113 protein-coding genes and 2 tRNA genes (1 of these 115 only partly in view) are annotated in these 112,122 nt (G+C 67.1%); 50 read left to right on the plus strand and 65 right to left on the minus strand.

Annotated features, from left to right (window positions below; all coding sequences use genetic code 11):
- Positions 1–48: 48 nt before the first annotated feature.
- The 3 genes from BFL28_RS00010 to BFL28_RS00020 are packed head-to-tail and all read right to left on the minus strand — an operon-like array spanning position 49 to position 3,508.
- Positions 49–1,590 carry a hypothetical protein gene (locus BFL28_RS00010; protein WP_069318598.1) on the minus strand — a complete coding sequence of 514 codons (1,542 nt, stop codon included), beginning with the start codon at positions 1,588–1,590 and terminating at the stop codon, positions 49–51.
- A gap of 23 nt (positions 1,591–1,613) precedes the next feature.
- Positions 1,614–2,252, minus strand: coding sequence for a hypothetical protein (locus BFL28_RS00015; RefSeq protein WP_069318599.1), 639 nt, complete (start codon positions 2,250–2,252; stop codon positions 1,614–1,616).
- Positions 2,253–2,290: 38 nt separating this feature from the next.
- Positions 2,291–3,508: an argininosuccinate synthase gene (locus BFL28_RS00020; RefSeq protein WP_069318600.1), complete on the minus strand. Its 1,218-nt coding sequence runs from the start codon at positions 3,506–3,508 to the stop codon at positions 2,291–2,293.
- Positions 3,509–3,699: 191 nt separating this feature from the next.
- Between BFL28_RS00020 and BFL28_RS00025 the strand changes: the two genes are divergently transcribed.
- From BFL28_RS00025 to BFL28_RS00035, 3 genes are all read left to right on the plus strand, one after another.
- Positions 3,700–4,122, plus strand: a complete 423-nt coding sequence (locus tag BFL28_RS00025; protein WP_069318601.1) for a DUF1801 domain-containing protein — start codon at positions 3,700–3,702, stop codon at positions 4,120–4,122.
- 67 nt (positions 4,123–4,189) lie between these two features.
- Positions 4,190–4,882, plus strand: a complete 693-nt coding sequence (locus tag BFL28_RS00030; protein WP_069318602.1) for a CDP-alcohol phosphatidyltransferase family protein — start codon at positions 4,190–4,192, stop codon at positions 4,880–4,882.
- Between the two features lie 27 nt (positions 4,883–4,909).
- The gene (locus BFL28_RS00035; RefSeq protein WP_069318603.1) at positions 4,910–5,272 is read left to right on the plus strand and encodes an EF-hand domain-containing protein; all 363 of its coding nucleotides are present in this window, start codon (positions 4,910–4,912) and stop codon (positions 5,270–5,272) included.
- Here the strand turns inward: BFL28_RS00035 and BFL28_RS00040 are convergent.
- From BFL28_RS00040 to rlmN, 5 genes are all read right to left on the minus strand, one after another.
- Positions 5,258–6,484 (minus strand): SAM-dependent methyltransferase, encoded by a 1,227-nt coding sequence (locus BFL28_RS00040; protein WP_069318604.1) that lies wholly within the window; start codon positions 6,482–6,484, stop codon positions 5,258–5,260. The two genes, BFL28_RS00035 and BFL28_RS00040, sit on opposite strands and share 15 nt — an antisense overlap.
- A 46-nt stretch (positions 6,485–6,530) precedes the next feature.
- A complete protein-coding gene (locus tag BFL28_RS00045; protein ID WP_079246842.1) occupies positions 6,531–7,232 on the minus strand; it encodes a molybdopterin-dependent oxidoreductase in 702 nt (233 codons plus the stop codon).
- Positions 7,139–8,035 carry a cytochrome b/b6 domain-containing protein gene (locus tag BFL28_RS19970; protein ID WP_079246832.1) on the minus strand — a complete coding sequence of 299 codons (897 nt, stop codon included), beginning with the start codon at positions 8,033–8,035 and terminating at the stop codon, positions 7,139–7,141. Before BFL28_RS19970 ends, BFL28_RS00045 begins: the two co-directional genes overlap by 94 nt.
- On the minus strand, positions 8,028–8,786 hold the full coding sequence (locus tag BFL28_RS00050; protein WP_069318605.1) for a sulfite exporter TauE/SafE family protein: 759 nt from the start codon (positions 8,784–8,786) through the stop codon (positions 8,028–8,030). The genes BFL28_RS19970 and BFL28_RS00050 overlap by 8 nt, the downstream gene beginning before the upstream one ends.
- Positions 8,787–8,855: 69 nt before the next feature.
- Positions 8,856–10,064: a dual-specificity RNA methyltransferase RlmN gene (gene rlmN, locus BFL28_RS00055; protein WP_069318606.1), complete on the minus strand. Its 1,209-nt coding sequence runs from the start codon at positions 10,062–10,064 to the stop codon at positions 8,856–8,858.
- Positions 10,065–10,214: 150 nt separating this feature from the next.
- Here rlmN and BFL28_RS00060 point away from each other — a divergent pair, with 150 nt between their 5' ends.
- The gene (locus tag BFL28_RS00060; protein WP_069318607.1) at positions 10,215–10,616 is read left to right on the plus strand and encodes a DUF4168 domain-containing protein; all 402 of its coding nucleotides are present in this window, start codon (positions 10,215–10,217) and stop codon (positions 10,614–10,616) included.
- Positions 10,617–10,678: 62 nt separating this feature from the next.
- Here BFL28_RS00060 and BFL28_RS00065 read toward each other — a convergent pair whose 3' ends face one another.
- Positions 10,679–11,140, minus strand: a complete 462-nt coding sequence (locus BFL28_RS00065) for a hypothetical protein (protein WP_069318608.1) — start codon at positions 11,138–11,140, stop codon at positions 10,679–10,681.
- Complete coding sequence (locus tag BFL28_RS00070; RefSeq protein WP_069318609.1) at positions 11,137–11,763, minus strand: histidine phosphatase family protein; 627 nt, start codon at positions 11,761–11,763, stop codon at positions 11,137–11,139. The genes BFL28_RS00065 and BFL28_RS00070 overlap by 4 nt, the downstream gene beginning before the upstream one ends.
- A 182-nt stretch (positions 11,764–11,945) precedes the next feature.
- On the opposite strand from BFL28_RS00070, the gene BFL28_RS00075 reads away from it, so the two are divergent.
- The 7 genes from BFL28_RS00075 to ppc all read left to right on the plus strand — a co-directional run bounded on the left by BFL28_RS00075 (position 11,946) and on the right by ppc (position 21,753).
- Positions 11,946–12,602, plus strand: a complete 657-nt coding sequence (locus tag BFL28_RS00075) for an outer membrane protein (protein WP_069318610.1) — start codon at positions 11,946–11,948, stop codon at positions 12,600–12,602.
- Between the two features lie 228 nt (positions 12,603–12,830).
- Complete coding sequence (gene dnaN / locus BFL28_RS00080) at positions 12,831–13,934, plus strand: DNA polymerase III subunit beta (protein ID WP_069318611.1); 1,104 nt, start codon at positions 12,831–12,833, stop codon at positions 13,932–13,934.
- 67 nt (positions 13,935–14,001) lie between these two features.
- Entirely contained in the window at positions 14,002–14,802 is an 801-nt protein-coding gene (locus BFL28_RS00085; RefSeq protein ID WP_241527154.1) for a Coq4 family protein, read from the plus strand.
- Positions 14,803–14,855: 53 nt separating this feature from the next.
- Positions 14,856–15,914, plus strand: a complete 1,059-nt coding sequence (recF, locus tag BFL28_RS00090) for a DNA replication/repair protein RecF (RefSeq protein WP_069318612.1) — start codon at positions 14,856–14,858, stop codon at positions 15,912–15,914.
- Positions 15,915–15,992: 78 nt separating this feature from the next.
- Positions 15,993–18,515, plus strand: a complete 2,523-nt coding sequence (gyrB, locus tag BFL28_RS00095; protein WP_119184513.1) for a DNA topoisomerase (ATP-hydrolyzing) subunit B — start codon at positions 15,993–15,995, stop codon at positions 18,513–18,515.
- An 87-nt stretch (positions 18,516–18,602) separates the two neighbouring features.
- Positions 18,603–19,019, plus strand: coding sequence for a septal ring lytic transglycosylase RlpA family protein (locus tag BFL28_RS00100; RefSeq protein ID WP_069318613.1), 417 nt, complete (start codon positions 18,603–18,605; stop codon positions 19,017–19,019).
- A 52-nt stretch (positions 19,020–19,071) separates the two neighbouring features.
- The gene (gene ppc / locus BFL28_RS00105; protein WP_069318614.1) at positions 19,072–21,753 is read left to right on the plus strand and encodes a phosphoenolpyruvate carboxylase; all 2,682 of its coding nucleotides are present in this window, start codon (positions 19,072–19,074) and stop codon (positions 21,751–21,753) included.
- On the opposite strand, the gene BFL28_RS00110 is transcribed toward ppc, so the two are convergent.
- The 3 genes from BFL28_RS00110 to BFL28_RS00120 all read right to left on the minus strand — a co-directional run bounded on the left by BFL28_RS00110 (position 21,750) and on the right by BFL28_RS00120 (position 24,023).
- On the minus strand, positions 21,750–22,145 hold the full coding sequence (locus BFL28_RS00110) for an acyl-CoA thioesterase (RefSeq protein ID WP_069318615.1): 396 nt from the start codon (positions 22,143–22,145) through the stop codon (positions 21,750–21,752). The two genes, ppc and BFL28_RS00110, sit on opposite strands and share 4 nt — an antisense overlap.
- A gap of 194 nt (positions 22,146–22,339) precedes the next feature.
- Positions 22,340–22,678 carry a DNA primase gene (locus tag BFL28_RS00115; RefSeq protein ID WP_069318616.1) on the minus strand — a complete coding sequence of 113 codons (339 nt, stop codon included), beginning with the start codon at positions 22,676–22,678 and terminating at the stop codon, positions 22,340–22,342.
- Positions 22,679–22,757: 79 nt separating this feature from the next.
- Positions 22,758–24,023 (minus strand): multidrug effflux MFS transporter, encoded by a 1,266-nt coding sequence (locus BFL28_RS00120; RefSeq protein WP_241527155.1) that lies wholly within the window; start codon positions 24,021–24,023, stop codon positions 22,758–22,760.
- Between the two features lie 80 nt (positions 24,024–24,103).
- Between BFL28_RS00120 and BFL28_RS00125 the strand changes: the two genes are divergently transcribed.
- The 3 genes from BFL28_RS00125 to BFL28_RS00135 all read left to right on the plus strand — a co-directional run bounded on the left by BFL28_RS00125 (position 24,104) and on the right by BFL28_RS00135 (position 27,013).
- The gene (locus tag BFL28_RS00125) at positions 24,104–24,592 is read left to right on the plus strand and encodes a hypothetical protein (protein WP_069318617.1); all 489 of its coding nucleotides are present in this window, start codon (positions 24,104–24,106) and stop codon (positions 24,590–24,592) included.
- Positions 24,593–24,657: 65 nt separating this feature from the next.
- Complete coding sequence (locus tag BFL28_RS00130) at positions 24,658–25,611, plus strand: isopenicillin N synthase family dioxygenase (protein WP_069318618.1); 954 nt, start codon at positions 24,658–24,660, stop codon at positions 25,609–25,611.
- Between the two features lie 109 nt (positions 25,612–25,720).
- Entirely contained in the window at positions 25,721–27,013 is a 1,293-nt protein-coding gene (locus BFL28_RS00135) for a homoserine dehydrogenase (RefSeq protein WP_069318619.1), read from the plus strand.
- Between the two features lie 7 nt (positions 27,014–27,020).
- Here the strand turns inward: BFL28_RS00135 and BFL28_RS00140 are convergent, their stop codons facing one another.
- The gene (locus tag BFL28_RS00140) at positions 27,021–27,356 is read right to left on the minus strand and encodes a hypothetical protein (protein WP_069318620.1); all 336 of its coding nucleotides are present in this window, start codon (positions 27,354–27,356) and stop codon (positions 27,021–27,023) included.
- 165 nt (positions 27,357–27,521) lie between these two features.
- Between BFL28_RS00140 and glpX the strand changes: the two genes are divergently transcribed.
- The 3 genes from glpX to BFL28_RS00155 are packed head-to-tail and all read left to right on the plus strand — an operon-like array spanning position 27,522 to position 31,124.
- Positions 27,522–28,487, plus strand: coding sequence for a class II fructose-bisphosphatase (glpX, locus tag BFL28_RS00145; RefSeq protein ID WP_069318621.1), 966 nt, complete (start codon positions 27,522–27,524; stop codon positions 28,485–28,487).
- A 13-nt stretch (positions 28,488–28,500) separates the two neighbouring features.
- Positions 28,501–29,226 (plus strand): CPBP family intramembrane glutamic endopeptidase, encoded by a 726-nt coding sequence (locus tag BFL28_RS00150; protein ID WP_069318622.1) that lies wholly within the window; start codon positions 28,501–28,503, stop codon positions 29,224–29,226.
- A 44-nt stretch (positions 29,227–29,270) separates the two neighbouring features.
- Entirely contained in the window at positions 29,271–31,124 is a 1,854-nt protein-coding gene (locus tag BFL28_RS00155; RefSeq protein WP_241527156.1) for a CocE/NonD family hydrolase, read from the plus strand.
- Here BFL28_RS00155 and BFL28_RS00160 read toward each other — a convergent pair.
- Positions 31,121–31,891: an ABC transporter permease gene (locus tag BFL28_RS00160; RefSeq protein ID WP_069318623.1), complete on the minus strand. Its 771-nt coding sequence runs from the start codon at positions 31,889–31,891 to the stop codon at positions 31,121–31,123. The two genes, BFL28_RS00155 and BFL28_RS00160, sit on opposite strands and share 4 nt — an antisense overlap.
- On the minus strand, positions 31,888–32,823 hold the full coding sequence (locus BFL28_RS00165) for an ABC transporter ATP-binding protein (protein ID WP_069318624.1): 936 nt from the start codon (positions 32,821–32,823) through the stop codon (positions 31,888–31,890). Before BFL28_RS00165 ends, BFL28_RS00160 begins: the two co-directional genes overlap by 4 nt.
- Positions 32,824–32,916: 93 nt before the next feature.
- On the opposite strand from BFL28_RS00165, the gene BFL28_RS00170 reads away from it, so the two are divergent.
- Positions 32,917–33,387, plus strand: coding sequence for a DUF983 domain-containing protein (locus BFL28_RS00170; RefSeq protein ID WP_069318625.1), 471 nt, complete (start codon positions 32,917–32,919; stop codon positions 33,385–33,387).
- Between the two features lie 3 nt (positions 33,388–33,390).
- On the opposite strand, the gene BFL28_RS00175 is transcribed toward BFL28_RS00170, so the two are convergent.
- The 3 genes from BFL28_RS00175 to BFL28_RS00185 all read right to left on the minus strand — a co-directional run bounded on the left by BFL28_RS00175 (position 33,391) and on the right by BFL28_RS00185 (position 38,447).
- Positions 33,391–34,146, minus strand: a complete 756-nt coding sequence (locus BFL28_RS00175; RefSeq protein WP_241527157.1) for a DsbA family protein — start codon at positions 34,144–34,146, stop codon at positions 33,391–33,393.
- Entirely contained in the window at positions 34,143–35,489 is a 1,347-nt protein-coding gene (locus BFL28_RS00180) for a M48 family metalloprotease (protein WP_069318729.1), read from the minus strand. Before BFL28_RS00180 ends, BFL28_RS00175 begins: the two co-directional genes overlap by 4 nt.
- A gap of 216 nt (positions 35,490–35,705) precedes the next feature.
- The gene (locus tag BFL28_RS00185; RefSeq protein WP_241527158.1) at positions 35,706–38,447 is read right to left on the minus strand and encodes an Rne/Rng family ribonuclease; all 2,742 of its coding nucleotides are present in this window, start codon (positions 38,445–38,447) and stop codon (positions 35,706–35,708) included.
- Between the two features lie 425 nt (positions 38,448–38,872).
- Between BFL28_RS00185 and BFL28_RS00190 the strand changes: the two genes are divergently transcribed.
- The 4 genes from BFL28_RS00190 (at position 38,873) to BFL28_RS00205 (ending at position 44,763) form a co-directional block, all read left to right on the plus strand.
- Positions 38,873–39,952, plus strand: coding sequence for an N-acetylmuramoyl-L-alanine amidase family protein (locus tag BFL28_RS00190; protein WP_069318626.1), 1,080 nt, complete (start codon positions 38,873–38,875; stop codon positions 39,950–39,952).
- 161 nt (positions 39,953–40,113) lie between these two features.
- Positions 40,114–42,624 (plus strand): penicillin-binding protein 1A, encoded by a 2,511-nt coding sequence (locus BFL28_RS00195; protein WP_069318627.1) that lies wholly within the window; start codon positions 40,114–40,116, stop codon positions 42,622–42,624.
- Positions 42,625–42,819: 195 nt separating this feature from the next.
- On the plus strand, positions 42,820–43,947 hold the full coding sequence (gene prfB, locus BFL28_RS00200; RefSeq protein WP_069318628.1) for a peptide chain release factor 2: 1,128 nt from the start codon (positions 42,820–42,822) through the stop codon (positions 43,945–43,947).
- Positions 43,948–44,763: a class I SAM-dependent methyltransferase gene (locus BFL28_RS00205; RefSeq protein WP_079246833.1), complete on the plus strand. Its 816-nt coding sequence runs from the start codon at positions 43,948–43,950 to the stop codon at positions 44,761–44,763.
- Here the strand turns inward: BFL28_RS00205 and BFL28_RS00210 are convergent.
- Complete coding sequence (locus BFL28_RS00210; protein WP_173655646.1) at positions 44,760–45,158, minus strand: JAB domain-containing protein; 399 nt, start codon at positions 45,156–45,158, stop codon at positions 44,760–44,762. The two genes, BFL28_RS00205 and BFL28_RS00210, sit on opposite strands and share 4 nt — an antisense overlap.
- Positions 45,159–45,283: 125 nt before the next feature.
- Between BFL28_RS00210 and BFL28_RS00215 the strand changes: the two genes are divergently transcribed.
- From BFL28_RS00215 to BFL28_RS00225, 3 genes are all read left to right on the plus strand, one after another.
- A complete protein-coding gene (locus tag BFL28_RS00215; protein WP_069318630.1) occupies positions 45,284–46,078 on the plus strand; it encodes a thymidylate synthase in 795 nt (264 codons plus the stop codon).
- The gene (locus BFL28_RS00220; RefSeq protein ID WP_069318631.1) at positions 46,075–46,554 is read left to right on the plus strand and encodes a dihydrofolate reductase; all 480 of its coding nucleotides are present in this window, start codon (positions 46,075–46,077) and stop codon (positions 46,552–46,554) included. The genes BFL28_RS00215 and BFL28_RS00220 overlap by 4 nt, the downstream gene beginning before the upstream one ends.
- Positions 46,555–46,671: 117 nt before the next feature.
- Positions 46,672–47,847, plus strand: coding sequence for a dipeptidase (locus tag BFL28_RS00225; protein ID WP_069318632.1), 1,176 nt, complete (start codon positions 46,672–46,674; stop codon positions 47,845–47,847).
- Positions 47,848–47,907: 60 nt separating this feature from the next.
- Here BFL28_RS00225 and BFL28_RS00230 read toward each other — a convergent pair whose 3' ends face one another.
- On the minus strand, positions 47,908–48,477 hold the full coding sequence (locus tag BFL28_RS00230; RefSeq protein WP_069318633.1) for a helix-turn-helix domain-containing protein: 570 nt from the start codon (positions 48,475–48,477) through the stop codon (positions 47,908–47,910).
- An 89-nt stretch (positions 48,478–48,566) separates the two neighbouring features.
- Here BFL28_RS00230 and BFL28_RS00235 point away from each other — a divergent pair, with 89 nt between their 5' ends.
- Positions 48,567–49,046, plus strand: a complete 480-nt coding sequence (locus BFL28_RS00235) for a DUF6456 domain-containing protein (protein WP_069318634.1) — start codon at positions 48,567–48,569, stop codon at positions 49,044–49,046.
- A 28-nt stretch (positions 49,047–49,074) separates the two neighbouring features.
- Here the strand turns inward: BFL28_RS00235 and BFL28_RS00240 are convergent, their stop codons facing one another.
- Positions 49,075–51,594 (minus strand): DUF2339 domain-containing protein, encoded by a 2,520-nt coding sequence (locus tag BFL28_RS00240; RefSeq protein WP_069318635.1) that lies wholly within the window; start codon positions 51,592–51,594, stop codon positions 49,075–49,077.
- Between the two features lie 123 nt (positions 51,595–51,717).
- Between BFL28_RS00240 and dapF the strand changes: the two genes are divergently transcribed.
- The gene (gene dapF, locus BFL28_RS00245) at positions 51,718–52,647 is read left to right on the plus strand and encodes a diaminopimelate epimerase (RefSeq protein ID WP_069318636.1); all 930 of its coding nucleotides are present in this window, start codon (positions 51,718–51,720) and stop codon (positions 52,645–52,647) included.
- An 86-nt stretch (positions 52,648–52,733) separates the two neighbouring features.
- Here dapF and fghA read toward each other — a convergent pair whose 3' ends face one another.
- From fghA to BFL28_RS00265, 4 genes are all read right to left on the minus strand, one after another.
- Entirely contained in the window at positions 52,734–53,570 is an 837-nt protein-coding gene (gene fghA, locus BFL28_RS00250) for an S-formylglutathione hydrolase (protein ID WP_069318637.1), read from the minus strand.
- 28 nt (positions 53,571–53,598) lie between these two features.
- A complete protein-coding gene (locus BFL28_RS00255) occupies positions 53,599–53,997 on the minus strand; it encodes a VOC family protein (protein WP_069318638.1) in 399 nt (132 codons plus the stop codon).
- A 52-nt stretch (positions 53,998–54,049) separates the two neighbouring features.
- Complete coding sequence (locus BFL28_RS00260) at positions 54,050–55,162, minus strand: S-(hydroxymethyl)glutathione dehydrogenase/class III alcohol dehydrogenase (protein ID WP_069318639.1); 1,113 nt, start codon at positions 55,160–55,162, stop codon at positions 54,050–54,052.
- Positions 55,163–55,226: 64 nt separating this feature from the next.
- Complete coding sequence (locus tag BFL28_RS00265) at positions 55,227–55,850, minus strand: DNA-3-methyladenine glycosylase family protein (protein ID WP_069318640.1); 624 nt, start codon at positions 55,848–55,850, stop codon at positions 55,227–55,229.
- Between the two features lie 54 nt (positions 55,851–55,904).
- Here BFL28_RS00265 and BFL28_RS00270 point away from each other — a divergent pair, with 54 nt between their 5' ends.
- Positions 55,905–56,222 carry a 2Fe-2S iron-sulfur cluster-binding protein gene (locus BFL28_RS00270; protein WP_069318641.1) on the plus strand — a complete coding sequence of 106 codons (318 nt, stop codon included), beginning with the start codon at positions 55,905–55,907 and terminating at the stop codon, positions 56,220–56,222.
- Positions 56,223–56,444: 222 nt separating this feature from the next.
- Here BFL28_RS00270 and rlmB read toward each other — a convergent pair whose 3' ends face one another.
- The 13 genes from rlmB to BFL28_RS21225 all read right to left on the minus strand — a co-directional run bounded on the left by rlmB (position 56,445) and on the right by BFL28_RS21225 (position 69,242).
- Positions 56,445–57,197 carry a 23S rRNA (guanosine(2251)-2'-O)-methyltransferase RlmB gene (rlmB, locus tag BFL28_RS00275; RefSeq protein ID WP_069318642.1) on the minus strand — a complete coding sequence of 251 codons (753 nt, stop codon included), beginning with the start codon at positions 57,195–57,197 and terminating at the stop codon, positions 56,445–56,447.
- 77 nt (positions 57,198–57,274) lie between these two features.
- Positions 57,275–57,348 (minus strand) — tRNA-Gly (locus BFL28_RS00280).
- A gap of 211 nt (positions 57,349–57,559) precedes the next feature.
- Positions 57,560–59,296 (minus strand): TniQ family protein, encoded by a 1,737-nt coding sequence (locus tag BFL28_RS00285; protein ID WP_069318643.1) that lies wholly within the window; start codon positions 59,294–59,296, stop codon positions 57,560–57,562.
- On the minus strand, positions 59,296–60,231 hold the full coding sequence (locus BFL28_RS00290; RefSeq protein WP_069318644.1) for a TniB family NTP-binding protein: 936 nt from the start codon (positions 60,229–60,231) through the stop codon (positions 59,296–59,298). Before BFL28_RS00290 ends, BFL28_RS00285 begins: the two co-directional genes overlap by 1 nt.
- On the minus strand, positions 60,231–62,543 hold the full coding sequence (locus BFL28_RS00295) for a Mu transposase C-terminal domain-containing protein (RefSeq protein ID WP_069318645.1): 2,313 nt from the start codon (positions 62,541–62,543) through the stop codon (positions 60,231–60,233). Before BFL28_RS00295 ends, BFL28_RS00290 begins: the two co-directional genes overlap by 1 nt.
- Complete coding sequence (locus BFL28_RS00300; protein WP_069318646.1) at positions 62,540–63,358, minus strand: hypothetical protein; 819 nt, start codon at positions 63,356–63,358, stop codon at positions 62,540–62,542. The genes BFL28_RS00295 and BFL28_RS00300 overlap by 4 nt, the downstream gene beginning before the upstream one ends.
- Before the next feature lie 292 nt (positions 63,359–63,650).
- Positions 63,651–64,052 (minus strand): hypothetical protein, encoded by a 402-nt coding sequence (locus BFL28_RS00305; protein ID WP_069318647.1) that lies wholly within the window; start codon positions 64,050–64,052, stop codon positions 63,651–63,653.
- An 80-nt stretch (positions 64,053–64,132) separates the two neighbouring features.
- Complete coding sequence (locus tag BFL28_RS00310) at positions 64,133–65,323, minus strand: ThiF family adenylyltransferase (protein WP_069318648.1); 1,191 nt, start codon at positions 65,321–65,323, stop codon at positions 64,133–64,135.
- The gene (locus BFL28_RS00315; protein ID WP_158011608.1) at positions 65,298–65,966 is read right to left on the minus strand and encodes a multiubiquitin domain-containing protein; all 669 of its coding nucleotides are present in this window, start codon (positions 65,964–65,966) and stop codon (positions 65,298–65,300) included. The genes BFL28_RS00310 and BFL28_RS00315 overlap by 26 nt, the downstream gene beginning before the upstream one ends.
- A gap of 14 nt (positions 65,967–65,980) precedes the next feature.
- The gene (locus BFL28_RS00320) at positions 65,981–66,871 is read right to left on the minus strand and encodes a P-loop NTPase family protein (RefSeq protein ID WP_069318650.1); all 891 of its coding nucleotides are present in this window, start codon (positions 66,869–66,871) and stop codon (positions 65,981–65,983) included.
- Positions 66,868–67,560, minus strand: a complete 693-nt coding sequence (locus BFL28_RS00325; RefSeq protein WP_069318651.1) for a hypothetical protein — start codon at positions 67,558–67,560, stop codon at positions 66,868–66,870. The genes BFL28_RS00320 and BFL28_RS00325 overlap by 4 nt, the downstream gene beginning before the upstream one ends.
- Positions 67,557–68,438, minus strand: a complete 882-nt coding sequence (locus BFL28_RS00330; protein WP_069318652.1) for a 3'-5' exonuclease — start codon at positions 68,436–68,438, stop codon at positions 67,557–67,559. The genes BFL28_RS00325 and BFL28_RS00330 overlap by 4 nt, the downstream gene beginning before the upstream one ends.
- A gap of 66 nt (positions 68,439–68,504) precedes the next feature.
- Positions 68,505–69,242: a hypothetical protein gene (locus BFL28_RS21225; RefSeq protein WP_069318653.1), complete on the minus strand. Its 738-nt coding sequence runs from the start codon at positions 69,240–69,242 to the stop codon at positions 68,505–68,507.
- 216 nt (positions 69,243–69,458) lie between these two features.
- Between BFL28_RS21225 and BFL28_RS00340 the strand changes: the two genes are divergently transcribed.
- The gene (locus BFL28_RS00340; RefSeq protein ID WP_241527163.1) at positions 69,459–69,749 is read left to right on the plus strand and encodes an ArsR/SmtB family transcription factor; all 291 of its coding nucleotides are present in this window, start codon (positions 69,459–69,461) and stop codon (positions 69,747–69,749) included.
- Positions 69,750–69,819: 70 nt separating this feature from the next.
- Here the strand turns inward: BFL28_RS00340 and BFL28_RS00345 are convergent, their stop codons facing one another.
- The 3 genes from BFL28_RS00345 to BFL28_RS00355 all read right to left on the minus strand — a co-directional run bounded on the left by BFL28_RS00345 (position 69,820) and on the right by BFL28_RS00355 (position 72,507).
- Positions 69,820–71,046: a hypothetical protein gene (locus BFL28_RS00345; protein WP_173655647.1), complete on the minus strand. Its 1,227-nt coding sequence runs from the start codon at positions 71,044–71,046 to the stop codon at positions 69,820–69,822.
- Positions 71,047–71,188: 142 nt separating this feature from the next.
- Positions 71,189–72,151 carry a nucleoid-associated protein gene (locus tag BFL28_RS00350; protein ID WP_158011609.1) on the minus strand — a complete coding sequence of 321 codons (963 nt, stop codon included), beginning with the start codon at positions 72,149–72,151 and terminating at the stop codon, positions 71,189–71,191.
- A gap of 161 nt (positions 72,152–72,312) precedes the next feature.
- Positions 72,313–72,507 carry a hypothetical protein gene (locus BFL28_RS00355; RefSeq protein WP_420911743.1) on the minus strand — a complete coding sequence of 65 codons (195 nt, stop codon included), beginning with the start codon at positions 72,505–72,507 and terminating at the stop codon, positions 72,313–72,315.
- Positions 72,508–72,654: 147 nt separating this feature from the next.
- On the opposite strand from BFL28_RS00355, the gene BFL28_RS00360 reads away from it, so the two are divergent.
- The 7 genes from BFL28_RS00360 to BFL28_RS00390 all read left to right on the plus strand — a co-directional run bounded on the left by BFL28_RS00360 (position 72,655) and on the right by BFL28_RS00390 (position 79,041).
- On the plus strand, positions 72,655–73,836 hold the full coding sequence (locus BFL28_RS00360; protein WP_206599048.1) for an abortive infection family protein: 1,182 nt from the start codon (positions 72,655–72,657) through the stop codon (positions 73,834–73,836).
- 133 nt (positions 73,837–73,969) lie between these two features.
- Positions 73,970–74,299, plus strand: coding sequence for an ArsR/SmtB family transcription factor (locus BFL28_RS00365; protein ID WP_069318658.1), 330 nt, complete (start codon positions 73,970–73,972; stop codon positions 74,297–74,299).
- A gap of 9 nt (positions 74,300–74,308) precedes the next feature.
- A complete protein-coding gene (gene arsC / locus BFL28_RS00370) occupies positions 74,309–74,737 on the plus strand; it encodes an arsenate reductase (glutaredoxin) (protein ID WP_069318659.1) in 429 nt (142 codons plus the stop codon).
- Positions 74,737–75,765 carry an ACR3 family arsenite efflux transporter gene (arsB, locus tag BFL28_RS00375; protein ID WP_069318660.1) on the plus strand — a complete coding sequence of 343 codons (1,029 nt, stop codon included), beginning with the start codon at positions 74,737–74,739 and terminating at the stop codon, positions 75,763–75,765. The genes arsC and arsB overlap by 1 nt, the downstream gene beginning before the upstream one ends.
- A complete protein-coding gene (arsN2, locus tag BFL28_RS00380; protein ID WP_069318661.1) occupies positions 75,762–76,202 on the plus strand; it encodes an arsenic resistance N-acetyltransferase ArsN2 in 441 nt (146 codons plus the stop codon). The genes arsB and arsN2 overlap by 4 nt, the downstream gene beginning before the upstream one ends.
- Entirely contained in the window at positions 76,199–76,945 is a 747-nt protein-coding gene (gene arsH, locus BFL28_RS00385; RefSeq protein ID WP_069318662.1) for an arsenical resistance protein ArsH, read from the plus strand. Before arsN2 ends, arsH begins: the two co-directional genes overlap by 4 nt.
- A gap of 122 nt (positions 76,946–77,067) precedes the next feature.
- On the plus strand, positions 77,068–79,041 hold the full coding sequence (locus BFL28_RS00390; protein WP_079246834.1) for a cytochrome c/FTR1 family iron permease: 1,974 nt from the start codon (positions 77,068–77,070) through the stop codon (positions 79,039–79,041).
- On the opposite strand, the gene BFL28_RS00395 is transcribed toward BFL28_RS00390, so the two are convergent.
- From BFL28_RS00395 to BFL28_RS00410, 4 genes are all read right to left on the minus strand, one after another.
- Positions 79,027–79,584: an MAPEG family protein gene (locus BFL28_RS00395; protein ID WP_079246835.1), complete on the minus strand. Its 558-nt coding sequence runs from the start codon at positions 79,582–79,584 to the stop codon at positions 79,027–79,029. The two genes, BFL28_RS00390 and BFL28_RS00395, sit on opposite strands and share 15 nt — an antisense overlap.
- A gap of 1 nt (position 79,585) precedes the next feature.
- Positions 79,586–80,227: a class I SAM-dependent methyltransferase gene (locus BFL28_RS00400; protein ID WP_069318664.1), complete on the minus strand. Its 642-nt coding sequence runs from the start codon at positions 80,225–80,227 to the stop codon at positions 79,586–79,588.
- Complete coding sequence (locus BFL28_RS00405) at positions 80,224–80,859, minus strand: cation diffusion facilitator family transporter (protein WP_069318665.1); 636 nt, start codon at positions 80,857–80,859, stop codon at positions 80,224–80,226. Before BFL28_RS00405 ends, BFL28_RS00400 begins: the two co-directional genes overlap by 4 nt.
- A 69-nt stretch (positions 80,860–80,928) precedes the next feature.
- A complete protein-coding gene (locus BFL28_RS00410; RefSeq protein ID WP_079246836.1) occupies positions 80,929–81,318 on the minus strand; it encodes a MerR family transcriptional regulator in 390 nt (129 codons plus the stop codon).
- A 34-nt stretch (positions 81,319–81,352) separates the two neighbouring features.
- Between BFL28_RS00410 and BFL28_RS00415 the strand changes: the two genes are divergently transcribed.
- The 6 genes from BFL28_RS00415 to BFL28_RS00440 are packed head-to-tail and all read left to right on the plus strand — an operon-like array spanning position 81,353 to position 88,791.
- On the plus strand, positions 81,353–81,811 hold the full coding sequence (locus tag BFL28_RS00415; RefSeq protein ID WP_241212525.1) for a DUF3703 domain-containing protein: 459 nt from the start codon (positions 81,353–81,355) through the stop codon (positions 81,809–81,811).
- Between the two features lie 47 nt (positions 81,812–81,858).
- Positions 81,859–82,188 (plus strand): hypothetical protein, encoded by a 330-nt coding sequence (locus BFL28_RS00420; protein ID WP_131818557.1) that lies wholly within the window; start codon positions 81,859–81,861, stop codon positions 82,186–82,188.
- A 48-nt stretch (positions 82,189–82,236) separates the two neighbouring features.
- Entirely contained in the window at positions 82,237–83,502 is a 1,266-nt protein-coding gene (locus BFL28_RS00425) for a TolC family protein (RefSeq protein WP_069318668.1), read from the plus strand.
- Positions 83,499–84,650: an efflux RND transporter periplasmic adaptor subunit gene (locus BFL28_RS00430; protein ID WP_069318669.1), complete on the plus strand. Its 1,152-nt coding sequence runs from the start codon at positions 83,499–83,501 to the stop codon at positions 84,648–84,650. The genes BFL28_RS00425 and BFL28_RS00430 overlap by 4 nt, the downstream gene beginning before the upstream one ends.
- A gap of 3 nt (positions 84,651–84,653) precedes the next feature.
- Positions 84,654–87,884, plus strand: coding sequence for an efflux RND transporter permease subunit (locus tag BFL28_RS00435; protein WP_069318670.1), 3,231 nt, complete (start codon positions 84,654–84,656; stop codon positions 87,882–87,884).
- Positions 87,874–88,791, plus strand: coding sequence for a cation diffusion facilitator family transporter (locus tag BFL28_RS00440; protein WP_069318671.1), 918 nt, complete (start codon positions 87,874–87,876; stop codon positions 88,789–88,791). Before BFL28_RS00435 ends, BFL28_RS00440 begins: the two co-directional genes overlap by 11 nt.
- A 218-nt stretch (positions 88,792–89,009) precedes the next feature.
- On the opposite strand, the gene BFL28_RS00445 is transcribed toward BFL28_RS00440, so the two are convergent.
- The gene (locus BFL28_RS00445) at positions 89,010–89,402 is read right to left on the minus strand and encodes a MerR family transcriptional regulator (protein WP_079246837.1); all 393 of its coding nucleotides are present in this window, start codon (positions 89,400–89,402) and stop codon (positions 89,010–89,012) included.
- 109 nt (positions 89,403–89,511) lie between these two features.
- Between BFL28_RS00445 and BFL28_RS00450 the strand changes: the two genes are divergently transcribed.
- Complete coding sequence (locus tag BFL28_RS00450; protein ID WP_069318673.1) at positions 89,512–90,228, plus strand: glutaredoxin family protein; 717 nt, start codon at positions 89,512–89,514, stop codon at positions 90,226–90,228.
- 38 nt (positions 90,229–90,266) lie between these two features.
- Here the strand turns inward: BFL28_RS00450 and copD are convergent, their stop codons facing one another.
- Positions 90,267–91,193, minus strand: coding sequence for a copper homeostasis membrane protein CopD (gene copD / locus BFL28_RS00455; RefSeq protein WP_069318674.1), 927 nt, complete (start codon positions 91,191–91,193; stop codon positions 90,267–90,269).
- 2 nt (positions 91,194–91,195) lie between these two features.
- Positions 91,196–91,570, minus strand: coding sequence for a copper homeostasis periplasmic binding protein CopC (copC, locus tag BFL28_RS00460; RefSeq protein WP_069318734.1), 375 nt, complete (start codon positions 91,568–91,570; stop codon positions 91,196–91,198).
- A 145-nt stretch (positions 91,571–91,715) separates the two neighbouring features.
- Here copC and BFL28_RS00465 point away from each other — a divergent pair, with 145 nt between their 5' ends.
- The 4 genes from BFL28_RS00465 (at position 91,716) to BFL28_RS00480 (ending at position 94,255) form a co-directional block, all read left to right on the plus strand.
- Positions 91,716–91,991 carry a hypothetical protein gene (locus BFL28_RS00465; protein WP_069318675.1) on the plus strand — a complete coding sequence of 92 codons (276 nt, stop codon included), beginning with the start codon at positions 91,716–91,718 and terminating at the stop codon, positions 91,989–91,991.
- Positions 91,988–92,428, plus strand: a complete 441-nt coding sequence (locus BFL28_RS00470) for a periplasmic heavy metal sensor (RefSeq protein WP_069318676.1) — start codon at positions 91,988–91,990, stop codon at positions 92,426–92,428. The genes BFL28_RS00465 and BFL28_RS00470 overlap by 4 nt, the downstream gene beginning before the upstream one ends.
- The gene (locus BFL28_RS00475; RefSeq protein WP_069318677.1) at positions 92,425–92,994 is read left to right on the plus strand and encodes an RNA polymerase sigma factor; all 570 of its coding nucleotides are present in this window, start codon (positions 92,425–92,427) and stop codon (positions 92,992–92,994) included. Before BFL28_RS00470 ends, BFL28_RS00475 begins: the two co-directional genes overlap by 4 nt.
- A gap of 79 nt (positions 92,995–93,073) precedes the next feature.
- The gene (locus BFL28_RS00480; RefSeq protein ID WP_079246838.1) at positions 93,074–94,255 is read left to right on the plus strand and encodes an acyltransferase family protein; all 1,182 of its coding nucleotides are present in this window, start codon (positions 93,074–93,076) and stop codon (positions 94,253–94,255) included.
- A gap of 74 nt (positions 94,256–94,329) precedes the next feature.
- On the opposite strand, the gene BFL28_RS20625 is transcribed toward BFL28_RS00480, so the two are convergent.
- Entirely contained in the window at positions 94,330–94,509 is a 180-nt protein-coding gene (locus tag BFL28_RS20625; protein WP_131818558.1) for a hypothetical protein, read from the minus strand.
- Positions 94,510–94,714: 205 nt separating this feature from the next.
- Between BFL28_RS20625 and BFL28_RS00485 the strand changes: the two genes are divergently transcribed.
- Complete coding sequence (locus BFL28_RS00485; protein ID WP_069318679.1) at positions 94,715–94,930, plus strand: hypothetical protein; 216 nt, start codon at positions 94,715–94,717, stop codon at positions 94,928–94,930.
- A gap of 33 nt (positions 94,931–94,963) precedes the next feature.
- Here the strand turns inward: BFL28_RS00485 and dmeF are convergent, their stop codons facing one another.
- The 6 genes from dmeF to BFL28_RS00515 form a co-directional block, all read right to left on the minus strand.
- Positions 94,964–95,935, minus strand: a complete 972-nt coding sequence (dmeF, locus tag BFL28_RS00490) for a CDF family Co(II)/Ni(II) efflux transporter DmeF (RefSeq protein ID WP_069318680.1) — start codon at positions 95,933–95,935, stop codon at positions 94,964–94,966.
- A 121-nt stretch (positions 95,936–96,056) separates the two neighbouring features.
- Positions 96,057–96,434 (minus strand): DUF305 domain-containing protein, encoded by a 378-nt coding sequence (locus BFL28_RS00495; RefSeq protein WP_241527159.1) that lies wholly within the window; start codon positions 96,432–96,434, stop codon positions 96,057–96,059.
- Between the two features lie 48 nt (positions 96,435–96,482).
- Positions 96,483–97,199: a PepSY domain-containing protein gene (locus tag BFL28_RS00500; protein ID WP_069318681.1), complete on the minus strand. Its 717-nt coding sequence runs from the start codon at positions 97,197–97,199 to the stop codon at positions 96,483–96,485.
- A 26-nt stretch (positions 97,200–97,225) separates the two neighbouring features.
- Positions 97,226–97,669, minus strand: a complete 444-nt coding sequence (locus tag BFL28_RS00505) for a DUF305 domain-containing protein (RefSeq protein WP_066686856.1) — start codon at positions 97,667–97,669, stop codon at positions 97,226–97,228.
- Positions 97,670–97,706: 37 nt separating this feature from the next.
- Complete coding sequence (locus BFL28_RS00510; protein WP_119184516.1) at positions 97,707–98,924, minus strand: copper resistance protein B; 1,218 nt, start codon at positions 98,922–98,924, stop codon at positions 97,707–97,709.
- Entirely contained in the window at positions 98,921–100,786 is a 1,866-nt protein-coding gene (locus BFL28_RS00515; RefSeq protein ID WP_069318682.1) for a copper resistance system multicopper oxidase, read from the minus strand. Before BFL28_RS00515 ends, BFL28_RS00510 begins: the two co-directional genes overlap by 4 nt.
- 318 nt (positions 100,787–101,104) lie before the next feature.
- Between BFL28_RS00515 and BFL28_RS00520 the strand changes: the two genes are divergently transcribed.
- Positions 101,105–102,070: a hypothetical protein gene (locus tag BFL28_RS00520; protein WP_069318683.1), complete on the plus strand. Its 966-nt coding sequence runs from the start codon at positions 101,105–101,107 to the stop codon at positions 102,068–102,070.
- Between the two features lie 470 nt (positions 102,071–102,540).
- On the opposite strand, the gene BFL28_RS00525 is transcribed toward BFL28_RS00520, so the two are convergent.
- Positions 102,541–102,626 (minus strand) — tRNA-Tyr (locus tag BFL28_RS00525).
- A 195-nt stretch (positions 102,627–102,821) separates the two neighbouring features.
- Here BFL28_RS00525 and BFL28_RS00530 point away from each other — a divergent pair.
- On the plus strand, positions 102,822–104,111 hold the full coding sequence (locus BFL28_RS00530) for an adenylosuccinate synthase (protein WP_069318684.1): 1,290 nt from the start codon (positions 102,822–102,824) through the stop codon (positions 104,109–104,111).
- Positions 104,112–104,221: 110 nt separating this feature from the next.
- On the opposite strand, the gene BFL28_RS00535 is transcribed toward BFL28_RS00530, so the two are convergent.
- From BFL28_RS00535 to BFL28_RS00570, 8 genes are all read right to left on the minus strand, one after another.
- Positions 104,222–104,476, minus strand: coding sequence for a hypothetical protein (locus BFL28_RS00535; protein ID WP_069318685.1), 255 nt, complete (start codon positions 104,474–104,476; stop codon positions 104,222–104,224).
- Between the two features lie 134 nt (positions 104,477–104,610).
- Positions 104,611–105,693 (minus strand): chorismate synthase, encoded by a 1,083-nt coding sequence (aroC, locus tag BFL28_RS00540; protein ID WP_069318686.1) that lies wholly within the window; start codon positions 105,691–105,693, stop codon positions 104,611–104,613.
- The gene (locus BFL28_RS00545; protein ID WP_069318687.1) at positions 105,690–106,217 is read right to left on the minus strand and encodes a GNAT family N-acetyltransferase; all 528 of its coding nucleotides are present in this window, start codon (positions 106,215–106,217) and stop codon (positions 105,690–105,692) included. The genes aroC and BFL28_RS00545 overlap by 4 nt, the downstream gene beginning before the upstream one ends.
- A 1-nt stretch (position 106,218) precedes the next feature.
- The gene (fabI, locus tag BFL28_RS00550; protein ID WP_069318688.1) at positions 106,219–107,046 is read right to left on the minus strand and encodes an enoyl-ACP reductase FabI; all 828 of its coding nucleotides are present in this window, start codon (positions 107,044–107,046) and stop codon (positions 106,219–106,221) included.
- Entirely contained in the window at positions 106,994–107,998 is a 1,005-nt protein-coding gene (locus BFL28_RS00555; protein ID WP_119184517.1) for a YihY/virulence factor BrkB family protein, read from the minus strand. The genes fabI and BFL28_RS00555 overlap by 53 nt, the downstream gene beginning before the upstream one ends.
- A gap of 5 nt (positions 107,999–108,003) precedes the next feature.
- Positions 108,004–108,945, minus strand: coding sequence for a DnaJ C-terminal domain-containing protein (locus tag BFL28_RS00560; RefSeq protein WP_069318690.1), 942 nt, complete (start codon positions 108,943–108,945; stop codon positions 108,004–108,006).
- A 51-nt stretch (positions 108,946–108,996) separates the two neighbouring features.
- Entirely contained in the window at positions 108,997–109,896 is a 900-nt protein-coding gene (locus tag BFL28_RS00565) for a transglutaminase family protein (RefSeq protein WP_069318691.1), read from the minus strand.
- Positions 109,896–112,122: the 3' portion of a circularly permuted type 2 ATP-grasp protein gene (locus tag BFL28_RS00570; RefSeq protein WP_069318692.1), read on the minus strand. The gene runs 260 nt beyond the window's last position; only the last 2,227 of its 2,487 coding nucleotides appear in the window; its start codon lies beyond the right edge, outside the window; its stop codon occupies positions 109,896–109,898. The genes BFL28_RS00565 and BFL28_RS00570 overlap by 1 nt, the downstream gene beginning before the upstream one ends.

The following is a 112,122-nucleotide window of genomic DNA, read 5'->3' on the forward strand; positions in this document are numbered from 1 at the left end:
GCCTGGGCCGCTTCGGCCGGGATCCTCTATCCGCTCGCGGCATCGGCGCTACCGGTGACGAGCCCGCCTGAGCCGGCCCGTGCGCCCTGTCTGACCCGGGCGAACCTGGGTCGCATCGCCGTTGCGGTGATAGGGCGCGGCCAACACTCGATGGCTTGAGGTGGCCAGCACATAGACACCCATGTCGAGCGGCACGGCGACGATGCCGTGGCCCAGCGCGGCGATGCGACCCAGGTTCGCCCGGGTCAGACAGGGCGCACGGGCCGGCTCAGGCGGGCTCGTCACCGGTAGCGCCGATGCCGCGAGCGGATAGAGGATCCCGGCCGAAGCGGCCCAGGCTGCCGCCGTCGCCAGCGGCCGCCCCCGCGCACGGGTTCGCACTACGGCGTAGGCCAGTACCGGAACGGCAAGCGCCGCGCCGAACGGCGCCAGCCGCAGCTGGATGCACGACAGCAGGAACGCGCCGATAAGCAACCCAGCCCAAGCCAGCGCCGCCGCGTCGCGTGGATTTCGCCATGCATTCAGGGTCGCCGCGGCCATTCCGGCCAGCATCAACCCGGCATAGCCGATCACAACCGCCATCGGCGTCTTTAGCAGCGGCTGCGCCTCGGCGACGTGATCGAGCCACAGCGTGCGAAGCAACGGCGAAACCGCGCCATAGGGGCCGGCAAGACAGGCCGGCGCCAGCCACGGTGCGGCGGTGACCAGCATGATGCCCGCGGCGGCCAGCGCCGCCAGGCGGCCGGCCGACGCGCGCGATCCCGGTATGGCGCCAGCCAGCGCCAGCAGCACGCCCGCCAACATCGTCAGCCATGCGACCGGCGGGGTGAACGTATCGCACAAGCTCGCCGGCCAAACCCCCGGCGCGAGCACCAGCGCCGTCGCCGCCGTGCCGCTTGCCAGCGCCACCCCGGCCGCGATCACTGCCCTGCCCTCGCCTCCAAGCGCCCAGCGCAGGGCCAGCGACGCCAGCACAAGGGCGCACAGCGGCGCGCTCTCCAGCCCGATGGCCAGGCTCGCGGCGATGGCCAGGCCCGCCACGCCACCGGCGCGGGCCGAGGGGGCGGCAATCATCGCGCGCACGGCAACCAGCAGCAGCACGAGCTGCAGCCCATGATGATCGATCCGTCCCGGCATGAAGACCCCTGTCGCCGGATAGGCGAGCGCGCCAAGCAGCAGCGCGACGATTCCCGCCTGCGCTTGCCCGGACAGCCGCCGCGCAATCCCGGCCAGCAATGTCAGCGTCGCCGCGAACAGCATCGCCGGCCAAGCGATCACCGCCACCAGCTCCGCGCCATGCCGCCCGCTGATCGGCTCCAGACCCACGATCAACGCCGCCGGCACTAGGTCGGGCAAGCGCGACCAATGCATGGCAAGGCCACTGCCCAGTCGATATTGCGTGACATTGCCGAACGCCTGCCCGCTGATCCAGTCGCGGATCTGCGCCAGCCGCATCATGTCGTCGGGATCCGGCAGGATCAGCGCCGACAATCGCGCCCAGTCGGCGATCGTCCAGGCGAGCGTCAGCAGGCCCGCGATCAGGATCGCGAGCGCTTGTTCACGCCAATTGCCTGCACGCGCCGGCCCCATGGACCGGCGCTAGCGCATCATGGTTAATTTTGTCGCGGCAAAAGCTGCAATCCGCGCAGCAACGTCTCCAGGTGCGCCCGGCCGAGCCGGCTCCACACATTATACGTACATTGCTGGCGATGGATGCGCACATAAGCGAGCGAGTTCTCACCCTGGCCCGTCGAGTTCGCCGCGTGATACGGCTTGGCCCCTTCCAGACCATAGCCGGCAAAGGACGGCCGCTCGAGCTGGTCGAGTTCCATGCGGTACGGCCACTGCTCCGCCAGCTCGCGTGACTTGGCATAGGGCGGGCCGCGATCGGCTTGGACCAGGCCCGGTCCGGCTACGCCATATGCGCTGCGCCGATCGGGCAGATCAAACGCCACCGCCCAGCCGCCACTGAACGTCGCCGCGCGTGGCGTGCCATCCGCGCCACCGACATCGGTAAAGGCCACGGGCGCGCAGGTTTCGCGGTTCTCGGCCTTCCCCCATTGCTGGCGCACAAGGTCCGCCGCGACGAAGCGCGTGGAAGACGAGGCTGCCGGGGCCGGCGTCGCCGCGACCGTAGAAGTCGGCGTCGCCACCTCACTCGACAGCGTTGGCGTGGCGCTCGGCTGCGGTGCCGGGTCGGGCGATCCGCAGGCGGCGAGCAACAGGGCGGGCGTCAGGAGATAATGGCGCATCCCCTCACGACGCCCGCGCGCCGCTTGTGTTCCGCGCTTCAGCCCTCGCGCCGTCCCAGCAGACGCAACCGCAGCGCGTTGAGCTTGATGAACCCGGCCGCGTCGCGCTGGTCGTAAGCGCCCTGGTCGTCTTCGAACGTCACCACCTTCTCGCTGTAGAGCGAATTGGGCGACTTGCGCCCGACGACGCTGGCGCTGCCCTTGTAGAGCTTGAGCCGCACCGTGCCCGCGACCTTTTCCTGGCTATGGTCGATCGCCGCCTGCAGCATCTCGCGCTCGGGCGCAAACCAGAAGCCGTTATAGATCAACTCGGCATAGCGCGGCGCGAGTTCATCCTTCAGGTGCGCGGCGCCACGGTCCAGCGTGATCGATTCAACACCGCGATGCGCGATCGAATAGATCGTGCCGCCCGGCGTCTCGTACATGCCGCGCGACTTCATGCCGACAAAGCGGTTCTCGACCAGATCGAGCCGGCCGATACCATGCTTGCGGCCAAGCTCGTTAAGCGCGGTGAGCAGCGTCGCCGGCGACATCGCCTCGCCGTTCAGCGCGACGCCGTCCCCCTTCTCGAAATCGATCGTGATATATTCGGGCGTGTCCGGCGCGTCTTCCGGGTTCACGGTGCGGGAATAGACGTAGTCGGGCACTTCCTGCCACGGATCCTCCAGCACCTTGCCCTCCGACGAGGTGTGCAGCAGGTTCGCGTCCGTCGAGAAAGGCGACTCGCCGCGCTTGTCCTTGGTCACCATGATCTGGTGCGCTTCGGCAAATTCGATCAGCTTGGTGCGGCTGGTCAGGTCCCATTCCCGCCACGGCGCGATGACCTTGATGTCCGGGTTCAGCGCATAGGCCGACAGTTCGAAACGGACCTGGTCGTTGCCCTTGCCGGTCGCGCCATGGCTCACCGCATCGGCATTCACTTCCTTCGCGATCTCGATCAGTCGCTTGGAAATCAGCGGCCGCGCGATTGAGGTGCCGAGCAGGTAGGTGCCCTCGTACAACGCGTTGGCGCGCATCATCGGGAACACGAAATCGCGCACGAACTCCTCGCGCAGATCGTCGATGAAGATATGCTCCGGCTTGACGCCGGCGTTCAGCGCCTTCTGCCGTGCCGGTTCCAGTTCCTCGCCCTGCCCCAGATCGGCGGTAAAGGTCACGACCTCGCAATTATATTCCTGCTGAAGCCATTTCAGGATCACGCTGGTGTCCAGCCCGCCCGAATAGGCAAGGACGACGCGGTTGATCTGATCGGCCATCGTAACATCAGCTCCAGAGGAAAAGTCGCGCGCGCTCTAGGCCTGTGTGGACGCAGGTGCAACATTGGCGGTCGCTTGACGATCCTCGCTCCCGCGCAGAGCCCGCAAAGGGTCACCAGCAAGACCCCGCGATGCGCCCCGCTTTCGTCGCAGCGCATCCATGTTAGGATGCGAGCCAGCGGAGAACCGTCATGGCCGAACTCAAGACCCAGCCAAGCGCAACCAGCGTCGCCGCCTTTCTCGACGCGGTCGAGCCGCCGCAGCGGCAGGCGGATGGCAGAACCGTCTGTCACCTCCTCCAGCGCATCACGGGCGAGGAACCGCGCATGTGGGGACCCTCGATCGTCGGCTTCGGCAGCTACAGCTATACGTATGACAGCGGCCGTTCGGGGACGATGTGCCGGCTCGGCTTCTCGCCGCGCAAGGCCAATCTGGTCTTGTACGTACTGAGCGGTCGCGATGGCGAGGCCGACAAGCTCGCACGGCTCGGCAAGCACAAGACCGGCGCCTCATGCCTATACATCAACAAGCTCGCCGACATCGACCTGGCCGTGCTCGAAGCGATCGCTCGCGATTCGCTGGCCGAGATGAACCGCAGATATCCGCCCGCCTGACGTGGCAATGCGATATCTCGTCGCCACGCCCCATTGCCGCCACGCTTCACATGGAAGATAGGGCGGTATGACAAATTTACGACAGGCGCCCGCCGCGCTGGATCGAATCCAGCAGAACTGGCTTGCGGCGCGCGAACGGCAACTGCTCAACTGGCTCTGCGCGCACATGCCCGCGTCGGTCACCCCGGACAAGCTGACGATCCTCGGCATGATCGGCGCAGCGATGATCTTCGCGGGCTATGTCGCCAGCAATCTGTCGCCGATGTGGCTGATCCTCGCCATCGTCGGCTATGCTGTGCAATGGTTCGGCGACTCGCTCGACGGCAGCTTGGCCCGGTTCCGCCGGATCGAGCGGCCATCCTATGGCTATTTCATCGATCACAGCTGCGATGGCCTTGCCAATCTGCTGATCGTCGCGGGCATTGGATTGAGCCCGTTCGTGACGATGGACGTCGCGATGATCGCGCTGGCCGGCTATCTTCTCATGTCGATCCACACCTTTCTCTCGGCTCGCGTCGTGGGAGAGCTTCGCCTGTCATATATGGCGGCGGGGCCGACCGAGCTGCGGTTGGTGCTGATCGGCATGACGGTGATGATGATGGTGCTGGGGTCCGGGCGCGGACTGTTCGGTGAATGGTCCGGCTTCGACATTCTGGTCGGTGCGATCGGGGGCGCGCTGATCCTGCTCTTCGTCGGCCAGACGCTGATCACCGGACGCAAATTGGCGGCGCTCGAGGCGCAGCCGCCGTTCAACCGCTAGTCAGCTCGATCCTGCGATAGCTCGCCCATGATCCTCGCGCTTCTCCTCGCTCAGGCGATGGGCGTCGCCCCCGGTCCGCTGCCAGCGGCCGAGGCCGACCGCCGTGTCGCCGAACGTTTCGCCGACCTCGACCTCAACGAAGACGGCGCGATCGAACGCGACGAGGTCCGTGCGCGCTTTGATCTGGAAGCGAGCGCGGACGCCGTGCTCGCCGCACCGCAAAAGAAGAAGGCGACCGACCCGCGCGCTGCGATCGGTGCCCGCCTGCCCGACCATGCCCGCGCGGATGCGTGGTTTGCGGCGGCCGACCGCGACCGCGACGGTAAGGTCAGCCGCGCCGAACTCGCCGCGACGATCAGCGCGGACCGCCAGCAGCTACCCCCGCAATAGCTGCTCGGCCTGCGCCATGTAGTCGCGCGTGATCGGAAGCTCGCTGCGGGAACGCGAGAATTGCAGCTGGTAATTGACCAGCCCGCCATTGCGGAACGCCGTCAGCGATCCCGCGAGGTAGAAGGTCCACATGTTGAAGAACCGCTCGTCATACAGCGCGACGATCTGCTCTCGCGCCGCCACTGCGCGATCGTACCAGGCCTGCAGCGTATAGGCATAGTGCAGCCGCAGCACCTCGACATCGGTCAGGAACAGCCGCAGCCCTTCATAGCCTTGCGCGATCTCGGACAGCGCAGGGATATAGCCGCCGGGAAAGATGTACTTGGCGGTGAACGCGTCGGTCACCCCCGGCTTGCCCAGTCGCCCGATGGTGTGCAGCAGCATCACGCCATCAGCGGCCAGCAACTCGCGGCACTTGCGGAAAAAGGTGCGGTAATGCGCCGTCCCGACATGTTCGAACATGCCGACCGACACGATCCGGTCGAACGGGCCGGTGACATGGCGATAGTCGATCAGGTCGAACTTCACCCGATCGGCCACCCCGGCTGCTTCCGCTCGCTCGCGCGCGATCTTCAGCTGCTCTTCGGACAGCGTGATGCCCAGCACGTCGGCGCCCGTCTTCTCGTGGATGTACAGCGCCATGCCGCCCCAGCCGCAGCCGATGTCGAGCACGCGCATCCCCGGCCGGATCGCCAGCTTGGCGACGATATGCGCCTTCTTGTCAGCCTGCGCCTGTTCCAGCGTGTTCGCCGGATCGGTGAAGTACGCCATCGAATATTGGCGGTCGGCGTCGAGGAACAGGTCGTACAGCGTCGCCGACAGGTCGTAATGATGCGCGACGTTGCGCTTCGACCGGCGCGCCATGTTGATCCGGTCGATGCGATAGCGAACATTGTCGAACCCGCGCTTCAACAACCCTGGATCGAGATTGCCGGTCGCCGCTTCCCATTTGTTGTTGCTGGTCAACAGGTTCAGCAGCGCCAGGATGTCGCCCTGCTCGATCACGAGGCGCCCGTCCATGAACGCCTCCCCCGCGCCCAGCGCCGGGTCGAGCAGGATTGCGCGTTCCGCCGCCCAGCTGGCAAAGCGGATCGTGACCGGCGCTAGGTCGGGATCGGGCGATCCGAACAGCCGCGCGGTGCCGTCGGGGTGGATGACCGTGAGCTCGCCGCGTTTGACGGCTCGGCTCAGGAACATGTCGATCATAGCCATGGCGACAGGACCTACCCGCCCCGGTCAGCTTCGCAAGCGCAATATGTCAGATGCCGCCATACCATTCATAGCCGGCTGCATCCTCCCACAGCCCGCCCTTGCCGCCATACACGCCGTCGAGCGACGCAACCGCCTCTACCGCCATGATATATTTCGCGTGCTTGTAGCCCAGCTGCCGCTCGACGCGCAGCCGCAGCGGCGCCCCGTGCGCCACCGGCAGCGTGCGGTTGTTCATCGCCCAGGCCAGGATGGTCTGCGGGTGAAAGGCATCGATCAGGTCGATCGATTCGTAATACGGCCGCCCGATCAGCGTATCGGCGCAGTGGAAGACCAGGTAGCGGGCCGTGTCCCGCAGTCCGGCGAGCCGCAGCACGGTCGACAATTGCGGGCCGTGCCATTTGCCGATCGCGCTCCACCCCTCGACGCAATCGTGCCGCGTGATCTGCACGCGTTGCGGCAGGCTGCGCAAATTGGCCAGTGACAGGCTGAGCGGCCGCTGCACCAGGCCATTCACCGTCAACCGCCAGTCGGCGAAATTTCCCGCCATCAGCCGCGCATAGGCTTCGCTCCCCGGCCTGCTAGTCCCGTTCGAGCGGAAACGCGGCGACATCTGCGTCTCGCTATATTCGGGCGCCAGCGCATGGCGGTCGGTAATCAGCCGCTGCAGGCTGCGATGCACCGCCTCGGCCTTGAACAGCACGTCGCGCCCCGCCTCGCTCCGCCCGATCGCGTCGCAGCCGGCCAGCAGCCCGCCCGCGCGGGTGACGAGCGGGTGGGGGGGGGTGAGCAGCGTCTTTGGGGCCCCCGCCACTTGCCGGTGATCATCGACCGCACCTCATTGATCGGCCCGGCAAGGATGACCAGCGCCAGATGCACGATCGTGAACACCGCAAGCAGCATTGCGACGATGAAATGCACCGATCGCGCGCTCTGCCGTCCGCCGAACACATCCAGCAGCCACGGCCACGCCGCGTTCATCCCCGGCGACATGGCGAGGCCGGTGAAGATCACAAGCGGCAGCAGGATGAAGATCACCGCGACGTAGCTCAGCTTCTGGAAGATGTTGTACGCGCGCGGATCGGCGGGGTCGTGGAATTCCAGCCGGGCGTGCGCCTTCGCGTCGGCAATCAGCCGCGCGGCACGCAACTCGTCTGCACGGATCCGCAGGTCGCGCTGAAAATGCCGGTCGATCAGGCTCGCGATCATGTAGCCCAGCAGCGCGAACGCCAGCACCAGCGCAAAGAACAGGTGCCAGCGCCGCGCCAGCGCCAGATTGTAATTGCTCGGGATCGTCAGCCAGCCCGGCACGCGCGCATCGTCGAACAGCCAGATCAGCTTGAACCAGGGCTGGTCGAAGTTCGCGCCATATTCGCCCCAATACAGCTGCCCATGCGCGTTCAGGATCATGAGCCCGCTGCCCAGCAGCACGATCACGCTGACCGCACTCACCCAATGCCAGATACGCGTGGTCAGCGCGTGGCGTGTAATGGGCGGAGCGGCCACTGCACCGCCCTCCGGCGAACCCGGCTCCTGATCCGATCGCTCATGCATAGGCTCTCACGAAGAACACCATCGTCGTCGCGCCGGTGACAAGCAAGGTCCATGTGCGCACCGCACCGGCTGACAACCGCTTGCCGATCCATGCGCCCAGCCATCCGCCGAACACGGCGCCCGTCGCCATGGCAAGGCACAGCGGCCAGGCGATCATGCCAAAGGCGGCGAAGATCATCGAGGCTGCCAGATTGGCGACGAACAGCATCAGCGTGCGGATCGCGAACAGCCGCCGCGGCTCCATATTCGCCAGCAGGCCATAGACCGCGGTCAGGATCATGCCGACGCCACCGCCGAAATAGCCGCCATAGACGCCCAGCAACGATTGCGCGACGACCAGGGTCGGCCGACCGATCGCCACGCGCGCATGCAGCCAGTCGGCCGCGCGCCGGCCGAGCAGCATGACGACGAACGCGAACAGCAACAGCCACGGCACGAACGCATCGAACAGGTCGCTCGGCGTCAGCACCAGCAGCGTGCTGCCCACCAGCCCCGCGAAAAAGGTGATCGTCGCCAGGCTGGCCACCGACAATCCGGCGACGGGCGCAAGCTCCTTGCGAAAGCTCCACGCGCTCGCCCCCGCGCCCGGCATCACCGCCGCGTTCGATGTCGCATTGGCGATGTTCGCCGGCAGGCCGAGCGCGATGAGCACTGGAAAGGTGGCGAAACTACCGCCGCCCGCCAGCCCGTTCATCGCGCCGCCGGCCAGTCCGGACACCGCCGCCAGGGCCAGGGTGGAAATGTCGAGCATCCCGCTCCCTCGCCTACCCGGCGCGGCCTGTCCAGCATTGCGGCCCCGGACGACCGCAGGGACGATGGCTCAGCCCAGCGCCGCCTGCTTTTCGTCGGCCAGCCGGTCGAGTTCGGCGCGCGACTTCTTCTCGGCGGCGGTCTTCAGCTGTCCGCAGGCCGCATCGATGTCCCGCCCGCGCGGCGTGCGCGCCGGTGCCGAAATCCCTGCGCCGAACACGATTTCCTGGAACGCGCGAATCCGCTCGGGCGTCGAGCATTCGTACGGCGCGCCGGGCCACGGGTTGAACGGGATCAGATTGACCTTGGCCGGCAGCTTGTACTGCTTGATCAGCCGGACCAACTCGCGCGCATCCTCGTCGCTGTCGTTCTTGTCCTTCAGCATCACATATTCGAACGTGATGCGCCGCGCATTGTTCGCGCCCGGATAGTCGGCACAGGCTTGCAGCAGGTCCTCCAGCCCGTATTTGCGATTCAACGGCACGATCTCGTCGCGCACATCCTTGGTCACCGCGTGCAGCGAGACGGCCAGGTTGACGCCGATCTCCTCGCCCGCGCGCGCCATCATCGGCACCACGCCGCTGGTCGACAGGGTGATGCGCCGGCGGCTGAGGCCAAGGCCATCGCCATCCATCACGATCTTCAGCGCGTCGCGCACATTGTCGAAATTGTACAGCGGCTCGCCCATGCCCATCATCACGATGTTGGTGAGCATCCGCCCTTCCGGCTGGCTCGGCCATTCACCCAACGCATCGCGCGCCAGCATCACCTGCCCGACGATTTCGCCCGGCTCCAGGTTGCGGACCAGCCGCATCGTGCCGGTGTGGCAGAATCGGCAATTGAGCGTGCAGCCGACCTGGCTCGACACGCACAACGTCCCGCGATCGGCGTCCGGGATGAACACCATCTCATAGTCCTGGCCGTCATCGGACCGCAGCAGCCACTTGCGCGTGCCGTCGGTCGACACCTGCGCCTCGACCACTTGCGGGCGCGAGATGGCAAAGCGCTGCTCCAGCCACGGGCGCAACTGCTTGCTGATGTCGGTCATCAGCGAAAAGTCGGTGACGCCGCGATTGTAGATCCAGTGCCACAGCTGCTTGGCGCGCAGTTTCGCCTGTTTCGGCTCGAGTTGCGCCGTCTCCAGCGCCATGCGCAAGTCCGCCTTGGACAGGCCGAGCAGGTCGATGCGTCCATCTGCGCGCGGCTTGAAATCGCGCGGCACGGGCACGGGATCGATGTGCCCGGGGATGGGCATGAGCGGGGCCGAGGCTGTCTGCATTCGCGCCATATAGCGGGAAAATGACGCAATTTCCACTCCCCGGCCCATCCCGCTGACGCCACGGCGCGTCGATGGGGAGTTGCGAGGCGGCGCGCCCGCTGGAAGCCTTGTACGCGGGGGCACGGTTTTCTTCGTGTTTGGAGTAGTTTCATGACCAAGTTTCACGCCATCCTGACTGCTGGCGCCGCGCTGATCGCCGCGCCCGCCATCGCGCAGGAGGCAGCACCCGCGCCCGCACAGGCCCCGCAGGCGGCACCAGCGGCACCCGCCGCGCCGGGCGCCCCCGTGACCGCCAGCGATGCGGAGATCACCAGCTTCGCCAAGGCCGCGATCGCGGTGGACAAGGTGAACAAGGACACCGCCCTGCCCGATGCGGACAAGCCCAAGAAGCTCGCCGAAGTGGTGACTGCGGCCGGCATCCAGCCGACCCGCTTCAACGAGATTGCGGTCGCGTCGGGATCGGACGCTGCGCTTCAACAGCGCATCCAGGCGGCGATCGTCGCCGAACAGAACGCCGCTGCGCCGGCTGCGCCCGCGACTCCGGCTCAATAACTCGTCCCCCCGGGCGTTGCAGCGGCTCTGGGTCTATCGCCGCTGCAACGCCCACCCTCTTGTCAACGCCGCGCACATCCCAACGCCGCTGCGTCGATCGCCGTCGCCGCGCCCTTGAGCGCATAGACGTCGGCAAAGGCGCGGCCAGCGCGCGCCAGCGTCTCCACGCTCATGCTGCGACCCGACCGCATCGCGGTCACGATGGCGAGGTCCGTGCGCGCGTCCGGCGCCCACGCATCGCTCGCGCCCGCCAACAGTTCGAAGCGGCGCTCCCCGATCGACAGCGTCACCTTCGCGCGCGGATCGCGCGCCCGGCTCAGGCGGATATGCAGCTGGTTGCGCGCGCCCGAACGCGGCCAGTTGGCAACGCTGGCAAACGCCCCGCGCCGCGCCTGCACCGGCTCGCTGATCGCATAGCATCGCGACGGCGCGGCATCGCGAAACGCGCCCCAGCTGTCGAACACGCCCAGCGCCTCGCGGGCCTGCCCCTGAACGGCGGCTATCAGCACCAATGCCGCGATCATGCCGGCGCGTGCCCGCTGCCGGTATGGACGACCGTTTCCATGCCTCGCTCGATCATCACGACCGATCCCTGCGGCAGGCCCGGCGCGATCGGCGTGGCAAATTCGGGATGCGCATCCGCCCCGGTCATCACGCCGCGCAGCACCCTGCTGGACACGCCGTGCATGATGACCAGCCGGTCGCCTTCGTCCTCGTCCGTATCGGCCAGCCACGCCGACACACGCGCGGCGATGTCGGCAAAGGGCTCGCCATCGGGCGGCGACCGGATGAGGCCGCCCGGCACCATCACATTTCCACCTTCGGCGATGATGTCGGCATAGTATCGCCCGCCCCAGCTGCCCATGCCGATCTCGGTCAGCCGCGAATCCTGCCGCGCGGCATGCCAATCAAGCTCGAGATGCTCGGCGAGCACCGCCAGCGTCTGCAACGCACGCCCGGTGTTCGAAGCCCACAGGGTCAGCTGCGGCCGCACGCCCAGCAACGCGCGTAACGCCCGCCCCATTCCGTCCGCCTGAGCAAAGCCGGCGCGGGTCAGCGGCGTATGCGGATGGTCGCCCTGCAGCCGCCGCGCCACATTGAACACCGTCTCGCCATGCCGTGCGATGAAGTCGCGTCCCTTGCGCATCGCGCTCGTGTCCCATTCGCGGCGGCATCAAGGCAAGCGCTTTATGTGCCACAATCCTGCCACGCTGTGTTGCCCGAATATCACAGGCGACTTTGTTTAGCTGAGGTTCATGAAACATCGCGCCCGCGTAACTATTTGAACCCTGCCCCGCGTGATGGGGCGTGTTTGAATGGAGTTTTGTAATGCGTAACCTGATGATCGCAGCGGTGCTGCTGGCCGGAACCGCCGCCCCCGCGATGGCGCAGGACCAGGTCAATCCGCAGTTCACCGGCCCGCGCGTCGGCGTGACCGCCGGCTATGACATCCTTCGCCCGGGCAGCAGTGAGGACGCCGACATCGATGGCGTCAACGAGAATGTCGACGGCTTCAACTATGGCGTCGAACTCGGCTACGACTTCTCGATCGGCGGCGCGGTCCTCGGCGTCGAGGCGGAGCTGGCGGATTCGACCGCCAAGCAGAAGACCAGCACCAACAATCCCGATTTCCTCGGCTTCGGTGAAGTCGCTGCGGGTCGCGACATCTATGTCGGCGTTCGCGCCGGCGTCCTCGCCGCCCCCAGCACGCTGATCTATGCCAAGGGCGGCTACACCAATGCTCGCCTGAACGTACTGGCCAGCGACGGCACGACCGAACTGCGCGAGAATTTCGATCTCGAAGGCTGGCGCCTGGGCGCGGGCATCGAGCAGGCGATCGGCACCAACACCTTCGCCAAGCTCGAATATCGCTACTCGAACTATTCGAACGCGAACTTCGAATATCGCAGCGGTGCGACGACCGAGAATTTCGACATCGACACCGATCGTCATCAGATCGTGGCTGGCGTCGGCATCCGCTTCTAAGCGGCAGCCGGCGGAGTATCGGCGCGAATCGCCCGGCTACCTTTATCGGACAGCATGGCCGGGCGAAGCGCGACAGACCCCAAGGGGTGCCGATTCTTCCACAACTATATTTGACGAAGGGCCGGGGCGCTTGCTCCGGCCCTTTTTCGCGTTAAGGATATCTCGAACTTCGCGCGGCTAACCAGCCGTCGGAACAGGGCGACCGCCCTCGGGGGTTTGGATACACACATGAAAGCGACGATCGAACGCGCAACTTTGCTCCGCGGCTTGAGCCACGTCCAATCGGTGGTCGAGCGGCGCAATACCATTCCGATCCTGTCGAACGTGCTGATCGAGGCTTCGCTGGAGGGATCGATTCGCCTGATGGCAACGGACCTCGACCTGCAGATCGATGAGACCGTGCCGGCGGCGGTGGATCAAGCGGGCGCGATCACTGTCCCCGCGCACACGCTGTTCGACATCGCCCGCAAGCTGCCTGAAGGCGCTCAGGTCGAACTCGCCGCGGCTGAGGGCAAGATCAAGATCAACGCCGGCCGCGCCAAGTTCGAACTCGGCACCCTGCCGCGTGACGATTTCCCGGTGATCGCCGAGGGCGAACTGCCGACCGTCTTCGAACTGTCGGCCGAAACCTTGAAGCAGATCATTGACAAGACGCGCTTCGCGATTTCGACTGAAGAGACGCGCTATTATCTCAACGGCATCTTCCTGCACGTCGCCGACGATGTGCTGAAGGCCGCGGCGACCGACGGCCACCGCCTGGCGCGTGTCACCGTCGCCCGCCCCGACGGCGCGGAAGCGATGCCCGACGTGATCGTGCCGCGCAAATGCGTCGCCGAACTGCGCAAGCTGCTCGACGAAGTCGATGGCTCGGTCGGCGTCTCGCTGTCCGGCTCGAAGATTCGCTTCGACCTTGGCGCTGCGATCCTGACGAGCAAGCTGATCGACGGGACCTTCCCCGACTATTCGCGCGTCATTCCGCAGGGCAATGACAAGATCCTCAAGATCGATCCGCGCAGCTTCATGCAGGGCGTCGATCGCGTCAGCACCATCGCGACGGAAAAGACTCGCGCGGTGAAGATGGCGCTCGATCGCGATCGCATCACCCTCTCCGTCACCAGCCCCGACAACGGCACGGCTGCCGAGGAAGTGCCCGGCGACTACGCCGCCCAGCCGTTTGAGATCGGCTTCAACTCGCGCTACCTCATGGACATTCTGGGCCAAGTCGAAGGCGACATGGTCGAGGTCCACCTCGCCGACGCCGCCGCGCCCACCTTGATCCGCGAGAACGACAAGTCGCCCGCGCTCTACGTTCTGATGCCAATGCGTGTCTGAGCCAGCCGGTTGATTATCGGGCGGCATTCACCTATTATTGACATCAATGTCAGTAATGGTGGATGCCATGGCAACGCAAGCTCAGTTTCAGACCGCCCCGAACACGCCGGCAATGGCGTCGCCGGCGCTCGATCCGATTGACTGGACCAAGACGCCGAAACGCGAATGGGGCACGGCCCTGCGCGCGCTCGTCCGCCTGCTGCGCAATGCGGACGACACGATCCAGGTGTTCCGCATTATGCGCGCGCTCAACGGCGACATCGCCGGGCGCAACTATCGCCGTCTGCTCAAGACGCCGAACGGCGGGCGCCTTGCCTATCAGCGGCTCGAGCTTGCCGAGCGTCTGTCGGATCGCGACTGGATCGACAGCTTCCCGGCCGGCACCGTCGCCGCCGCCTATCGCGACTTTCTCGACCGCACCGGCTATTCGGCGCAGGGCCTGGTCGAATTGAGCACGGCCGAAGGTATCGGCGCCCAGGCCGAACATCCCCATGCGTGGTTCGGCCGCCGCGAGCGCGACGTGCACGATATCTGGCACATCCTGACCGGCTATCAGGCGGACGAGCCGCTCGGCGAAGCCTGCCTCGCCGCCTTTTCCTATGGCCAGACCAAGGGGCTTGGCTGGGTGTTCATCGCCGGCGGCGCTGCGCTCAAGAGCCTGCGTATCACCGGCAAGACCAGCTTCGCGCGCGCCGTGATCGAAGGATACCGTCGCGGCAAGCGCGCGAAATGGCTTTCGGCCGAGGATTACGAGCAACTGCTCGCCGAACCGCTCGACCAGGCGCGCAAGCGCTTGGGCATCGTGCCGACGCTCGCCTATGACAAGGCGCAGGCCGAGCTTCGCGAAATGCGCAAGACCGGGATCTGATCGCGGCGCGTCGCGGCTGTGCGCGGGCTTTGGCCTGCGCTAAGGCCGAGCCGATGGCCCTCACCCGCCTTGTCCTGACCGACTTCCGCAATCACGCCGATGCGCTGCTTCAGCCGGAAGCCGGCTTCGTTGTGCTGACCGGCGACAATGGCGCGGGCAAGACCAACATTCTCGAAGCCGTCTCGCTACTGGCCCCCGGCCGCGGCCTGCGCCGGGCGCCGCTCGGCGACATGGCGCGACAGGGCGGCACGGGCGGATTCGGCGTGGCGGCGACGCTGGGCATCGACATCGAACTCGGCACCGGCACCCAGCCTGCTGCCCCTGAACGCCGCATCGTGCGCATCAACGGCGCGCCCGCTGCCGCCACCAGCCTCGCGGAATGGCTCACCGTCCTGTGGCTCACCCCCGCCATGGATCGCCTGTTCGTCGAGCCGGCAGGCGAACGGCGGCGCTTCCTCGATCGTCTGACGCTTGCGCTCGCCCCCGGCCATGCGCACCACACCACGCGCTACGAAGCGGCCATGCGCGAGCGCAATCGGCTGCTGTCGGGGGACGACCCTGCTGACCCGGACTGGCTCACGGCGTTGGAGGCGCGCATGGCGGAGCATGGCACGGCGATCGACACCGCACGCCGCGACGCGGTCGCCGCCCTTGCCGGCCGCCTCGCCGCCCAGCCCGAGGGCGCCTTCGCGCGCGCCGGCCTTGCGCTCGATGGCCCGCCGCCTGGCGATCTTGCCGCGCAGCTTCGTGCCGGCCGCGCGCGCGATGCCGCCGCTGGCCGCACTCTGGCTGGCCCGCATCGCGACGACATGATCGTCACGCATCTCGGCAAGGCACAGCCAGCGCAGCTTTGCTCGACCGGCGAGCAAAAGGCACTGCTGCTCGGCATCGTTCTCGCCCATGCCGAACTCGTCGCCGACCGCACCGGGCGAACACCGATCCTGCTCCTCGACGAAGTCGCCGCGCATCTCGATCCCAGCCGCCGCGTCGCGTTGTTCGAACGGCTCGCCGGGCGCGGTCAGGTGTGGATGACCGGCACCGAGTCCGCGCTGTTCGACGGCGCGGGTAAGGCAACCCGCTACACCGTCGGTGAAGGGATCATTTTGGCTTAAGCCGCGGCACCGGTTCAGCTTAGCTGAACCCTCCAGTCACGCCCCATTTTGCTTCCGTTTTGTGACGCGCGACCCTATATGCTGGGCATGGCATCCGAAGATAACGCGACCCCCGAAAACGCTCCCAACCAGAACAGCTACGGCGCCGACAGCATCAAGGTGCTGAAGGGCCTCGACGCCGTGCGCAAGCGTCCGGGCATGTATATCGGTGACACCGACGATGGCTCGGGCCTGCACCACATGGTGTTCGAGGTGTCGGACAATGCGATCGACGAGGCGCTGGCTGGCCATTGCGACCGGATCGTCATCCAGCTGAACGCCGACGGATCGGTCAGCGTCGAGGATAACGGCCGCGGCATCCCGACCGGCATCCATTCGGAGGAAGGCGTCAGCGCGGCCGAGGTCATCATGACTCAGCTCCACGCCGGCGGTAAGTTCGAGAACACATCGGACGACAATGCCTATAAGGTGTCGGGCGGCCTGCATGGGGTCGGCGTGTCGGTGGTCAACGCGCTGTCCGAATGGCTCGACCTCAATATCTGGCGCGATGGCCAGGAGCATTACATGCGCTTCGCCTATGGCGACGCCACCGCACCGCTCAAGGTCATCGGCCCCGCGCCCGAGGGCAAGAAGGGCACGCGAGTCACTTTCCTCGCTTCAACCGAAAAGGTGCCGGGCGACGGTGGCACGTTCAAGAACCACATCGAGTATGATTTCGACAAGCTCGAGCATCGCTATCGCGAACTGGCGTTCCTGAACTCGGGCGTGCGCCTGTTCCTGCGTGATGCACGGCATGAAGAGGTCAAGGAAGTCGAGCTTTATTACGAAGGGGGCATCGCTGCCTTCGTGAAGTGGCTCGACCGCAACAAGACGCCGCTGATGCCCGATCCGATCGCGATCGCCGGCACGCGCGACGACGTGACGATCGATGTCGCGCTCGAGTGGAACGACAGCTATTACGAAAACGTCCTCTGCTTCACCAACAACATCCCGCAGCGCGACGGCGGCACGCACCTCGCGGCGTTCCGCGCGGCGCTGACCCGCACCCTCAACAGCTATGCCGACAAATCGGGCCTGCTCAAGAAGGAGAAGGTCAGCCTGACCGGCGACGACATGCGTGAAGGGCTGACCGCGATCGTCAGCGTCAAGCTGCCCGATCCCAAGTTCAGCAGCCAGACCAAGGACAAGCTGGTTTCCTCCGAGGTGCGTCAGCCGCTCGAAGCGCTGATGGCCGACAAGCTCGCCGAATATCTCGAGGAAAATCCGGCCAACGCCAAGATGATCATCCATAAGGTGATCGACGCCGCAGCCGCGCGGGAAGCGGCGAAAAAGGCGCGCGAACTGACCCGGCGTAAGGGCGTGATGGACATTGCCTCGCTGCCCGGCAAGCTCGCCGACTGTCAGGAGCGCGATCCCGCCAAGTCCGAACTGTTCTTCGTGGAGGGTGATTCCGCCGGTGGCTCGGCCAAGCAAGGCCGCAACCGCCAGTTCCAGGCGATCCTGCCGTTGCGCGGCAAGATCCTGAACGTCGAGCGCGCGCGCTTCGACCGGATGCTGGGTTCAAAGGAGATCGGCACGATCATCACGGCGCTCGGCACTGGCATTCGCGACGATTTCGACTTGAGCAAGCTGCGCTATCACAAGATCGTTATCATGACCGACGCCGATGTCGACGGCGCACATATTCGCACGCTGCTGTTGACCTTCTTCTATCGCCAGATGCCACAGATCATCGAGGCGGGGCATCTCTACATCGCCCAGCCCCCGCTGTATAAGGCGACCAAGGGCCGCAGCGAAGTGTATCTCAAGGACGACGCCGCGCTCGACCAGTATCTGGTCGAGGCCGGGGTGGCCGGCAATCGCCTCGAAACCCATGAAGGGCCGATCTTCGGCGACGAGCTTGCAAAGCTGGTCGAACATGCTCGCCGCATGCGCACGCTGATGCGCTATGTCCCCCGGCGCTACGACGCCGGGATCATCGAGGCGCTGGCGCTGGGCGGCGCGATTGATCCGGAAGCGACGCGCGAGCAGCGCGGCGAGCGGCTCTCCGCGGTGACCAAGCGCCTCGACCTCACCGACGCCGATGCGCGCTGGTCGGCACGGGTGACCGATGAAGGCGGCTTCCATTTCGAGCGGCTGTGGCGCGGCGTTACCGACCATCACATCATCGAAGGATCGTTCCTCGCCTCGGCCGAGGGGCGCAAGCTCCACGCACTCGCCGCCGAACAGGCCGACGGCTATGCCCAGGTGGCGAAGCTCGTCCCGGCCAAGGCCGCTGCCAGCGAGTCTGAGGAGGACGAGACGGTCACCGCCGCGAAGGGCGAGACGCTGGTCGCGCGCCCATCCGAACTGCTCGATGCGATCCTCGCTTCGGGACGCAAGGGCCTGTCGATTCAGCGCTACAAGGGTCTTGGCGAAATGAACGCCGAACAGCTCTGGGAAACCACGCTTGATCCGGCCAATCGCTCGATGCTTGTCGTTGCCATCGATCAGGCGGATGTGGCGGATGAGATCTTTACGCGACTCATGGGCGACGTCGTGGAACCTCGCCGCGAGTTCATTCAGGAAAACGCCCTCAGCGTCGCGAACCTCGACGTCTGATCGCGGATTCAATTCGTTACGCCGCTGACGATTTGCGAGTCCCGACGCGCGCTGCTCCACGGATTCCCGTCTTAAGGGGACGGGACGATGCGGGGATTTGTCGCGATCGCAACGCTGATGCTGGCGGGACCGGCGCTGGCTGAGGACGATTTCAGCTTGCCCGCGACCTTCGGCATGCGGTCTGCCACGGCTGTGGCTGATTTGGGCAGCGACCTCGGCAGCGGCACCGCCAGCTATTATGGTCGAGAGATTGCGGGTAACCGCACGGCCAGCGGCGAACGCTGCGATCCCGATATGCTGACCGCCGCGCACCGCACGGCGCCGTTCGGCAGCAAGCTTCGCGTCACCAACCTCGCCACCGGACGCAGCGTTGTCGTGCGCGTCAACGATCGCGGGCCATTCCGCGCCGGGCGCATCATCGACCTGTCTCACGCCGCTGCGCGCGAAATCGGAATGCACCGCACCGGCACCGCCAGGGTAAGCCTCGCGCTGCTGGGATCGTAACGCACGAAACGAAGCGGTTGACCGCTGCAATGCCGCAGTGCAGCACGCGCACATGGCCAGCACACCGATCGCGAACAACGCCGATATCCGCTTCCTGGGCAAGCTGCTCGGCGATGTCATCCGCGACTATGGCGGCGAAGGGCTGTTCCGCCGGATCGAATATATCCGCGCCGCATCGGTCGATCGCCATCGCGGTGTTGCTGGCGCCGACACGATCGACCCGGGCCTCGGCAGCCTCAGCCTGGACGAGACGCTCGATTTCGTGCGCAGCTTCATGCTGTTCTCGATGCTCGCCAACCTGGCCGAGGATCGGCAGGGCGTTGCCGCCGATTCGGGGGCGGATGTCGAACATGCCATTGCCACGCTGAAGCAGCACGGCGTCGGCGCCGACAGGATCGCGCAGTTGCTGGAACATGCGCTGGTCGCCCCGGTCCTCACCGCGCACCCGACCGAAGTGCGCCGCAAGTCGATGATCGACCATCGCAACCGCGTCGCAGAGTTGATGCGGCTGCGCGATCAGGGCGTCACCGAAACGCTGGACGGCGATTTGGTCGAGGAGGCGATCGTCCGCCAGATCGCCCTGCTGTGGCAGACGCGGGTGCTGCGTTTCGAGCGGCTCTACGTCGCCGACGAGGTCGAGACGGCGTTGTCCTATCTGCGCGATGTCTTCCTCCCCACCTTGCCCGCGCTCTACGCTCGCTGGGACCGGGCGCTCGGCGAACGGGTTCCGCCATTCCTGAAGCCGGGTAACTGGATCGGGGGCGATCGCGACGGCAATCCGTATGTCACCGCCGACTCGCTGCGCCTCACCCTCTCGCGTTCGGCCGAAGCGGTGCTGACGCACTATCTCGACGCAGTTCACGCACTTGGCGCCGAACTGTCGATCTCGACCCACCACGCACAGATCGATCTCGGCGTGGTAGCGCTGGCCGAAGCAAGCGGCGACGATGCTGCCAGCCGCTCGGACGAACCCTATCGTCGCGCGCTCTCCGGCATCTATGCCCGCCTTGTCGCGACCTATCGTGACCTGACCGGGAAACCCGCCCCGCGCCCCGGCCCGCTGACCGGCGAGCGCTATGCCGACCCCGCCGCCTTCCGCGCCGATCTCGCCACCGTCGCGCACGGCCTTGCCGCGCAAGGCGGCGACGCGCTGTCTTCCTCCGGTGCGCTCGGGCGGCTGATCCGTTCGGTCGACATCTTCGGCTTCCACCTCGCGACACTCGACATGCGCCAGAACAGCGCGGTGCACGAGCGGGTCGTCGCCGAACTGCTCAAGGTCGCCGGGGTTGAGCCGGATTACACGTCGCTGGACGAAGACGCCCGCGTCGCCCTGTTGCGCCGCGAGCTCGCCTCTCCGCGTCCGCTCACCAGCCGCTACGCCAGCTATTCGGACGAGACCACGTCGGAGCTGGCCATCGCCCATGCCGCGGCAGAGGCGCATCAGCGCTACGGCCAGGCCGCGATCCGCCAATATATCGTGTCGATGGCCCAGTCGGTGTCCGACCTGCTCGAAGTCTACATCCTGCTCAAGGAAGCCGGCCTCTACATCCCCGCGATCGGCGATACTCCGGCGCAGGCGCATATCATGGCCGTGCCGCTGTTCGAGACGATCGGCGATCTCGACGCCGCGCCCGACATCATGCGCGGCTGGTTCGCGCTGCCCGAAGTAGCCGCCATCGCCACCGCGCGCGGCCATCAGGAAGTGATGATCGGCTATTCGGATTCGAACAAGGACGGCGGTTACCTGACCTCGACCTGGGGTCTTTCCAAGGGGTCGACCGCGTTGAAGCCGGTTTTCGAAGAAGCCGGCATCGGCATGCAGCTGTTCCATGGCCGCGGCGGCGCGGTCGGACGCGGCGGCGGCTCCTCGTTCCAGGCGATCCAGGCGCAGCCCGCCGGCACCGTCCAGGGCCGTATCCGCATCACCGAACAGGGCGAGGTGATCGCCGCGAAATACGGCACGCGGGAAAGTGCGGCCACCAATCTCGAAGCCATGGCTTCGGCGACCCTGCTTGCCAGCCTCGAGCCGCAGCGGTTGAGCGAGGCCGACGCAACGCGCTTCGAAGCTGCGATGGACCAGCTGTCCGGCACGGCCTTCACGGCCTATCGCGCCCTTGTCTATGGCACCGACGGGTTTCGCACCTTCTTCCGCCAGATGACGCCGATCGCCGAAATTGCCGGTCTGAAGATCGGCAGCCGCCCGGCCAGCCGCAAGAAGTCCGACGCGATCGAGGATCTGCGCGCCATTCCCTGGGTATTCAGCTGGGCGCAGGCGCGCGTGATGCTGCCCGGCTGGTATGGCGTCGGGCAGGCGCTGTCGGCCTTTCCCGATCGCGGCCTGTTGCGAGAGATGGCGGCCGGCTGGCCGCTGTTCGCCGCGACGCTCGCCAATCTGGAAATGGTGCTCGCCAAGTCCGACATGGCCATTGCCGAACGCTATGCCGGCCTGGTCGAGGATCGCGCGCTGGCCGATGCGATCTTCACGCGCATCCGCGACGACTGGCAAGTCACGCACGACCAGCTGCTCGAAGTCACGCGCCAGACCCGGCTGCTCGAAAAGCACCCGGCGCTCGAAACCTCGATCCGGTTGCGGCTACCCTATATCGAACCGTTGAACCTGCTTCAGGTCGAGTTGCTCAAGCGCCACCGCGCGGGTGAGATCGACGCGAAGATCGAACAGGGCATCATGCTGTCGATCAACGCGATCGCGACCGCACTGCGCAACAGCGGCTAAGGCGTCAGGAACGGCGCCGCCATCGCGGCCGGCACCCGCATGATCCGGCCGCTCGCCTTGTCGATCAGCGCCCAGGTCGAGACTGCCTCGACCTTCACCTTGCCGTCCGCGCCAGTGAAGGTCATGTGGCGATCGAATCGCGCGCCGCGCGGCGGGTTCGGCACCCAGGTCTCGGCCGACACCGTCTCGCCCGCCGCCACATTGCCGCGATAATCGATCTCGTGCCGCGTCACGACCCAGAAGAAGTTTTCCCGGTCTGCTGCTGCGGCGACCGCCTGCCAGTGTGCTACGGCGACCTGCTGAATCCATTGCACCCAGACCGCGTTGTTGACGTGTCCCAACTCGTCAATGTCCGCCGCCTGCGCGGTGATCTGCTGCGTAAAGCGGGTCATGGCCGATGGTTACGGCAACCGTCGCCGCGGCGAAAGCATCACAGGCGCATCGCCTCGTTGCCCACGGACCCCGGCCGCGCGACGCCGGCGCGCCGCACCTGCGTCATGATCGATTGAACCAGCTCATAGCAGCCTCGTCGGTCTTGACCATGGCGCGGCGCCGCCAACTCGCTCTGCGGCGGCCGCGTCAAGCATCAGGGATTGAGCGCGACCTCGTCACCATCATCGAGCGCGTCTTCCTCGACCGCGTCGTCGTCAAAGTCGGCCTGCAGGTCGTCCTCGTCGTCGTCCGCCTCGTCGGTCTCGGCGATCGTCTCGTCAGCCACCTCGTCGGCGGTCATGGCGAGCTCGTCATCCTCGTCCATCGCATCGGGGTCTTCGCCCAGATCGGGGTTGAGGTCGGTCAGGATCGTGCCGTCGCTGGGGCCGTCGCGCGTCGCCTCCAGGATCTCGGCGCGCTGGCTTTCGTCATAGCCGTCCTCGTCATAGCCGTCGTCGCCAGGGCCACGCCCCGTCACCTGATAGCCGCCCATTGCAGCCCTCCTTGTTGATGCCTGATAGCGCGAACGGCGGGACTGGCATGGCGGTTCCGTCGCCATGCGACGAAAGGCATCAGCTGCGACGGAACAGCCGCCCCTTTTCGGTGACGAAGATGATGGCGAGCGCAGTCAGGCCGAGCCCGGCAAACCCCAGATACAGCGGCACCGCCGTGCCGTCGAACGCCTGGCCGACCACGGCGCCCAGCACCGCCGCGCCCATGGTGGTGACAAAGCCTTGCAAGCTGGATGCCGTGCCTGCGACCTCCCCCATATTCTCCATCGCCATGGCCGAGAAGTTGGAGTTGGCCAATCCCAGTGCCGCCATCATCGGCGCCTGCAACAGGATGAACACCGGCAGGCTCTCCCACCCCGCCAGGATCACGCCGAGATGCACGAACGCCATCACCGTCGCCGCAACCAGCGCGACGTGCGACAACAGCCGCATCCCGAACCGCATCACCAGGCGCGAGTTCAGGAAGGATCCGGCCGCCATGCACCCGGCGATCGCCATGAACACCACGGTGAGCAGCTCGGGGCGCTTGAACACATCATAGACGATCTGCTGGATCGATCCGATAAACGAGAAGAAGCCGCCGGCAACAGCCGTCGCCGCCAGCGTATAGCCCACCGCCCAGCGATCGCGCAGCATCACCCGATAGCCCGCGAGCACATCGCCCACCCGGAATTGCGCTGCCGTCGCGCGGTCCATCGTTTCGGGCATCCGGATCGCGAACCAGATCAGCACCAGTGCCGCCACGAAAGCGATCCCGCCAAAGATCAGCCGCCAGTCGCCAAAGATCATCACCATCAGCTGGCCGAACGCGGGCGCGACCACCGGCACGACCATGAACACCATGAACGCCAGGCTCATCACCTGCGCCATCGCGCGTCCCGCAAAACAGTCGCGCACCAGCGCGATGGTGACGACGCGCCCGCCCGCCACCGCCGCGCCGCTCGCCGCCCGCGCGATTAGCAGCAGCTCGAAGCTGCGGGAGAAGGCCGCCAGCACATTCAGCGCGACATAGAGCGCAAGCGAGCCAACGATCACCGGCTTGCGCCCGAACCGGTCCGCCAGCGGTCCGTGGAACAGCTGCGCCACGGCAAAGCCCAGCATGAAGGCGGTGATCACATATTGGCGATGATTGGGATGCGCGACGCCCAGTTCGTCGCTGATCGCGGGCAGCGCGGGCAGCATCGAATCGATGCCGAGCGCCGTCATCGCCATGATCGACGCAATCAGCGCCACGAACTCGGCCATCGGGATCGGCGATCGGTTCGGCGCTTGCGCGGCTTGGGGGTTCGTCGGCGCATCCATCGCGCGGCCAATGCCGCATTGCATCGCGCCCGTCACCCGAATCGTTGACCTTTCGCGTCAACCTGCGTAGTGTGTTGCTAAACTAACACGGCTGGAGTGATGATATGAAGCGCGTCTGGACCCTGCTGCCGCTTGCCGTGGCGCTCGCGGCATGTGGCGACGACGGGGCCGGGACTTCGGTCTCGATCAAGGGTGATGACGGCAACACGCTCGCCAGCGTCGGCAAGGACGGTCGGGTCGAGATCAAGGCGCCCGGCTTCGAAGGATCGGTCAAGCTGCCCAAGTTCGCGTTCGGCGCCGACGATTTCGAGGTGGATGGGCTGAAACTCTATCCCGGATCGACGATCGCGAACCTCAACGTCGATTCGAGCGGCGGCAACGATGGCAGCGTAAAGGTCGATTTCGACGCGCCCGCCGCTGCCGATCAGGTGCAAAGCTGGTTTCGCGAGCAGATGCAGTCGGCCGGCTTCACCGTCGATCTGAAGAACGGCGCCTTGGCCGGCAAGACCGGCGACGGCAGTCCTTTCAGCCTCAAGGTGACGCCGCAAGGTGACGGCAAGAGTCGCGGTTCGCTGACCGTGACCGGCAACTGACGCCTCTGTTCTAGACGGCGGGGAAGGCCTATCTCCGGCAGAATCGTTTCCGGAGCTACTACCCAATGTCCGACACTCTCCTCGCGCAGATCCCGCTGATCGACATGGCCGATCAATCGCGCGATCCGCAGGCCTTCGCCGCCGCGCTCGGTGCTTCGTTCGAGCGGTTCGGCTTCGCCATGGTCAGCGGCCATGGCGTGCCGCAGCAGGTGATCGACCGCGCTTGGGCTCAGACCAAGGCGTTCTTCGACCTGCCGGAGGAAGAAAAGCGCAGCTACTTCGTGGCTGGCGGCGGCGGCGCGCGCGGCTACACGCCGTTCAAGACCGAGATCGCCAAGGGCGCGACGCATGTCGACCTCAAGGAGTTCTGGCATATCGGCCGCGAGTTGCCGGACGGCCATCGTTTCAGCGACAGCATGTCGCCCAACATCTGGCCTGCACGGCCGGAAGGGTTTCGCGAGACCTTCCTCGACCTGTTCGCCGCGCTCGACACGGCGGGCGACAAGCTGCTCTCGGCAATCGCGCTTCACCTTGGCCTCGCGTCCGATTGGTTTGACCCGGCGGTAAAGGACGGCAATTCGGTGCTGCGCCTGCTCCACTATCCGCCGGTGACCGAAGATGCGCCCAACGTTCGCGCCGGCGCGCATGAGGATATCAACCTCATCACGCTGCTGCTCGGCGCGGAAGAGGCCGGGCTGGAACTGCTCGACAAGCAGAGCGGCGAATGGCTGCCGGTCAAGCCGCCCGAAGGCGCGATGGTGGTGAACGTCGGCGACATGCTTCAGCGGCTGACGAACCATGTCCTCCCTTCGACCACCCACCGCGTCGTCAATCCGCCGGTCGAGCGTCGCGGTCATTCGCGCTATTCGATGCCCTTCTTCCTTCACCCTGCGCCCGATTTCCTGATCAAGGCGCTGCCGCAATGCATCAGCGACGCGAATCCCGAGCGTGAACCGCCGATCACCGCGCACGACTATCTGGCGCAGCGCCTCGCCGAGATCGGCCTCACCAAGAAATAGCGCGGCGCAGAAGTAAACCGCCCAAAACTATTCCTCCGTCACCCCGGACTTGTTCCGGGGTCCACGGTGCAGCAAAGAGCCGGCACCTTAGTGGAAGTGGGGAAGCACCGTGTCCGAGCCGTTGAAAGTCGCCCTTGCAGGTCTTGGAACCGTCGGCGCGGGCGTGATCCGGCTCATCGACGCCAATGCCGACCTCATTGCGCGCCGCGCTGGTCGGCCGATCGAGATCGTGGCGGTTTCCGCTCGCGATCGGGCGAAGGACCGCGGCGTCGATATCACCCGGTTCGACTGGGTGGATGACATGACGGAGCTGGCGCAGCATCCGCGCGCCGACGTGGTGGTCGAACTGATCGGCGGATCGGACGGACCCGCCCTCGCCCTCGCCCGCGCGACGCTCGCCGCGAACAAGGGGCTGGTCACCGCCAACAAGGCGATGATCGCGCATCATGGTCTTGAGCTCGCCAACCTTGCCGAGCGTGCCGACACCCCGATGAAATTCGAAGCCGCGGTGGCCGGCGGCGTGCCCGTGATCAAGGGGCTGCGCGAAGGCGCGGCGGCCAACCAGATCGACCGCGTCTATGGCATCCTCAACGGCACCTGCAACTTCATCCTGTCCAAGATGGAGGCGGAAGGCCGCGACTTCGCGGAGGTTCTGGCCGAGGCGCAGGCTGCCGGCTTCGCCGAGGCCGACCCCAGCTTCGACATCGACGGCGTCGATGCCGCGCACAAGCTGTCGATCCTCGCCAGCATCGCGTTCGGCACCCAGCCGGCCTTTGGCGACGTGGCGATCGGCGGCATCCGCCACCTGCTTGCCGCCGACATCGCGGAGGCGGCCGCGCTCGGTTATCGCGTGCGCCTGCTCGGCATCGCCGACTTGGGACCGAATGGGCTGTTCCAGCGCGTTCACGCGCATCTTGTCCCGCTCGCGCATCCGCTGGCGCATGTCACCGGACCGACCAACGCCGTCGTGGCGGAGGGCAATTTCGTCGGCCGGCTGTTGTTCCAGGGCGCCGGGGCAGGTGACGGTCCGACCGCCAGCGCCGTCGTCGCCGACCTCATCGACATCGCCCGCACCGAATTCGGCCCACCCTATGCGATGCCCGCGACCGCCCTAGCGGCCGAGCCCGCCGCGCCGACCGGGGAGCGCCGAAGCCGTGCCTATCTTCGCTTTACCGTGCCGGACAAGGTCGGCGTGCTGGCCGAGCTTGCCGCCGCGATGCGCGACGCGGGCGTATCGATCGAATCGCTGATCCAGCGCGGCGCCGCATCCGACGGCAGCGTCCTGGTCGCGATCGTGACGCATGAGGGGCCGGAACGCTGCGTCGCGCAGGCGCTCGAAAAGCTGCGGGGTTCGCAGAGCCTGGCCGGCGAGCCGATGTGGATGCACATCCTCGCCGAGTGAACGCCGCTCAGTCGATCGGTACGCTCGTCAGTTGCGCGCCACGCGCGGGACAGACCGGCGCGCCCTGTACGCCACAAGCCATCTTGGTCTGCTTGCCCACGATATCGAGCTTGCCATTGAAGCGCGCTTCGCTGGTGTCGGTCAGTCGATAGGGCGACGCCGCGGCCGGCGTGCAGCTGCCGGTCACGCACAGCTTGGCCGTCCGCGCAGGTGCCTTGCGCGCCTGACGCACCGGCGCGCGCTTGCGAACGCTGGCGGTCGCCGCCGGGCGCGCTCGCTTTGGAAGCGTCACGATGCGCGGTGTTTCGACCGCGGCACTCATCGCCAGCAGCAGGGTCAACATTGCAAGGCCCTTTGATCCATGTTCAGGCCGAGAACGCCGCGCGTCCCGAAATTGTTTCCGCCCGGCTCCGATTCACCGCTACGACGGCATCGACATCGCCGGGCTGCCATCCTATCGCACTGCGGAATCATCGTCACACCATCCATTCGGGGGGCATCCATCACCATGCAGACCGCCAGCCAGGTTCTCGACCGTGTCCTCGTTCTCGAAATGGTCCGAGTCACCGAAGCCGCCGCCATCGCCGCCTCGACGCTGGTCGGTCGTGGTGACGAAAAGGCCGCCGATGCTGCCGCGGTCGAGGCGATGCGCGCCGCGCTCAACGAACTCTACATGGACGGAACTGTCGTAATAGGCGAGGGCGAGCGCGACGAAGCCCCAATGCTTTATATCGGCGAGAAGGTCGGCTCGGCGCCGGGCAAGGGGCCGAAGATCGACATCGCGCTCGATCCGCTGGAAGGCACCACCATCTGCGCCAAGGCCGGCCCCAATAGCCTCGCCGTGCTGGCGATTGCCGAGGAGGGCAATCTGCTGAACGCGCCGGACGTTTACATGGACAAGATCGCGGTCGGCCCGGGCTATTCGCCCGACGTCATCGACCTCGACCGGACGCCGACCCAGAATATCGAGGCGATCGCCGCGGCAAAGGGCGTGAAGCCCAATGAGATCATCGCCTGTGTGCTCGATCGCCCGCGCCACGAAAAGCTGATCGCCGAACTGCGCGGCATCGGCTGCGGCGTCGTGCTGATCGGCGATGGCGACGTGGCCGGCGTCATCGCCACCACCAACCCCGACACGACGATCGACGTCTATATGGGGTCGGGCGGCGCGCCGGAGGGCGTGCTGGCCTGCGCTGCGCTGCGCTGCGTCGGCGGCCAGTTCAAGGGCCGCCTGCTGTTCCGCAACGATGACGAGCGTGCGCGTGCCGCCAAGTGGGGCGTCACCGATCTCGACAAGCAATACGACCTGACCGAATTGGCCAAGGGCGATTGCATCTTCGCCGCGACCGGCGTGACCGACGGCTCGCTGCTTGAGGGCGTGAAGCGCCGCAAGGACAAGATGACGACCGAAAGCGTCGTGATGCGCGCGAGCTCGGGCACGGTGCGCTGGGTCAAGGGCGAACATCGCCTCTGATCGGTAGGCCGGGTTGACCACGACCCTGCTGGCCTGGCCCCTCTCCGCCGCGCTGCTTGCGGCGTATCTCTGGTACGTCCGCGGCGGCGACGTCGCGCGCGGCAGCGGGCGCATCGCGCGCTATCGCCGCTGGATGCGCCGCGCGCCGCTCGCCATCGGCGCGTCCTCGCTGGTGGCGCTATGGATCGGCGGGCGGATCGACGCCTTGTTCGTGATGCCCGGCGAGTTCTCGGCACTCGCCCGCTCAGCCAGGCACATTGCCGGCTTCGGCGACGATATCCGGGGCTTCCAGCTGGCGGTGCTCGGCGGCTTTGCCGGCGGTGTCGTCATCGGCCTCGTCATCGGCTGGTGGCGCGCGCGGCGCGGCAAGCGCCAGTTGGTCGCCGGCAATCTCGAGCGCATCCTGCCGCGAACACGTGCCGAGCTTGCCTGGACGAGCATGCTGGCAATCACCGCCGGCGTGGTCGAGGAACTGTTCTTCCGCCTCGCCCTCCCCCTGTTCGCGACGCTGGCAAGCGGCAGCGCATTGCTCGGCTTTGCCTTGGCGCTCGCCGCCTTCATCTTCGCCCACCGCTATCAGGGGCGCATCGGCATGGCCTTCTCGGGGATCGCCGGCGCCTTGATGGCGATCCTCTATCTGTCGAGCGGCTCGCTGGCGTTTGCGATGCTGGTGCACGCGCTGCTCAACCTCAACGGGCTTGTCATCCGCCCTGCCCTTATTCGCCCGACCGCCCCCTGATTTGCCGCTTGTGCGGTCGGGCGTCGATGCGCTCTACTGCGCCGATGATGAAGCATCGCCACTGCGTCACCGCCCTCGCCGTGCTGGCGCTTGCCACGCCACTGTCCGCTCGCCAGACGGCCCCTGCCCCTGCTCCTCCCACCGCCGACGCGCCCTTCACCTACCAGAAGGTGATGATCGCGATGCGCGATGGCGTTCGGCTCGAAACGGTAATCATGACGCCGCGCGGCGCGACGAAGCCGCTGCCGATCCTGTTCCAGCGGACGCCCTATGGCATGCCGGGCGCAGCGCCGCGGACAGTGCCGGCCGGCTGGGCGGCGCTTGCGGCGGACGGCTACATCCTCGTCTTCCAATCGATGCGTGGCCGCTTCGGGTCAGAGGGCGGGCCGTTCACGCTCTCGACCGAACTGCGCGACAACGGCACCGATGAAGCCAGCGACGCCTATGACTCGATCGACTGGCTGATCGGCAACCTGCCCGGCAACAACGGCCGGGTCGGCATGTGGGGCGTCTCCTATCCCGGCCTTGCCGCCGGCATTGCGCTCGCCCGGCCCCATCCGGCGCTCAAGGCAGTAAGTCCGCAGGCGCCATGGACCGACTATTTCATGAACGACGACCTCCATCGCAACGGCGCGATGCGGCTGAGCTATGCCTATGACTGGCTGTATCTGCTCCAGGCGGAAAAAACGAACGCCGAAACCCGGTACGACGCGTACGACATGTACGACTGGTTCCTGAAGGCAGGATCGCCGGACGAGATCGAACGCACTCATCTCAAGGGCCGCGTGCCCCTGTTCCGCGCGATGATCGAAAACCCGGACTATAATCAGTTCTGGCGGCGTCAGGTGTGGACCGCCCGGCTGGGCCGCACGACGGTCCCGACGCTCAACGTCGCCGGTCTGTGGGATCAGGAGGACCCATGGGGTCCATGGGAAATCCACCGCAAGCAGCAACAGGCCGACCCTCAGAACCTTTCAGTGATCGTTGCCGGCCCATGGAATCACGGGGGCTGGCGCGGCAAGGGCGACGCACTTGGCCGCATTCCCATCGGCACGGACAGCGGCACGCAGTTCCAGACGCAGATCGAAGCGCCCTTCTTCCGCCATTGGCTCCATGGCGGCGCCGGGAAGCCGGCGTTCGAGGCTGCGATCTTCCAGTCGGGCAGCTGGGCCTGGAAACGCTATTCGACCTGGCCGCTCAAGGGGACGACCGCGCGTAAGCTGTACCTCAATCCCGACGGCTCGCTCGGCTTCACGCAGCCCACTGGCTCCGCCTGCCGCGACTATGTGTCAGACCCGGCCAATCCCGTACCTTATCGCCAGCGCCCGATCTCGCCCACCTGGGGCTCGCCCGATTGGCCGAACTGGGAATCGGAGGATCAGCGTTTCCTGCAAGGGCGCCCCGATGTGCTGACCTATACCAGCGCGCCGCTCGACGCCGACCTGACGGTGACCGGTCGCGTCGCCGCCACGCTGATGGCGTCGACCAGCGGCACCGACAGCGACTTCGTGGTCAAGCTGATCGACGTCTTCCCCCACGATTATGAAAAGCCGTCGGCGAGCGCGAAGCCCGGCGACTATGCCCGCTCGCTCAACGGCTATCAGCTGCCGATCGCGATGGAGGTTCGCCGCGGACGCTTGCTCGACGGGTTCGAGGCGTCGAAACCGCTCGTCCCCGATCAGGTGCGTGCATGGGACCTGCCACTGCACGACCGCGACCATGTCTTCAAACGCGGACACCGCATCATGGTGCAGGTCCAGTCGAGCTGGTTCCCGGTGATCGACCGCAACCCGCAGAAATTCGTGACGAACCCCTACAAGGCGCAGCCCGGCGACTATGTGAAGGCGACCCAGCGCGTCTGTGCCGGATCATTCGTCTCGTTGCCGGTGGCCGGTTAGTTTTTGAGCCGCCACCCGGTGCGAAAGATCCAGCCGATCGCCAGGAGGCACACAGCCAGGAACGCCGCCAGCGCGATCAGGCTTACCTCGATGCTGACGTCTCCGACGCCAAAGAAGCTCCAGCGGAACCCGCTGATCAGATAGACGACCGGGTTGAACAGGCTGACCGTCCGCCACGGCTCGGGCAGCATGTTGATCGTGTAGAACGCGCCGCCCAGAAAGGTCAGCGGCGTGATGATCAGGCTCGGTACGAAGCTCAATTGCTCGAACCCCTTGGCCCAGATGCCGATGATGAACCCGGCTAGGCAAAAGGCGATCGACGTCAGCACCAGCATCGCGAACATCAGCACCGGGTGCGCGATCGGCACCTCGACGAACAGCATCGCGGTCACCAACGTGATCAGCCCCAACGCCACCGACTTGGTCGCTGCCGCCCCCACGAATCCGATGACCATCTCCATCGCCGATACCGGCGCCGACAACAGCTCGTACACCGTGCCGGTGAACTTGGGAAAATAGATGCCGATCGACGCGTTCGAGATCGACAGTTGCAGCGTGCCCATCAGGATCAGGCCCGGCACGATGAAGCTGCCATAGCTCACCCCGTCCAGTTCCTGCATTCGCGACCCGATCGCTCCGCCGAACACGACGAAATACAGTGCCGTTGTCACGACCGGCGTCACCAGGCTCTGCCAGATCGTGCGCAGCGCGCGCGCCATTTCGAAGCGATAGATGGCCCAGACGCCATGGCGGTTGAACCCCCTCATGCTACCGCCTCCCGCTCGGCGACCAGATCGACGAAAATGTCCTCCAGGCTCGATTTCGACGTGTCGAGGTCCTTGAACTGGATGCCAAGGTCGGAAAGCTTGCGCAGCAGCGACGGGATACCGGTCCGCTCGGCCTGCGCGTCGAAGGTATAGCGCAGGCGCGTGCCTTCATCCTCCAGCGCCAGGTGCCACTCGCCTAGGTCGGCCGGGATCGCGGCCATCGGCTCGACCAGGGCAATGTCCATCTCGCGCTTGCCCAGCTTCTTCATCAATTCGGCCTTGCGCTCGACCAGCAGCAATTCGCCCTTGTTGATGACGCCCACCCGGTCGGCCATTTCCTCGGCCTCCTCGATATAATGAGTCGTCAGGATGATCGTCGTCCCTTTATCGCGCAGCTTGTGGACCAGCTTCCACATGTCGCGCCGCAGCGACACGTCGACACCGGCAGTCGGCTCGTCCAGGAACAGGATGTCCGGTTCGTGGGCCAGCGCCTTCGCAATCAGCACGCGCCGCTTCATGCCGCCCGACAGTTCCATCACCTTGGCGTTGCGCTTGTCATAGAGCGACAGGTCCTTCAGCACCTGATCGACATAATCATGATCCGAACCCCGCCCGAACAGCCGCCGGCTGTAACGGGTCGTCGCCTGGACCGTCTCGAACATGTCGACCGACAGTTCCTGCGGCACCAGCCCGATCTTCATGCGGGCCTGACGGGGTTCGGCAACTGCATCATACCCATCGACCAGGATCGTGCCGGACGATGGCGTCACGATGCCGCAGATGATGCTGATCAGGGTCGTCTTGCCAGCGCCGTTCGGCCCCAGCAGCGCGAAGATCTCGCCCTTGGCGATTTCCAGATCGACGGTCTTGAGCGCCTGATGCCCGGAGGCATAGGTCTTGCTCACGCCGTTCACCGACAGAATTGGTTGCATTGCGGCCCCTTTTGCAGGCCGGGATATGGGCAGGCGGTCCGATGACGGCAATGGGGCCTGCCAATTCGCTGCGCCTGCGCCTATATGCGCCCCATGCAGGAACCGCGCGGCAGTATCGAACCCACCTTCGAAGGCGAAGGGAAGTGGAAATGGGTTTTCTATTCGGGTTGGCATGGCCTGTGCCCGCGCTGCGGCAAGGGCAAGATGTTCAAGTCGTGGCTGAAGATCACCGATCGCTGCGAAGCATGCGGCCTCGGCTACAGCTGGGCGGCGCCCGATGACGGCCCGGCCTTTTTCTCACTATGCTTCATCGCCTTTCCGCTGACGTTCCTCGGCGTTTGGTTCCAGGTGGCGTTCGACCCGCCCTTCTGGGTTCACCTGTTCACGACCATGCCGTTGATGGTGATCGGCTGTGTCCTGCCGCTGCGCCCGCTCAAGGGGTGGCTGGTCGCTTCGCAATATGTGAACAACGCGCAAGAGGCGGGCACTGGTCAGCTGTGGGCCAAGCTCAACCAGACCGATGCCGCCAAGCACGATCCCGACGGGCAGCCACCCGCGGGCTGAGCGTCAGCTGCGCGTTGCTCGAGCCGCTGCGACTGCCTCTTTCAGCGTCTCATACGGCACCATGCCAGATATCACGCGATCGCCGATCACCCAGCTTGGCGTACCGGTGACGCCAAGCTTGCTTGCCACTTCCAGATTTTTGGCGATCTCGGCATCTGCGCGGGGCGAGGCTACCGTCGCCTGTGCCTTGGCCTGGTCCAGTCCGGCGCTGGCCGCTGCGGCCGCGATGCTCGCCTCGTCAAGCTGCCCGCCGGACGAATAGAGCGCGGTGTGGAACGGCTTGAACTTGCCCTGCTCGGCCGCCGCCAGGCCCCAGCGGGCCGCCACGCGGCTGGCTTCGCTCAGCACCGGCAACTCGCGATAGACCACGCGCACCTTGGGATCCTCGGCAATCAGCTTGGCAATCTCGGGCAAGCTCGCCCGGCAATAGCCGCAGGCATAGTCCATCATCACCGCGACCGTTACGTCGCCCTGGGGATTGCCCTCCCACGCGGCGGCATAGGGTTCAAAGATCGCGCTTCGGCTCGACGCGACCGCCTTGCCGGTCTCGCGCGACTGCAATCGCTGCATCGCCTCGGGCAGGATTTCGGGATGTTCCAGGACATAGTCCCGCACGATGCTGCCGATCGCGGCCTTGTCGCTCGCCCCCTGCCCGCCGCGCAGCGCCTGCACGCCAAGCACCGTGCCACCGCCCAATGCGGCGGACACGACCAGCAGACCGGCCAGCGCGAGCGGCGACTTCACCATGGCATCGCTCACCTTTTCTTCCGGCTTTCGATCATACCTTGGCTCGCCAGCACGATATCCTGCGCCCGGATCCAGTCGGGCGAGCCCTGCGGCAGTCCGGCCATCGCTGCGCGTCCGCTGGACAGCGCGCGGCCCACATCGCCGGTAAGGCTGGCGCGCTCGGCCGTCGCCAGCGCGGCGCGCGAGCTGTCGCCTTTGCGCTCGTACAGCATGCCGAGCTGGTACCAGGCGAACGGATTCTCGCGATCGCGCGCCACCGACTGTCGCAGCACGCGCTCCGCTTCGGGGAGCAGCGAAGCGTCTTCGGCGGCAAGCAGCGCGTGTCCAAAGCTTGTCGCGATCAGCGGCTGGAAGTTGGTCTTGGCAGTCGCCTCGCGCAGCGGCGGAATGGCATCGCGCACCTTCCCGCTCTCCAGCAAAATCTGCCCCTCCAGCTCGAGGAAATAGGGATTGTCAGGTTCGGCCTTCACGAGCGCCCCGGCCTCTGCCGCCGCCTGATCGGGATAGCCCGAAAGGTGATAGGCATAAGCGCGCGCATAGTGTGCCGGAACGCTCACATCGGTTTCCGGATACTTACGCAGCGTGTCCTTGGGATCGGCGACATAGCCGCGCAGCTTGGCCTGCACGCGTTTGAACCGCTCCTCCAGCGCCGGATCGCTCGGCTTGCTCCACGCCGGGGCGGCTTGCAGATCAGCAGTCAGGTTCGAGATACGCTCGCCCGACAGCGGATGGCTGACGACATAGCTGGTTTCGCTGCCGCGCTTGATGCCGTAGCGATACTCCTGCTGCTGCAGCTTCTTGAAGAAGTCGAGCATGCCGCGCCCGCTGATCCCTGCGCCCGCCAGATATTTGACGCCCGCGGCGTCGGTGGTCGCTTCCTGCGCGCGGCTGAAGGCGAGGTAGCTGCCGAGCGCCGCCCGCTGGCCCATCTGCATCAGGCCCATACCGGCATCCGGTGATCCCGCCGCAATCGCGCCGGCAGCGAGCAACAGCGACAGGATGGTGATCCCGGTCGCCCCCTTGCCCATGCGATCGCCCAGCGGCACGTGGCCGCCGGTGATATGGCCAAGTTCGTGGGCGATCACGCCCTGCACCTCGTTCGCCGTGCTGGCGGCGTCGATCAGGCCCGAATGGATATAGACCGCCTGCCCCCCGGCGACGAAGGCATTGATCGAGGAGTCATTGATCAGGACGATCCGCACACCGGGCGGCAGGTTCGCCGCCTTGATCAGGTCACGCGACATGTCCGCGAGCAATGCCTCGCTCTCGGCATCGCGCAGGATCGACTGCGCGAAGGCTGGGCTCGCGACGCCAATCAGCAGGATCATCGCGAACAAGCTTACCAGGCGCTTCATGCCGGTCATTGTGACGATCCATCCCCTGCGATCAACGACCATTCGCCGTGTACTTACCGGTGATCTGGCGAATTAGCCCTGAACGCGCGATGAAACAGACGCATCGCCCTCACCCTTCCCACCGCATGCAGCAGGAGTCCCCTTCCCGCTCCTGTCGGGGAGAGGAAGGGTGCGCCCGACGCGGCGGAAGGGTGAGGGCGACCTTGCCTTATCTGGTCACGCTCCGAAGGTGCGCTGCCACCAGCCGCGGCGCGGTTCGCCCGTCTCGGCTTCCGGCTCGCCCGCCTCGCCTGAGTCAGGTGCCGGCGTTTCGGCGTCGGTCTGTGTCTCCGGCGTCAGATCCTGCGCCACAGCCTCGGGCTCGACCGGCGCGGCTGCGGCCTTGGCGCGACTGCGGCGCTTCGGCTTGGGCGTTTCCTCCGCCGCCGTTTCGGGCGCAGTCTCGGCAGCAGGCTGCTCAGCCGGCGCGGCTTCGGCTTCGGCTTCGGCCTCCACCTTCTTCTTGCGAGTGCGCTTGGGCTTGGCGGCCGCTTCCGCGATTGCCTCTACCGCGCCTTCGACCGACGGCTGCGGTTCGACCGCGATGCCAGCCTCGAGCGTCGCTTCGTCCAGCGCGGCGATCGGCGTCGCTGCGGCCTCGGCCTTCTTGCGGCGCGTGCGCTTCGGCTTGGCAGGCGCTTCCTCTGTCGCCGGCTGCGGCTCGACGGCAATGCCGGCTTCGAGCGTCGCCTCGTCCAGCGCGGAGATCGGCGTGGCTGCGGCCTCGTCCCCCTGCTGCTCGTCGCTGCTCACGCCCGCGACGTCATCGCCGGCGCCCCGACGACCGCCACGGCGACCGCGGCGACGACGCTTGCGCGCTTCGCCATTGTCGCCAGTACCTGCGTCCGCGTCATCGACCTCGACCGGCTGGGCCGCGTCGGCGTCGATCGCGTCATCCGCCTCACCTTCTTCTCCCTCAGCCGTTTCGAAGCCTTCGCCCTGCTCCCCGTCGCGACGGCGGCCGCGGCCGCGGCGGCGGCGGCGGCGCTTGCGGCCGTCCCCTTCGCCTTCGCGATCGCCGCGTTCGCGACGCTCACGCGGCTCACGCGCCTCGGCCGCTTCTTCCTCTTCCTCCTCGTCGATCTCGTCTTCGATGTCGTCCTCGACTTCTTCGACGATCGGCGCAAATTTGGGCGCATAGGCCGGCGGCGGGCCGCTCGCCTCGACCGACATGCGCGCGCCTTCCGCCTCGCCGTCGGATAGGATCTCGACGGTTACGCCATAGCGATCCTCGATCTCGGCAATATCGGCGCGCTTGCGGTTGAGCACATAGAAGGCCGCTTCCTGGCTGCAGCGCAGCGTGATCTGCGACCCGCGACCGCGCGCTGCCTCGTCCTCGATCAGGCGCAGCGCCGACAGACCCGCCGACGATGCCGTGCGGACGAGACCCGTGCCCTCGCAATGCGGGCAAGTGACCGTCGAAGCCTCGAGCACGCCGGTGCGCAGCCGCTGACGGCTCATTTCCATGAGGCCGAACGGCGAGATGCGACCGACCTGAATGCGCGCACGATCGTTCTTCAGCGCCTCCTTCATCGCCTTCTCGACCTTCCGGACGTTGGACGAATGATCCATGTCGATGAAGTCGATGACGACGAGGCCGGCCATGTCGCGCAGCCGGAGCTGGCGGGCGATTTCCTGCGTCGCTTCCAGGTTGGTCGCGGTCGCAGTCTGTTCGATATTATGCTCGCGGGTCGAGCGGCCCGAGTTGATGTCGATCGACACGAGCGCTTCGGTGGGGTTGATGACGAGATAGCCACCGGACTTAAGCTGCACCACCGGATGGTACATCGCCGACAGCTGGTCCTCGACCCCCGCGCGCTGGAACAGCGGCACCGCATCGCTATAATGCTTCACGTTCTTGGCATGGCTGGGCATCAACAGCTTCATGAAGCTCTTGGCCTGGCGATAGCCTTCGTCGCCCTCGACGATGACCTCGTCGATGTCCTTGTTATAGATGTCGCGGATCGCCCGCTTCATCAGGTCGCTGTCGCCATAGACCAGCGCGGGCGCGGCGGACGCCAGCGTCTTCTCGCGGATTTCGTCCCACAGTCGCGCAAGATAGTCGAAGTCGCGCTTGATCTCGGTCTTGGTGCGCTGAAGCCCGGCGGTGCGCACGATGCAGCCCATCGTCGGTGGGAGCTTCAGCTCGGCCATGATCGACTTCAGCCGCTTGCGGTCGGCCGAGCTCGAGATCTTGCGCGAGATGCCGCCACCATGCGCGGTGTTGGGCATCAGCACGCAATAGCGTCCGGCAAGCGACAGATAGGTTGTCAGCGCGGCGCCCTTGTTGCCACGCTCTTCCTTGACGACCTGGACCAGCAGCACCTGACGACGACGGATGACGTCCTGGATCTTGTAGCGGCGGCGCAGGCTCATGCGACGCTGGCGCAGCGCCTCGACCTGATCGTCGCTGCCCTTGCGGCCACGGCCGCGGCGACGACGATTGTTGCCTTCACCAGATTCTTCGCCCGTTTCCTCGCCCTCGCCGGCTTCGTCGCGATCGGCCTCGGCGCCCTCTTCGTCCTCGTCGCCATGCTCGACGACTTCGACGTCGCCATCGTGATCATGATCCTCGTCGTGATCATGATCCTCGTCGTCGGCCTCGTCCCGCAGCGCCGCCTCCTCGGCGGCATGCTCGGCCTCTTCGCGGAGCAGCGCTTCGCGATCCTCCTTGGGGATCTGATAGTAATCGGGATGAATTTCGCTGAAGGCCAGGAACCCGTGGCGGTTGCCGCCATATTCGATGAACGCAGCCTGGAGCGACGGCTCCACGCGAGTCACCTTGGCCAGATAGATATTGCCCTTGAGCTGCTTGCGCTCGGCGGACTCGAAATCAAACTCCTCGATTCGGTTTCCCTTGACGACGGCCACGCGGGTTTCTTCCCGGTGGCGTGCGTCGATCAGCATACGCGTGGTCATTTAAAAGTCTCCGGGCGCGCCGTGCGGGGTTCAGCCGCGGCGCGCGGTCAATGAAGTCGCCCCAACGGCCTCTGACACCGCAGGCAAAGATGGATGGGTAAATTGCGTCTGCTGTGCACGCACGCCCGAGCCCGCGGCCCGGATGCTCCGCCATCGCTGCCCGACCGGCCGAAAAGGCCTGGCGTTCGGAGCGACGGGAAAGTTGCGACATCACAGCATCAACCTGAATTTCCGCCCGAAAATGGGGCGGCGAACATCCGGCGCAAGGGCCGGTGAACGATGCGTAGCACCCTCGAACATCGCGAGCAACATCGCATCCGTAACATCCCCGATGCGGCAACATCCTGCCACGATGTCGCGCGGTCGGCGCGAGGTGGGCCGTTTTGCTCTGGACCCCCGCCGCCCCTTACCGGCATATCGCGCCGGTGTCGTTTCTTCTTGCCCTTCTTGCCGGAATTCTGACCGGCGCGCCGAACTCGGCAAGCATGATCCGCGCGATCGACCTCGCCGCCAATCGCGTCACGATCGGCATCGATCATCGGATGGCGGGGGGCAAGCTGCTGCTCGTTCCTTCGAACCGATGGGCACTCGCCCTGATCGGGGCGCCTGACGGCCCTGCTGTCCGGCAAACCGCCGGCGGCGTGCAGCTGCGGATCGTGATCGGCCTCGTGCCAGAGGGTGCCGTTCAGGGCGGTCTGGGCGATGCGCTCACGCTCGAATTGCGGCCTGCAGCGTCCAGCCGCTACAGCGTTTCCATCCCCGTCCCGCCGCGCCCCGCCGCGTACCAGCTCCCCCGTGTCGACGGCGCGGACGTCGATCGCCCGCTGGTGGTGATCGATCCCGGCCATGGCGGCCACGATCCCGGGTCGATCTCTACGGCCGGACACAGGGAGAAGGACCTTGCGCTCGCGATCGCCAAGGCGATCCGCGACGAATTGCTCGAATCGGGTCGAGCGCGCGTTGCGCTGACCCGTGAGGACGATCGCTACCTTATCCATCGCGACCGCTTCGAAATAGCGCGCAAGCTCGACGCAGCCTTGTTCATTTCAGTCCACTGCGATTCAGCCCATACCCCCGACGCCACCGGGGCAAGCATGTACACGCTTTCCGAGGTAGCTTCGGACAAGGAGGCCGCGCAGCTGGCGGCTCGCGAAAACCGCGCCGGCTTGCTCTCGGGCGTCGACCTGGCGGCTCAGGACCGCGCCGTTTCCTCGATCCTGATCGATCTTACCCAACGCGAGACGATGAGCGCGTCGGCCGATTTTGCCCGATTGCTCGGCCGAGAAGCGCAGGGGCTGATCCCGCTCAAGCCCAACCATCATCGCATGGCATCCTTGCTGGTGCTGAAAGCGCCCGACCTGCCGTCGATCCTGTTCGAGGCCGGCTATATCTCGAACGAGGCTGACGTCGCCCTGCTGACCTCGCCCGAGGGCCGCAAGCGCATTGCCGAGAGTGTCAGCCGCGCCGTGGCCATCCACTTTGCGCGTCGCCTGACGGTCCGCTAGAAGAACGGCGTCCGTTCAGGCGGACAAGCGTGTGCAGCGGTCCCTCCTTGGCCGCTCAGACATGCGCGCCGCGGGGCCGAGCCGCATCAGCTTCCTGCTTCGAACATCCCGCCGCATCGCGCGCTGGCAACGCGCCGATATCCTGCTAAACCGCGCCCGAGATGGCGGATGCGTACCAACCCAATTTCACGTTGAAGTTCACGCGCGGCGCAGGCGGCGGCAGGTTTGCCGAGATCCGCCGGCGCTGGTGGTTCCGCGTGCTCGCCTGGCTGGCGCTTCTGTCCGGCCTGGGCACGATCGCGATGTGGGCGCTGTTTCTGCGCGACCTGCCCTCGGTCGATGCGCTTCGCGCCTACGAACCGCCGCTGCCTACCAACGTCCGCCAGGGGGATGGCACGCCGCTGCGCAGCTATGCCCGCGAACGGCGTGTTCAGCTATCCTATGCGGAATATCCCAAGCTGCTGGTCGGCGCATTCCTCTCGGCCGAAGACAAGACCTTCTTCGACCATGGCGGCGTCGATTACCCCGGGCTCGTACGCGCCGCGTGGCAGGGACTGACCAGCGGCGAGACGCCGCGCGGCACCTCGACCATCACGCAACAGGTTGCCAAGAACCTGCTCCTCACCAACGAGGTCAGCTATGTCCGCAAGGCGCGCGAGGCGATCCTCGCCTTCCGCATCGAGCATACGCTGACCAAGGAGCAGATTCTCGAGCTGTACCTCAACCAGATCGCGCTCGGCCGTAATGCGTTCGGCGTGGAAGCCGCCGCGCATGCCTATTTCGCGCGGCCGGTCAAGGACGTGACGCTGCCCCAGGCCGCCTATCTCGCGATCCTGCCCAAGGGGCCATCCAATTATATGCCCGAACGGCATGAGGCCCGCGCGCTCGAGCGGCGCAACTGGGTGCTCGGGCAGATGCTCCAGAACGGCTATATCAACGCTTCCGAGCATGCCGAAGCGGTTGCCGCGCCGCTCGGCGCCGTCCCGCGCCAGACGCCCTCGACCGATCCGCTCGGCGGCTATTTCGTCGAGGAAGTCCGCCGCCAGTTGCTCGACAAGTTCGGCGAGGACGCGGAGGACGGCCCGTTCAGCGTCTATGCCGGCGGCCTGTGGGTGCGCACTTCATTCGATCCGGAGTTGCAGAAGGCGGCGCAAAAGGCGCTGCGCGACGGATTGCTGCGCTATGATCGCGGCCGCGGCTGGGCCGGGCCGCTGCGGCAGGTGGAGATCGACGGCGACAACTGGCGCTCACGCTTGCTGAACGAGAATATCAACCTCGATTATGAAGATTGGCGCGCCGCGATCGTCATTTCGAAGGCGGGCGGCGCGGCAGAGATCGGTTTTGGCAACGGCCGCACCGGCACGCTTCCATCCTGGGGCGCGCAGATGCCAGTGCGTGGCGAGGGCGGCACTGCCTTCGCCAAGCTGAAGCCCGGCGATATCATCGCAGTGGCGCCTGAAGGTGCCAATTTCGCCTTGCGCTCGGTGCCCAAGATTTCCGGTGGCATGGTGGTTCAAGACCCCCGCACCGGCCGCGTGCTGGCCATGCAGGGGGGGTTCGATGCGACGATCCAGGCGTTCAATCGCGCCACCCAGGCACAGCGGCAACCCGGCTCGACCATCAAGCCGATCGTCTATGCTGCCGCGCTTGAGAACGGCATGACACCGGCCTCGATCATCGTGGACGGCCCGTTCTGCGTTTATCAGGGCGCAGGCCTCGGCAATAAATGCTTCCGTAACTTTGGCGGCACGCGCGGGGCGGGCCCCAAGACGATGCGCTGGGGCATCGAACAGTCTCGAAACCTGATGACGGTTCAGCTCGCCAATACGACGGGGATGGAGAAGGTCGTCGACCTGATGCAGCGCATCGGGGTCAGTCAGCAGAAGCTGCCGCCCTACCTCTCTTATGCCCTTGGCGCGGGCGACACGACCGTCATGCGGATGGTCAATGCCTATTCGATCCTGGTCAATCACGGCCGGGCGCTCACCCCCTCGCTCATCGATTTCGTCCAGGACCGCAAGGGTAAGGTCATCTGGCCCGAAAATTGGCGCGCCTGCGATCGCTGCAATGCGCCCGATTGGGATGGCAAGCCGATGCCGCGCCCGGTAATCCGCTACCGCCAAGTGCTCGATCCCATGAGCGCGTATCAGATGGTCCATATCGCTGAAGGCGTCATCCAGCGCGGCACCGCGACCGTGCTGCGCGACCTCAACCGTCCGATCATGGGCAAGACCGGCACGTCGAACGGGCCGCGCGACGTGTGGTTCATCGGCGGCACGCCGCAGCTGATCGGCGGCCTCTATATCGGCTACGACACGCCCACCAACCTGGGCGGCTATGCCCAGGGCGGCACGATCGCCGCGCCGATCTACAAACAGTTCGCGCAAAAGGCGTTTGAAGGGCTGGACGTCCTTCCCTTCACCGCGCCGCCGGGCATTCGCATGGTGCGCATCGACCGTGGCAGTGGCCGCCGCGTGTTCGGCGCCTGGCCTGGCAACGATCCGAAGGGGAGCGTGATCTGGGAGGCGTTCAAGCCGGAGAGCGAACCGCGCCGCATTCCTCGCCGCAGCGCCGAAGAAGATCTTCCCAAGCCCGCCGCGCCAAAGAAGGCCGCGCCTCGCGACGCGCCTCGCGATAGCGAATTCTTGCAAGAACAGGGCGGAATCTACTAGCGGACGTTGACGAACGACCCATCCCGAAATCCTTTTGTTCCCCCGGCCTTGTGCCGGAGTTCCAGGTTCTCGAAGGGATGGACTTGAGCCTCTAGCGCGTCACTCGCCACCCGGTGGACCCGGGCACAAGGTCGGGGTGACGGAACCGGTGGTTGGGGTTTTCCTCGCCACGAAGAACGATTGAAAGGTTTTCCGATGCGCGCCGAAGCGCAGGCATATGCCGATAAGATCAACGACGCGCTCGCTTTGCTGCGTCGCTTCCTCGACTGGGACAAGGCGCTGCGCCGGCTCGACGAGCTGAACGCGCGCGTCGAGGACCCTACGCTGTGGGACAATCCCAAGGCGGCGCAGGACGTCATGCGTGAGCGTCGCAGGCTCGATGAATCCATCAATGCCACGCGCGCGATCGAACGCGAGCTGTCCGATACGCTCGAGCTGATCGAGATGGCGGACGAGGAAGGCGATACCGCAATGGGCGACGAGGGGGTCGAGGGCCTCGCCGTGCTCGCCGAACGCGCCGAGCAGGACAAGGTCAAGGCGCTGCTCTCGGGCGAGGCCGACGCCAACGACACCTATCTCGAAGTTCACGCCGGTGCCGGCGGAACCGAAAGCCAGGACTGGGCCGAGATGCTTCAGCGCATGTACACGCGCTGGGCCGAGCGGCACGGCTTCAAGGTCGAGCTGATGGACTATCACGCCGGCGAACAGGCTGGGATCAAGGGCGCGACGCTGCTCATCAAGGGCGAGAACGCCTATGGCTATGCCAAGACCGAGAGCGGCGTGCACCGGCTGGTCCGCATCAGCCCATATGACTCATCCGCGCGCCGCCACACCAGCTTCTCGTCGGTATGGGTCTATCCGGTGATCGACGATTCGATCGACATCGAGATCAACGAAAGCGACCTTAAGATCGACACCTATCGCGCGTCGGGCGCGGGTGGGCAGCACGTCAACACAACCGATTCGGCGGTGCGCATCACGCACGTGCCCTCGGGCATCATCGTCGCCAGCCAGCAGGACCGTTCACAGCACAAGAACCGCGCGACCGCGATGGGGATGCTCAAGGCGCGGCTCTACGAGGCCGAATTGGCCAAGCGCGAAGCCGCCGCAATGGGGGAATATTCGGCAAAGACCGAGATCGGCTGGGGGCATCAGATCCGCTCCTACGTGCTGCAGCCCTATCAGCAGGTGAAGGACCTGCGCACCGGCGTCACCTCGTTCAGCCCGAGCGACGTGCTCGATGGGGCACTCGACCCGTTCATGGCCGCTGCGCTATCACAGCGCGTGACCGGCGAGACGGTCGAGGTGGAGGATGTCGACTAAGTGAGCGTTGCCGCCGCCCGTTGGTCAGCATCGCGTCGCGGGCGCGCGGGCGCGTTATATGCGCTCGGCCTGCTGGCGCTCGCCGGATGCGACGCCACCAAGCCGCGCCCCTCGCCGACCCCGACCGACGATCACGCCTTCCCCGCCGCCGACCGCCCTGTGGCCACGATCGTCTCTGCGCGCTGGTCGAACGAGGAATCGCGCGATCGGCTGAACGAGGCGGAAAAGGTCATGGACATGGCTGACATCCGCCCCGGCATGACCGTGGCAGACATCGGTGCGGGCGAAGGCTATTATACGATCCGCCTGGCGGCCCGTGTGGGGGCCGATGGTCGCGTGTTGGCGGAGGACATCATTCCCGAGGTGCGCGACGGTCTCGCCCAGCGCGTCGCGCGCGAACGGCTCGATAATGTCAGCGTCCGCCTGGGCGAACCGGACGATCCCAAGCTGCCCGACAACAGCTTCGATCGCATCTTCATGGTCCATATGTATCATGAGATCGAGGAGCCGTACGAATTCCTGTGGCGCATGCGTCCCTCGCTGCGCCCCGGCGGCACCATCATCGTGGTGGACGCCAATCGCGAAACCCAGAACCACGGCACGCCGCCCGAGCTGTTGAAGTGCGAGTTCGCGGCGGTGGGGTACAGGCTCGTGACGATGCGCAACATGCCCTCGGCTGGCGGTTACCTCGCCATGTTCCGTGCCGAAGGTCCGCGGCCCGAACCGCGCGCGATCCGCGCCTGCAAGAACCCCGGCCTCCCCACCCCGTCCGCAAGCGGTGCCGCCGGCACCCGCACGGGGCACAAGGCACGCTAGAGCAGTCCCTCCGCGCGAAAGCTCCATTGCTGTCGCCCTGCCACGATCAAGTGGTCGTGCAGCCGTATTCCGATCGCATGCAGCGCCGTCGCAATACGCCGCGTCGCATCGCGATCGGCGCGGCTGGGCCAGCTTTCGCCGGAAGGGTGATTGTGCGCCATCACCACCAGCTCGGCGTCGCAATCGATCGCATCCTTGACGATCTGACGCAGCGACAGATCGACTGCATCGCGAAGCGAAGAGCGAACCTGCCGCATACCCCGCAACCGGCCCGCGCCATCGCAATAGACGAACGCCGCCGCTTCGCCACGCTCGTGCTTCACGCTGCCGGTCAGCAGCGGCAGGACCAGATCATAGGCATGAACCGGCTGCAGGATCGGTGCGAGAAAGGACATCCGCATCGGTGCTCGCCGAGTGCTGGCTGAGCGTCGAGCCGAACAGCGTCCAATCCAGATCAGTTTTGCGCCGCAACGGATGAACCCGATTGGCGACTCTGCTGCGCTTCGCTAGGCTCATTGCCATGCGGCAGTATCTCGAACTGATGGAACGCGCCCTGCGCGATGGTGCGGTACAACAGGACCGGACCGGGGTCGGCACACGCAGCGTGTTCGGCCATCAAATGCGCTTCGACCTTGCCGAGGGCTTTCCGGTCCTGACCACCAAGAAGCTGCATCTGCGCTCGATCATCGTTGAGCTGCTGTGGTTCCTGCGGGGCGACACCAACGTCAAATGGCTTAACGATCGGCGCGTGAGCATCTGGAACGAATGGGCCGATGAAAATGGCGATCTCGGCCCGGTTTACGGCAAGCAATGGCGCGACTGGGAGTCGCCCGATGGCCGTCATATCGACCAAATAAAGGAGCTGATCGAGACGCTGAAGACCCGCCCAGCCTCACGCCGCATGGTGGTTTCTGCATGGAACCCCGGCGAACTGCACGCCATGGCGCTCGCGCCGTGCCACTGCCTGTTCCAGTGCCACGTCGCGAACGGCAAGCTCTCGCTCCAGCTCTATCAGCGCAGCGCCGACATCTTTCTGGGCGTACCGTTCAATATCGCGAGCTATGCGCTGCTGACGCACATGCTCGCCCAGCAATGCGACCTTGAGCCCGGCGAGTTCATCTGGACCGGCGGTGATTGCCACCTCTATTCGAACCATGTCGAACAGGCCGAGCTGCAATTGTCGCGCGCGCCGCACACGCTCCCCAGGCTTGAAATCCTGCGCAAGCCAGCGTCGATCGATGCCTATGAATATGAGGATTTCGTCCTTCACGACTATGTCGCGCAACCGCACATCAAGGCCGAGGTGGCGGTCTGATCACCTTCCATCTCGCTCGCGCGGATAACGGCGTCATCGGTGTCGATGGCGCCCTCCCCTGGCGGCTGCCGGCCGACTTGAAGCGCTTCAAGGCGCAGACGATGGGAAAGCCGATGATCATGGGCCGCAAGACGTTCGAAAGCTTTCCCAGCCCCCTTCCCGGCCGCCGCCATATCGTCCTGACCCGCGATCCGCATTGGCAGGCCGACGGCGCGGAGGTCGCGCATTCAGTCGACCAAGCGCTGAAGCTCGCCGCAGCTGAGCATGTCGCCGTCATCGGCGGCGCAGAAATCTTCGCGTTGATGCTGCCGAAGGCCGATCGCATCGAACTGACCGAAGTGCATGCCGCGCCCGATGGCGACGCAATTGTCCCGCCGTTCGAGGACGAGTGGGTCGAGACCGCGCGCGAGGAGTACTCGGCGGACGGCGAACGCCCCGCCTACAGCTTCGTCACGCTGGAACGCCGAACGGCCTAAGCTCCATCGTCACCCCGGCCTTGTGCCGGGAACCGCCGTGCCGCACACGATACCGGTAAGATGTGCCGCCCGGTGGATGCCGGAACAAGTCCGGCATGACGGAGAGGGTTAGCCAGTATGAGAAACCGCAAGCCATGGCTCTGGGGCGTCGCCCTTCTCTTCATCGCCGCCCTCGCATTCTTCGCGCTTACCCCGGGCATCGTCGAGCGCGGCATGAACAAGGTGGTCGCCACCACCCTTCCCGCCGTCACGCCGCAAACCCGCCAGCTTCATGCGACGCTGCAGATCGCGGACCTGCATGAGGACACGCTGCTTTGGAAGCGGGACCTCCTCACCCGCTCGGGCCAGGGCCAGGTCGACCTGCCTCGCCTGATCGACGGCAATGTCGCGCTGCAGGTCTTCTCATCGGTCAGCAAGACGCCGAAGGGTCAGAATTACGACGCGAACGGCGCCGACAGCGACAACATCACGCTGCTGACCTTCGCCCAGCTTCAACCGCCGCGCACCTGGACGTCGCTGCTCGAACGCTCGCTGTTCCATGCAGCTAAGCTCGACCGCGCTGCGGCCCGCTCCAACGGCCAGCTTCGCGTCGTGCGCACGCCAGCCGAGATCGATGCGGTACTGGCCGCACGCGCCGCCGGCCGCAAGCAGGTGGCCGGCCTACTCTCGATCGAGGGGCTGCAGAACATGGAAGGGAAGCTCGCCAACATCGACCGGCTCCACGCCGCCGGATTCCGCATGGCGAGCCTAACCCACTTCTTCGACAATGAGCTGGCCGGATCGATGCACGGCCTGAACAAAGGTGGCCTGACGCCGCTTGGCCGCCAGACGATCCGCCGCATGGAGCAACTCGGCATGATCGTCGATATCGCGCATGCCAGCCACCAAAGCGTGGCCGAGATCCTGGCGGTGGCCCGCCGCCCCGTCGTATCCAGCCATGGCGGGGTGCAGGCGGTGTGCAAGGTCAACCGCAATCTCACCGACGATGAGATCCGCGGCGTCGCGAAGACCGGCGGCGTGGTCGGGATCGGCTATTGGGACGCGGCGATCTGCGGAACGGAACCGGCCAAGGTGGCTGCCGCGATCGCCCACGTCCGCGATCTCGTCGGCATCGACCATGTCGGCCTCGGCTCCGACTTCGATGGCGCGGTGACGACCGGCTTCGACACATCGCAACTGATCTATGTGACGCAGGCCTTGCTGGACCGCGGCTTCACGCCGGATGAAATCCGCGCGGTGATGGGCGGCAATGTCCTGCGGGTGCTTCGAGCAGGGGTCGCGGCGGGCCGTTGAGACCTCCCTCGCCGGGTTGCCTGTCCCCTTGCTCCGTTCCGTGGTGCAGCAGGGACAGGCCTACAAACCCCGCACCAGCTGCACCGCACAGGCGATCCACGCCGGCCGCTCCACCACCTGCTGCCGCGCGCCGGCGCCGAGCGGCAGCACGTTCAAGCGTCCGCCGCCCGCCTCCACATCGATCAGTCGACCGAACAGGAATCGCCCCGCGGGGCGGGGAATCAGGACGTCGCGGTTCAGTGCTTGGCCGAACTTGCCCGGCTCCAACGTGCGGCACCAGATGACGTCGCCCGCGCGATAGTCGCCGATCCCACCGCCTACGGTCACCGCGACCAACCCCGGCTCGACGCTCGGCGGCACGACCGTGGCCGGCTTGCGCAGCGCATGCGCGCCGCCGGCATCCAGCGTCGCCGAAACCGGAATGTCCGGGCGATCGGGCAGCTGGACCAGATCAGCCGCCGTCACGTCCAGCGCCTTGGCGATACGGTTGAGCCAGCCGACCGACACGGTGCGGGTGCCGGTCTCCAGTCGACCGATGGTCTGCGCGGTCGTGGGCGGGTCACAGCGCTTCGCCACATCCTCCAGCGTCAGCCCCTTCGCCCGCCGCACTTCCCGGATAGCCGTGATCACCCGCCCGCCCCCATGAACCTTATTGGTTCATCGCTTTCCTACAGAACGTCCGGTGTGGCAATCCCGAATCGAACAAACGGGAGCCTTGCATGCGCGAACTTGCCGACCGCTCGATCGAAGACGGTCATGTCATCCACCACGCCCCGGCGCGCGCGACCGGGCGGCGCGTCAGCATCAACCTCGCAGAATCGCCGCTTGCCTGGCTCTATTCGCGCAAGCTCGTCACGCCACGCCAGTTCGAGGCGGGCGAGCGGCTGCGCGCCGATTACGAAACTGCCGCGCTCGGCCCGCGCGTCACCATGCGATGGGATGCGGCGGCCTCGCACCGCCGCGGCGGTGGGCCGAATGAACCACTAGATCCGACGCTGGCGCAGATCGCGGCCAAGCGCCGCTTCGATGCCGCCCTTACCGCCGCGGGGCCGGGTCTGACCGACATTCTGTGGCGCGTGATCTGTGCCTGCGAGGGCCTGCCGCATGCCGAACGTGCATTGGGCTGGCCGGCGCGGGCCGGCAAGCTGGTGCTCACTCTCGCGCTCGATCGGGTGGCGGATCATTACGCGCTCAAATAATCGGCGCTGCGGCAGCTTGCACGACGGCCTATTCGCTTGCCGCTAGCTCGTTCGGACGCGGCTGCTCCTCGGGCTTGGGGCGGGCCAGATAGCGGCCATAGACCCAACTGATCCCGATCAGCGCCACCCCGAGCCCCAGGAAGGACATGATGCGCAACACGCCGCCCAGCGCCGCGGCATCGATCAGGAACACCTTGAGCGTCACCGCCGTCAGCAGCACCAAGCCCGCCAGCCGCACATCACGCGCCTCCATCCGGATCCCCGCGCCCAGCCAGCCGAGCGCCAGCAGCAGCAGCGCGGCCGAATAGCCGTAATTCTCGCCCGTCGTGATCGGCCCGGTCATGATCGAACCGTGGGTCGCTTGCCGCACCAGCGCCAGCACCGCGATCAGCGTAAAGGCCATGCCGACCCGCCGCCACGGCGCACCCGCTACAAAGCGCCAACTCCATGCAGCCACTGCCGCCATGTGCAGCACCGCCGCATTGAGCAGCGGGATCGAGCCCACCGCTTGCGGCACGAACACCGGGTTGAGCAACAGCACGTCGAACCACAGCACGCGTGCCAGCCCCAGGCCGAACAGATAGAGGCCGACCGCGCCTGCCCCCGGCCGTTGCGCCAACCACCAGCCCACCGCAAGCAGCGCCTGACTGATCAGCGCGCGCTCGAGGAAGCCCCACCGCAGGAAGGCCGCATCGCTCGAAATTGCCAGCGGCAGCTTGGCGAGATGCCATGCCAGCACCAAAGCACAGACCACGCCGCCGGTCAGCGCCGCAGCTCGCCAGCGTCCGAACATGCGCGCGTCAGTGCGCAACCACACCGCCCCCGCCGCGATCGGCAACAGCAGGCGCAGCCCGTCGGCGACCGACGGCAGATGTGCATAGGGCAGCGGATGGCCCGATACCGACTGGACGATGGCGCGCAGATAGTCGGCGGTCGTCATGCCGCCGATGGCGACAGCGACGAGCAGACCGAATGCCGGTAGCTGCAGCAGCGTGGCATCCTGCATTCGCCGCGCCCACCAGCCGACCGCGACAGCCGCAACGATGATGCCGATCGGCCACCAGGCCGCCGACACCAGCTGCAACCAGGCAACGGCCCACAGCAGCGCGGCGGCGAACGTCCCGCCGACCAATCCCGGATCGCGCCTGTTCACCGCATCACGCCGCCGCCAGCTGACCAACCCGGCCAGCGCCGCTGCGATCACTGCGAGCGCGCTCCACTGCCAATCGGCGAGCCGCCCGGCTTGAAGCATGTTGACGATCAGCAGCGGCCCGGCGATCCCGCCCAGCGCGATCCATGACCAGCCCCGCGCCCTGCCCAGAAAGGCCAACCCGACCCCACCGAACATCGCCGTAGCGACGATCGCGCCGAACACGCTCGCGCCGTGATCGACCTGCATCATGCCCGTTGCGATCAGCGACAGCGCCAGCACGACGCTTGCCATGGCGCCCGGCAGATACCGCTCGTCGCGCCATGCGAGCACCAACGTCGCGCCTGCTAGCGTCAGATACATCGACCAGGCGAGCAGACCGAAATCCATTGCCGGGGCAAATGCCAGTAATTGCACGAGGCCCGCGACCAGCGGCGCTAGCCGGATCCAGTTCGACGCCACGCCCGTGCGCGGCAACGCCACGCTTGCGGCAAGCGCCAACAGCACCGCAAACGCCGCCGCCGCACCATGCCCGTCGTTCAGCACTGCCAGCAGGAAGTTGATCCACCCGAACCCCGCGACGGTCGCCGCTATTGCCAGCCATGCCCAGCCGCGATGCACCGCCAGTGCGAACAGCGCCCCGGTGAACAGCGCCAGATAGACGAGCAGCGGCGCGATCCCCGCCGCGTCATAGCCGGCAACCAGCGGCGCGGCGAACCCGCCGGCCAGCGCCAGCACGGCGGTTGGCGGCCCATGCCGCAGCGCCAGGAACAGGGCCAGCGCGGTCACCGCCAGCATCACGATGAACGCCGGCAGCGGCGGCACGAGATCATAGAGCGCCGCGGCAAGATACAGCGCGCCATAGCCGCTCGCGATACCCGCTCCGGCCAGCGCCTGGCCGATCCGTGGGTCGCTTGCCGTCGCGGGCAATCGCCGCGCCGCCTCGCTCGCCGCGACCAACACCAGCGCGAACAGCCCGGCGGCGAAGGTGCGCACACCCGGCCCAAGCAGGCCAGATTCGATCGCATAGCGCACCAGGAAGAAGCCCGCGGCGATCAGTGCCACCGCGCCGATCCACACCGGCAGGCGCGCACCGATCAGCGATTCGAAATTGGGGCGCGCCCATTCGCGGCTCAGAACCTGCGAGCCCCTCGGTGCTGCTGGGGCTGCATCGGGACGTGAGATGCCGGAAATTGCCGCCCGCTCAGCGATGGTAGGCACCGGCCGAGTTGCCGTCGGCTCGGCCGCTTGTGCAGGCAATGGCGGCGGCACAACCGGCCGCCGTCCCTCACGCTCGAGCAGATCGATTCGACGCGACAGCGCCTTCACGCGCGACCCCAGCTGCAGGACCATCACCGTCAGCCCAACGAGCGCGAGCAGAAGGATGCTCTCGATCAACGCGCCGCTCGCAAATCGCTCGTCCGCATCATGTCCGTCCTTCTCGCACTACCGCGCTCGCCTTCCAACCCCTCAAGCCGAACTGCGGTTGCACGCGACCCGCCAGCCTCTAGATGCGGCGGCATGGAACTCGCCTTCATCAAATGCCACGGGTCTGGCAATGATTTCGCACTGGTCGATGCGCGCGATCCCGCGCTGGCCGGGCAAGACTGGGTGCCGGTCGCGCGGCGCATCTGCGACCGCGCCGGTCCGGTAGGTGCCGACGGCATCCTGTTGCTGGTGCAGGGCGACAAAACGCACGCCTTTGGCATGCGCGTCATCAACGCCGATGGCAGCGAGCCGGAAACCTGCCTCAACGGGCTGCGCTGCATCGGCCGTGCGGGCCTGGAAGCACTTGGCCTTGAAAGTGCGAGTGTAAAGCTGAAGACCAGCAGCGCAGGGGTCGAGCGCCAGCCCGAGCTGGCACCGGGCGTCGTCACGGTCCGTACCATCGCCGGCCCCGCGTCAAGCGATCCCGGCGATGTCGGCCTGCGCGTTCCTGCGCCAGTAATCGACGCAGCGGTTCCAGGTCTCCCCAGCTCGCGCGCCTTCACTGCGCTCGCCATGCCCAATCCGCACCTCATTACCTTCGTCGATAGGATCGATGTCGATGAGCTGGTCGCACTCGGCAGCTGGTGCGAGGCCAGGCCGGGCCTGCTCGCCGATCGTGCCAATGTGAGCTTCGTCGAGATGCGTGACGATGGCCTGTTCGTCCAGACCTTTGAACGTGGGGTTGGCCTCACCAACGCCTGCGGCACCGCGATGGGCGGGGCTACTCATGCCGCGGGTCTTACTGGCCGCGTACCGTTCGGGCAGGCGATCACCGTCCACAACCCGGGCGGCAAGGTTCGCGTGACGGCTGAAGGGCCGGACGGTAGCGATCGCGTCATCATCGATGGCAACGCCACCTTCATCTACGAAGCGACGATCGAGATCGGTGATGAACTCGGCCCGCTGAAGATTACCAGGGACCGCGCGGCAGAGGAAGCCGCCTGGCGCCTCGCCACCCGCTGACACCCGCGATCATTGCCGTTTGCTGGTGAATGATGTCCCGCCGACCAATCCCCAGCGCGTCGCAGCGCCGGGTCATGGGCGCGCGGTCATCCCTTTAACCGCGCGGCATGCCAGGCGACATGCTCGGGCAGGAAGGTCGAGATGAAGTAATAGCTGTGATCATAGCCCGGCTGCATCCGCAGCGTCAGGTCGATCCCGGCCGCATCGCACGCTTCGCGCAGCAATTCGGGCTTCAACTGCTCGGTCAGAAAGGAATCCGCATCCCCCTGATCGACGAGCAACTCGGTCACGCGCAGTCCGTCGGCGATCATCGCGCACGCATCATAGGCCCGCCAATCCTCGCGGTTCTCGCCGAGATAGCCGTTCAGCGCCTTCTCTCCCCAAGGGCAATCCATCGGCGACACGATCGGCGCGAAGGCGCTGACCGACTTGAAGCGATCGTGGTTGCGCAGGGCGATGGTCAACGCGCCATGTCCGCCCATCGAATGGCCGGTGATCCCCTGCCGCGCCATGTCCGCGCAGGCGAACTCGCGCAGGATCAGCGCCGGCAGCTCATCCTCGATGTACGAGCGCATCCGGAAATGAGTCGCCCACGGGTCCTGCGCCGCGTCGACATAGAAGCCCGCGCCCTTGCCGAAGTCGTATGCCGCGTCGTCCGGCACCTCGTCCCCCCGCGGTGAGGTATCCGGCGCGATGAAGATGACGCCATGCTCGGCGCACGCCGCCCGATACTCTCCCTTCTCGGTCACATTGGCGTGCGTGCAGGTCAGGCCCGACAGATACCACAGCACCGGCAGCTTCGCCCCTGCTTCATGTTCCGGCACGAACACCGAAAAGGTCATCGGCGTGCCCGTCATGGCGGAGTCGTGCCGATAGACACCCTGAACGCCGCCATGCGCCTTGTTGGTCGAGAGCGTTTCCATCGCCTGCTATTTCCTTGTCATTGTCCGATCAGGCCGGGCGATGGATCGCGCAAAGCTTGTTGCCATCGGGATCCCGGACGTAGCTCAAGTTCATCGGGCCGAGCGCACCGCCATCGCGCGGCCCCGGGCTGCCTTCGATCGACTGCCCGCCATGGGCCACCGCGACATCGTGGAACGCCGCCACCTGCTCGGGCGAGTCGCACTTGAACGCGATGGTCCCGCCATTGGCGTGAGTGGCCGGCTGGCCGTCGATCGGCTCGGAGATGCAGAAGGTGCCGCCATTGTGACGATAGAACAGCCTTTTGTGCCCGCTCGCCGCGACGTTTGGGATAGCCTCTCCGGCAAACCCCAGCGCACCCAGCACGGCGTCATAAAAGCGCTTCGACCGATCGATGTCGTTCGATCCGACCATGATGTGATTGAACATCGCCCTCTCCTGTCAAGTGCTGTTCGCAACGTCAGCGGACAGCGTCGCTCGGTCAATACACGACGACGCTGCGGATGCTCTCGCCCGCGTGCATCAGGTCGAACCCCTTATTGATCTCTTCCAGGCTCAGCACATGGGTGATCATCGGGTCGATCGCGATCTTGCCCTCCATATACCAGTCGACGATCTTCGGCACGTCCGTGCGCCCCTTCGCGCCGCCGAACGCGGTGCCGCGCCAGTTACGCCCGGTGACCAGCTGAAACGGCCGTGTCGCGATTTCCTTGCCAGCTTCGGCCACGCCGATGATGATGCTCGTGCCCCAGCCGCGATGGCATGCCTCCAGCGCGGTGCGCATTACTTCGGTGTTGCCGGTCGCATCGAACGTGTAATCCGCGCCGCCGTCGGTCAGCTCCAGCACCTTGGCAACCGTCTCTTCGCGCGACAGCCCGCGCGAATTGAGAAAGTCGGTCATTCCGAACTGCCGCCCCCAGACCTCGCGATCCGGGTTGATGTCGACGCCAATGATGCGCCCTGCACCCGCCAGCTTCGCGCCCTGGATGACGTTGAGGCCGATGCCGCCCAGACCGAACACGACGACATTCTCGCCTACCTGCACCTTGGCGGTGTTGACCACCGCGCCGACGCCGGTCGTCACGCCGCAACCGATATAGCAGCTCGTCTGGAACGGCGCGTCGGTGCGGATCTTCGCCACCGCGATTTCGGGCAGCACGGTGAAGTTCGAAAAGGTCGAACAACCCATATAATGGAAGATCGGCTGGCCTTTGTATGAAAACCGCGTGGTCCCGTCAGGCATCAGCCCCTTGCCCTGCGTCGCACGGATCGCGGTGCACAGGTTCGTCTTGCCGGACAGGCACGACTTACACTGGCGGCATTCCGGCGTGTAGAGCGGGATGACATGGTCGCCCGGTGCCACGCTCGTCACGCCCGGGCCGACCTCACGCACGATGCCGGCGCCCTCGTGCCCCAGCACGCTCGGGAAGATGCCCTCGCTGTCGAAACCGTCCAGCGTATAGGCATCGGTGTGGCAGATGCCGGTTGCCATGATCTCGACCAGCACTTCGCCGGCCTTGGGGCCTTCCAGGTCCAGCTCGACGATCTCGAGCGGCTTCTTTGCCTCGAACGCGACGGCGGCACGGGTCTTCATGGGGCAGGCTCCTTTGCTGCGCGCTCAATGCCAAGCCGGCTGCGCCGATGCCACCCCGAAAAGCTCAGATGACCTCCATCTCGGCCTTGTAATGATGCCACGCCATGATTGCCGCCGCCCCGCGATGGGGCCGCCAGCTTTCGGCGATTTCACGCGTCGCCTTCTCGCTCGGCCGCTCCGCCAGCCCCATGATCCGCCCGACCTCGATCTGCACCGCCAAGTCGCCCGCCGGCCAGATGTCCGGGCGCCCCTCAGCGAACAACAGGTAGATTTCGGCGGACCATCGCCCGATGCCTTTCACCCGCACCAGCTGCGCGATCGCTTCCTCGTCATCCTCGGGCAGGTTGTGCAGGTCGAGGCGACCGCTCGTCACCTCGTTCGCCAGGCTGCGCGCATAGCTGGCCTTCTGCCGCGACATCCCCGCTGCGCGCAGCGCCTCGTCACTCGCCGCGGCGACCAATGCGGGATCGGTCAGGTCGCCCAGCCCCACGCTCAGCTTGTTCCAGACCGATGCGGCTGCCGCGACGCTGACCTGCTGGCCGACGATCGTTCGCAACAGCGTTGCGTAACCCGTCTCGCGCAGCCGCGGCGCGGGGTAGCCAACCCGCGCGATTGCCGCCGCCATCAGCGGCTCGATTTCCGCGATCGCGTCCAACGACGCCTTCAACTGCTCGGCGTTCAGGCCCATTCTTGCCATCCTTGCAAATCCCCGGCATGTGCGCGCCAACTGGAGGAGATCGTCATGCCCAAGCTTATCGTCGTCACGCGTGAAGGAGAAGAACGCGCCGTCGAGGGTGAAGCGGGCCTTTCGGTCATGGAAGTGATCCGCGACAATGGGTTCGACGAACTGCTGGCCCTGTGCGGCGGCTGCTGCTCGTGCGCTACCTGCCATGTGCATGTCGACCCGGAATTTGCGGCCAAACTGCCGCCGATGAGCGAGGACGAGAACGACCTGCTCGACAGCTCTTCCGACCGCAACGAGACCTCGCGTCTGTCCTGCCAGATCCAGTTCACCAGCGCGCTCGACGGGCTGAAGGTCACCATCGCAGCCGAGGATTGATCGAGCCCCTCTCCTAACGGGAGAGGGAAGGATCACCCTAACGGCGGCACCCTGACCACTGCCATCGGCGCGTCGCTGCTCAGCGGCGTCGCCTTCCACGTCACCGTCCGGCGTTCGCCCGTGCTGGTCGCGCCGCCCCGTTATTCTGGCTCACGATCTCGCCGTAAGACCGACGCGACTAGCGCAAGCGCGATCCCCTTCGCTGATCGTGGCATTGCCGCCTCAGCGGGCCGCCGCGGCGTACAGTGCGACTGCCGCCGCGTTCGATACGTTCAGGCTCTCCATGCGTGGCGAGATCGGCAGTCGCGCCAATTCGTCGCAATGCTGCGCGGTATTGTGCCGCATCCCCTCGCCTTCCGCGCCCAGCACCAATGCCGGCCGCGTATCGCCCATGACCTGCGCGAGCGTCCCCTTGGCCTCTCCTGCCAGGCCGATCCGCCAGAACCCCGCCTCGCCGATCTCGTCCAGCGCGCGCGCCAGATTGACGACCCGTACCCACGGTACGATCTCGAGCGCGCCCGATGCGGATTTGGCCAGCGTGCCCGACTCGGGCGGTGCGTGCCGATCCTGCGTGATGATACCCAACGCATCGAACGCGGCCGCAGAACGCAGGATCGCCCCGACATTGTGGGGATCGGTCACATGGTCCAGCACCAGCAGCGGCCGGCGATCGCCCGCACCCTGCTCCAACAGGTCGCCCAGCCAGATCTCCTCCAGCGGATCGACCTCGATCACGATGCCCTGATGTGGCGCATCGCCAGGCACCAGCCGCGCCAGATCGGCCGCTTCGGCATAGGTGATCGGCACCACCGGCGGCAGCTCGAGCGCGCCGATGACCTCGCGCGTCCCCCATACCTTGCGCACCTTCCGCTCGGGGTTGGCCAGCGCTGCGGTAACCGCATGTCGGCCCCAAAACCGTGGCTTGCTGCTCGATTGCGTGGAGGGCCGATGCCCGCGCCGTGATCCTCTGTTCATGAGGGTGCGCTTAGTTTGTTTCCGCGTTCAGCGGAAGCGGCACGACCAGTTCGGCTTGCCGACCCGAAGAAAGTGGATGGAGCGGGTAGCGGGAATCGAACCCGCGTATTCAGCTTGGAAGGCTGCTGCACTACCATTGTGCTATACCCGCCCATGTGTGTCACCTCGCCCATAAAGGGTCATTCTGATTTTGCAACACAGAGGGCGAACGCGAGAACGACCGACGGCGCCTGAGTCAATTTCGCTCCCATAAGCGGTCATTTTGTTCACGGTTCGCCGCCGTAGCTGCGTCAGCGACCTAGAAGGCGGGCAAGAAAAAGCCGGCGAAAACGCCGACAGTGCATTCACAAGACGCTGGCGGACTACGGCCCGCCGTAAATCTGGCTCATCGCAGCAATTGAGTCCGCAACGCTGTAGAGGCGTCTCGGGCACCGACGACCGCCGTAGCGGCGGACGACATAGTTGCAACGGACAGTCGGCATCGAGACGAAGTCGACGAGCGGCGATCCGGGCCACAGCTTCGACAGCAGGTCCGATATCCTCGATGGCTGAAAGAATGCATCCCGAGCGCGGAGGCCGCGGACACGCCTGATGAGCGGCGGCACGTCAGGCTGCTCCGGATTCGCCTTCTTCCTTCCGAATCCTTGCATATTTCTTGGCAATTGCGCCTCGGCTTGCCTGCGAAGGTCGGAACTCGAGATGCACAACGCAGCCAAGCCGGTGCGATCCGGTCTAGCCGACGGGCTCACCCGGATGGCACCCGAGAGCACGTCCCGGATCGCGTTCGCGCGACGGTAGTATGGATTGAACGGTTTCGAACTGCTCCACTCCTCGACCTCGATCGCGTCATCCAGATCGTGTGTCGGGAGTCCGGCCAAGGATTCGAGCGTCTGTTCGACGGAGGCGAGCGAGACCTTCTTGTCGACCATCGTGACAGCTCCGGCATTCACCCAGCTGTAGATGCCCATCGGATTCTTGATCCGTCCCTCAAGACGCCGCATGGCGTCCGCGACGTCGATCGCGAGGTCGCCTGACGTCTCGGTCTTCACACGCCTACGGCCGTCGATGTAGATTCCCCGCTCCCGCAGCAGCCAGCCTTCGAGAGCGTCATCGACCACGCTCACCAAGCCACCATCCAGCGATTGCAGGCGACTCAGGAGGCGGTAACCCATCTCGGTCGCGAACATACGCCGGACGGGATGGTCGAAATCAGCGTCGCCGTTCCGGTCAGCGAGCGCCTCGAACAGCGGGTCGGCCGACTGCGGCCAATCGGACATCACGACGTGAGCCGCCTCCATCATCCGCACAGCGCGGCTGATACCCAGGTCCGCGTCCAGCATAACGCCCCGATGAACCTTCGCGCGCTGACCTACACGGGGGTCATCCGCCTCGGAGCTGGTTGCGAGCAGACCGATCTTGGCGAAGACCGCCAGCAGATCATCGAGGGACAGCTCCTCGAACTCCACGGGCAGCAACCGGCTCCGGTCGGTGTCGAAGAAGCCGGCAGTGCCTCGCAACGACGCGTGCGACAAGATGGCGCCCGAGGTCTCGACCGCTCCGCGCGGCGCATGAACCGTCTTCATTTCGGTCATTTCGCGACCGCAGGCGCAGGCCCATGGTTTCGTCTTCCGGTTGTGCCAGAGCGTCTCGCCGCACTCGTCGCAGGCGTCGACCAGCAGGTTGCCGTGCACCGGACAGGCGGTGACCAGGTGAAGCTGCCACACCTGCAGATGGAGGCGGCGTTCGGGTCCGTTCGCCTCCGCGAGGCAATGGGGGCAGAACCGCAGATCCTCGCTCCGCACCTGGGTGGCACGGACACCGATGTTCATAAGCGAGACGACGTCCTTCTCGCTGCCATACTCCTTCGCATACCACCGCATGTGCTCGAGCCGGTCGAGCGGCTGCCCGGCGGCCGAAGCCAGCTTCTGCCACTTGGCGGTCACGCTCCTGGGCCCGAACGCGGTGAGGCCGAGGGCATGCCGAAACGTGCTAAGGGTGGCATAGCGCGTGCAGCAAGCGAAGCGGCGCTCGAATCCATAGAGGCTCTCGCCGACGACCGGGAGCGGTCGCCTGGGGAACTCGCTCGATGGCTCCTCCATCACTTGAACAGGCCGTTACGGTCGAACGGATTGCCCTTCACGCCGACCAGCTTGGGTAGCCGGTGGTATCCCGCAGCCAGGTCGTCCCAGACGACCACCTTGCCCTTGTTGCGGATCGCGCGACACACCGCGATCTTGAGCAAAGCACGGAGGCGGCGCAGGTTGCCATCGCAGCAGACGAAGAGGTTGAACGCCGTCTCCTCCTCAGCGAGATTCGAACGCTCGTTGAACGGCATCTGCATGTCGATTTTGGCGAGGATCGCACGCCAAGCCTTCCTGCTCGCGGCGTCCTCCCAGTCATACTTGGTGATCTCGACCGGCTCCTCGCACAGGCTGTAGAGCTGGTCGTCCGCCTCGATGATCTGCACCGTCTCGGGCATGCCGGAGAGCACGAACGGCACGTTCGTCGTCTTCAGGATGTCCTTGAGCCAGTCGGCCACCGCACTCTTGCCCTTGGCGCCTTCCTCGCGAACGTGCTGGAACTCGTCGGCGATCACGAGCTCGGTGCGCAGGTCGACGAGCAGCTCCTTGATGCGTTGGGTGAGCGCGGTGCGGCTACCCCTCATCGAGGACTTTCCCGCAAGCGCCGCCAGGAAGACCTCCGCCGAACCCTTCAGCGTAGGGCTTGGCGGGAACGATACGTAGACGACTGGCCGCGTGATCGTGACGACATTGTCCTCCTCGATCGTCTCGCGCGGGTTCTCGGCTGCATAGATCTTCAGAAAGGCGCTCTTGCCGACGCCCTTCTCGCCGACGATGACCAGGCACATGGCCTCCGCGCCCTCCTTGCAGCCCAGCCGCAGCTCCTGCATCGCATCCACGAAGTCGGTCGTGAGCTCGCGCGGAACGAAGATGCCGTTCAGCGCCTCGCGACGCTTCGCGTCCGAGACCACATCCCAGTTCACGCGGCTCGCGGCATTCTCCTTGCTCTCCATCACGCTCTCACTCCTTCGCTGTAGAAGTCGATATCGTCGCCGGAATCGTTCACCGGCGTCCGGGGCTTGGCCTTGCGGCGCTTCCCAGCCGGGGCCGACGTGCGAGTATCTACGACGGCCGGATCGCTCCGGCGGGTGTATCGGGGTGTCGCGGTCGCCACCTTCTCTTCCAGATCCGCGAGATCTTCATCCTCATCGAGGTCCGGCTCCATCTGCGAAGGGTCGGGGAGACCGTCGTTCGCCGGCAGGGGTGGCCCGCCCCGCTTCGGCCCGGCGGCCGCTGCGGCAGCCTCAACTGCCGCCGCCTGCCGCTTGTCCTCGAAGCTGCCCTCGGGCGTGGTCCTGACGCTGTCGCCGTAGGGTGCCACACCACCGATCTGGCGGATGCGCGCGGTCCTGAGCGTGCTCCGGACCTTGGCCGAGCCAGGCATGTCGGCGTCCATGTCCGCGATCAGCTTCACCTTGGCCCGGTCGAGGGCCGCCAGATCGACAGCCGCATCCGCCTTCTCGCGCGCCGCTTTCACAATCGCGTCATGGGCCCAGACGGAAAGCCCATGCGCGTATTCGGTTGCGCGCTTCTCGACCGGTACCCGCATGTGCATCGTCTCCTGACCCCGCGCGTGCGGCAGGTAGACCTGGACGTGGTCGATGTTGGACGGGTCGTATCGGAAGCGCACGACGACCTTGCCGCGGGCGTTCGTCGACGCTTTCAGGAAGGCCGGATTCGAGAGGAGCGCGTTGAACTCGTCCGACTGGAACAAGAGATGCTTGAACTTGATCCCGTCGCGTCGGGCGATGCGATGCTCCACTCGCCCGAACAGCGGCAGCAGCGCGTCGGCGTTCTCGACCTGGTGCGGACGATAGGTCTCGATCTTCTCGTTCCACAATCGCATCGGCACGTCGCCCGTGCCGCCGTGCTTGCGCTGCATGACGATGTCGACGATCCAGATGTGGATCTTCTCCAGCAATTCCTCATAGGTGATCACTGCGTTCTTCTTCGGGTCGTAATCGTCCCGATCGACGATGTTCGAGAAGGTAGTGCCGCGCTGCTCCTGGAGCAGGTCGCGGTTCAGCGACCCCAACCGGCGCTCGATCTCGCCCTTGAGCCGCCCCTTCCGGCCGGCCTTCGCCTCGACGACCTTGATGGGCAGGTCCGCGCCCATCGCGCGGATGTCGTTGTTCAGCGCCTCGGCGCCGCGGTCCGTCGAGATCTTCACCGGCACACCGAACACCGGCCATGAGCCCTCAACGTCCCAGATGCCGGCGTCAGCATAGATGCGGACGTAGTTCTTCGGGAACACCCCGTTGCGCAGGACCTGCATGACCGTGTGAGTGCTGGGCGGATCGAACCCGACGTGAATGCCCCATGGCGCGCCCGTGCAACGGTCCTCGCCGAGGCCGATGGTGGCCCGGCCGAGCGGCGCTCCGCTCAGACCGTCGAGCACGAACAGGTCACTTGGCGTGTGGTCGATCTCCACCTCGTCGAGCGGTGCCTGCGGACGCGCCCTCCGCTCTACCGGGCCCAGAGCCTGGTAGGCGGCGTCGGGACCCTCGCGTGCCGCAATCACGTCCTTACGAGGCAGGCTGGCGATCGCCGCCTCCACCGCCTTGCGACCGGGCAGCGACAGCTGATCCTCCGGCCCACGGCCCTCGTTCTCGGTCCTGACAGCATGGCGGGCCGCGCCGAGCGTGCTCTCGACGGAACGCCGCTCCCTGGTGAGATAGACGTCCTTGATCGCCTTGTGGATGATCTTGGACACCTCGAAGCACACCCGGTTACTGCGGTTGCCCTTGAAGCCATGCTGCGGCACCAAGTCGCCAACCGTGATGCGGTCGCCGAGACGGCCCGCGCCGGCCGCACGGCGCCTGCCCTTCTTCCACCAGCGCCTGACGAGATATGCCGCAGGCGGCTGTGGGTCTCCGATCCGAACAGCGACGTCAGCGATCGCCTCCTCGACCTTCGAGGTCGGGGCATGCCAAGTCAGCCCGAGCTGGACGAGCTCGTGGACGTATGCGTCCTTCCGACGGCCGTCCTCGACCACCGAACGCGGCAGCTGCGCAAGGTCCGCCCCCGCTGCCGCATGCTGGCGATCCTTCGCGCTCGCCCCAGCGCGCACGATACGCGCTTCGCGCTGGCCGATGAGGCCCGCGATCTCCTCGTCGGTCAACGTCTCCAGCTCCACGCCATTGGCGAAGTCGACGACGTCGCCGCGCCGCCGCTCCGGCGTCCAGTCGCGGTCACGCCAGGACAGGATGTCTCCCTTGTTGAACACATACTGCGGCGTGCGCGCCTGCACGGTCGTCCCGGTCACAGCCGCACCCCCCGGAGCGGAACGGACAGGAACGGGCGCACGAGCCTGGTGGGCGGCGGCACGGCGATGGCGGACTCAACGGTGCCGAACGGAAGCGTGCGCGCCCGTGCGGGGCCGGAGAAGCGGTTCCACAGCAGACTGTCGATGTTCAGCGGCACCGCCACGTCGAAATCGATCAGACGACCAGCGATCAGCGACAGCAGATCCTGCCACGCGATGCCCCTCCCGCGCCGGCGGACCCGCTCCAATACGACGCGCGCGGGAACGACATCCTGGCTCACGACCTCGGCCACGCGCAACCGGAGCTCGTAGTCGAGCTGGTGCTCGGGGCGGAGGTGCCGCCAAAGAAGGTCGGTGTTCGAGGCGAGCGGCTCGGCGAGCAGCGCACTCTCGCGGGAGACGCTGTAGCGCCAGTGCGCATGCCGCTCGACCTCCGTCCGAACCGCCAACAGCTCGCTGGCGACCTCGGGATCCCAGCATTCCGCGTCCTGCTTGACCTCGTGCAACTCGGCCCGACCATCATACATCACCGCGAAATCCGGCGCGCGGCGCCTGATCCGCCCATCCTGGGCCACGCGCAGCCACGAAGGCTGCGACCGAAGCCGGGAGACGCCGGGGTCGAGCTGCGCGACTCTCGCGAAGCGCTCCTCCACGCTCGATTCCACCTCGCGCATGCCGAGGGGCAACGTCGAGTAGACGAGCGCCGTGTTGCGGCGCCTCGCGCGCGTATGGATCCTGCGCACCGGCGTGGCGCTCACCGTGATGCCGTGAGGCCAGGCATAGTCGTCGGGAGTGACGAGCCGCTTCTTCGTCATGATAGGACCGATCGATCGATACGGACCGGCCGGCGCGCAGGCGCCGGGGACCGCCCCGGAGACGCTCCGGGTGAAGTATTTCTGCGAGACCGACAGGCTGAGGCTTGACCGCGATTCGCGGTTGTGAGATTCTTCCTCTCGGCCGACTTGGCTGGGTGAAAGTCCGTCAGGTCATCGTTGAGTTCCTTTCTTGGCTGGCGGGGTGCAACCCGCTGGTTGGTCTTCGAGGGCTGTCTGGAATCGACTGAGCCACTGCGGGGTCGTTCGTTGGCGCGAACGGCCCCGCCTCATTTCACGGGATGCTCCATCCCTCCTCTCCGTGTCCGAGCTTCCCGGCCCACCTCAGCTTCGAGAGGACCGGCGACAGGCTGGTCCGCCGGACATACCGGCCGAACTCCTTCTCGATCCGGGCTTGAATATCGCTCGCCCGAAGCGGCCCGCCCGCCTGGGTCACGACGGTCAACACCATCTCCCGGATGCTGCGTGCCCCGCGCAGCCGGCGATCCGGAGGCGCGTCACCGGAACGAATATCGAGCTCGCGGATGTATGCCTCCGTCGCACCGATCATGGCATCGACCTGTCTCAGCTGCTCCATCAGCTCGTCACGCTCCGCGCAGAGCTGCTCCAGATCTGCGATGCAGGAGCTGCGCCTCCTTATGAGCACCTTACCGGCGAATCTGTCGGCCTTTCCCATGTCCTCATCAATTCATTGACTCAGAGTTTAAGTCAACATGAGAGTTGGACTCTAGAGTCCAACTTACTTCTACTCTCGAGTTATTTAGTCGTATCCTCGTTGATGATGTAATTTCCGGCGACGTCGTATGTGGCGAAGTATTCTGCGCCGAGATCGACATAGAAGCCGAAAAGCCGCTTCCACCGGGTCACAGCCAGCGCTGCGTTCAGGGCGTTGAGTTCGACCACTTGAATGTTGGTCGAATACGGATCGTCGTCGATGGCGCCCGCCATGGGGATGCGGTTCCGATCCCACACGTGGTCGCGCACCTCCGCGGTGCTCGTGGTCACCCGCAAGACACCCGTCAGCCCGTCGTTTCCGGCCTGCAGTCCCATGCCGACGTCAACGAAAGCGACGCCGCGGTCCTCGAGTCTATCGATCATGGGCCGCTTAGCCGAAGGATCGTCCAGGCAGAGGAACACGAAATCCATCCCGTCGAGCAGATGCGCAGTGGTACAGCCCATCCTCACCCGATGCGGCACGATACCCCGATGCAGCCGAGAGTAGATCCGGTCGAAGTGGTCGACCTTGGCGCGCCGTTCCGCAAGGCTGTCACGCGAGGCAGCACCGGGCGCCCTGAACGCGTTGTGCTGCAGGAACAGGTCGTCGTCGAACAGATGGATGCGGGCTACGGGCGTCTTGCTCAGGAAGTCGAGCACATACCCGCCGGTGCCGCCGAGTCCCACGATGCCGATGACCTGGCCGGCCAGTCGGTCTGAAAGATTGCCGATGCCGCTTCGAGAAGTCGCCGTGTCGACATAGTGGAAGGGGGATTCCGATCCATCCGCGGCGACGATTCGCCCGGTGCGGGCGGTGGCGGACGGATCGAGCGCGACCGCATGGCTCGAGATCTGATGGACGAAGGTCACCATCTTCTCGTGATAGTCGACGAACTCGCGCCCGATCGGCTTGCTGCAGAGCCAATGGTCGACAACCAGCCCGCCGCCCAGATCGCGCCGCTGATGCTGCGCATGAACCATGTTGACGAGCGGCCGTCCTTCGCGGTCGCAGGGGAGCGCCCCGGCAAACCAGGCCTGATGGTCGCGGGGCGCGATGGTCCGATCGCCGGCGAGATCCAACGTCGACACGAGCTGGCCCCGCCGAACCCGCCGATACCGATCCACGTAAGGCACGTCGCGCACGACCAGATACCCGGCGACGATGGCCACTTCGTAGCCATCGTCGACCAGGCGCTGCAGATCGGCGCTACGACTTGTTCGTGGCGCTGACATTGAAGACCTCACCCCGCCGTGCGGTGATCGCCTCCTGCGAGAGCAGCGAGCCTTCCGGCCTGTCGGGCGGACCGCGCCGATAGGTGACGGTCAACGCCCTGCTCGACGCCGTCGTCAGATCGGTGCCCGGAAAGGCCAATCCGACGAGGTCCTCGAACGTGACGTCGGGACGATCGAGCAATACGGTCCTGCCGTTGATGACCACGGGCACGGAAGCGTGGTCCGGCAGCGCGTCGCGAGCCTCGACATGGGGCGGCCACGGCGTCGTCAGGTCGATGACCGAGCCCCGACGCAGCGAGGTCTCGCCGCCGTCGAGGTATAGTTCGACGTCCTCGCCGATGCCCCCGATCCGCCGAACGTCCGTCTCGGTGATCGCCGGACCGCCCCAGTCCCACATCAACCCGGCGACGCGCAGGTGACGGAGCGTTCCATCGCGGAAGGTGCGGAAGGCGGGACGCACGTCCGCCTGGATCAGCACCGGCTGATCGGGCGCGACATGGGCGGCGCGCCCACCGTCAACCCTGATCACGATCCCGTCCCCCACGCCGGACAGGGCCAGCAGCTGCGCTGCGGTTACTTCCGCCGAGCTCACTGACTGCACCCTGCCGTCCACATCGATCTCGAAACCATCGTTGTCGTCCATGTCGATCTCCTTCCTCATTGTTCGAATTGGGCATCGAGCCACTGGCATGCGTCGGCGTAGATCCTCGCGACGGACCGCTCGCCGCGAAACCGGGCGAGGTAAGCCAGTCCGTCCTCGGCGAGCGCGCCGACGCGATCGACGACGCCTCGATCGACCGCCGCTTCGGCCAGGATCTCGACGAGGTGAAGCGGGACGTCCTGACCTTCCGGGAAGCGGAGGGGAACCGGCTCAAGCAGACGCAGCAGCGTCGGCGTCAGCGCCGCCGGCTCCTGCACCTGGATCATCCAGTTCACGTGACGCAGGTCGACCGTCGCACCGCAGGCGTAGTCCACCCACCGTTCCGCCGTCGCAGAATCGATCATCCGCGCCAAATCGGTCTGTCCGGCCGCATCGAGGTCGTCGATGCCGCAGACGCTGACGATGGGGTTGGCGCAGCGCGACACGGCCATGGCGAGAACAGGCGCCGACGGCAGTATCATGTCCGGCCCGCATGCGGTCGGCTGCAGCTGCTCGATGCCGAACGCTCCGCCGACCGTCACGCCGACATGCGGCAACTCGGCCTGGCTCGCGATCCGGCGCGCGACGTGCGTGCGTCCGACCCCCGCAGGACCGCTCAGCATCAGCGGGGGAAGCGTCAGCCAGTCGGCCCCGGTCGCCTCCTGCCGCAATACCGCGCGGTCGATCACGCCGCGCAGAGACGACTGCCAGCCGAAGCCCAGGTCCGCGGTCAGCCGCCTGCGGATTCTGTCCCCGCCGCCACACAGCGGAAGCGCCGCGTCCAGGCCCAGCGGCATCGCGTCGGGCGTGAAGCCTTGAGCCACGAGGACCGACGCCGGCCCTTCGAAGGGGCGTTGCGCAGGCAGGCCGACGGCCAACGGGCCGCCGTCGGGAGCGGCCGCGTTCATTCGCCCCTCCAGAACCTGAGCGGGCGGCGACCGCCCGAAGCCAGGCCGCGGCGCTTCACGTCCGCCTCCGTCTGTCGCATGCCGGCAATGACCACGCGTTCGAGCGCGACCGCCCCCTCGGCCGCGACCAGGGTGCGAAACTCGGCGAAGCGCGGCCTCTGCCAGCGCATCCAGTCCAGCACGCGCTCGCGCTCCCACTTCTCGGAAAAGCGCATGACAAAGAACGGCTTGTCCTCGTCCCCGCTTTCCAGCGACAGGCCGGGGCGCTGGTTCTTGGAATCGAGGATGAAGAGCTCGATGCGCTCGTGCAGCCGGCGGCGCTCCTCGGCCTCGAGCCGCGCGGTCTCCTCCTGCACCGCGGCCTCATCCGCATCGCGGCGAGCGCCCTCGACCACGATGGCGGAGACGGCCTGGTCGCCGAACAGGAACGCCAGGCGCGCCCACAACGACCACTGATCGGGTCGCCTCGTCATCCAGTCGAAGACCTCGCGGGCCGACCGGGGATCGAGATGGGCGTCCCAGATGGCGTCGCGCCGCCCGGCATCCGGCGCAACGCGTCTGACGAGCAGCACCGATCCCGCTTCCGCGTCGACGGCGGGCCAGCAGCCCGCGCCGACGTCGGGCGCTTCGACGAGCAGCGCCGTGCGGTCCGCGGCGCGGCGGTCGCGGCGGTGGCCGGCGGCGGTCACAGGAACCTCGTCGTGGCCGAGATCTCCTCGAACGTCGGCCCGAGCGCCCTCGCCGAAGTCGAATAGCCGTTGGCCGCCAGCCAGAACTCCTCGCGCCCGCGCTCGTCGTCGGTGACCTCGGTCCACCAGGTCTTGCGGGCGGGGTCCCAACGGTATCCGCGCGACCGGAGCAGGTCCTTGACCGAGAAATCCGCGCCCACGGCGCGCACCACCCAGCTCGGCCTGGCGGAACGCTCGAGCAGATCGGCGAGCGCGGTCCGGCCGTCCTCGAAGGGGTGACGAAGGAGCTGGATCACCGCATCCACATCGGCGCCGGCCCGGTGGCCATCGTGGAACCAGCCTGCCTGACAGAGCAGGAAGCCGAGGCTCCGACCATCGAAGCCGCGGCTGCGCCAGTCGACCTGCTCCATGGTGCAGGCCCAGGCGAGACCCTGTGCCCCCTCGAGCCGACGCTCGACCCAGCGACGGTCGAACCGACTGTGGTGGGCGATCACGATGGTGGCCGATCGCAGCAGGCGAACCGCAGCCTCGTCGTCGATGATCTGACCGGCGACGTCCTCGTCGCGAAGGCCGGTCAGCATCGCGATCTCCGGCGGGATCGGCTTTCCCGGGTCCTCCGTCCATTCGTAGGCGCGGTCGATGTGGGTGATGACGCCCTGATCGTCATACCTGAACCGGCGCATCGCGAGTTCGATGATGGCGTCGCGTTCGACGTCGAGGCCGGTGGTCTCCACGTCCAGCACCAGTCCGACATGCGGACCCTTGGCGATGCCGTCGCCGGTGGGCCCCTCCTGCACTTCGAGCTTGTGCAGGAGGCGAACGGACGAATCGCCGCCTTCCGCGGGCGCGAGTTCGCGCCCGACGTTCGAGAACGTCATGGTCTGTCTCCATTCGGGTTGGGATGGGTTGCTAAGGGGTCGGCGCTGCGGCCACGGTGGCGAGGATCAGGACGGGAGGCGCTGCTCGACCGTGATGTCCAGGCCCTCGAAGCTCGCGCGCCGCCGCCGCCGGCCCACCGCGATCAGGGTGTCGACCACCGCAGGCGGCACCATGCCCATGGTCGCCGGGCAATCCGGATCGAACCCGACGCGGATCTCGGCCTGCGCAGCAGCGGCAGAACCGAACCTTGCGCGGATGCGCTCGCGGACCACGGCGGCCGACGGCGCCAGCGAAGCGTGGAAGGCGTGGAGCAACTCCCCGCCGCGAGCGATCACGACGACCGCGCTATACAGACGCAGCCGTGGAGCGCTAGGCGCGCCGCCCGAAACGTCGCCGCGGGCACCTCCGGACCAAGGCCCACCAAAGTCATCCCCGCTGAGGTCGTCGGCGAGGATGGCATCGATACGCGCCGGAGTCGCATCGAGGCCGATGGATAGGCCGTGCAGCAGAACGGCGCGCAGGCAGTTGTCCCGGTCGAGGCAAGCCTCCAGCGCTGCCGATCCGCGGAAGAGACGGCGGGGCGCCAACATCCACGCCATCGGATCGTGGCCGATACCTTCACGCTGGAACCGCGCGCCCGCCTCGGCGGCGACCAGCGCCACGCGGGTCAGGGCCCGGCGGGAGGTCGTGACCACGGCATCGGAACTCTCGTCCGCATCCAGGGGATCCAGATACTCGACCCAGGTGCCCGCGGTCGACGCCGGGACGGTCTGGAATTTCGCATTCAGAGTCATGGCGTTCATGGCCTCGCTCCCGTCGCCGATGGTTCTAACGCAGACCCACCCGATCACGGCGACCAATGATCGGACCGAACAAATGTAGAACCAGTTCCGATTATTTCAATCCTTCTAGAAATGCCGAAACGTATTTTGATGGTTAACGGCGCGGCAATCACCGCCGGCCGGATCATGAGCGCTTGCAGCGGCTGACGCTTCGACTATTCTAGTGGAGTGGAAAAGATGGAAGCGATCGAGGTGATGAGCGCGCTGGCCCAGCCGACCCGGTTCGAGGTCTTCACACACCTCGCCCGAGCGCAACCCGACGGACTGGCGGCCGGAGCGCTCGCCGAGCGCATCGGCACGCCGGCGAGCACCATGTCGGTCCACCTCACGATCCTCTCGCGGGCGGGGCTGATCTCGTCGAGCAAGGTCGGGCGCAAGGTCATCTACAAGGCGGAGCCCGCATCGGTGCGTGATCTGGCGCTCTTCCTGATGAACGACTGCCACCTGGGCGACGAGGATCCGGGCTGACACGGCAGTTCCGGAGCTCGACAGCCCACCGACCTGCGACGGCGGTCTGCCGTCGACAGGTCGATCGCGCTCAGCCGCAGGCGAACGCGGACAGAGCGCGCCAAGCCGCAGTCAGGACGCCCGCCTCCCACGCGGCGAAGACGACCAAGCCGGCCGCCACCAGTCCCGCTACCCAGTTGGCCGCCCGTTCCACGCCGTCATATACCTTGCGAGCCTCCTTCAACGGCGTTCCGGCGAGCGCATCGAATTCCGAATCAGACAGATAGGCGTAGCCCTTGTGGCGCCACTGCGCGCGCGCATCCGCGGCGACCTTGAGGAAGGCCCGGCTGCTCTTCACGGTCACCACCTGGCTGACCACGATGTAGGCGGCGACCAGGAGCAGGACGATCGAATAGACCGGCGTCGCCGTCGACTTGGTCGCGTCCATCGACAGCCGAAACGCGATGGTGACGATCGCCACCGCCACGTCGCGCCACAGGCCGCTGCTCAGGTCCCGCGTCTGCTGCGTGACCTTCCCGATCTCCTCGGCCAGCGTCTTGCGCAGATCGGAAAGGCTCTTGATCGTCTCGCGGCTGCCATGCTGGACATGGGCGCGATACGCCAGACCGGCGCTCTCCAGCGCGACGGGCAGGCGCCCCGGCAACCCCGCCGCCAACGGCTGCTCGTCACGCCATTCGCGCGCGAGCTCACCTGCCAGCAACGTATGTCGCAGCTCGACGTCGCGGCCCTCCACGAACAGCCAGCGCGCCGCTTCCTGGAGAGCGGTGAACGACTCGACCGTCTCGTCGCCGTCGCCGAGATTGAGACGACGCGTGGGCGAACCAGCCAGCACGACCCGCGTGGTGCCATCCACGTCGTAGATCTCGCTCGCCAGCGACCGACGGACGGCATCCGCAGCCGCCCCGCGCCACAAGAGGAACGGCTCGTCTCGACGATCCGGGTCGCCATCCAGCAGCCAACTGCCGATCTCCGCCGGCGCCCGGCTGTCCCCCGCGATGGTTCGCGCGAACCGCCGCGGCGACGGATACGCCGAGGCGGGCCGCGGCGCGGCATCCACGTCGCCCGATCGCCAGGGGACGGTGTTCACGCCGAGTGTCACGATCGGTTCGTTCAGGCCCAGCAGCCGGATTTCGGACACGTTCGGCGAAGCATCCACTACGGCCAGCGCCCGGCGCAGCCCTTGGCTCGTCGCAACGCGGATGGCGTTCGCCGGCTGCCCGATCTCGAGCGTGATCCGCAACGGCTCGCCGGCGAGTTCCGACAGATCGGCGGTCGTCAGGTCATGGGCGTCGCCCAAGTCGTCCCGACACGTCAACCGACAGCCCTGGTCGGCACAATCCAGAGCAACCGCGCGCCACGCCGACAGGGCGGCCTCGTCGGGCGTGCCTGCGACCGTCAGCGACCCGATGGATTCGCCGACGTCGAGTGCGCCCGAGGCGTCAAGCGCCGCCGATACGTCCAAGGGCATCGTCGTCGTCCACCGTGACACGCGCGGTCGTGATCCGGATCTCGGTATCCCCCGTGTCGAGTTCGCGCCGCTCGATCCGGTTCCTGACCTCCTCGTCGAACAGAATCTGGATGCCCTCGATTGTCTCGATCCGCTTGCGCGACGGCTTGGGGATCGCGGTCGGATCGACCCTGAAGGTCTCCTCGTCCAGACGCTGCGCCGTCAGCTTCCGCTTGAACGTCTTCCGGACGGGGGAGTCGTCCGGAAGCATGCCGAAGATCGAGTCGAACAGCTGGCCCTGCGTCTCGGGCCCGAACTCGCGCGTTGCGCGCAACTGCTCGTTGATGCGGCGGGCGCCGCCCTTCACGATGTCGGGATCGAGATCCGCCCTGTGCTGTCTGAACACCTCCTTGAAAACCCGCTCGGCCTTCTTCGTGAACTCGGCAGGCGTGGCCGCACGACGCACCCGAAGGAACTTCTCGAAGTATTCGGATATGCCGTCGGGCCGGGAGCGATCGCGCACCATCAACTCGCCGTCCTCCTCGCCGAGCCGCACCAGCGCGATCTTCTGCAGGGACTCGCGCTTGGTCGAGAAGGTCTGCCTGAACTCCTCTAGGATGGCGCGCCGCTGGCCATCGCGGTCGGCGATGTCGTATTTCAGCACCTGGTCGTTGTCGTACTTGACCAGCGCGAACAACCGGCGGTCATCGACCGTGCTCAGCAGGAAGAGGAAGAACACCCCGTCGATCGAATTCCTGCGGTGCTCATGCTGGAACGCGCCGGCGAGCCGCTCGGAACCGGTCACGAACACGGCGTCGTCGCCGCCGATCTCGCGCAGCGTCGCCATCGTCGGCGAATCCTGCATGAACCTGTAGGCGTTGCCGCCGAGCGCCGATTTGATGCGCTTGAGGAAGAACTCGGTGAAGATCGGCGGGTCGAACTCGGCGAGCAGCACCGGCTCCTCGAGATCGGGCCCGACCACGTGGAAGATCATCCGGTCGATACGCAGGTCGTCACGTTCGGCGTCAGTCAGAAACGGCATCGCATCCCCCTGACGGCGATCATGCAGCACCGACGGGCATCTGCCAATCGCGACACCGACCCCACGCGCGGACGTCACCCGAATAGGTCCGGATGAGGATCAGCGCCGGTCAGCTCGGCACGGGCCTGCTGCGCGGCGCCGACGGCCTGCCGATAATGGACCGTGCGATAGCGCTCAGCCTCGTCGAAGCCGACCGGCGCCCAATCCTCGCTGGGATAGCACGCGTCGTAGATCGCCCGGGCAGCCGCGCGCAGCCTCTGGTCCTGCATCATGTCCTCAACCTCGATCCCGAGTCGCCTTTCGATGACTACATCTTGAGTAGAACATAGAGAGAACAGAAATCAATATCGATACGACCGTGCAGGTCGGGAAGCAGGCGTTTGGCAGCCGCAGCGCCGATGCCCTACGCTGCCCGCATGAGCACCATCAGCGTCCACGACCTCAGAACGCGCATCGCCGAAATCGTCGCGGGTAACAAAGCCTATGACGTCCCCGCCGTCTGCACCCGGCTCGGTCTTGCGCCCGGCACGAGCGACGAGGCGATGCAGGGCAAGTTCCGCTACGTGAACTCGCGCCTGCTCTCGCAGCCGACCGCCCGGCTCGCGGAGATCGGGCAGGACCTGCTCGGGCAGGTGTGGGACTTCTGGTTGGCCGAGCTGGTGGCTAAGGTGAGCGAGGAGCGGACGCCTGCGGTATCGGTGCTGACCCGCCGCCGCATCATCGAGGTCTTCGACGGACAGCCGCTGTGCCCAGGATATGACGAGCTGGAGTTTCTCGAGCAGTTGTGGCCGATCACGGCCATGCCGGCGGTGTCACCTGACGACGACGTTTGGGGACGTCTCTCGCTCAAGGACGACATCGTCCAGCACACGATTCGCAACCACGACTGGAGCAACCGGGAACTGCTTGAACGCCTCGGCCTGCTCGACGCGTCGAAGGCGCTGCTCTTCCGCTTTCTGGAGGCCGCGGTGCATCCGACCGCCATCGACGAGGCCGGTCAGAAGGACCGGGTCGAGAAAATCAACCGGCACCTGCAGCACGACGGCTACCGCCTGTCGCGGAGTGGTCGGATGTCGGGCAGCCCGGTCTACACGGTCGATGCCGCCTCGATCGGGACGCCTGCAGATGCCGCGATCTCGGACATGTTGGCCAAGTTCGAACCCGAGCAGGTCCATGCGCGTTGGACCGCGGCCCTTGACCGCCGCGGCGACGATCCCGCCGGGGCGATCACGTTAGCGCGAACGCTGCTGGAGGACGTGTGCCGCTGGCTGCTCGACGACCTCGCCATACCGGCTGCGGACCAGGACGATCTGCCGGCGCTCTATCGCAAGCTGTCGAAGGGGCTGAAGCTGGCGCCCGACGATCACAGCGAACAGGTCTTCAAGCAGATCCTCGGCAACTGCCAGTCCGTGGTCGAGTCGTTGGGGGCCCTGCGCAACAAGCTGGGCGACGCGCACGGGGGAGGACCGAAACGTGCACGTCCCGCGGCGCGCCATGCGGAGCTCGCCGTCAACCTGGCAGGCTCGATGGCGACATTTCTGATCGCAACGTGGGACGCGAAGCGGAGCATACCGATCGGGACGGCGGTCGACGGGTGATCCGCCGGACGACGGACCAGCTCGCAGGTCAACTTCACGGCAATGCGCTCGCGGCCACATATCGGCGATCGCCATTGATCGGGATATTCCGATACTTCTTGCGCTTGCCGTATGCATCGGTTAATGCCGATGCATGAACCAGGCTGATGCTCTCGATGTGCTGGCCGCGCTGGCGAACCAGACGCGACTGTCGACCTTCCGCCATCTGGTCCGGCACGAGCCGGAAGGGCTTTCCACGGGCGAGCTCGCCGACATGCTCTCGCTCACGCAGAGCACCTTCTCCACCCATCTCGCGGTTCTCGCCAAGGCGGGGCTGGTCCGATCCGACAGGCAGGGGCGCCGCATGGTCCAGCGCGCCAACCTCGACGCGCTGCGCGACCTGATGACCTTCCTGGCCAAAGACTGCTGCCAGGGCCGCGCCGAGCTGTGCGAGCCGCTGATCGCCGAACTCACCTGCTGCTGAGGAACCGTGATGGCCGTGGACGTCGTCATCTACCACAACCCAGAATGCGGCACATCGCGCAACACGCTCGCGATGATCCGCAACGCCGGCATCGAGCCGCACGTGATCGAGTATCTGAAGACACCGCCAGCACGCCCGCTGCTGATCCAGCTGATCGAGCGCGCGGGGATCACCGCCCGCCAGCTCCTGCGCGAGAAGGGCACGCCGTATGACGAGCTCGGCCTCGATGACGAGACGCTGAGCGACGCGGCGCTCGTCGACGCGATGATGGCGCACCCGATCCTGATCAACCGGCCGCTGGTCGTCACGCCGCTCGGGGTGCGGCTGTGCCGCCCGTCCGAGGCGGTGCTCGACATTCTGCCCGAGCCGCAGCAGGCAGCCTTCGCCAAGGAGGACGGCGAGCAGGTCGTGGACGCCGCCGGCCGGCGCGTGCGCTGATGAGCACGTTCGAGCGCTATCTGTCGCTCTGGGTCGCGCTGTGCATCGTCGCCGGCATCGCGCTCGGACAGGCGATCCCGCAAGTCTTCGCGGCCATCGCCGCGGCCGAGGTCGCGCGGGTCAACCTCGTCGTGGCGGCGCTCATCTGGCTGATGATCATCCCCATGCTGCTGAAGATCGACTTCGGCGCGCTCGGCTCGGTCCGTCAGCACTGGAAGGGCGTAGGTGTCACGCTGTTCGTGAACTGGGCGGTGAAGCCGTTCTCGATGGCGGCGCTGGGAACGGTGTTCCTCGGCTGGCTGTTCGCGCCGATGCTGCCCGCCGGCGAGATCCCATCCTACATCGCGGGCCTGATCTTGCTGGCCGCGGCGCCGTGCACCGCCATGGTGTTCGTCTGGTCCAACCTGTGCGAGGGCGAGCCGACCTACACGCTGAGCCAGGTGGCGCTCAACGACCTGCTCATGGTGTTCCTGTTCGCACCGCTGGTCGCGCTGCTGCTGGGCGTCGCCTCGGTGACGGTGCCGTGGAACACGCTGCTGCTGTCCGTCGTGCTCTACATCGTTGTGCCGGTCATCGCAGCGCAGATCATCCGCCGGGCGCTGCTGGCGACAGGCGACCAGCCCGCGCTGGATCAACTCCTGAGCAGGCTCGGCCCCGTGTCGCTCGTCGCGCTGCTCGCGACGCTGGTGCTGCTGTTCGGCTTCCAGGGCGAGCAGATCGTCACGCAGCCGCTCGTCATCGCGCTGATCGCGGTGCCGATCCTCATCCAAGTTTACCTCAACGCCGGCATCGCCTACTGGCTGTCCAAGCGGCTGGGCGTTGCCTGGTGCGTCGCCGCCCCCGCTGCGCTCATCGGCGCGTCCAACTTCTTCGAGCTCGCGGTGGCCGCCGCCATTTCGCTGTTCGGCCTAAAGAGCGGCGCAGCCTTGGCGACAGTGGTCGGCGTGCTCGTCGAGGTGCCCGTCATGCTGAGCGTCGTCGCCATCGTTAGGCGCACGCGCGCCTGGTATGAAGGCGCCCCTGCATGAGCCGTACGACCTTCGCACCACTGGCAGGCGGGGCACGCGACATCCTGAAGCTGGCGCTGGACGCCGCCGCTCTTCCGACTAACGACCTCGACCACCCAGGCCGCACCTTTTTCGAGCTGTCCGACGACAAGGGGCCGATCGGGTTCATCGGCATCGAGGGCGACGGACCGGATCGCCTGCTCCGCTCGCTCGTGGTGCTGCCGAGCCGCAAGCGCCAAGGACATGGTGGGCTTCTCGTGGCTCATGCCGAGGCGGTCGCGCGCCGGGAAGGTGTCGAGCGCCTGCACCTGCTCACGACGAGTGTCGCCGGGTTCTTCCGCGGGCGCGGCTATCGCGACGGCGAACGCACCACGGCCCCGGCTGCAATCACCGGCACCGCGCAGCTCTCGTCGCTGTGCCCAGCGAGCGCCTCATATCTCGTCAAGGAACTCGCATGAGCCGCCTCCGCCAGCTGCACGACGTGGACGTCCTGCCGGCGCTCGATCGCCACTTCGTGATCCACCGGCCCGCCGCGGGCCTCGGCGACGACCAACCGCCGCCCCGCATCCTGCTTCTGTATGGCTCACTCCGGCAGCGGTCGTTCTCGCGCCTGGCGACCGAGGAAGCTGCGCGGCTGCTTCAGCTGTTCGGCGCCGAGACCCGCATCTTCGATCCGTCGGACCTGCCGCTGCCCGACCAAGTAACCGGTGACGATCATCCGGCCGTCCACGAGCTGCGCGAACACGCGCTATGGTCCGAGGGCATGGTCTGGTGCAGCCCGGAACGCCACGGCCAGATCACCGGCATCATGAAGGCGCAGATCGACCACCTGCCGCTCGAGATGAAGGGCATGCGTCCGACCCAGGGCCGCACGCTCGCGGTCATGCAGGTGTCTGGCGGATCGCAGTCGTTCAACGCCGTCAACACGCTGCGGCTGCTCGGCCGCTGGATGCGGATGTTCACCATCCCCAACCAGTCCTCGGTCGCGATGGCCTACAAGGAATTTGACGAGGCCGGGCGCATGAAGCCGTCCAGCTACTACGACCGCATCGTCGACGTGATGGAGGAGCTGGTCCGCATCACGGTGCTGATGCGGCCGCACGCGGCCCAGCTCGTCGACAGGTATTCGGAGCGCAAGGCGGCCGGCCAGAAGGCCGCAGCCGAAGACCCTTCCGCCATCGCGATCAAGGGGAAGGCCTAGGCCAGCGTGGTGGACGCCGACCGCGCCGGAACGAAACCTGGCGGCTTCCGGATCGCCGCCGCCCCTTGACCCTGTAGGGGCTAGAGGGTGCAAGAAGCGAGCGACTCGCAAGAAGCCCTACCATGTCCCGACACGTCGCCGTCATGCTCTACCGCTGGTTCACCTGCCTCGCCGCGACCCTGCTGCTCTCAGGTGCGTGGGCGGCGTCTGCGAGCGCCCAGTCGCGCGACGCGGACGTGCAGACCACCTGGCGGCTGCTCGACTATGTGGCGGTCGACTATCCCGAGGCCGTCTCGGGCGGGCAGGTCAGGAACGCCGCTGAATACGCCGAGATGGGAGATTTCGCGGCGCAGATCGAGGCGCGGGTCGCCGGCCTGCCACCAACTGCCACCAAGCCCGACCTGGTCCGTCGCTCGCAGGCGCTGAGACGCACGATCGCTGGCAAGGCGCCAGCCGACGCGGTCGCAGTCCAGGCCAAGGGTCTCGGGCAGGCGTTGCTCGCCGCATACCCGGTCCCGCTGGCACCGGCCACGCCGCCGGATGTCACGCGGGGGCGGACACTCTATGCGCAGAACTGCGCGTCTTGCCACGGCGCAACGGGAGACGGACGCGGACCGCAGGCCCCCCGCCTCGATCCACCGCCGATCGCGTTCACAGACAAAGGCCGTGCCGACCAGCGCAGCCTCTTCGGCCTCTACCAGGTGATCTCCCAAGGCCTTGAGGGCACCGCCATGCCGAGCTTCGCCGGCCTGCCGGAGGCCGACCGCTGGGCGCTCGCGTTCGAGGCGGGCGGCTTCGCCTACCCCGATGCGCTCGCACGCGAAGGCGAACGGCTCTGGCGCAGTGATGCCTCGATCCGCGCGCGGCTGCCGAATCTCGCCGCCCTCGTCGGCATCACGCCCGCCGCCCTGTCGACCGAGCTCGGGCCGGAGAAGGCAGCGGCCGTCACGGCGTTCCTGCGCCGGCACCCCGACGCCGTGACGAGCCGCCCGGACGGCTCACTGGCGCTCACCCGGGAACGCCTGGACGCCAGCCTGGCCGCATACCGCCGAGGCGACCGCAGGGCGGCCGCCGACCTGGCGCTCTCAGCCTATCTCGACGGGTTCGAACCGGTGGAGCCTGTCCTCGCCGCACGCGACGCGGCCCTGATGGCGCGCATCGAGACGGCGATGGGACGCCTGCGCGCTGCGATCGGCACCGGCAGGCCGGTCGCCGAAGTGGAAGCGGCCAACCACGAGCTCGCCTCGCTGTTCGGCGAGGCCGAGGACGCACTCGCGCCCGAGCGCGCCAGCAGCGCGTCGAGCTTCCTCGGCGCCTTCGGCGTCCTGCTGCGCGAGGGGCTTGAGGCGCTGCTGATCGTCGTGGCCATGATCGCGTTCCTGCGCAAGACGGACCGGCAGTCGGTCCTGCCGCTCGTCCACGCCGGGTGGATGACCGCGCTCGCCGCGGGCGTCGCGACCTGGTTCGTCGCCACCCACCTCATCAGCGTGAGCGGCGCGTCGCGCGAGCTGACCGAGGGCTTCGGCTCGCTGTTCGCCGCCGTCATCCTGCTGATGGTCGGCATCTGGATGCACGGAAAGAGCAGCGCCGAGGCATGGCAGCGCTACGTGCGGGAGCGGGTCACCGCCGCACTGACCAGGCGTTCCGGCTGGTTCCTGTTCCTGCTGGCGTTCGTTGTCGTCTACCGTGAGGTGTTCGAGACCATCCTGTTCTACGCCGCACTCTGGGCCGAGGGGAACGGCGGCGCGATGCTCGCGGGCGCCGGGACCGCCATCGCGCTCCTGGCGGTCATCGCATGGGTGATGCTCCGCTTCAGCGCCCGGCTGCCGATCTCGCGCTTCTTCGGGTGGAGCTCGGCGCTAATCGCGGTGCTCGCGGTGGTGCTCGCCGGCAAGGGCATCTCAGGCCTGCAGGAGGCGGGCATCATCGGTGTCGCGCCCATAGAGAACGTCCCGCGCATCGAGATGCTGGGACTGTATCCGACCGTCGAGACGCTCGGGGCGCAGGTGTGCGCAGTGCTCGCACTGGTCTGGGGCTTCCGGCGGAGCGGCCGCGCCCGGCCGGCAGCCTCAGAGCGGGCGCTACCAGCCGAATAGCCGCACAGTGGCGAGGACGCCCGCAGCGCCCAGGCAGGCGAGCGACGGCAGCACGGTCATCGCCATGCCCAGCGCCCGCGCTCCCGCTCCCCCTGCATAGCGGCGGTAGAACAGCACGCGCCCCACGGCGAACAGCAGGCCGGACGCGGGAAGAAGGGCGAGCACGGCACCGTCCGCGACCGAAGCGAGGACCAGCTGGCACCAGACGCCGACGAAGGCCTGCTCGATCGTGTTCTGGAGGAACGCGGCCTTGACCGCGAGGACGGGACTGGGCGGCCCCGCCGCCGCCCCGCCGATGTCGGCCGCGGACTCGTAGCGTCCCTTCGACACCAGCCGGATCGCCACGACCAAGCAGAGCAGGTGCGGGACGCCCGCCTGGACCCCGAACGCCAGCCGCTCTGCAAGCCCGCCGGGCATCGGGATCAGCTGCGGCAGGAAGACGACCGAGGCTGCGCATACCGCCGACGTCAACAGGAACGCCGTCGCGGCACCCCGCCTGACGAGCCGCTGCTCGGCCGCGATGTCCATGACCGTTCCTCCCACGTCAGCCGGGTCGCAGACCCTCCAGCAGAGTGATGCTGCCCGTGATCGTATGGATGCGGTCGACCTCGCGCACCTTCTCGAAGCCCGCCTCGCGGATCAGGTCCGGAAGGATGCCGTCCGCATTCGGCTGCGTGTCCTCCACCCCGTCGAGCCGCTGGATGGTGAGCCGGAACAACAGGCGCATCAGCCCGCGCTGCCGCCCATAGTCAGCGATCAGCACCCTGCCGCCAGGACGGAGCGCCGCATAGATGGCGGCCATGCCGGCGCGCTTCTCGACCAGAGGCATCTGGTGGAAGACGAGGCTCGACACGACCGCGTCCGCGGGGCCCGTCACGTCGCGCGCGAACCCCTTGCGCCATTCGATCTCAACGCCGGCATCGGCGGCCTTACGCCGAGCGATGGCGAGCGCCTCGTCGTCCGGATCGATCCCGATCACGGTGGAGGCGGGTGCAGCCGACTTCAGCATCACGACGAAGCTGCCCGTGCCGCACCCCACGTCGGCGATCGTCTCGCCGGGTGCCGGCTCGAGCGCCGCCAACATCGCCTGACGCCAGCGCATCTCGCGCGTCCAGCGACGGATCGCCCGGTCGTAGTCGGCCGTGTCGCCGGTGCCGAGCGGGGGCGTGTAGGTCTGCGCAGTCACCTCCGGCCTCTCGGCTTACGCTCGGCCATCTCGCGCCGTGCGTCGCGGATGATGTCATACGCGGAGTGGAGGAAGATCACCGCGATGACGCCCGCCACCACCAGGTCCGGCCAGGCGCTGCCGGTCCACGCGACCAGCGCCGCGGCGGCGATCACCGCCACGTTCGCCAGCGCGTCGTTGCGCGAGAACAGCCAGATGGCGCGTGCGTTCGCGTCGCCGCTCCCGCGGAACCGCGCCAGCACCAGCGCGGCCGCTACGTTCACGACCAGGGCGACGACCCCGATGCCGCCCATCAGGTCGGCCTCGGGCGGGACGGCGTTGAACGCGCGCCAGATCGCCGACACGAGGACGCCGGCCCCGAGGACGCCGAGGAAGACGCCCTGCACGAGGGCGGTGCGGCTGCGGGCGGCCGCCGACCACGCGAGCGCCAGCAGTCCGACCAGCGTGATCGAGCCGTCGCCGAGGAAGTCGAGCGAGTCGGCCTTCAGCGCCTGCGATCCGGCGACGAAGCCGCCGACCAGCTCGCACGCGCCGAAGCCAAGGTTCAGCACGACGACGATCCACAAGGCGCGTCGATAGGCGGGGTCCACACCGGCCCGGGCCGTGTCGGCCTCGCATCCGCAGTCGCTCATCGTCAGCCTCCAAAAGCGAGTCGCGACCCATGTGCACCCTGTAGCCGCTACAGGGTCAACCCGCCCGGATCACGAAGGCCCCAGCGCCTCGATAATGCGGCATTCGGATATCGCTCCCTGGCCGCACTGGTCGATCATCCCGCTCAGCTCCTTCCGCAACGAACGCAGGTCGGCGATCTTCTGGTCGACCTGCGCCAGATGCTCGCGGGCGACAACGTCCACCGCCTTGCACGACCTGTCCCGATCGTCGGCCAGCGAGAGCAGCTCCCGCACCTGGTCGAGGGTGAAACCGAGGTCGCGCGCCCTACGCACGAAGGAAAGGCGGGCGAGCTGGTCTGGCCCATAGTCGCGGTAGTTGCCGTCGGTTCGGGCGGGCTCCGGCAGCAGCCCGATCCGCTCGTAGAAGCGGATGGTCTCCACCTTCGTGGCGGTGGCCCGCGCGAGCTCGCCGATCTTCACCCGAACTTCCCCTTGACCCTGCAGCAGCTACAGGGTGCATCTACCCCTCCACGTCGAGTCGCACGAGGTGGAAAATGGCTTGCAGCAGCATTATTTCGGGCAGGCGGCCTTCCTCGGCGAGGACCGCATGAAGCCTTCGCACCCATCATCATCGATCCCCCACCTGGTCGATGCCGAACTGGCGCGCCACCGCGCCGCAGCCCGCGTCGGGGACGTTGGCGGCGCATGGTGGGCGCTCGAGCGTGCCCACATCCTGTCACAGCCCAGGCTGCCGCTGCACCTACGCGTGCACTGGAGCATGCTCATTTACGCGCTTCGTCTGCATGATCTGCGCGAAGTTGCCGGCCAAGTGGCGCGTCTCGCCCTCGCACCCCTCGCTGCGATGACGGGGCGCGTCCCCGTCGGCAACACAGGGCGGTCGAACGTGAGCGCCTTCCGCCCCATGCCGATCCCGGACGATCTCCGCTCGGTTATGGACGGCGGCCCCAGGTAATGCGCCCGTCGCTGACACGCGGCGAGGCCCGTGCTACGAACCGCCCGATGGCCCGGCTGTTCAGCCTGTTCGCGATGCTCGCACTCTCACTGTCGCTGACGGTGGGATCGGTCGCGCACGCGCAATCCTCCATCGCTTGCGCCGAGATCGCCCAGGCCGTCGACGGCGATGCGGACGCGAGTGGCGACCAGATGCCCGGCGGCTGCAAGAAGGGCTGCCTCCACCACGCGAGCTGCCACGGGCACCACGTCATGGTGACGTCCGGCGACACCGCCGGCAGGTCGACGGCCATCGCCGAGGCGCAGCCCTTCCCCCGGTCCGAGGCGGCACTCGCGGGCGCATCGACGGACCCGGCGCTCCGCCCTCCGCAGGCCTGACGCGAACCGGCTCACACCGGACCTTTCGAGCGTCAGGAGAAGTGGAAAATGCATCGAATGCTCGCGGCCGCCCTGGCCGCAACCGTCTGCGCATCATCGACGCAGGCGCAGACCGGCCCCACGGCGGCCGTGCAGGACGGGCTCACGCTCGATCAGGCACTCGAACTCGCCGAAGCGAACGCTCCGGGCGTCGGCGCGGCCGATGCGGGCGTCCGGGCCGCCGAGGCGCAGCGCCGCGTCGCCGGACTGCGCCCCAACCCGTCGGTCAACGTCGAGGTGGAGAACGTCGTAGGAACGGGCGAATACAGCGGCATCCGCGGCGCCGAGACCACGGTCGGCATGTCGCTGCCCATCGAGTTTGGCGGCAAGCGCTCGGCGCGGATCGCCGTGGCAGACACGCAGACTGCCCGGGCGCGGCTGGCGGTGGTGGCGGCCCGTGCCGACCTTCGGCTTCGCGTGACCCAGCTCTACAACGAGGCGGTGGCTTCCGAACGCCGGCTGCTGATCGCGCGGGATCAGCTAGGCATCGCCACGGAGGGACTGAGAGCGGCGAACGTGCGCGTGCGCGCGGGCCGGGCATCGCCGCTGGAGGAGCAGCGGGCCGACGTCGCCCGCATCAACGCGACCACAGGACTGTCGCAGGCCGAACGGGCCACCGTGCTCGCACGCGCCAACCTCGCCCGCCTGATCGGACGAGACCCCGGCGCGTTTGACCTCGCCTGGCTGGACAGGGTCGGTGCCGGTGCCGGTCCACGCCTGGCGGCGAACGCCGAGGGCACGCTTGCGCTCGCCGCAGCCGAGGCCGAGGTCGCCACCGCAAATGCACAGGTGCGGCTCGCCCGCAGCCAGCGCGTTCCAGACCTGACGCTGAGCGCCGGGGCTCGTCGGCTTGAGGCCACTAACGACGTCGCGGCGGTCTTCGGCGTCAGCCTGCCGATCCCACTGTTCAACAACGGCCGCGCCAGCATCGACGCCGCCCGAGCCCAGAGCGACCAGGCCGTGGCGCTGCGGCGCGTCGCGCTGCTGGACGCGCAGCAGGCGATCGCCACGGCGGAGACCGACCTAGCCAACGCGGAGGCGAACGCGCGCGCGGCGAACGGACCGGCGCTCGCCGCGGCTCAGGAGGCCGCCCGCGTCGCCCGCATCGGCTACCGCGAGGGCAAGTTCGGCCAGCTGGACCTGCTCGAGGCCGAACGCACGCTCGCCCAGACCCGCTCGGCCGCCATCGACGCGCTCGCCGCCTATCACGACGCCAAGGCACGCCTGGAGCGACTCACCGCCCGCGCGCCCGCCAACACGGAAGCCCAGCCATGAAGAAGACCATACTGCGGGCGCTCGTCCCCGCGACCTTCGCACTGACGCTCGCCGGCTGTGGCGGCGGCGCCGAAGCGCCTGCCGAGAACGCCGCCAACGAGCACGCGTCCGAGGAAGGCCACGCCGAGGAAGGCGTGGTCACGCTCACTCAGCAGCAGATCACCGAAGCAGGCATAGAGGTCGTCCGGCCTACGATCGGCGGCGTCGCGGGCGCCATCGAGGTGAGCGCCACCATCGAGGGCGATCCCCAGGGCGTGCAGGTCGCGTCCGCCGCGATCGCCGGGCGGCTCGTGTCGCTGACCAGGAACCTCGGTCAGCCGGTAGGACGCGGCGACGTGCTCGCCGTGATCGAGAGCCGCGAGGCGGCGTCGCTGAAGGGCGAGATCGAGGCGGCGCGCGCCCGCGCGGCGCTGGCACAGTCCAACCTCCGCCGCGAGCAGCGCCTGTTCGCCGAGCGCGTCTCGCCCGAGCAGGACCTGATCGCCGCCCGCACCGCCGCGACCGAGGCCAACATCGCCCTGCGGCTCGCGCAGCAGCAGCTCGCCGCGACCGGCGGCGGCGGCGGGGCGCTCAACCGCGTCACCGTGCGCTCGCCCATCTCCGGGCAGGTCATCGCCCGGTCCGCGACCCTTGGCCAGACGGTCGCCGCCGACGCGGAGCTGTTCCGCATCGCCAACCTCTCGAAGGTCTCGGTCGCTATGTCGCTGCTTCCGGCCGACGCCGGACGCGTGCAGCCTGGCGCCCAGGTCGAGGTCGCGGGCCCGGGGCGCCGGCAGGCGGCACGGGTCACGTTCGTGTCGCCGGTCCTCGACGAGACCACCCGGCTGGTGCCGGTCATCGCGACCCTCGACAACGGCGGCAACACCTGGCGCGTGGGCGAGACCGTCAACGCGTCGATCATCGTGCCGGCAGGCGGCGACCGCACCGTCGCGGTGCCGTCGGCGGCCGTCCAGATGATCGAGGACAAGCCGCACGTCTTCGTGCGCACCGCGACGGGCTTCAAGGCCGTGCCGGTGACGCTGGGCCGGCGCAACGGCGGCCAAGTCGTCGTCACGGCCGGTCTCAACGGTGGCGAACGCATCGCGTCCACCAACTCCTTCACCCTCAAGGCCGAGCTCGGAAAGGGCGAAGCCGAGCACGAGGACTGACCCGTGATCGCCCGCATCGTCACCTTCTCGGTGGAGCGGCGCTGGTTCGTCCTGCTGCTCACCGCCGTCGCCGCCATCGCCGGCATCTTCGCGCTCCAGCGGCTGCCGATCGACGCCGTCCCCGACATCACCAACAACCAAGTCCAGATCAACGTCGTCGCACCCGCGCTCTCACCCGACCAGGTCGAGAAGCAGGTCGCCTTCACCGTCGAGACCGCGCTCGCCGGCATCCCCGGCCTCGAATACACCCGCTCGCTCAGCCGTAACGGCTTCGCCCAGATCACGGCGGTGTTCGACGAGGGCACCGACATCTACTTCGCGCGCCAGCAGGTGTCCGAACGCCTGCGCACCGCCGAGGAGGACCTGCCCGACGGCGTGAACCCCGAGATGGGGCCGATCGCCACCGGCCTCGGCGACATCTTCATGTGGACGGTCGAATACCGCGAGCTGGACAAGGTCAACCACAAGAGCGGCGAACCCGGACTGCAGCCCGACGGCAGCTACATCAGCCCCGAAGGAGACCATCTGGTCAGCGAGGCGGACAAGGCCACCTACCTGCGCACGGTCCAGGACTGGATCGTGTCGCCGCAGCTGAAGGGCACCCCGGGGCTCGCCGGGATCGACTCGCTCGGCGGCTACACCAAGGAATACCTGGTGGTGCCCGACGTGCAGCGCATGGCGGCGATGCGGATCACGCTCCAGGATCTCGCCACCGCGCTCGAGCGCAACAACACCAGCGTCGGCGCGGGCGTCGTCAACCGGAACGGCGAGGGCCTGTCCGTCCGCGCCGACGGGCGCGTCCGGAACGCCGACGAGCTCGCCCGCACGGTCATCGCGACCCGCGAGGGCGTGCCGATCGTCCTCAGCCAGGTCGCTGCCGTCCGCACCGGTCAGGGTCTGCGCATGGGATCGGCTTCGGAGAACGGCCGCGAAGTCGTCGTCGGCACGGCAGTCATGCGGATCGGCGAGAACAGCCGCACCGTGTCCACCGGCGTGTCCGAGAGGCTCGAACAGATCGGTCCGTCGCTTCCGGTCGATGTCATCGTCAAGCCGGTGCTCAACCGGACCGAACTGGTGAACTCGACGATCGTCACCGTGTCGCGCAACCTGGCCGAGGGCGCACTGCTCGTCATCGTCGTCCTGTTCGCGCTGCTCGGCAACTTCAGGGCGGCGCTGATCGCCGCCATGGTGATCCCCATCACGATGCTGCTCACCAGCATCGGCATGCTGCAGGCCGGGGTCTCGGCCAACCTGATGAGCCTCGGCGCACTCGACTTCGGGCTGATCGTCGACGGCGCCGTCATCATCGTCGAGAACTCGCTGCGGCGGCTCGGCGAGGCTCAGTACGGTCGGGACGATCCGCTGCCGCTGAAAGACCGCCTAGGCATCGTCGCGGCGTCCGCCCGCGAGATGATCCGGCCCTCCGTCTACGGCCAGGCTATCATCATCCTCGTGTACGCGCCGCTGCTGACCTTCACCGGCGTCGAGGGGAAGATGTTCGAACCGATGGCGCTGACGGTGATCATCGCCCTCGTGTTCGCCTTCATCCTGTCGCTGACGTTCGTCCCTGCCGCCATCGCTATCTGGCTGTCGAAACGGGTGGAGGAGAAGGAGAGCCGCGCCATCGCATGGCTGCGCCGCCGCTACGAGCCGGGCCTCGACAAGGCCATGCGCCGCCACAGCGCCACGTTGGGCGTCGCCGTCGGATCGCTCGCGCTCGCCGCCGCGGCGTTCACGACCCTCGGCCAGGAATTCCTGCCGCAGCTCGACGAGGGGAACGTGCTGGTCCAGGCGATCCGGATCCCCGGCACGTCTGTGGACCAGAGCCAGGCCATGCAGGCGCAGGTCGAGAAGGCTATCACGAGGGAGCCGGAGGTGCAGTTCGCCTTCTCGCGGACGGGAACGTCGGAGATCGCGTCCGATCCGATGCCGGCGAGCATCAGCGACACGTTCGTGATCATGAAGCCCCGAAACCAGTGGCCGGACCCAAACCTCGACAAGGCGGAGTTCGTCGAGCGGCTGGAGAAGCGACTGTCCGGGCTCCCCGGCAACGCGTATGAAATCACCCAGCCCATCCAGATGCGCTTCAACGAGCTGATCGCCGGCGTGCGCGGGGACGTGGCGGTCAAGGTGTTCGGCGACGACTTCGCCCAGATGAACGCCACTGCCGAGCAGATCGCCGACATACTGCGTCGGACGCGGGGCGCCACCGACGTCCGCGTCGAGCAGACCGAGGGGCTTCCCATGCTCGACATCCGACCGAACAGGACGGCCATGTCGCGGGTGGGCGTGACGGCCGGCGACGTGCAGGACACCGTCGCGGCCGCCATCGGCGGACGCGAGGCCGGCGTGATCTTCGAGGGGGACCGGCGATTCCCCGTCGTGATCCGTCTGCCCGAAGCCGCGCGTTCCGATCTGACCGCCGTCGCCCAGGTGCCGGTGCCGACGCCCGAAGGCGGGTTCGTGCCGCTGTCGACCGTCGCGGACATCGGCATCGTCGATGGACCGAACCAGATCAGCCGAGAGAACGGTAAGCGGCGCGTCGTGGTGCAGGCGAACGTGCGCGGGCGGGACGTCGCGGGCGTGGTCGCGGACGCGCAGCAGGCGATCGCCTCCGGCGTGAAGATGCCGCCCGGCACGTATCTAGAATGGGGCGGCCAGTTCGAGAACCTCGCGTCGGCGCGGGACCGGCTGCTGATCGTCGTGCCGATCTGCTTCGCGGTCATCATGCTGCTGCTCTACGGGGCGCTCGGATCGGTGCGGGACGCGCTGATCGTCTTCACCGGCGTGCCGCTGGCCCTGGTCGGTGGGATCCTCGCACTGCTGCTCCGGGGCATGCCGTTCTCCATCTCCGCAGCGGTCGGATTCATCGCGCTGTCCGGCGTCGCGGTGCTCAACGGACTGGTGATGCTGTCGGCGATCCAGGACCTGATGTCCCGAGGCCTCGACCGGGCCGCGGCCGCCCGCGAGGGCGCGCTGGCGCGCCTGCGGCCCGTCGCGATGACGGCGCTCGTCGCGTCGCTCGGCTTCGTGCCGATGGCGCTCGGGCACGGTGCCGGCGCGGAGGTGCAGAAGCCGCTGGCGACGGTCGTCATCGGCGGGCTGATCTCGGCCACGCTGCTGACGCTGTTCGTGCTGCCGACGCTCTACGCCCGCTTCGGCCAGCGGCGGATCGAGGCGGGCGCGACGGACGCGACCACCGACATCGAAGGATCGCAGACGCATGGCGCATGATCACGGAGCCGGCGGTCACTCCCACGACCACACCGCCGGCGCGAACGCGAGGATGCTCGGCTGGGCGCTCGCCCTCACGTCCACCTACCTGGTGGCGGAGGTCATCGGCGGCTTCGTCTTCAACAGCCTCGCGCTGCTGTCCGACGCGGCCCACATGCTCACCGACGTCGCCGCGCTTGTGATCGCGCTGATCGCCATCCGGATCGGGCAGCGCCCGCCCGACGACAAGCGCACGTTCGGCTATCGGCGCTTCGAGATCTTGGCAGCCGCCTTCAACGCCGTCCTGTTGTTCGGCATCGCGATCTACGTCTTCGTCGAGGCGATCCAGCGCTTCACCGATCCAGAGCCGGTGCAGTCGTGGGGCATGCTGATCGTGGCCGCGATCGGCCTCGTCGTGAACCTGATCTCGATGCGGCTGCTGACCGCCGGCAAGGACGGCAGCTTCAACGTAAAGGGCGCCTATCTCGAGGTGTGGGCGGACATGATCGGGTCGGTCGGCGTCATCGTCGGCGCGCTCGCCATCAAGTTCACCGGCTGGACGTGGATCGACCCGATCGTCGCCGTGGCGATCGGCCTGTGGGTGCTGCCGCGGACCTGGCTCCTGCTGCGCGACACGACGAACGTGCTTCTCGAGGGCGTGCCGTCGGGCCTGCGGCTGGTCGAGGTGCGGGCGGCGGTCTCGGCCGTCCCCGGCGTCGCGGGGCTCAACGACCTGCACGTCTGGTCGATGTCCAACGACGACGTCAGCTGCACGATGCACGTCACGCTGGCAGCCGGCGCCGATGCCAACACCGTCCGCAAGGCGGTCGCCGGGCTGATCGACGAGCGGTTCGGCATCGAGCACGCGACGATCCAGACCGAGGGACCGGGCGAGGCGTGCGAGGAGAGCGGGCAGCTCCATAGCTGACGACGGGAAGCCGCCGGCGGCGCGGCGAGCGCCGGGCCGGTGGGACGGACGAGGACGACGCCGAACTCCGCGTCCGCCTTGAGGCGCGCCAGCAGACGGCGCAGATTGCGCGGGAGATGGGAAGGACGATCGACGGCCTGCGAGGCCGGGCGCAGGTGCTGGGGCTCACCCTTACGCCGTCGCAGCGGCCGTGGCGGTCGTATCCGCGGCGCAGGTGATCACGGCTCGAAGGCGGTGATGATCGGGCAGGCCCCGGCGGAGCCGCCGGCACAGGCGTCGGCCAGCCGCGCCAGCGCCGCACGGGCGCCCTGGAGTTCCGCGATCCGGGCATCGAGCGCGGCCACCCGGGAGCGTGCCAGCTCACGAGCCCGAGCCCTGTCATCGATCGCGTCCAGCTCGAGAAGCTCGCCGATCTCGTCCAAGGTGAACCCGGCGCCCTGTGCCGAGCGGATGAAGCGCAGGCGCCGGACATCGGGCTCGCCGTAGCTGCGGAAGCCACCGCCGCCCGGCCGTTCGGGTTCGCGCAGCAGACCCCGCCGCTGATAGTAGCGCACCGTCTCCACGCCCACCCCGCCGGCCTTCGCCAGCCTCGCGATCGTCATCCTCGACATAGGCTCTTGACTCCGGACCATACTACGGACCCCATATGGGCCGGGTGCCGTTGAACCGCAAACGAGGAGCGCACCCGTGTCGACCCGTCCCACCGCCGTCCTTCACCGCATGGTGATGCCCGAACACACCTGTCCCTACGGGCTCAAGGCGCTGGACCTGCTTCGGCGCAAGGGCTTCGAGGTCGAGGACCATCACCTCACCACGCGCGCCGAGACCGACGCCTTCAAGGCCGAGCACGGCGTGAAGACCACGCCGCAGGTGTTCATCGGCGGCGAGCGCATCGGCGGATACGACGATCTGCGGCGGCACTTCGGGTTGCACGTCGCCGAACCCGGCGCCGCCAGCTACCGCCCGGTCATCGCGCTCTTCGCCATGACCGCGCTGCTCGCGCTGGCGGCGAGCCATGCGGCGTTCGGCACTCCTTTCACGCTCCATGCGCTGCAGTGGTTCGGCGGGTTCAGCATGGCCATCCTGGCGCTGCTCAAGCTGCAGGACGTCGAGAAGTTCTCGACCATGTTCCTCAACTACGACCTGCTCGCCAAGCGCTGGGTCCGCTACGGCTACGTCTACCCCTTCGCCGAGGGTCTGGCCGGCGTCCTCATGGTGGCCGGCGCACTGAACTGGCTTTCGATCCCGATCGCGCTGTTCATCGGCACGGTCGGCGCCGTCTCCGTCTTCAAGGCGGTCTACATCGACAAGCGCGAGCTCAAGTGCGCGTGCGTCGGCGGCAGCTCGAACGTGCCGCTCGGCTTCGTCAGCCTGACCGAGAACCTCGGCATGATCGCAATGGCGGTCTGGATGCTGACCGGCATGGGCGGAATGTGAGGACCGTGCGGGCAGCCGTCGCGCAGCTGCCCGCACCGTCATCCAGCCGCCGCGACCGGTTCCAGCGTGCCAAGCCACGCGACGAGCGCCAGCACCGCGATCCCCAGCGCGGCCTCGAAAGCCAGGCTCAGCCGCAACGCGCCGATCTCACGTCGCGCCGCCCCCGATGACGCGACCGAGCCAAGGGCCGGGGTCAGCCGAAACCTGTTCAAAGATGCCAGCCCCACCATCGCGGCGAACGCGCCCAGCTTGGCAAGCAGCAGCTGGCCGTAAAGCGTGAAGGGCAGGCTGGGCATACCGTCGGGCCCTATGATCAGCCAGCCGTTCACGACCCCCGTGACGACGATGATCGCCACCGCCGCCGTGCCCGCGCGCGCGAAGCCGTGAAGCGCGCGCCAGGACAGATCGAGATGCCCGGCGTCGATCCTTGCCGCCGGTCTGGCGACGAGCAGGACGAGACCGAGAAGCGACCCCATCCAGAGCGCGGCCGCGAGCAGGTGGAGTATGTCCGCGCCCAGGTGCAGAAGGCCGAGCGCGCCCTCGCTCATCGCGCCGTGTCCGCCCCAGGCAAGCGTGGCGACCGCCAGCCCGAAGGCGATCGCCGACGCCGCGATGCGCGTCGGTGGGGGCTCCGCGCCGCGGATGGTCGATGCCGATCCGACCGCCAGGACGAGCGCGACCATCCGGATCGTCCAGGCGGCGCCATAGGGCGTCTCGTCGACGATCATCGTCAGAGTCTCGCGGTCGACCTGCGCCAGGGTCGTGCCCGCCATCGCCGCCGTCATGACGAGCAGGCCGCCTGCGGAAAGCACGAGACCAAGGCACCCGCACGCGACAAGCACCGCGCGCAGCGGCATGACCCTGGCGGTGCCGGCCGGCGCGGTCAGCGCGAAAGCTGCCAGGCCGCAGGCTAGCATCAGGTCGAGGTAGAGCGCGAACCGGATGGCGATTCCCGCCCAGTCCATCGTCAGGCGACCTTGAAGGCGTAGCTGCCCTTCACCCGGTGGGTATCGGCCGAGACGCCGTGCCAGTCGAGGCGGTAGGTGCCCTTGGGCAGCGGCTTCGCCAGCGTGAGGATCATCGTCTTGCGATCAGGGCTGACGGCCATCTTGGCAGGCATCTTCATCGGCGGGTGCGAGTCCATCCCGGGCATGCCCGTCATCACGATGTCCGCGCCCGAGAGCTTGGGCAGCAGCGCCTCGGTGAAGGTCACCTGGACCCGCGCCGTCGGTGCGACCGTGGCGTTCGGCGCCGGATTGGCCGAGACCAGCTTGGGGTGGGCCATGGCAGGTGCCGCGATCGCCATGAGGGCGGCAGCGGCGACGACAGCTTGGAAACGCATCTTCGACTCCATCGTGAGATCAGGGATCATCGAGGAATACGCGCCGCGCCGCTCGGACCCTCGCGGACGTCGGTGCACTTCTCGACTGCGCGCACCGGCGAGGGCTGCTAGCAACTAACCCGTATTAGGGGGAATGGAGAACCACATGGACTTCGATCTCGATGCCGCACTCCGTCGGGTCGCCGACGACGAGCATCCCGGGCTGAGCTCGATCGACGCGGCCGTGTTCAATCGCGTGCGGGCCAACCGGACGAGCGCGCGGACCGGCATCGGCGCCGTCGCCTTCGCCGCCGTCGGTGCGATCGTGCTGGGCACGATGACTGCCGGCCCCGCGGCCTCGCCCGCGAGCGCCGCCCCCATCGATCCCTTCGGCGTGGCGGGTCCACTCGCACCGTCGACGCTGCTGCTCACCGAGCGATGACGCGCGGACGCTGGACCGCGCTGGTCGCGGTCGTCGCCTTCCTCGCCGCGATCGGCGGCGTGTTCGTCGGCCGCGTGCTCATCCCGGCGCGGCATGCGCAGGCGTCGGAACTGCACGCCCTGCTGCACCATGACCTCAAGCTCGATGCCAGTCAGGAAGCCAGCATCGAGCAGCTCGAGCGCGAGTTCGCGGGCAAGCGCAAGTCGCTGGAGGCGGAGCTGCGCGCCGACAACGCGCGGCTCGCCGCCGCCATCGAGGCCGAGCACGGGAATGGCCCCAAGGTAGCCGCGGCCGTGGACGCGTCGCACCGCGCCATGGGCGAGCTGCAGAAGGCGACGCTCACGCACGTGTTCGCCATGCGCGAAGTGCTGCGCCCCGAGCAGAGGGCGGCATTCGACCGCGCGGTCACCAAGTCGCTGACCACCGGCGACCGGTGAGGGCCGATCTGGCGGCACTCGCCGATGGCGACCTCGCAAGCCGTTCGGCTGCCGGGGACGACGAGGCGTTCGCCGAGATCATGCGAAGGCACCGCCAGCGGGTCTACCGCCTTATCCTCGCCAACGTCGCCGACGCGGACGAGGCGCTGGACCTCGTGCAGGAGACGTTCGTATCGGCCCACGGCGCGCTCCGCCGGTTCGATCCGAACCGGCCCATGTCGGCGTGGCTCGCGCGCATCGCGCTCAACAAGTCGCGCGACTGGGCCCGCCGGCGCGCGGTCAGGCGTATGCTCGGCCTGGCCACGCCCGTCGAGGAGATCGCCGAGCTGCATGCCGACGACCAGCCCCTGCAGGACGTGCAGGCGTCCGACCGAGCCGAGCTCGACCGGCTGGCCCGAGCCGTGGCGCAGCTGCCGTCGTCACAGCGAGAGCCGCTCGTGCTCTGCGCGGTCGATGGGCTCAGCCAGGCCGAGGCGGGCGAGGTGCTCGCGATCAGCGAGAAGGCCGTCGAGACGCGCATCCGGCGGGCCCGGCTGACCCTGGCGCAGCTGCTCGGCCGGAACTGACGCCTGCACGTCCACCCGAACCGGATGGTCGCCAATTCCGGCGGCGAGGGCTGACACCGCACGAGCCGTATGCGCTCCCATGGGGGATGCGCAGCGACCGAAAGACGAAGGACGGGAAGGCCGGCGGGACGGCTGCCTTCACGGTGAAGCCGGTGCCGGTGCCTTCGGTTGGATGGACGCGATGCGATGCGTGCTCGCCACCGCGGTCGCGTTCGCGCACGCATGGTATCTGCTCATCGAGGATTTTCGGCAGCCCGCGTCCGTGCCCGCGACCGCCGGGTATCTTCTCGCAGGCTATTCGCACGCATGCGTCATCCTCTTCTTTGTCCTGAGCGGCTTCTGGATCACGCGCAGCGTGAGCCGGCGGCTCGATCGCGGCTGGCGCTGGCAGCCCTATCTGATCGACCGCCTCTCGCGCCTCGGCATCGTGCTGGTGCCCGCGCTGGCGCTCGGCGGTATGCTCGACTGGATAGGGCTCGACCTTCTCGGCTCGACCACCCACCGCGGCCTAACCGACACATACGTCATGCGGCCGGACCTCGCCGACACGCTGAGCTGGCGGACGCTGCTCGGCAACCTCCTCTTCCTGCAGACCATCCTGGTGGCGCCGTTCGGCAGCAACGGGCCGCTCTGGAGCCTGGCGTTCGAGTTCTGGTTCTACATCTGGTGTCCCGCGCTGGCGGTCAGCCTGCGCTCGCGCCGGCCCTCGCCACTGCTGATCACCGCCGGCCTGATCGCGTTCAACCCACATCTGGCGATCAGCTTCGGCTGCTGGCTCTGCGGCACGCTGCTCCATTGGGCGAACGGTGAGCGCGATGCGAAGGCGCCCCCGCCGCGCGGCTGGCTGGTCCTTTCCGCGCTGATGTTCGCCGTGATGCTCGTCGTCGTGCGGCTACGCGGGCTGGACGGCCTGGAGCTGCCGCTCGCCGCGGCGTTCGCGGTCCTTCTCCACACGCTGATGCGCGTCGATCCGGCCCTGCCTGCATGGGCCCGGCCGTTGGCGTCCTACGGTTCGAAGGCGAGCTTCTCGCTCTACGCGGTCCACTTCCCGCTGCTCGCGCTGATGGCCGGCATCGTCATAAACGAGCAGCGCCTGCCACCAACGACCGTCGGTATGGCCATGGTGGCTGCCGCCGTCTCGATCACCGTCGCGTTCTGCTGGGCGTTCGCCTGGTGCACCGAGCGCCACACCGGTCGTCTCCGCGACGCGCTGTCGCGCATGTCCCGGCAGCGAGCCGATTACAGTTCCGCTAGGGAATGAGCGAGCGCCCGCCATTGCTGGATTGCGCGTTGTGGCTGCCACGCCTTCGCACTAAAACGTGCGGCATGTCCGGATCACACCCGTTCCGCATGCTTGCCTTGGCGCTCATCGGCGTCATGCTCGTCGTGCGCGCGGGCCCCGCGTGTGCGGGGATGCTCCAGCCAATCCCGCTCGTCGCGCAAGCGCGCGCCGATGCGAACATGGATTGCCATGGCATGCCTGGGCCCCATGAACGCAGCAAGGACGGCGATCACAAGAACGTCCAGGCGACGTGCGGCGCCGCCTGCGTGGCCGTGCCTCCTATGTCACCTTCACCTCAGGCTTCGGCGTCGAAGCCTTCGGCAGCGTCGGGAACCGGTGGGCTGGTGATGGCCGGCATGAACCTTGCGCCGATCCCGCCCCCTCCTCGAGCGTGACCCGCCGACTTCGCACACGAACATCAAGTTTGAGGAATATCACATGAACACGTTGAAGATCATGGGCGCCGCGTTGGCGCTGACCATCTCGGGCGCTGCGGCCGCAGCCACCGCCGACTGCTGCAAGGACATGACCTGCTGCAAGGAAGGCGCGGACTGCTGCAAGGAGAAGGACGGCAAGAAGTCGGACTGCTGCCACGACATGAAGAAGGGCGGCGATCACGCCGGCCATGACATGTCGGGCACCCTGAAGAAGTGATCGGGGCGGGGGCGGCCATGCCGCCCCCGCAAATCAAGCCGCCCGCAGTTGCGGGTGTCCGCCGGTGCAGCGGTGCGGCTCCACCGTGACGTGGACCAGTTCCTCGTGGATCGTCACCCGCGCGGCGTATTCGGCCGGTGACAGCGGCTGGTCGGCGACGAGCGAGACGATCGCTGCGAACTTGCCGGGGCCGACCTGCCAGACATGCAGGTCGGTGATGACCGCATCGCCGTCCTCTATCCCTTCGCGGATCTCCTGCTCGAGCCCTGGATTCGCGCTTGCGTCGACCAGCACCCGGCCGGTGTCGCGCAGCAGGCCCCACGACCAGCGGGCGATGACGACCGCGCCAACGACGCCCATCGCGGCGTCGGCCCAGGCCCACCCGAGATAGCGCCCCGCGAGCAGCGCGACGATGGCCAGGACCGACGTCAGCGCGTCGGCCAGGACGTGAAAGTAGGCGGAACGCAGGTTGTTGTCGTGATGGCCGTGCCCGTGGGCATGGTGATCGTGACCATGGTGGTCATGTCCGTGCGAATGCCCGTGGTGGTGATCGGCACCGAGCAGCCAGGCGCTGACGAGGTTCACGGCGAGGCCGAGAACCGCGATCCAGAGCGCTTCGCCATAGGCGATGGTCGACACCGCGAAGAGGCGCATGATCGACTCCGCCCCGATCCCAAGCGCTATGAGGGCCAGCACGAGCGCGCTTGCAAACCCGGCGAGCTCGCCGACCTTGCCGGTCCCGAAGGTGAAGCGCGGATCGGAAGCGTGGCGGCGGGCATAGCCGTAGGCGAGCGCCGCGACGCCGAGCGCCCCTGCATGGGTCGCCATGTGGAACCCGTCGGCAAGCAGCGCCATCGAGCCGGTGAGCCAGCCGGCGACGATCTCGACGACCATCATGGCGGCGGTGAGGACGACGACGTAGCGCGTGCGCCGGGCGTGATGGTCATGTGCGTCGCCCAGGAACACGTGTTCGTGCACATGCGCGCTGGTCTGATCGTGGTGCATGGGCTGCCCCGGGTGAAGGTAAAATTGACCGGCGCCTATACAGGCTCAGTCCGATCCCGAACAGTCGGGCGCCTCGATTGGGAAGCGGCCGGTGGCCCCCGCCGCAGCGGGGGCCGGGGGGTCACTGGGTGCGCTTGCCGCGCGCGCGCAGCCACGCGTTGAGCTGCCCGACTTCCCGCGTCTGGTCCGCGATGGTCTTCGTCGCCATCTGGCGGACCCGGGCGTCGCGGGTCTCGCGCAGCACGATGCGCGACATCTCGATGCCGCCGCGATGGTGCTCGATCATCTTGCGGACCCAGGTCTCCGTCGCGCCGGCGCCGACGGCGGCCATCATCTTCTCGTGCATCCGCATCTCGGCCGGCGGATATGGATTGGCAGGCGTCGCCTGCATCGTCATTCCGCCCGGTTGGCGGTGACCGGCATGGCCGCTCTGCTGCGCAACGGCGGTGCCGCCCGCGATGGCGGCGAGGGCGATGGCGCTCAGGACTGCTTTTCTCACACGAACTCTCCAGTTGCCCCGCTCATCCACCATACGCGGGAGCGCCGGCTACCCCTCCGCCCTGCGGCGCCTTCTTCTCGGCCAGCGCAGATAGAGCAGGATCGTCCCGGCGATCGCGAGCAGAAGCCCCCCGGCGGCGAAGGCCTTGAGCCATGGCGTGTTGAAGTTCTCGTGCTCGCTCCAGTCCATGATGTGGAGCGCCCAGAAGAAGTCGTAGAAGCGCCAAGTTTCGGTGCGCACGGCGGCGATCCGCCCGGCCTCGTCGACATAGACGCGCGTCGCATCCGGATCGGCGAACGCGACCTGCCAGGCGGGCAGCCGTCCGTTATACTCGGCGGTGTTGGCAGTGACTCGGGTCACCTCGAACAGGGGTTTCGGTCGGCCCGTGTAGGCGGCCGATGCGATCTCGCCCGCGGCCGGGGCACCGACCGCGGGAAGCAGCGCCCCGGTCAAGGCATCGTGAATCCGAAACGTGCCCGGCGCGGTCTCGATCTCGACGATCGGCCGATCGAGAAGCAGGCGATAGCGCGCGCTGCGTATTTGCGATCCCGCCGCGATCCGCTCCAGCGGGGCATAGGACCGCGTCGGAAGCACCCCGGCGGGTTCGCGCTGCACGAGATGCTCGCCACGCACGCGCTCGATCGGCAGCAGGCTCATCACCAGACCACTGGTGAACCAGAGCAGGAGCTGAACCCCCACGACGAGCGCCAGCCAGCGGTGAAGCCGGCTCGCGCCTATGTGCAGCTGCATCCTCGTGCTTCGCATTCGCCCCCCTTGACGTCAGGCGCGCCTCACTGGCGCGCAAGCATGCCCTTCATCTGATCGATTTCCTGCTGCTGCGAGCGGATGATGTCCTGGCACAGCGTCTTCAGCTCGGGGTCACGCAGCGACGCCTCGCGGCACATCAGGATCGCGCCCGAGTGGTGGGGGATCATCGACCGCAGGAACGCCGTGTCGCCGATCGTCGTCTGCGTGCGGATGAGCGCAAAGCTCGCGACGAACACGACGATCGATCCGACCAGCAGCAAGCCGTTGGCGCGCTTCGACGGGAACATGTGCGGCATGGCGACGATCATCAGCACGATCATCGGCGTGACCATCATCAGCGCCATGTAGAACATGTTGAGGTTGTTGTAGAAGCTCGACAGGCGGTCGATCATCACGAACATGACGAAATACATGATGATGCCGCCGACCAGCGACTGCACCGCGAGGTTCACATAGGGGTTCTTCATCCGGCTACTCCCTGCTGCCCGCTCGCCCCCCGGCCAATCAGAACCAGGCGCGAACGCCCGCCACCACGCTGAAGCCGCCGGTGCCCTCGCCCGCGGCGCGGGCATAGCGCGCCGTGTCGCCGAGCCTGCGCTCCCAATACACGCCGACATAGGGCGCGAACTCGCGTTTGATCTCGTAGCGCAGCCGCAGCCCGGCTTCCGCGTCCGTCAGTCCGGACCCCAGGCCGCTGGACGGCACGTCCTGCGCCGACAGGTTCAACTCGACGCGAGGCTGCAGCACGAGCCGCTGGGTGATGCGCTGGTCGTAATAGCCTTCCAGGCGCCCGAACACGTCGCCCTTGTCGGACAGGAACAGCGCGCCTTCGACGTCGAACCAGTAAGGTGCGAGCCCTTCGAAGCCGACCGTGGCGTAGGTGCGGTCCGGGCCGGGCCCGAAGTCCTGGCGGACGCCAGCCTGCAGGTTGAAATAGGGCCCGACGGCCCGGCTGTAGAGCGCCTGCACCTCGCCCTCGGTATTCTCGCGGAACGTCCCTTCGCCCTCGCTCTTGATCGTCAGGCGGTTGATGTCGCCGCCATACCAGAACTCGCCGTCCCACCTGTAGCCGTCACGGCCGTCGCGGAACTGCACCTCGGCAAGGTTCAGCATCAGCTGCGAATACGACATGCCGCCATGCTCGCGGCGCAGTGCCGTCCGCGCGGGTGCCATCGCGTCGCGGCCCCACACGCGATCGGCGTAGTTCGCCTCCGGCGCTGCCGGTGCGGGTGCGTTCCCGGCGGGCAGCGCGGTTCCGACCGTGCCCATCGAAGCCGGGGCTGCGGCAGGCGCGGTCGCCCTGGGCGTGCAGTGACCCATCGCGGCGTGCTCCGGCGGACAGTCCGGATCGCTCGCGGCGGCAGCAGCAGGCGCGGCAGCCGCGGGGGGTGCAGCCTGTTGCGGCGCCGATGCCTCGGGCCTGCAGTGGCCCATCGCCGCATGCTCGGGCGGACACGACGGATCGACCGGCGCGGCGGCAGGTGCCGCATCGGCCCGTGAGGGCGGTGCCGAACGCTGTGCCGGGCGCGCGGGCGCCTTGGCCGCCGGCTTCGGCCTGGCCGCTGGCTTCGGCCTAGCCGCCGGCTTGGGCTTGGCGGCCGCCTTGGGAGTCGTCGCCTTCGGCTTGGCGGCCGTGGGCATCTTGCAATGGCCCATCGCCGCGTGTTCGGGCGTGCACTGGGCCGCCGAAGCCAGCAGCATGGCGCTGAGGACGAGGCTCATTTCGTATCTCCGTCGCGCGGCCGGACGGAGACGACCTGCATCATCCCGGCGTGCATGTGGTAGAGCATGTGGCAGTGGAAAGCCCAGTCGCCGACGGCGTCGGTGGTGACGTCGAACGTGGCGGTGCCGCCCGGCTGGACCTGGATCGTGTGCTTGCGCGGCGCGAACTCGCCATGACCCGTGACGAGCTCGAAGAAGTGCCCGTGCAGATGGATCGGGTGACCCATCATCGTGTCGTTGACCAGCGTGACGCGCACCCGCTCGTCCTTCAGGAACGGGATCGGCTTCCTGACCTCGCTGAGCTTCTCGCCGTCGAACGCCCACATGTAGCGTTCCATGTTGCCGGTGAGGTGAATGCGCATCGACCGGTCGGGCGCGCGCACGTCCGGGTTGCGGTCGACCGCCATCAGGTCGGTGTAGACCAGCACCTTGTGGCCGACGTCTTCGAGGCCTTGGCCGGGCTCGCCCATCCGGTCGACCGGCATCGGCGAGATGGTCTGCACGGTCGGCGTCTTCTTGACCTCCGGCGCGACCGAGAAGTCGCGCATCGAATGATCCATGCCGCCCGAACCGTGGTCCATCGCGCCCTGCTGACCGCCGCCGGTCGCGGCGTCACCGGCCGGCTTGCAGTGACCCATTGCGGCGTGTTCCGGCGGACATGCCGGCGCCGCCGCGCCTGCCGGCTTGGCGGGGCCCATGGCGGAATGGTCCATGCCCGCCATCGATCCGCCGGATCCGTGATCCATGCCGCCCATGCCCATGTCCTTCATGTCGGCGAGCGGGCGGCGGCGCAGCGGCGGGACGGCGGCGGCCATGCCCTCACGCGGCGCGAGGGTCGCGCGAGCCATGCCGGACCGGTCGACGCTCTCGCCGACGATCGTGTAGGCGCGCTCGTCGGCGGGCTGGACGATGACGTCGTACGTCTCGGCGACCGCGATCTGCATTTCGTCAACGGCGACGGGGCGGACCGGCAGGCCGTCGGCCTGAACGACGGTCATCTTGAGGCCGGGGATGCGGAAGTTGAAGGTCGTCATCGCCGAGGCGTTGATGATCCGCAGCCGCACGCGCTCTCCGGGCCGGAACAGGCCGGTCCAATTGTCGCGCGGGCCGTGGCCGTTGACGAGATAGGTGTAGGTGCTGCCGGTCACGTCGGCGACATCGGTGGGGTCCATGCGCATGGCGCCCCATTCCAGCCGTTCCTTGGCCGACTGGTCCTTGCCCGCGAGCAGGCCGGCCAGCGTCTGCTTCTGGAAATTGAAGTAGCCGCCCTGCTGCTTGAGCTTCTTGAAGATGATGTGCGGGTGCATCTGGCTGTGGTCGGACAGCACGATCACGTGCTCGCGGTCCGACTGGATCGGGTCGACGCCCTTGGGGTCGATGACGATCGGGCCGTAGTGGCCGAGCTGCTCCTGCAGGCCCGAATGGCTGTGATACCAGTAGGTGCCCGACTGCACGATCGGGAATTCGTAGGTGAAGGTCGAGCGCGGCTTGATGCCGGGGAAGCTGACGCCGGGCACGCCGTCCATGTGGAACGGCAGGATGAGCCCGTGCCAGTGGATCGAGCTGTCCTCGTCGAGCGCGTTCTCGACATGCAGCCGCACGTTCTGGCCTTCGCGCAGGCGGATGAGCGGGGCCGGCACCGTGCCGTTGATGCCAATGGCGTGGCTCTCGCGACCGTCGATCATCATCATCTGGTGCGCGATGCGCAGGGTAATGTCCTCGCCCGACACCGTCGGCAGCGGCTTGACGATCCCTGCGGATACCGACTGCGCCCAGGCGGGCATGCAGGCCGCGAGAGCGAGGCCGCCGCCGGTCAGCGTGGCACCGCGCAGAAGCTGGCGGCGATCGATGGTGCGCGTCATGGATGTTCCGGTGTCTGCCAAAGGTGGATCTGCCTTCTGATACGCGCCGGACGCCCTTAGCCCTCGATCGTTCCAGCGCCCGTTCGGGCATGCCTCGCCAATGCGGGGGGCGCTCGTCGCACATCCGGCCGGCGACGGCTGGCGCGGCGCGCTTCAGACCGGTCCGCGACGAGTGGCCGCGCTTCGGCCAGCGCCGCCGCGTCGATGCGACGCGGATCGGGCGCGCCGTCCCGGGCGCGATCACACCGTCAACCCGACGGCACCTGACCGCCAGTCCGAAAGGGGGGCGGGGAAGAGCCTTACGCGAAGGAAAAGAGCATGAGCGAACTCGACCTGTCGGGTATCGACCCGCTGCGTCGCGGCGAGGTCAGGCGCCGGATCGGCGTGCTGGACCGCTATCTCGCCATCAAGCGCCCGACGCGCGCCGATGCGGAACGGCATGCCGGCGAGATCGGCATCGGCGTCGCCCAATTCTACCGGCTGGCCAAGGCCTGGCGCCTCCACCGCAAGCCGCAGATGGTCGGGGTGGGAGAGCGAGGGCGGCCCAGAACGCGGCGCGACGGCGTGCCCGAGAAATCGCGGTCGATCGTGGTCGAGGTCATCGGCGAACTCGGCGCGGATGCGAAACTGGCCGACCTGCTCCGCGAGGTGGCACGGCGATGCGACGCTGCCGGCACGGTCACGCCCTCGCGCGGCGCCCTGTGGACCTATGTCATGGACGCGCGCGCCACCAGCCCCATCCGGACCGACGAGCCGCGCCGCATCGTGGTTGGACGCGTATGGGCCGAACTGCCCACGTTGCACGGCGACGGCAACATGTTTCCCGAGGTCGCGATCGCGATGCTGCTGCCCGAACGGACGATCATCGGCAGCGACGTGTCACTGGACCCCGGCAAGCGCGGCAGTGCGGCACTGGCGCTCGCCCGAGCGTTCGCGACCATGGGCGACGTCCCCGCCGACCTGCAGGTCGAGGTCTCCGCCGCCGACCGCGAAGAGGTGCTGCCGGTGCACCTCGCGCGTCTCGGTCGCGAACCGCTCCTTGGGGGAAGGTCCACAGGGACGACGATCGCCAGCAACCTGGGCCGCATGGTCGGCGGGCTGCGTATCCTGCACCGGCCGCACACCGCCAATCCGGATCGCCTTCTGGCCGCCAGATCCGTCACACCGCTGGACGGTGACACCGCGGCGACCGAGGTGGATCGCGCGATCCGCCGCCACAATGCGATGATCAGCGGCGATACGGGCGATGTCCTCGCAGGCCGTGATGCGCGACTGCGGGCATGACGCCCGGAGCAAGAACGACATCGGCCACTTCGCCGGCGCGGGACTCGCTGCGGACGGGCATCCCGCCTACGGCGGCAATCACGCCATGGACCTCACGTCTACCGGTGGAGGATCATCGGCTGCCGACGAGTCGAGATCAACGTCCGGGAGCGCGTGATGCTGCCGAGGAACAAGCCCAGCATGCGCCACTTCAGCCGTCTCCAGTTTCGAGGTGCCCTCGGCACATCCGGCACGTAATGACCCTTTATGGGCGAAATCGCCCGCCAAGTCGTGCTGCTTGCCGACAACCTGCTAAGATCGGCTGACAAAATTCTCGATCCCATAAAGAGTCATTCTGTAGAATGACCAATCGGGGCGGAAATCGGCGTTCGATTCAAGGGCTTAGGTAAAATGACCGCTTATGGGAGCGGAAAATTACCTCTTATGGGCGAAGTGACAATGTGGCGCGCAGCCTACCCTGTTCGGGGCGGTGGTGGAAGGGACTGGATTCGAACCAGTGTACGCTCACGCGGGCAGATTTACAGTCTGCTGCCTTTAACCACTCGGCCACCCTTCCATGCGGCACGCCGAAGCGAGTGCGGGCCAATGCCCAAGCGGCCGCCGCCTGTCAACGCCTGTCGGCGTGGAAATAGCGCCCTTGACGCGCGCGCCCTACGCGGCCAAACGCGCCCCGCATTTCTGAAAAAGTCCGGCTGCCGAGTCCTGTCGAAGGGCGGCCTGGGGCTCGCCCGGCAGGCGGAGACGTGTATCCATGGCAAATGTTGCAGTGATCGGCGCCCAATGGGGTGACGAGGGCAAGGGCAAGATCGTCGACTGGCTGGCGAGCCGCGCCGACCTGGTCGTCCGGTTCCAGGGCGGTCACAATGCCGGCCACACGCTCGTGGTGGGCGACAAGGTGTACAAGCTCTCGCTGCTCCCTTCCGGCCTTGTCCGCGGGACACTGTCGGCGATCGGCAACGGCGTCGTCTTCGATCCCTGGCATTTCCGTGACGAAGTCGCCAAGCTTCAGGCGCAGGGCATCGAGATCACGCCCGAAAAGCTTCAGGTGGCCGAGACTGCGCCGCTGATCCTCCCGTTCCATCGCGACCTCGATGCGCTGCGTGAGGATGCGAGCGGCGCGGGCAAGATCGGTACGACCCGCCGCGGCATCGGCCCGGCGTACGAGGACAAGGTCGGCCGCCGCGCGATCCGCGTCTGCGACCTGGCGCATCTCGACGATCTCGACGCGCAGCTCGACCGCGTGTGCGCGCACCACGATGCGCTGCGCGCCGGGTTCGGCCAGCCGCCCATCGACCGTGCCAAGCTGCTCGACGACCTGCGCGAGATCGCCGACGCGGTGCTGCCCTACGCCGCGCCCGTCTGGCTGACGCTCAAGGACGCGAAAGAACGCGGCCGCCGCATCCTGTTCGAGGGCGCGCAGGGCGTGCTGCTCGACGTGGATCACGGCACCTACCCCTTCGTCACCTCATCCAACACGGTGAGCGGCAGCGCTGCGTCCGGTTCGGGCCTCGGCCCAGGCTCGGTCGGTTTCGTGCTCGGCATCGTAAAGGCATATACCACCCGCGTCGGCTCCGGCCCGTTCCCGTCGGAACAGGACAACGAGATCGGCGAGCAACTCGGGACCAAAGGGCGTGAATTCGGAGTCGTCACCGGACGCAAGCGCCGCTGCGGCTGGTTTGACGCGGTGCTGGTGCGGCAGTCGGTGGCGGTCAGCGGCATTACCGGTATCGCACTCACCAAGCTCGACATCCTCGACGGGATGGAATCCTTGCGCATCTGCACCGGCTACAAGGTCGGCGACAAGCATTACGACTACCTTCCGCCCGCCCCGCAGGATCAGGCACGCGCCGAAGCGATCTATGAGGAGTTCGAGGGCTGGAGCGGTTCGACGGCGGGCGCACGCAGTTGGGCGCAGCTGCCGGCGCAAGCGATCAAATATATTCGCCGGATCGAGGAGCTGGTCGGTTGCCCCGTCGCACTCGTCTCCACCAGCCCGGAGCGTGAGGACACCATCCTGGTCCGCGACCCCTTCGCAGATTGAGCTGGGAAGCCGCCAACGAGAACGGCCCCGCGCACTATCGTGCGTGGAGCCGATTTCATTCGCCGCCCCGGACGTGGCGGGGGATCAGACCACGCCCGGAACGACGAAACTCAATAGGTCGCGTTCGGCGGCGTGGTCTCAGTATCCGTGCCGTTGGCCGTGGGATCGGCGCTCGGCTCGACATCGGTGCCGTTCGACTGCGTCTCCGGGGCCGTTGTATCCGGCGGGGTACCGTTGTCAGGTGCGGGCACGCCTTCATTCGTCATATTGTTCTGGAGCGGCGTATCCTGTCCGCTCGGCAGATTGGCGAGTGCTGCGGTCGAACCGCAAAGGACGATCAGGCCGAATAAAGTCTTGGTGCGCATGGTAACTCCTGGTGAACGTGGCATTTTGAGTAACGAGCCAGTACACCGAAAGTAACCCGGCGGCCCTTCGGCCCGCCCCATTCCTGCCGCATTTCGCCCCCGGCCAGAGCAGATTCAGGGACGAAACGATCGTGTCAGTTCCGACCGGTCTGGGCGCGATGCAGCAATTTCTGGTCCGCAAGCACCAACGCCATCATGGCCTCGACCACCGGGACGCCGCGTATCCCGACGCACGGATCGTGCCGCCCCTTGGTGCGTATTTCCGTCGGCTGCCCATCGCGTCCGATGGTCTCGACCGGCGTTAGGATCGACGCCGTCGGCTTGAACGCGACGCGCACGCGGACCGGCTGCCCCGTGGAGATCCCGCCCGCGATGCCGCCGGCATGGTTCGCCAGAAACTGCGGCCCGCTGCTTTCCTCCGTCCCCGGACGCATCGGATCGGCATTGCCCTCGCCGGTCGACATCGCCGCAGCGAACCCGTCGCCGATCTCGACGCCTTTCACCGCATTGATGCTCATCATTGCCGCAGCAAGCTCGCTGTCCAGCTTGGCATACAGCGGCGCGCCCCAGCCGGCCGGCACGCCATATGCTTCGCAGACCACGATCGCGCCCAGTGACGAGCCATCCTTGCGCGCAGCATCCACGGCCTGCTCCCACTGCGCGGCGGCGGTCGCGTCGGGCGAAAAGAATGCGTTGTTGTCGATCTCGGCCTCGTCGAAGCGCGAATACAGGATCGGAATGGTCCCGATCCGCTCGACCCAGGCGCGGATGCGAACTTCCGGGATGACCAGCCGTGCCACCGCCCCCGCCGCCACCCGGCTTGCCGTCTCGCGGGCCGATGAACGCCCGCCGCCACGATAGTCGCGAAGACCGTATTTGGCGTCATAGGCATAGTCGGCATGGCCGGGGCGGTAGGCGTTGGCGACCTCCGAATAATCCTTCGACCGCTGGTCGACATTCTCGATCATCAGGCTGATCGGCGTTCCCGTCGTGCGCCCCTCGAACACGCCGGAGAGGATACGGATCTGATCCGGCTCCTGCCGCTGCGTCGTGAACCGCGACTGTCCCGGCCGCCGCTTGTCGAGGAACGGCTGAATTTCAGCCTCGCTCAGCGCCAGGCCCGGCGGGCACCCGTCCACGACCGCGCCGATTGCCGGCCCGTGGCTCTCACCCCAGGTCGTGAAGCGCAAGACGCGTCCGAAACTGTTGTAGCTCATGCCGCTTGCCCCAGCATCGCAAACGCCGGTGCATGTTCGGCCTTTCCTCGCGTCGCGCAGCCCAGCGACTGCGCGCGCAGCGGCTTGGCCATCAAATAGTCGCCGGCATAGGGCGACTGGAAACCCTGCGCGTGCTCCGCCGAAAAACCGAACCGCTCGTAGAAGGCTGGATCGCCCAGCACGAAGCATACCGCCGCGCCGGCATCGCCCAGATGGTTCAGCCCGGCCTGGATCAGCGCTTCGGCGACCCCTTGCCTGCGATAGGGCGCGGCAACCGCGACTGGCGCCAGCGCTACGGCCGGGACTGCCCGGCCGCCGCCGTCGACGCTCATTCGGCTGAACGCGACGATCCCGGCCAGTTCCCCGCTCTCTTCGTCATCCGCGACCAGCGTCAGCACCATGTCGCCGTCGATACACAGCCGCTGCACCAGCTGCGCCTCGTCCGCGGAGGGAAAGCTACGCCGCAGCAGCGCGTCGATCGCGGCGACGTCGCCGCCAGTGGCAGGGCGAACCGCGATCGTCATGTCAGGCGAGCGCGATGTCCGGTGCGTCCTCGGCCTTCATGCCGATGACGTGATAGCCGGCATCGACGTGATGCGTTTCGCCGGTGGTGCCGCTCGACAGGTCGGAGAGAAGATAGAGGCCCGCCCCACCGACATCCTCGATGGTGACGTTGCGCTTCAACGGTGCGTTGAGCTCGTTCCACTTCAGGATCAGGCGGAAATCGCCGATGCCGCTCGCCGCCAGCGTCTTGATCGGTCCGGCGCTGATCGCATTGACGCGAATATTGTCGCGGCCCAGGTCGACCGCCAGATACTGGACGCTGGTCTCCAGCGCTGCCTTCGCCACGCCCATCACGTTATAATGCGGGATCACCTTCTCCGCGCCGTAATAGGACAGCGTCAGCAGCGAGCCGCCGCCCTTGCCCGTTTCCGGATCGTACGCGGGCATCATCGCCGACGCGCGCTTCGCCACCGCGACGAACGAATAGACACTGATGTTCATCGTCATCAGGAAATTGTCGAGGCTGGTGTCGACATAGCCGCCGCGCAGCTCGTTCTTGTCGGAAAAACCGATCGCATGGACGACGAAATCGATCGTCGGCCAGCGTGCAGCCAGCGTCTCGAAAGCAGTATCCAGCGCCGCCATGTCGCTGACATCGCAGTCGATCAGAAAATCGCTGCCAAGCTCCTGCGCCAGCGGCCGCACGCGCCTTTCCAGCGCCTCGCCCTGATAGCTGAACGCCAGTTCGGCACCATGTTCGGCCAGCTTCTTGGCAATCCCCCAGGCAAGCGAGCGATCATTCGCCAGCCCCATGATCAGCCCGCGCTTGCCCTGCATCAATCCGGTCACGCTCTTCCTCCGGTTCCTTTGCCGGCCCCTCTAGTCCAGATACAGGCACTTCCGCCAGAGCCGCGTTGAGTTCGGCGCCGATCACAACGCCAAAACCGATCAGGAAGAAGAAGATCAGCGCCACCATCACCCCGGCCAGGCTGCCATAGGTGAGGCCATAGCCGCCAAACGCGCCGATGACGGCGGGCAGCGCAAAGGTGCAAGCCATCCACCAACCCGTGACGAATAGCGGCCCGGGCCATTTGGGGCAGCCCGTCTTGCGATAGCGCCGCGGTGTCAGCGTGTAGAACAGGATATAGAGTGCGCCGAACAGCCCGACCGCCGGCGCGACCTTGCCCACCGAGACGATCCGTTGTGCATCCGATGCAAAGGGGATGACGCGCCAGATGAACTGTTCGGCGCCCACCAGCAAAACCTGGAAGCTGAACGACATCATCAGCAGGATGACGGCGGCGATGACCATGCCGATCGCGCCGAGCTTCAGTTTCAGGAACGAACTGCCTGATTGCACGCCATAGGCTTGGCGCAGGATCGCTCGTACTGTCTCGATGAAGCCCGATGTCGTCCACAAGCCGACGATCGCCCCGAACCACAGGAGCGAGCCCGAGCGTGCTTCCAGCACTTCGATGATCGCGGGGCGCAGCAGGCTCGCGACTTCGGGCGGAACGGTGCGCAGGAATGCCGCCGCCGCCTGCAAGCCATCGCCCGTCCGCCCCAGCAACCGCGCCACTGCGGTCGCCACGATAAAGAACGGAAACAGCGCGACGAGCGTCAGATAGGCAAGGTTGCCGGCATGCGTGAACCCGTCGTTATAGGCGCCGACGAACACGCGCTTCGACACTTCGATCGCGCGTTCCGTGACGCCAAGGTCGGTCAACCGCTTGTGAAACCCGTGCCGCCGTGCCTCGGGACTTTCGGATGAGATTGCGGCGACGGGCGGGGTTTCTTTCACGCAGATTAGACGCCCAGCCGCGAGCGCAGGTTCCCTCCGCCTTCCCAATGACTGACGAACTCGGTGAGTTCTGGGTCGCCCGCGGGGATTTCAATCATCAGCGTCACCAGCAGGTCCCCGCGCCCGGTCTTGCCGTGGAAGCCGCGTTCCTTGAGGCGCAACGTCTTGCCCGAACTCGATCCCGCCGGGACCTTCAGGTTCACCGCACCCTCCGGCGTCGGCACGCGCACCGCGGCGCCCTCGACCGCTTCCTTGAGGTTGATCGGGAGGTCGAGCCGAATGTTGTCGCCATCGCGGGTATAGAAGCGGTGCGGCTCGATCTCGATCGTCACGATCGCGTCGCCATTGCCGCCCGGTCCTGGATCGCCCTTGCCCGACAGCCGCATCTGCGTACCGCTCTCGACCCCCTTGGGCAGCTTCAAATCGATCGCCGCGCCGTCGCGCAGTTGGATCCGCTGCGGCTTCAACGCGGCAGCGTCTTCGAACGGCACGCGCAGGCGATAGGCGACATTGGCACCCTTGGCCGGGGCGGCACGTCGGCCGAAGCCCTGCGAGAAGCCGCCTTGCTGGCCGCCCATCCCGGCGCGACCGCCGAACAGGCCCTCGAAAATGTCACCGATATCGGCTTCGCCGCCGCCGAAGTCGAACCCGCCGCCGCCCGGCCGGAACCCGCCCTGCGGCCCGCCGCGCGCGCCGCCGAAACCGGCGCCGAACGGCGAGGTCGGGTTGCCATCGGCATCGATCTCGCCCCGGTCAAACCGCGCGCGCTTGTCCTTGTCCATCAGCAGGTCATAGGCCTGCGTGACGGTCGAGAACTTTTCGGCCGCCTTGGGATTGTCCTTGTTGCGATCGGGATGCAGTTCCTTGGCGAGCTTGCGATACGCCTTCTTGACTTCGTCCTCGCTCGCACCGCGCGACACGCCCAGCGTCGTGTAAGGATCAGCCACTTCATTCCCCGTTATGTTTGTACCCGTGTTGGCTTGCTACATCGGCGTCGACTACGCCGGTTGCAAGTCGCTCGTTTCCAGCGGCTCGACATCGACCGATACGGTCATATTCTGCGCACCATAGCCCAGGATCACGCCGTCGACCGGGGCGATGTCGGCATAATCGCGGCCGATCGCAACGATGACATGGTCGCTCGCCATCCAGATGCCGTTGGTCGGATCAACGCCGACCCAGCCGCGCTCGGGCCCGCACCACAACAACACCCAGGCATGGGTCGCGTCCGCGCCGACCAGCCGCGGCATTCCCGGCGGCGGCAACGTGCGCAGATAGCCCGAGGCATAGGCTGCCGGCAGCCCCGCCGCGCGCAGGCCAGAAATCATGATCTGCGCGAAATCCTGGCACACGCCTCCGCGCTTCACGAACGCGTCATAGGGGGTGGTGTCAACCAGCGTCGCCGTGGGATCAAAGGCGAACTCGCGCTGGATGCGTTGCGCCAGCGCGATCGCCGCCTCCAATGCGCCGCGGCGCGGATCCAGGTCCTGCGCGCACCAGTCGGCAATCTCCTTGTTGAGCGGCAACAGCGGCGATGGGAACAGATACGCGGCCGCACTCGCCGGGCCGGCGTCGCGGCTCGCCCGCGCCAGCACGGCAATTTCGCCGAGCGTCGGATCTGCAGCATCCGGTACCGGCACCGGGCGATCGACCGTGATGCGGCAACGGCTCTCGATCGTCAGGCTGGTCGATGCCTGTTCCACAACCAGCCGCACTACATTGGCCAGCCCTGCCTCCGCCCGCGCGGGCGAGGTCCGCCCGCCCGGCTCGACCACCAGCGCATAATCGTGCAGGTCCTGGCCCGACCAGACGATCGGTTTCAGACGCAGATTGCACCGCGCAAAGCCGACCGGTTCGGCATAGTCGAAGCGGGTCACATGGCGGATGTTGTAGAGCATCAGGCGAGCACCAGCCCTGCGGCGCGCAACGGCTCTGCGCCCTGCAGGAAATAGCGCCGCGCAATCGCATCCGACAGGCTGGAAAGGCGATTGGCAATATCGGCAAGCTTCAGTTCGTCCAGGCTGGCTGCCTGCGTGGTCGCGATGATCGCTGCGAGCGCCGCGGCCTGCGCCTGCTGATCCTCGGCCAGGCCATCGTCCGACAGCACCGGCAGCTTGGCCAGGTGATCGGCGATTGCCGCCACCTGGAATGCGATCGCGCGTGGGTTGCCGGGATCGAGCGCAACCAGATCGAGCACCGGCACGCGCGCGATCCCCGTCAGGTAACGCTGGCGATAGCTGATCTGACTGTCCGCCAGATCGAGCAGGGTGGAAAGGTCATCGCTTGTCGCCTGCACATGACCAAAGCCTCGGATGGCGCGGATCGCGGCCATGGCACGTTCCACGCGCCGGCCAAGGTCGTGGAAACGCCAAGCATCGGTGCGCCCCAGATGCTCGGCACCCAGTCCTGCCAGCGCATAATAGCGCCGCTGCAACGTGCCGGCGCGGTCGAGCGCGCCGCCTTTGCTTGGGAACGGCGCGTCGAGCAGCTTGATCATGTCCGCGGACAGCCGGTCGCGGCTTACCGCACCGATGCCGCGCGCCTGACGGTTGACCGTGCGCACGCTGTTCCAGCCGTCCGTTCCGTCCATCGCCGCGGCCGCAAAGCGCGTGAGGTCACCGCGCTTGAGGCTTGCCGGCAATGCCGCGGCACCCGCCTGGCCGAGCGTGTCCACCAGCCGCTGCACCGTTTCGGCTGACAGCGCTGCGCCGGTGTCGGCGCTAATCGAATGACCGAGTAGCGATCGCACCAGCCCCAGCAGCGCTTCGCCGCGCTCCAGATACCGTCCCAGCCAGAACAGATTGTCGGCTACCCGGCTGGGCAGTGTGCCGGGGTTGCGGCGCAATTGCGTGGTGTCGTCGCTCGCCAGCAGCGTCACCGGCGCGACGGATTGCGGCCCATAGATCACCACGTCCGCCGACCAGCTTCCCTCACCCATCACCGCCGCGCGCTCGTCGGGATGCTCGCCGATCTTGGCAAAGCCGCCCGGCAACACGTGCCATTCGCCTTGTGGGCCGCGCGCCGCGAAGACGCGCAGGGTAAAGGGGCGTCCGGCAAGGCCGCTTTCAGTGATGACCGGCATGGTCGACAGCCGCACCACTTCCCGCCCGACATAATCTTGCGGCCGTCGCGCAAAGTCGGCGACCAGCGCGGCGCGCTGATCGGGCGGCATGTTCGATCCCAGCACCGCTGCGCCATCGCCCAAAACGTTGGTGCCGACCCCGAACGCCGGGGCGATCAGCATGTTGTCGAGATCGGCGGCGACCTCCGCCGCCTCGCGAGGCTGCCCGCACCACCAGGTCGAGACGCTGGCGAGGCGCAGCTGCTCGCCGGTCAGGCGCGTGCACAGGCGAGGCAGGAAGGCGGCGAATGCCGGCGCTTCCAGCAAGCCGGCGCCCGGCGAGTTGGCGATTACCACCTCGCCGGCCGCCATCGCGTCGATCAGCCCCGCGACACCGATCTGCGAGTGCGAATCGAACGCCAGCGGATCGACCATGCGCGGGTCCACGCGATGCCACAGCGCGTCCACGCGCTTCAGGCCCGCAATGGTGCGCAGATAGACGCGGTCTTCCAGCACGGCGAGATCGCCGCCCTCGACCAGCAGCAGGCCAAGATAGCGGGCGAGATGCGCCTGCTCGGCATAGCTGGGGTTGAATTTGCCCGGAGTCAGCAACCCGATGCGTGGATCGCTGCGCCGGCACCGCGCCGCCAGGCCTTCGCGAAACGCGGCAAAAAACGGGGCGTGGCGCTCGATGTTCAGCCGCGATTGCAGCCCGCCCACCATCCGCGCCATCGCCAGCCGGTTCTCCAGCGCATAACCCGCCCCGACCGGCGCGCGCAACTGATCGGCCAGCACGCGCCATTCGCCGGTTGGCCCCCGGCACAGATCGACCGCCACGAAATTGAGGTGGAACCCGCCCGGCGGGGTCAGCGCCATCATCGGCCGCAGGAAGAACGGGCTTCCGGTCAACAGCGCGGCCGGAATATAGCCGCCGCTCACCAGTCGCTGCTCGCCATAGCAATCGGCGATCACTGCCTCGAGCAACTCGGCACGCTGCGCGACGCCGGCGGCGATCCCGTCCCATTCGCCCTTCGCAATCAACAGCGGAACGGGCGACAAGGGC

Origin of the sequence: Sphingomonas turrisvirgatae (assembly GCF_001721295.1) — a bacterium.
Lineage (GTDB): Bacteria > Pseudomonadota > Alphaproteobacteria > Sphingomonadales > Sphingomonadaceae > Sphingomonas > Sphingomonas turrisvirgatae.

Excerpts from the sequence above, each read along its gene's own strand:
- BFL28_RS00225 (WP_069318632.1), top strand. The coding sequence starts at position 46,672 with ATGAGAAACCGCAAGCCATGGCTCTGGGGCGTCGCCCTTCTCTTCATC.
- BFL28_RS00065 (WP_069318608.1), bottom strand. The coding sequence starts at position 11,140 with ATGATCGCGGCATTGGTGCTGATAGCCGCCGTTCAGGGGCAGGCCCGC.
- BFL28_RS00020 (WP_069318600.1), bottom strand. The coding sequence starts at position 3,508 with ATGGCCGATCAGATCAACCGCGTCGTCCTTGCCTATTCGGGCGGGCTG.
- ppc (WP_069318614.1), top strand. The coding sequence starts at position 19,072 with ATGGCCAGCACACCGATCGCGAACAACGCCGATATCCGCTTCCTGGGC.
- BFL28_RS00405 (WP_069318665.1), bottom strand. The coding sequence starts at position 80,859 with ATGAGCGACTGCGGATGCGAGGCCGACACGGCCCGGGCCGGTGTGGAC.
- arsN2 (WP_069318661.1), top strand. The coding sequence starts at position 75,762 with ATGAGCCGTACGACCTTCGCACCACTGGCAGGCGGGGCACGCGACATC.
- BFL28_RS00165 (WP_069318624.1), bottom strand. The coding sequence starts at position 32,823 with ATGCAACCAATTCTGTCGGTGAACGGCGTGAGCAAGACCTATGCCTCC.
- BFL28_RS00030 (WP_069318602.1), top strand. The coding sequence starts at position 4,190 with ATGACAAATTTACGACAGGCGCCCGCCGCGCTGGATCGAATCCAGCAG.
- BFL28_RS00050 (WP_069318605.1), bottom strand. The coding sequence starts at position 8,786 with ATGCTCGACATTTCCACCCTGGCCCTGGCGGCGGTGTCCGGACTGGCC.
- dmeF (WP_069318680.1), bottom strand. The coding sequence starts at position 95,935 with ATGCACCACGATCAGACCAGCGCGCATGTGCACGAACACGTGTTCCTG.
- BFL28_RS00510 (WP_119184516.1), bottom strand. The coding sequence starts at position 98,924 with ATGAGCCTCGTCCTCAGCGCCATGCTGCTGGCTTCGGCGGCCCAGTGC.
- BFL28_RS00285 (WP_069318643.1), bottom strand. The coding sequence starts at position 59,296 with ATGGAGGAGCCATCGAGCGAGTTCCCCAGGCGACCGCTCCCGGTCGTC.
- BFL28_RS00130 (WP_069318618.1), top strand. The coding sequence starts at position 24,658 with ATGTCCGACACTCTCCTCGCGCAGATCCCGCTGATCGACATGGCCGAT.
- glpX (WP_069318621.1), top strand. The coding sequence starts at position 27,522 with ATGCAGACCGCCAGCCAGGTTCTCGACCGTGTCCTCGTTCTCGAAATG.
- BFL28_RS00075 (WP_069318610.1), top strand. The coding sequence starts at position 11,946 with ATGCGTAACCTGATGATCGCAGCGGTGCTGCTGGCCGGAACCGCCGCC.
- BFL28_RS00520 (WP_069318683.1), top strand. The coding sequence starts at position 101,105 with ATGAGCGAACTCGACCTGTCGGGTATCGACCCGCTGCGTCGCGGCGAG.
- recF (WP_069318612.1), top strand. The coding sequence starts at position 14,856 with ATGGCCCTCACCCGCCTTGTCCTGACCGACTTCCGCAATCACGCCGAT.
- BFL28_RS00425 (WP_069318668.1), top strand. The coding sequence starts at position 82,237 with ATGCATCGAATGCTCGCGGCCGCCCTGGCCGCAACCGTCTGCGCATCA.
- BFL28_RS00420 (WP_131818557.1), top strand. The coding sequence starts at position 81,859 with ATGGCCCGGCTGTTCAGCCTGTTCGCGATGCTCGCACTCTCACTGTCG.
- arsH (WP_069318662.1), top strand. The coding sequence starts at position 76,199 with ATGAGCCGCCTCCGCCAGCTGCACGACGTGGACGTCCTGCCGGCGCTC.
- BFL28_RS00360 (WP_206599048.1), top strand. The coding sequence starts at position 72,655 with ATGAGCACCATCAGCGTCCACGACCTCAGAACGCGCATCGCCGAAATC.
- rlmB (WP_069318642.1), bottom strand. The coding sequence starts at position 57,197 with ATGAACAGAGGATCACGGCGCGGGCATCGGCCCTCCACGCAATCGAGC.
- dnaN (WP_069318611.1), top strand. The coding sequence starts at position 12,831 with ATGAAAGCGACGATCGAACGCGCAACTTTGCTCCGCGGCTTGAGCCAC.
- BFL28_RS00025 (WP_069318601.1), top strand. The coding sequence starts at position 3,700 with ATGGCCGAACTCAAGACCCAGCCAAGCGCAACCAGCGTCGCCGCCTTT.
- BFL28_RS19970 (WP_079246832.1), bottom strand. The coding sequence starts at position 8,035 with ATGCATGAGCGATCGGATCAGGAGCCGGGTTCGCCGGAGGGCGGTGCA.
- BFL28_RS00315 (WP_158011608.1), bottom strand. The coding sequence starts at position 65,966 with ATGGACGACAACGATGGTTTCGAGATCGATGTGGACGGCAGGGTGCAG.
- aroC (WP_069318686.1), bottom strand. The coding sequence starts at position 105,693 with ATGAGCTACAACAGTTTCGGACGCGTCTTGCGCTTCACGACCTGGGGT.
- BFL28_RS00355 (WP_420911743.1), bottom strand. The coding sequence starts at position 72,507 with ATGCAGGACCAGAGGCTGCGCGCGGCTGCCCGGGCGATCTACGACGCG.
- BFL28_RS00565 (WP_069318691.1), bottom strand. The coding sequence starts at position 109,896 with ATGCTCTACAACATCCGCCATGTGACCCGCTTCGACTATGCCGAACCG.
- BFL28_RS00305 (WP_069318647.1), bottom strand. The coding sequence starts at position 64,052 with ATGGGAAAGGCCGACAGATTCGCCGGTAAGGTGCTCATAAGGAGGCGC.
- BFL28_RS00180 (WP_069318729.1), bottom strand. The coding sequence starts at position 35,489 with ATGAAGCGCCTGGTAAGCTTGTTCGCGATGATCCTGCTGATTGGCGTC.
- BFL28_RS00210 (WP_173655646.1), bottom strand. The coding sequence starts at position 45,158 with ATGTCCTTTCTCGCACCGATCCTGCAGCCGGTTCATGCCTATGATCTG.
- BFL28_RS00330 (WP_069318652.1), bottom strand. The coding sequence starts at position 68,438 with ATGACGTTCTCGAACGTCGGGCGCGAACTCGCGCCCGCGGAAGGCGGC.
- BFL28_RS00125 (WP_069318617.1), top strand. The coding sequence starts at position 24,104 with ATGAAGCGCGTCTGGACCCTGCTGCCGCTTGCCGTGGCGCTCGCGGCA.
- BFL28_RS00430 (WP_069318669.1), top strand. The coding sequence starts at position 83,499 with ATGAAGAAGACCATACTGCGGGCGCTCGTCCCCGCGACCTTCGCACTG.
- BFL28_RS21225 (WP_069318653.1), bottom strand. The coding sequence starts at position 69,242 with ATGAACGCCATGACTCTGAATGCGAAATTCCAGACCGTCCCGGCGTCG.
- BFL28_RS00290 (WP_069318644.1), bottom strand. The coding sequence starts at position 60,231 with ATGGAGAGCAAGGAGAATGCCGCGAGCCGCGTGAACTGGGATGTGGTC.
- BFL28_RS00265 (WP_069318640.1), bottom strand. The coding sequence starts at position 55,850 with ATGGGCCTGAACGCCGAGCAGTTGAAGGCGTCGTTGGACGCGATCGCG.
- BFL28_RS00155 (WP_241527156.1), top strand. The coding sequence starts at position 29,271 with ATGATGAAGCATCGCCACTGCGTCACCGCCCTCGCCGTGCTGGCGCTT.
- BFL28_RS00545 (WP_069318687.1), bottom strand. The coding sequence starts at position 106,217 with ATGACGATCGCGGTTCGCCCTGCCACTGGCGGCGACGTCGCCGCGATC.
- BFL28_RS00470 (WP_069318676.1), top strand. The coding sequence starts at position 91,988 with ATGACGCGCGGACGCTGGACCGCGCTGGTCGCGGTCGTCGCCTTCCTC.
- copD (WP_069318674.1), bottom strand. The coding sequence starts at position 91,193 with ATGGACTGGGCGGGAATCGCCATCCGGTTCGCGCTCTACCTCGACCTG.
- BFL28_RS00365 (WP_069318658.1), top strand. The coding sequence starts at position 73,970 with ATGAACCAGGCTGATGCTCTCGATGTGCTGGCCGCGCTGGCGAACCAG.
- BFL28_RS00160 (WP_069318623.1), bottom strand. The coding sequence starts at position 31,891 with ATGAGGGGGTTCAACCGCCATGGCGTCTGGGCCATCTATCGCTTCGAA.
- BFL28_RS00110 (WP_069318615.1), bottom strand. The coding sequence starts at position 22,145 with ATGACCCGCTTTACGCAGCAGATCACCGCGCAGGCGGCGGACATTGAC.
- BFL28_RS00445 (WP_079246837.1), bottom strand. The coding sequence starts at position 89,402 with ATGTCGAGGATGACGATCGCGAGGCTGGCGAAGGCCGGCGGGGTGGGC.
- BFL28_RS00310 (WP_069318648.1), bottom strand. The coding sequence starts at position 65,323 with ATGTCAGCGCCACGAACAAGTCGTAGCGCCGATCTGCAGCGCCTGGTC.
- BFL28_RS00195 (WP_069318627.1), top strand. The coding sequence starts at position 40,114 with ATGGCGGATGCGTACCAACCCAATTTCACGTTGAAGTTCACGCGCGGC.
- arsB (WP_069318660.1), top strand. The coding sequence starts at position 74,737 with ATGAGCACGTTCGAGCGCTATCTGTCGCTCTGGGTCGCGCTGTGCATC.
- BFL28_RS00170 (WP_069318625.1), top strand. The coding sequence starts at position 32,917 with ATGCAGGAACCGCGCGGCAGTATCGAACCCACCTTCGAAGGCGAAGGG.
- fghA (WP_069318637.1), bottom strand. The coding sequence starts at position 53,570 with ATGGAAACGCTCTCGACCAACAAGGCGCATGGCGGCGTTCAGGGTGTC.
- prfB (WP_069318628.1), top strand. The coding sequence starts at position 42,820 with ATGCGCGCCGAAGCGCAGGCATATGCCGATAAGATCAACGACGCGCTC.
- BFL28_RS00480 (WP_079246838.1), top strand. The coding sequence starts at position 93,074 with ATGGGGGATGCGCAGCGACCGAAAGACGAAGGACGGGAAGGCCGGCGG.
- BFL28_RS00015 (WP_069318599.1), bottom strand. The coding sequence starts at position 2,252 with ATGCGCCATTATCTCCTGACGCCCGCCCTGTTGCTCGCCGCCTGCGGA.
- BFL28_RS00440 (WP_069318671.1), top strand. The coding sequence starts at position 87,874 with ATGGCGCATGATCACGGAGCCGGCGGTCACTCCCACGACCACACCGCC.
- BFL28_RS00060 (WP_069318607.1), top strand. The coding sequence starts at position 10,215 with ATGACCAAGTTTCACGCCATCCTGACTGCTGGCGCCGCGCTGATCGCC.
- BFL28_RS00215 (WP_069318630.1), top strand. The coding sequence starts at position 45,284 with ATGCGGCAGTATCTCGAACTGATGGAACGCGCCCTGCGCGATGGTGCG.
- BFL28_RS00085 (WP_241527154.1), top strand. The coding sequence starts at position 14,002 with ATGGCAACGCAAGCTCAGTTTCAGACCGCCCCGAACACGCCGGCAATG.
- BFL28_RS00115 (WP_069318616.1), bottom strand. The coding sequence starts at position 22,678 with ATGGGCGGCTATCAGGTGACGGGGCGTGGCCCTGGCGACGACGGCTAT.
- BFL28_RS00255 (WP_069318638.1), bottom strand. The coding sequence starts at position 53,997 with ATGTTCAATCACATCATGGTCGGATCGAACGACATCGATCGGTCGAAG.
- copC (WP_069318734.1), bottom strand. The coding sequence starts at position 91,570 with ATGCGTTTCCAAGCTGTCGTCGCCGCTGCCGCCCTCATGGCGATCGCG.
- BFL28_RS00120 (WP_241527155.1), bottom strand. The coding sequence starts at position 24,023 with ATGCAATGCGGCATTGGCCGCGCGATGGATGCGCCGACGAACCCCCAA.
- BFL28_RS00450 (WP_069318673.1), top strand. The coding sequence starts at position 89,512 with ATGGTGATGCCCGAACACACCTGTCCCTACGGGCTCAAGGCGCTGGAC.
- BFL28_RS00535 (WP_069318685.1), bottom strand. The coding sequence starts at position 104,476 with ATGCGCACCAAGACTTTATTCGGCCTGATCGTCCTTTGCGGTTCGACC.
- BFL28_RS00390 (WP_079246834.1), top strand. The coding sequence starts at position 77,068 with ATGTCCCGACACGTCGCCGTCATGCTCTACCGCTGGTTCACCTGCCTC.
- arsC (WP_069318659.1), top strand. The coding sequence starts at position 74,309 with ATGGCCGTGGACGTCGTCATCTACCACAACCCAGAATGCGGCACATCG.
- rlmN (WP_069318606.1), bottom strand. The coding sequence starts at position 10,064 with ATGCAGACAGCCTCGGCCCCGCTCATGCCCATCCCCGGGCACATCGAT.
- BFL28_RS00140 (WP_069318620.1), bottom strand. The coding sequence starts at position 27,356 with ATGTTGACCCTGCTGCTGGCGATGAGTGCCGCGGTCGAAACACCGCGC.
- BFL28_RS00260 (WP_069318639.1), bottom strand. The coding sequence starts at position 55,162 with ATGAAGACCCGTGCCGCCGTCGCGTTCGAGGCAAAGAAGCCGCTCGAG.
- BFL28_RS00515 (WP_069318682.1), bottom strand. The coding sequence starts at position 100,786 with ATGACGCGCACCATCGATCGCCGCCAGCTTCTGCGCGGTGCCACGCTG.
- BFL28_RS00040 (WP_069318604.1), bottom strand. The coding sequence starts at position 6,484 with ATGGCTATGATCGACATGTTCCTGAGCCGAGCCGTCAAACGCGGCGAG.
- BFL28_RS00010 (WP_069318598.1), bottom strand. The coding sequence starts at position 1,590 with ATGGGGCCGGCGCGTGCAGGCAATTGGCGTGAACAAGCGCTCGCGATC.
- BFL28_RS00270 (WP_069318641.1), top strand. The coding sequence starts at position 55,905 with ATGCCCAAGCTTATCGTCGTCACGCGTGAAGGAGAAGAACGCGCCGTC.
- BFL28_RS00235 (WP_069318634.1), top strand. The coding sequence starts at position 48,567 with ATGCGCGAACTTGCCGACCGCTCGATCGAAGACGGTCATGTCATCCAC.
- BFL28_RS00185 (WP_241527158.1), bottom strand. The coding sequence starts at position 38,447 with ATGACCACGCGTATGCTGATCGACGCACGCCACCGGGAAGAAACCCGC.
- dapF (WP_069318636.1), top strand. The coding sequence starts at position 51,718 with ATGGAACTCGCCTTCATCAAATGCCACGGGTCTGGCAATGATTTCGCA.
- BFL28_RS00300 (WP_069318646.1), bottom strand. The coding sequence starts at position 63,358 with ATGACGAAGAAGCGGCTCGTCACTCCCGACGACTATGCCTGGCCTCAC.
- BFL28_RS00505 (WP_066686856.1), bottom strand. The coding sequence starts at position 97,669 with ATGAAGAACCCCTATGTGAACCTCGCGGTGCAGTCGCTGGTCGGCGGC.
- BFL28_RS00070 (WP_069318609.1), bottom strand. The coding sequence starts at position 11,763 with ATGCGCAAGGGACGCGACTTCATCGCACGGCATGGCGAGACGGTGTTC.
- BFL28_RS00530 (WP_069318684.1), top strand. The coding sequence starts at position 102,822 with ATGGCAAATGTTGCAGTGATCGGCGCCCAATGGGGTGACGAGGGCAAG.
- BFL28_RS00465 (WP_069318675.1), top strand. The coding sequence starts at position 91,716 with ATGGACTTCGATCTCGATGCCGCACTCCGTCGGGTCGCCGACGACGAG.
- BFL28_RS00500 (WP_069318681.1), bottom strand. The coding sequence starts at position 97,199 with ATGCGAAGCACGAGGATGCAGCTGCACATAGGCGCGAGCCGGCTTCAC.
- BFL28_RS00340 (WP_241527163.1), top strand. The coding sequence starts at position 69,459 with ATGGAAGCGATCGAGGTGATGAGCGCGCTGGCCCAGCCGACCCGGTTC.
- BFL28_RS00320 (WP_069318650.1), bottom strand. The coding sequence starts at position 66,871 with ATGAACGCGGCCGCTCCCGACGGCGGCCCGTTGGCCGTCGGCCTGCCT.
- BFL28_RS00100 (WP_069318613.1), top strand. The coding sequence starts at position 18,603 with ATGCGGGGATTTGTCGCGATCGCAACGCTGATGCTGGCGGGACCGGCG.
- BFL28_RS00035 (WP_069318603.1), top strand. The coding sequence starts at position 4,910 with ATGATCCTCGCGCTTCTCCTCGCTCAGGCGATGGGCGTCGCCCCCGGT.
- BFL28_RS00485 (WP_069318679.1), top strand. The coding sequence starts at position 94,715 with ATGAACACGTTGAAGATCATGGGCGCCGCGTTGGCGCTGACCATCTCG.
- gyrB (WP_119184513.1), top strand. The coding sequence starts at position 15,993 with ATGCTGGGCATGGCATCCGAAGATAACGCGACCCCCGAAAACGCTCCC.